The organism is Psychrobacillus syltrankelensis, from assembly GCF_055454035.1.
Map to the genome: position 1 here is coordinate 1,152,923 of NZ_CM144227.1, position 115,343 is coordinate 1,268,265.

General features: G+C 35.5%; 110 protein-coding genes and 1 pseudogene (2 of these 111 running past the window's edge). 25 read left to right on the forward strand and 86 right to left on the reverse strand.

The genetic code is table 11. From position 1 onward, the window contains the following. The 28 genes from dprA to ACTSKG_RS06025 form a co-directional block, all read right to left on the reverse strand. Nucleotides 1-442, reverse strand: the 5' end (the start) of a protein-coding gene (gene dprA, locus ACTSKG_RS05890; protein ID WP_464757212.1) for a DNA-processing protein DprA. Its footprint begins 464 nt before the window's first position; 442 of the gene's 906 nt are visible here — the first part of the coding sequence; it begins with the start codon at nucleotides 440-442; its stop codon lies off the left edge, out of view. A 60-nt stretch (nucleotides 443-502) separates the two neighbouring features. After that, the gene (gene sucD, locus ACTSKG_RS05895; RefSeq protein WP_464757213.1) at nucleotides 503-1,405 is read right to left on the reverse strand and encodes a succinate--CoA ligase subunit alpha; all 903 of its coding nucleotides are present in this window, start codon (nucleotides 1,403-1,405) and stop codon (nucleotides 503-505) included. An 18-nt stretch (nucleotides 1,406-1,423) separates the two neighbouring features. Further along, complete coding sequence (gene sucC / locus ACTSKG_RS05900; RefSeq protein ID WP_464757214.1) at nucleotides 1,424-2,584, reverse strand: ADP-forming succinate--CoA ligase subunit beta; 1,161 nt, start codon at nucleotides 2,582-2,584, stop codon at nucleotides 1,424-1,426. 380 nt (nucleotides 2,585-2,964) lie between these two features. Continuing rightward, on the reverse strand, nucleotides 2,965-3,261 hold the full coding sequence (locus ACTSKG_RS05905; RefSeq protein ID WP_464757215.1) for an EscU/YscU/HrcU family type III secretion system export apparatus switch protein: 297 nt from the start codon (nucleotides 3,259-3,261) through the stop codon (nucleotides 2,965-2,967). Continuing rightward, entirely contained in the window at nucleotides 3,258-5,108 is a 1,851-nt protein-coding gene (locus ACTSKG_RS05910; RefSeq protein WP_464757216.1) for a hypothetical protein, read from the reverse strand. The genes ACTSKG_RS05905 and ACTSKG_RS05910 overlap by 4 nt, the downstream gene beginning before the upstream one ends. Nucleotides 5,109-5,117: 9 nt before the next feature. Further along, a complete protein-coding gene (locus ACTSKG_RS05915; protein ID WP_464757217.1) occupies nucleotides 5,118-5,885 on the reverse strand; it encodes a ribonuclease HII in 768 nt (255 codons plus the stop codon). Nucleotides 5,886-5,988: 103 nt separating this feature from the next. After that, a complete protein-coding gene (ylqF, locus tag ACTSKG_RS05920) occupies nucleotides 5,989-6,837 on the reverse strand; it encodes a ribosome biogenesis GTPase YlqF (RefSeq protein ID WP_464757218.1) in 849 nt (282 codons plus the stop codon). A gap of 84 nt (nucleotides 6,838-6,921) precedes the next feature. Continuing rightward, nucleotides 6,922-7,485: a signal peptidase I gene (lepB, locus tag ACTSKG_RS05925; RefSeq protein ID WP_464757219.1), complete on the reverse strand. Its 564-nt coding sequence runs from the start codon at nucleotides 7,483-7,485 to the stop codon at nucleotides 6,922-6,924. A 1,244-nt stretch (nucleotides 7,486-8,729) separates the two neighbouring features. Continuing rightward, nucleotides 8,730-9,074, reverse strand: coding sequence for a 50S ribosomal protein L19 (rplS, locus tag ACTSKG_RS05930; protein WP_387579750.1), 345 nt, complete (start codon nucleotides 9,072-9,074; stop codon nucleotides 8,730-8,732). Nucleotides 9,075-9,215: 141 nt separating this feature from the next. After that, nucleotides 9,216-9,941, reverse strand: a complete 726-nt coding sequence (gene trmD, locus ACTSKG_RS05935) for a tRNA (guanosine(37)-N1)-methyltransferase TrmD (RefSeq protein WP_464757982.1) — start codon at nucleotides 9,939-9,941, stop codon at nucleotides 9,216-9,218. Beyond that, nucleotides 9,941-10,456 carry a ribosome maturation factor RimM gene (gene rimM / locus ACTSKG_RS05940; protein ID WP_464757220.1) on the reverse strand — a complete coding sequence of 172 codons (516 nt, stop codon included), beginning with the start codon at nucleotides 10,454-10,456 and terminating at the stop codon, nucleotides 9,941-9,943. Before rimM ends, trmD begins: the two co-directional genes overlap by 1 nt. A gap of 54 nt (nucleotides 10,457-10,510) precedes the next feature. Continuing rightward, nucleotides 10,511-10,744, reverse strand: coding sequence for a KH domain-containing protein (locus ACTSKG_RS05945; protein ID WP_387579746.1), 234 nt, complete (start codon nucleotides 10,742-10,744; stop codon nucleotides 10,511-10,513). Nucleotides 10,745-10,758: 14 nt separating this feature from the next. Next, complete coding sequence (rpsP, locus tag ACTSKG_RS05950; RefSeq protein ID WP_093263327.1) at nucleotides 10,759-11,031, reverse strand: 30S ribosomal protein S16; 273 nt, start codon at nucleotides 11,029-11,031, stop codon at nucleotides 10,759-10,761. Between the two features lie 103 nt (nucleotides 11,032-11,134). After that, a complete protein-coding gene (gene ffh / locus ACTSKG_RS05955) occupies nucleotides 11,135-12,490 on the reverse strand; it encodes a signal recognition particle protein (RefSeq protein WP_464757221.1) in 1,356 nt (451 codons plus the stop codon). 13 nt (nucleotides 12,491-12,503) lie between these two features. Continuing rightward, nucleotides 12,504-12,833, reverse strand: coding sequence for a putative DNA-binding protein (locus ACTSKG_RS05960; RefSeq protein WP_387579741.1), 330 nt, complete (start codon nucleotides 12,831-12,833; stop codon nucleotides 12,504-12,506). Nucleotides 12,834-13,029: 196 nt separating this feature from the next. Next, nucleotides 13,030-14,052, reverse strand: a complete 1,023-nt coding sequence (gene ftsY, locus ACTSKG_RS05965) for a signal recognition particle-docking protein FtsY (RefSeq protein ID WP_464757222.1) — start codon at nucleotides 14,050-14,052, stop codon at nucleotides 13,030-13,032. 22 nt (nucleotides 14,053-14,074) lie between these two features. Then, nucleotides 14,075-17,629: a chromosome segregation protein SMC gene (smc, locus tag ACTSKG_RS05970; protein ID WP_464757223.1), complete on the reverse strand. Its 3,555-nt coding sequence runs from the start codon at nucleotides 17,627-17,629 to the stop codon at nucleotides 14,075-14,077. A gap of 2 nt (nucleotides 17,630-17,631) precedes the next feature. Further along, entirely contained in the window at nucleotides 17,632-18,390 is a 759-nt protein-coding gene (gene rnc / locus ACTSKG_RS05975; RefSeq protein WP_464757224.1) for a ribonuclease III, read from the reverse strand. Between the two features lie 258 nt (nucleotides 18,391-18,648). Beyond that, the gene (acpP, locus tag ACTSKG_RS05980; protein ID WP_464757225.1) at nucleotides 18,649-18,885 is read right to left on the reverse strand and encodes an acyl carrier protein; all 237 of its coding nucleotides are present in this window, start codon (nucleotides 18,883-18,885) and stop codon (nucleotides 18,649-18,651) included. Between the two features lie 152 nt (nucleotides 18,886-19,037). Further along, complete coding sequence (gene fabG, locus ACTSKG_RS05985; protein ID WP_464757226.1) at nucleotides 19,038-19,784, reverse strand: 3-oxoacyl-[acyl-carrier-protein] reductase; 747 nt, start codon at nucleotides 19,782-19,784, stop codon at nucleotides 19,038-19,040. Next, nucleotides 19,777-20,727 (reverse strand): ACP S-malonyltransferase, encoded by a 951-nt coding sequence (gene fabD, locus ACTSKG_RS05990; RefSeq protein WP_464757227.1) that lies wholly within the window; start codon nucleotides 20,725-20,727, stop codon nucleotides 19,777-19,779. The genes fabG and fabD overlap by 8 nt, the downstream gene beginning before the upstream one ends. Next, the gene (plsX, locus tag ACTSKG_RS05995; protein ID WP_464757228.1) at nucleotides 20,720-21,715 is read right to left on the reverse strand and encodes a phosphate acyltransferase PlsX; all 996 of its coding nucleotides are present in this window, start codon (nucleotides 21,713-21,715) and stop codon (nucleotides 20,720-20,722) included. Before plsX ends, fabD begins: the two co-directional genes overlap by 8 nt. 15 nt (nucleotides 21,716-21,730) lie before the next feature. After that, nucleotides 21,731-22,297 (reverse strand): transcription factor FapR, encoded by a 567-nt coding sequence (gene fapR, locus ACTSKG_RS06000; RefSeq protein ID WP_464757229.1) that lies wholly within the window; start codon nucleotides 22,295-22,297, stop codon nucleotides 21,731-21,733. 828 nt (nucleotides 22,298-23,125) lie between these two features. Further along, nucleotides 23,126-25,174: an ATP-dependent DNA helicase RecG gene (gene recG, locus ACTSKG_RS06005; protein WP_464757230.1), complete on the reverse strand. Its 2,049-nt coding sequence runs from the start codon at nucleotides 25,172-25,174 to the stop codon at nucleotides 23,126-23,128. Further along, a complete protein-coding gene (gene sdaAA, locus ACTSKG_RS06010) occupies nucleotides 25,164-26,063 on the reverse strand; it encodes an L-serine ammonia-lyase, iron-sulfur-dependent, subunit alpha (protein WP_387579715.1) in 900 nt (299 codons plus the stop codon). The genes recG and sdaAA overlap by 11 nt, the downstream gene beginning before the upstream one ends. A gap of 12 nt (nucleotides 26,064-26,075) precedes the next feature. Next, nucleotides 26,076-26,738 (reverse strand): L-serine ammonia-lyase, iron-sulfur-dependent subunit beta, encoded by a 663-nt coding sequence (gene sdaAB / locus ACTSKG_RS06015; RefSeq protein WP_464757231.1) that lies wholly within the window; start codon nucleotides 26,736-26,738, stop codon nucleotides 26,076-26,078. Nucleotides 26,739-27,506: 768 nt separating this feature from the next. After that, nucleotides 27,507-29,162: a DAK2 domain-containing protein gene (locus ACTSKG_RS06020; RefSeq protein ID WP_464757232.1), complete on the reverse strand. Its 1,656-nt coding sequence runs from the start codon at nucleotides 29,160-29,162 to the stop codon at nucleotides 27,507-27,509. A gap of 16 nt (nucleotides 29,163-29,178) precedes the next feature. After that, nucleotides 29,179-29,541, reverse strand: a complete 363-nt coding sequence (locus ACTSKG_RS06025; RefSeq protein ID WP_464757233.1) for an Asp23/Gls24 family envelope stress response protein — start codon at nucleotides 29,539-29,541, stop codon at nucleotides 29,179-29,181. 697 nt (nucleotides 29,542-30,238) lie between these two features. Between ACTSKG_RS06025 and rpmB the strand changes: the two genes are divergently transcribed. Then, nucleotides 30,239-30,427 carry a 50S ribosomal protein L28 gene (gene rpmB, locus ACTSKG_RS06030; protein ID WP_387579702.1) on the forward strand — a complete coding sequence of 63 codons (189 nt, stop codon included), beginning with the start codon at nucleotides 30,239-30,241 and terminating at the stop codon, nucleotides 30,425-30,427. 606 nt (nucleotides 30,428-31,033) lie between these two features. Here the strand turns inward: rpmB and spoVM are convergent. The 13 genes from spoVM to gmk form a co-directional block, all read right to left on the reverse strand. After that, complete coding sequence (spoVM, locus tag ACTSKG_RS06035) at nucleotides 31,034-31,129, reverse strand: stage V sporulation protein SpoVM (RefSeq protein ID WP_151699433.1); 96 nt, start codon at nucleotides 31,127-31,129, stop codon at nucleotides 31,034-31,036. Between the two features lie 15 nt (nucleotides 31,130-31,144). Beyond that, complete coding sequence (locus ACTSKG_RS06040; RefSeq protein WP_464757234.1) at nucleotides 31,145-31,801, reverse strand: thiamine diphosphokinase; 657 nt, start codon at nucleotides 31,799-31,801, stop codon at nucleotides 31,145-31,147. Then, on the reverse strand, nucleotides 31,798-32,466 hold the full coding sequence (gene rpe, locus ACTSKG_RS06045) for a ribulose-phosphate 3-epimerase (RefSeq protein WP_464757235.1): 669 nt from the start codon (nucleotides 32,464-32,466) through the stop codon (nucleotides 31,798-31,800). Before rpe ends, ACTSKG_RS06040 begins: the two co-directional genes overlap by 4 nt. Nucleotides 32,467-32,468: 2 nt before the next feature. Continuing rightward, nucleotides 32,469-33,350: a ribosome small subunit-dependent GTPase A gene (gene rsgA / locus ACTSKG_RS06050; protein WP_464757236.1), complete on the reverse strand. Its 882-nt coding sequence runs from the start codon at nucleotides 33,348-33,350 to the stop codon at nucleotides 32,469-32,471. A gap of 11 nt (nucleotides 33,351-33,361) precedes the next feature. Further along, on the reverse strand, nucleotides 33,362-35,332 hold the full coding sequence (gene pknB, locus ACTSKG_RS06055; RefSeq protein ID WP_464757237.1) for a Stk1 family PASTA domain-containing Ser/Thr kinase: 1,971 nt from the start codon (nucleotides 35,330-35,332) through the stop codon (nucleotides 33,362-33,364). Between the two features lie 2 nt (nucleotides 35,333-35,334). Beyond that, nucleotides 35,335-36,072 (reverse strand): Stp1/IreP family PP2C-type Ser/Thr phosphatase, encoded by a 738-nt coding sequence (locus ACTSKG_RS06060; protein WP_464757238.1) that lies wholly within the window; start codon nucleotides 36,070-36,072, stop codon nucleotides 35,335-35,337. Nucleotides 36,073-36,189: 117 nt separating this feature from the next. Continuing rightward, a complete protein-coding gene (gene rsmB / locus ACTSKG_RS06065; protein WP_464757239.1) occupies nucleotides 36,190-37,539 on the reverse strand; it encodes a 16S rRNA (cytosine(967)-C(5))-methyltransferase RsmB in 1,350 nt (449 codons plus the stop codon). Next, complete coding sequence (gene fmt / locus ACTSKG_RS06070) at nucleotides 37,536-38,477, reverse strand: methionyl-tRNA formyltransferase (RefSeq protein ID WP_464757240.1); 942 nt, start codon at nucleotides 38,475-38,477, stop codon at nucleotides 37,536-37,538. Before fmt ends, rsmB begins: the two co-directional genes overlap by 4 nt. Beyond that, nucleotides 38,474-38,962, reverse strand: a complete 489-nt coding sequence (gene def / locus ACTSKG_RS06075) for a peptide deformylase (protein ID WP_464757241.1) — start codon at nucleotides 38,960-38,962, stop codon at nucleotides 38,474-38,476. The genes fmt and def overlap by 4 nt, the downstream gene beginning before the upstream one ends. 235 nt (nucleotides 38,963-39,197) lie before the next feature. Then, nucleotides 39,198-41,609: a primosomal protein N' gene (gene priA, locus ACTSKG_RS06080; RefSeq protein WP_464757242.1), complete on the reverse strand. Its 2,412-nt coding sequence runs from the start codon at nucleotides 41,607-41,609 to the stop codon at nucleotides 39,198-39,200. Next, nucleotides 41,606-42,814, reverse strand: coding sequence for a bifunctional phosphopantothenoylcysteine decarboxylase/phosphopantothenate--cysteine ligase CoaBC (gene coaBC, locus ACTSKG_RS06085; RefSeq protein WP_464757243.1), 1,209 nt, complete (start codon nucleotides 42,812-42,814; stop codon nucleotides 41,606-41,608). Before coaBC ends, priA begins: the two co-directional genes overlap by 4 nt. Nucleotides 42,815-42,991: 177 nt before the next feature. Next, entirely contained in the window at nucleotides 42,992-43,216 is a 225-nt protein-coding gene (gene rpoZ / locus ACTSKG_RS06090) for a DNA-directed RNA polymerase subunit omega (protein ID WP_464757244.1), read from the reverse strand. Further along, nucleotides 43,217-43,837, reverse strand: coding sequence for a guanylate kinase (gene gmk, locus ACTSKG_RS06095; RefSeq protein WP_464757245.1), 621 nt, complete (start codon nucleotides 43,835-43,837; stop codon nucleotides 43,217-43,219). Between the two features lie 542 nt (nucleotides 43,838-44,379). Between gmk and ACTSKG_RS06100 the strand changes: the two genes are divergently transcribed. Next, nucleotides 44,380-46,065, forward strand: coding sequence for an Rqc2 family fibronectin-binding protein (locus tag ACTSKG_RS06100; RefSeq protein WP_464757246.1), 1,686 nt, complete (start codon nucleotides 44,380-44,382; stop codon nucleotides 46,063-46,065). A gap of 351 nt (nucleotides 46,066-46,416) precedes the next feature. Here the strand turns inward: ACTSKG_RS06100 and aspA are convergent, their stop codons facing one another. The 4 genes from aspA to ACTSKG_RS06120 form a co-directional block, all read right to left on the reverse strand. Continuing rightward, entirely contained in the window at nucleotides 46,417-47,841 is a 1,425-nt protein-coding gene (gene aspA, locus ACTSKG_RS06105; RefSeq protein ID WP_464757247.1) for an aspartate ammonia-lyase, read from the reverse strand. 457 nt (nucleotides 47,842-48,298) lie between these two features. Next, on the reverse strand, nucleotides 48,299-49,405 hold the full coding sequence (locus ACTSKG_RS06110; RefSeq protein ID WP_464757248.1) for an HD-GYP domain-containing protein: 1,107 nt from the start codon (nucleotides 49,403-49,405) through the stop codon (nucleotides 48,299-48,301). Between the two features lie 588 nt (nucleotides 49,406-49,993). Next, entirely contained in the window at nucleotides 49,994-50,851 is an 858-nt protein-coding gene (locus ACTSKG_RS06115; RefSeq protein ID WP_464757249.1) for an alpha/beta fold hydrolase, read from the reverse strand. 11 nt (nucleotides 50,852-50,862) lie between these two features. After that, complete coding sequence (locus ACTSKG_RS06120; protein ID WP_464757250.1) at nucleotides 50,863-51,816, reverse strand: MBL fold metallo-hydrolase; 954 nt, start codon at nucleotides 51,814-51,816, stop codon at nucleotides 50,863-50,865. 581 nt (nucleotides 51,817-52,397) lie between these two features. Here ACTSKG_RS06120 and ACTSKG_RS06125 point away from each other — a divergent pair. The 4 genes from ACTSKG_RS06125 to ACTSKG_RS06140 all read left to right on the forward strand — a co-directional run bounded on the left by ACTSKG_RS06125 (nucleotide 52,398) and on the right by ACTSKG_RS06140 (nucleotide 56,111). Then, complete coding sequence (locus ACTSKG_RS06125; protein WP_464757251.1) at nucleotides 52,398-53,435, forward strand: ArsR/SmtB family transcription factor; 1,038 nt, start codon at nucleotides 52,398-52,400, stop codon at nucleotides 53,433-53,435. 122 nt (nucleotides 53,436-53,557) lie between these two features. After that, nucleotides 53,558-54,532 carry an ABC transporter ATP-binding protein gene (locus ACTSKG_RS06130; RefSeq protein ID WP_464757252.1) on the forward strand — a complete coding sequence of 325 codons (975 nt, stop codon included), beginning with the start codon at nucleotides 53,558-53,560 and terminating at the stop codon, nucleotides 54,530-54,532. Between the two features lies 1 nt (nucleotide 54,533). Beyond that, entirely contained in the window at nucleotides 54,534-55,319 is a 786-nt protein-coding gene (locus ACTSKG_RS06135; protein WP_464757253.1) for an ABC transporter permease, read from the forward strand. Next, nucleotides 55,320-56,111, forward strand: coding sequence for an ABC transporter permease (locus tag ACTSKG_RS06140; RefSeq protein WP_464757254.1), 792 nt, complete (start codon nucleotides 55,320-55,322; stop codon nucleotides 56,109-56,111). It begins immediately after the preceding gene. Between the two features lie 484 nt (nucleotides 56,112-56,595). Here ACTSKG_RS06140 and ACTSKG_RS06145 read toward each other — a convergent pair whose 3' ends face one another. Next, entirely contained in the window at nucleotides 56,596-57,198 is a 603-nt protein-coding gene (locus ACTSKG_RS06145; protein WP_464757255.1) for a TetR/AcrR family transcriptional regulator, read from the reverse strand. Between the two features lie 194 nt (nucleotides 57,199-57,392). Here ACTSKG_RS06145 and ACTSKG_RS06150 point away from each other — a divergent pair, with 194 nt between their 5' ends. Further along, nucleotides 57,393-58,130 (forward strand): SDR family NAD(P)-dependent oxidoreductase, encoded by a 738-nt coding sequence (locus tag ACTSKG_RS06150; RefSeq protein ID WP_464757256.1) that lies wholly within the window; start codon nucleotides 57,393-57,395, stop codon nucleotides 58,128-58,130. A 479-nt stretch (nucleotides 58,131-58,609) separates the two neighbouring features. Beyond that, on the forward strand, nucleotides 58,610-59,803 hold the full coding sequence (locus ACTSKG_RS06155) for a C40 family peptidase (RefSeq protein WP_464757257.1): 1,194 nt from the start codon (nucleotides 58,610-58,612) through the stop codon (nucleotides 59,801-59,803). 120 nt (nucleotides 59,804-59,923) lie between these two features. Here the strand turns inward: ACTSKG_RS06155 and ACTSKG_RS06160 are convergent, their stop codons facing one another. The 4 genes from ACTSKG_RS06160 to ACTSKG_RS06175 form a co-directional block, all read right to left on the reverse strand. Next, entirely contained in the window at nucleotides 59,924-61,483 is a 1,560-nt protein-coding gene (locus tag ACTSKG_RS06160) for a glycoside hydrolase family 10-like protein (RefSeq protein WP_464757258.1), read from the reverse strand. Nucleotides 61,484-61,888: 405 nt separating this feature from the next. Further along, the gene (locus ACTSKG_RS06165) at nucleotides 61,889-62,308 is read right to left on the reverse strand and encodes a hypothetical protein (protein WP_464757259.1); all 420 of its coding nucleotides are present in this window, start codon (nucleotides 62,306-62,308) and stop codon (nucleotides 61,889-61,891) included. 841 nt (nucleotides 62,309-63,149) lie between these two features. Then, nucleotides 63,150-63,986: a YitT family protein gene (locus ACTSKG_RS06170; RefSeq protein ID WP_464757260.1), complete on the reverse strand. Its 837-nt coding sequence runs from the start codon at nucleotides 63,984-63,986 to the stop codon at nucleotides 63,150-63,152. 89 nt (nucleotides 63,987-64,075) lie between these two features. Then, complete coding sequence (locus ACTSKG_RS06175; RefSeq protein ID WP_464757261.1) at nucleotides 64,076-64,972, reverse strand: LysR family transcriptional regulator; 897 nt, start codon at nucleotides 64,970-64,972, stop codon at nucleotides 64,076-64,078. A 515-nt stretch (nucleotides 64,973-65,487) separates the two neighbouring features. Here ACTSKG_RS06175 and ACTSKG_RS06180 point away from each other — a divergent pair. After that, entirely contained in the window at nucleotides 65,488-65,640 is a 153-nt protein-coding gene (locus tag ACTSKG_RS06180) for a YjcZ family sporulation protein (RefSeq protein ID WP_464757262.1), read from the forward strand. A gap of 169 nt (nucleotides 65,641-65,809) precedes the next feature. On the opposite strand, the pseudogene ACTSKG_RS06185 reads toward ACTSKG_RS06180, so the two are convergent. Beyond that, nucleotides 65,810-65,971: pseudogene (locus ACTSKG_RS06185) on the reverse strand (sodium:alanine symporter family protein); the annotation flags it as partial. A 21-nt stretch (nucleotides 65,972-65,992) separates the two neighbouring features. Further along, nucleotides 65,993-66,931, reverse strand: a complete 939-nt coding sequence (locus ACTSKG_RS06190) for a Gfo/Idh/MocA family protein (RefSeq protein ID WP_464757263.1) — start codon at nucleotides 66,929-66,931, stop codon at nucleotides 65,993-65,995. Between the two features lie 201 nt (nucleotides 66,932-67,132). Here ACTSKG_RS06190 and pgeF point away from each other — a divergent pair, with 201 nt between their 5' ends. Both pgeF and ACTSKG_RS06200 read left to right on the forward strand, forming a co-directional pair. Next, nucleotides 67,133-67,897 (forward strand): peptidoglycan editing factor PgeF, encoded by a 765-nt coding sequence (gene pgeF / locus ACTSKG_RS06195; protein ID WP_464757264.1) that lies wholly within the window; start codon nucleotides 67,133-67,135, stop codon nucleotides 67,895-67,897. Nucleotides 67,898-67,909: 12 nt separating this feature from the next. Beyond that, complete coding sequence (locus tag ACTSKG_RS06200) at nucleotides 67,910-68,407, forward strand: DUF4188 domain-containing protein (RefSeq protein ID WP_464757265.1); 498 nt, start codon at nucleotides 67,910-67,912, stop codon at nucleotides 68,405-68,407. Nucleotides 68,408-68,428: 21 nt separating this feature from the next. Here ACTSKG_RS06200 and splB read toward each other — a convergent pair whose 3' ends face one another. The 3 genes from splB to ACTSKG_RS06215 all read right to left on the reverse strand — a co-directional run bounded on the left by splB (nucleotide 68,429) and on the right by ACTSKG_RS06215 (nucleotide 70,591). Then, nucleotides 68,429-69,457: a spore photoproduct lyase gene (gene splB / locus ACTSKG_RS06205; protein WP_464757266.1), complete on the reverse strand. Its 1,029-nt coding sequence runs from the start codon at nucleotides 69,455-69,457 to the stop codon at nucleotides 68,429-68,431. A gap of 13 nt (nucleotides 69,458-69,470) precedes the next feature. Beyond that, entirely contained in the window at nucleotides 69,471-69,695 is a 225-nt protein-coding gene (locus ACTSKG_RS06210; RefSeq protein ID WP_464757267.1) for a transcriptional regulator SplA domain-containing protein, read from the reverse strand. A 707-nt stretch (nucleotides 69,696-70,402) separates the two neighbouring features. Beyond that, the gene (locus tag ACTSKG_RS06215; RefSeq protein WP_464757268.1) at nucleotides 70,403-70,591 is read right to left on the reverse strand and encodes a hypothetical protein; all 189 of its coding nucleotides are present in this window, start codon (nucleotides 70,589-70,591) and stop codon (nucleotides 70,403-70,405) included. A 158-nt stretch (nucleotides 70,592-70,749) separates the two neighbouring features. On the opposite strand from ACTSKG_RS06215, the gene ACTSKG_RS06220 reads away from it, so the two are divergent. Both ACTSKG_RS06220 and ACTSKG_RS06225 read left to right on the forward strand, forming a co-directional pair. Then, a complete protein-coding gene (locus ACTSKG_RS06220) occupies nucleotides 70,750-71,022 on the forward strand; it encodes a small, acid-soluble spore protein, alpha/beta type (protein WP_464757269.1) in 273 nt (90 codons plus the stop codon). A gap of 236 nt (nucleotides 71,023-71,258) precedes the next feature. Continuing rightward, a complete protein-coding gene (locus ACTSKG_RS06225) occupies nucleotides 71,259-72,182 on the forward strand; it encodes a hypothetical protein (protein WP_464757270.1) in 924 nt (307 codons plus the stop codon). A 578-nt stretch (nucleotides 72,183-72,760) separates the two neighbouring features. On the opposite strand, the gene ACTSKG_RS06230 is transcribed toward ACTSKG_RS06225, so the two are convergent. After that, the gene (locus ACTSKG_RS06230; protein ID WP_464757271.1) at nucleotides 72,761-74,215 is read right to left on the reverse strand and encodes an alanine/glycine:cation symporter family protein; all 1,455 of its coding nucleotides are present in this window, start codon (nucleotides 74,213-74,215) and stop codon (nucleotides 72,761-72,763) included. Nucleotides 74,216-74,482: 267 nt separating this feature from the next. Between ACTSKG_RS06230 and ACTSKG_RS06235 the strand changes: the two genes are divergently transcribed. After that, complete coding sequence (locus ACTSKG_RS06235; protein ID WP_464757983.1) at nucleotides 74,483-74,698, forward strand: YciI family protein; 216 nt, start codon at nucleotides 74,483-74,485, stop codon at nucleotides 74,696-74,698. A 415-nt stretch (nucleotides 74,699-75,113) separates the two neighbouring features. Here the strand turns inward: ACTSKG_RS06235 and ACTSKG_RS06240 are convergent, their stop codons facing one another. From ACTSKG_RS06240 to ACTSKG_RS06260, 5 genes are all read right to left on the reverse strand, one after another. Then, a complete protein-coding gene (locus ACTSKG_RS06240) occupies nucleotides 75,114-76,256 on the reverse strand; it encodes a DHHW family protein (protein WP_464757272.1) in 1,143 nt (380 codons plus the stop codon). A gap of 13 nt (nucleotides 76,257-76,269) precedes the next feature. Continuing rightward, nucleotides 76,270-77,655 (reverse strand): MBOAT family O-acyltransferase, encoded by a 1,386-nt coding sequence (locus ACTSKG_RS06245; protein WP_464757273.1) that lies wholly within the window; start codon nucleotides 77,653-77,655, stop codon nucleotides 76,270-76,272. A gap of 6 nt (nucleotides 77,656-77,661) precedes the next feature. Next, the gene (locus tag ACTSKG_RS06250; protein WP_464757274.1) at nucleotides 77,662-78,150 is read right to left on the reverse strand and encodes a DUF4358 domain-containing protein; all 489 of its coding nucleotides are present in this window, start codon (nucleotides 78,148-78,150) and stop codon (nucleotides 77,662-77,664) included. Between the two features lie 170 nt (nucleotides 78,151-78,320). Further along, complete coding sequence (locus ACTSKG_RS06255; protein WP_464757275.1) at nucleotides 78,321-78,833, reverse strand: GNAT family N-acetyltransferase; 513 nt, start codon at nucleotides 78,831-78,833, stop codon at nucleotides 78,321-78,323. Between the two features lie 431 nt (nucleotides 78,834-79,264). Beyond that, entirely contained in the window at nucleotides 79,265-79,552 is a 288-nt protein-coding gene (locus tag ACTSKG_RS06260) for a DUF5316 domain-containing protein (RefSeq protein ID WP_464757276.1), read from the reverse strand. 330 nt (nucleotides 79,553-79,882) lie between these two features. Here ACTSKG_RS06260 and ACTSKG_RS06265 point away from each other — a divergent pair, with 330 nt between their 5' ends. Next, nucleotides 79,883-80,560, forward strand: coding sequence for a TspO/MBR family protein (locus tag ACTSKG_RS06265; RefSeq protein ID WP_464757984.1), 678 nt, complete (start codon nucleotides 79,883-79,885; stop codon nucleotides 80,558-80,560). 106 nt (nucleotides 80,561-80,666) lie between these two features. Here ACTSKG_RS06265 and ACTSKG_RS06270 read toward each other — a convergent pair whose 3' ends face one another. The 9 genes from ACTSKG_RS06270 to ACTSKG_RS06310 form a co-directional block, all read right to left on the reverse strand. After that, complete coding sequence (locus tag ACTSKG_RS06270; protein ID WP_464757277.1) at nucleotides 80,667-81,362, reverse strand: hypothetical protein; 696 nt, start codon at nucleotides 81,360-81,362, stop codon at nucleotides 80,667-80,669. Beyond that, entirely contained in the window at nucleotides 81,359-82,234 is an 876-nt protein-coding gene (locus ACTSKG_RS06275; protein ID WP_464757278.1) for an ABC transporter ATP-binding protein, read from the reverse strand. The genes ACTSKG_RS06270 and ACTSKG_RS06275 overlap by 4 nt, the downstream gene beginning before the upstream one ends. After that, nucleotides 82,224-82,601: a GntR family transcriptional regulator gene (locus ACTSKG_RS06280; protein ID WP_464757279.1), complete on the reverse strand. Its 378-nt coding sequence runs from the start codon at nucleotides 82,599-82,601 to the stop codon at nucleotides 82,224-82,226. The genes ACTSKG_RS06275 and ACTSKG_RS06280 overlap by 11 nt, the downstream gene beginning before the upstream one ends. A gap of 183 nt (nucleotides 82,602-82,784) precedes the next feature. Further along, nucleotides 82,785-83,972 carry a NupC/NupG family nucleoside CNT transporter gene (locus tag ACTSKG_RS06285; protein ID WP_464757280.1) on the reverse strand — a complete coding sequence of 396 codons (1,188 nt, stop codon included), beginning with the start codon at nucleotides 83,970-83,972 and terminating at the stop codon, nucleotides 82,785-82,787. A 742-nt stretch (nucleotides 83,973-84,714) separates the two neighbouring features. Further along, nucleotides 84,715-85,344 (reverse strand): VC0807 family protein, encoded by a 630-nt coding sequence (locus tag ACTSKG_RS06290; protein ID WP_464757281.1) that lies wholly within the window; start codon nucleotides 85,342-85,344, stop codon nucleotides 84,715-84,717. 102 nt (nucleotides 85,345-85,446) lie between these two features. Beyond that, nucleotides 85,447-86,040, reverse strand: coding sequence for a TetR/AcrR family transcriptional regulator (locus ACTSKG_RS06295; protein ID WP_464757282.1), 594 nt, complete (start codon nucleotides 86,038-86,040; stop codon nucleotides 85,447-85,449). Nucleotides 86,041-86,082: 42 nt separating this feature from the next. After that, nucleotides 86,083-86,583, reverse strand: coding sequence for a hypothetical protein (locus ACTSKG_RS06300; RefSeq protein WP_464757283.1), 501 nt, complete (start codon nucleotides 86,581-86,583; stop codon nucleotides 86,083-86,085). Nucleotides 86,584-86,653: 70 nt separating this feature from the next. Beyond that, entirely contained in the window at nucleotides 86,654-87,181 is a 528-nt protein-coding gene (locus ACTSKG_RS06305; protein ID WP_464757284.1) for a CcdC protein domain-containing protein, read from the reverse strand. Continuing rightward, nucleotides 87,178-88,095, reverse strand: coding sequence for a lysostaphin resistance A-like protein (locus ACTSKG_RS06310; protein WP_464757285.1), 918 nt, complete (start codon nucleotides 88,093-88,095; stop codon nucleotides 87,178-87,180). The genes ACTSKG_RS06305 and ACTSKG_RS06310 overlap by 4 nt, the downstream gene beginning before the upstream one ends. Nucleotides 88,096-88,449: 354 nt before the next feature. On the opposite strand from ACTSKG_RS06310, the gene ACTSKG_RS06315 reads away from it, so the two are divergent. Together ACTSKG_RS06315 and ACTSKG_RS06320 are read left to right on the forward strand one after the other, a co-directional pair. Then, the gene (locus ACTSKG_RS06315) at nucleotides 88,450-89,838 is read left to right on the forward strand and encodes a TldD/PmbA family protein (protein WP_464757286.1); all 1,389 of its coding nucleotides are present in this window, start codon (nucleotides 88,450-88,452) and stop codon (nucleotides 89,836-89,838) included. A gap of 3 nt (nucleotides 89,839-89,841) precedes the next feature. After that, on the forward strand, nucleotides 89,842-91,185 hold the full coding sequence (locus ACTSKG_RS06320; RefSeq protein WP_464757287.1) for a TldD/PmbA family protein: 1,344 nt from the start codon (nucleotides 89,842-89,844) through the stop codon (nucleotides 91,183-91,185). A gap of 136 nt (nucleotides 91,186-91,321) precedes the next feature. Here ACTSKG_RS06320 and ACTSKG_RS06325 read toward each other — a convergent pair whose 3' ends face one another. The 5 genes from ACTSKG_RS06325 to ACTSKG_RS06345 all read right to left on the reverse strand — a co-directional run bounded on the left by ACTSKG_RS06325 (nucleotide 91,322) and on the right by ACTSKG_RS06345 (nucleotide 96,329). After that, nucleotides 91,322-92,392 (reverse strand): sensor histidine kinase, encoded by a 1,071-nt coding sequence (locus tag ACTSKG_RS06325; RefSeq protein WP_464757288.1) that lies wholly within the window; start codon nucleotides 92,390-92,392, stop codon nucleotides 91,322-91,324. Further along, nucleotides 92,389-93,066: a response regulator transcription factor gene (locus ACTSKG_RS06330; protein ID WP_464757289.1), complete on the reverse strand. Its 678-nt coding sequence runs from the start codon at nucleotides 93,064-93,066 to the stop codon at nucleotides 92,389-92,391. Before ACTSKG_RS06330 ends, ACTSKG_RS06325 begins: the two co-directional genes overlap by 4 nt. Nucleotides 93,067-93,087: 21 nt before the next feature. After that, complete coding sequence (locus tag ACTSKG_RS06335; RefSeq protein WP_464757290.1) at nucleotides 93,088-94,830, reverse strand: ABC transporter ATP-binding protein; 1,743 nt, start codon at nucleotides 94,828-94,830, stop codon at nucleotides 93,088-93,090. A gap of 363 nt (nucleotides 94,831-95,193) precedes the next feature. Further along, complete coding sequence (gene hprK, locus ACTSKG_RS06340) at nucleotides 95,194-96,123, reverse strand: HPr(Ser) kinase/phosphatase (RefSeq protein WP_464757291.1); 930 nt, start codon at nucleotides 96,121-96,123, stop codon at nucleotides 95,194-95,196. A 53-nt stretch (nucleotides 96,124-96,176) separates the two neighbouring features. Further along, a complete protein-coding gene (locus ACTSKG_RS06345; RefSeq protein WP_464757292.1) occupies nucleotides 96,177-96,329 on the reverse strand; it encodes a hypothetical protein in 153 nt (50 codons plus the stop codon). Nucleotides 96,330-96,815: 486 nt separating this feature from the next. Between ACTSKG_RS06345 and ACTSKG_RS06350 the strand changes: the two genes are divergently transcribed. From ACTSKG_RS06350 to ACTSKG_RS06360, 3 genes are all read left to right on the forward strand, one after another. Then, a complete protein-coding gene (locus ACTSKG_RS06350) occupies nucleotides 96,816-97,538 on the forward strand; it encodes a hypothetical protein (protein ID WP_464757293.1) in 723 nt (240 codons plus the stop codon). 39 nt (nucleotides 97,539-97,577) lie between these two features. Continuing rightward, the gene (locus ACTSKG_RS06355) at nucleotides 97,578-98,777 is read left to right on the forward strand and encodes a polysaccharide deacetylase family protein (protein ID WP_464757294.1); all 1,200 of its coding nucleotides are present in this window, start codon (nucleotides 97,578-97,580) and stop codon (nucleotides 98,775-98,777) included. Nucleotides 98,778-99,105: 328 nt separating this feature from the next. Then, nucleotides 99,106-99,777, forward strand: coding sequence for a DUF421 domain-containing protein (locus ACTSKG_RS06360; RefSeq protein WP_464757295.1), 672 nt, complete (start codon nucleotides 99,106-99,108; stop codon nucleotides 99,775-99,777). A gap of 430 nt (nucleotides 99,778-100,207) precedes the next feature. Here the strand turns inward: ACTSKG_RS06360 and ACTSKG_RS06365 are convergent, their stop codons facing one another. The 3 genes from ACTSKG_RS06365 to ACTSKG_RS06375 form a co-directional block, all read right to left on the reverse strand. Then, complete coding sequence (locus ACTSKG_RS06365) at nucleotides 100,208-100,960, reverse strand: COG4705 family protein (protein ID WP_464757985.1); 753 nt, start codon at nucleotides 100,958-100,960, stop codon at nucleotides 100,208-100,210. Nucleotides 100,961-101,176: 216 nt separating this feature from the next. Then, nucleotides 101,177-102,496 carry a sensor histidine kinase gene (locus ACTSKG_RS06370; RefSeq protein ID WP_464757296.1) on the reverse strand — a complete coding sequence of 440 codons (1,320 nt, stop codon included), beginning with the start codon at nucleotides 102,494-102,496 and terminating at the stop codon, nucleotides 101,177-101,179. Further along, nucleotides 102,486-103,160 (reverse strand): response regulator transcription factor, encoded by a 675-nt coding sequence (locus ACTSKG_RS06375; protein WP_464757297.1) that lies wholly within the window; start codon nucleotides 103,158-103,160, stop codon nucleotides 102,486-102,488. The genes ACTSKG_RS06370 and ACTSKG_RS06375 overlap by 11 nt, the downstream gene beginning before the upstream one ends. 211 nt (nucleotides 103,161-103,371) lie before the next feature. On the opposite strand from ACTSKG_RS06375, the gene ACTSKG_RS06380 reads away from it, so the two are divergent. Genes ACTSKG_RS06380 through ACTSKG_RS06390 form a run of 3 tightly spaced genes read left to right on the forward strand, consistent with a single transcriptional unit; the run spans nucleotide 103,372 to nucleotide 105,772 of the window. After that, the gene (locus ACTSKG_RS06380) at nucleotides 103,372-103,599 is read left to right on the forward strand and encodes a FeoA family protein (RefSeq protein ID WP_464757298.1); all 228 of its coding nucleotides are present in this window, start codon (nucleotides 103,372-103,374) and stop codon (nucleotides 103,597-103,599) included. After that, nucleotides 103,596-105,602 carry a ferrous iron transport protein B gene (gene feoB, locus ACTSKG_RS06385; RefSeq protein WP_464757299.1) on the forward strand — a complete coding sequence of 669 codons (2,007 nt, stop codon included), beginning with the start codon at nucleotides 103,596-103,598 and terminating at the stop codon, nucleotides 105,600-105,602. The genes ACTSKG_RS06380 and feoB overlap by 4 nt, the downstream gene beginning before the upstream one ends. Before the next feature lie 23 nt (nucleotides 105,603-105,625). After that, the gene (locus tag ACTSKG_RS06390; protein ID WP_464757300.1) at nucleotides 105,626-105,772 is read left to right on the forward strand and encodes a FeoB-associated Cys-rich membrane protein; all 147 of its coding nucleotides are present in this window, start codon (nucleotides 105,626-105,628) and stop codon (nucleotides 105,770-105,772) included. Nucleotides 105,773-105,897: 125 nt separating this feature from the next. Here ACTSKG_RS06390 and tatC read toward each other — a convergent pair whose 3' ends face one another. The 5 genes from tatC to ACTSKG_RS06415 form a co-directional block, all read right to left on the reverse strand. Next, nucleotides 105,898-106,770, reverse strand: a complete 873-nt coding sequence (gene tatC, locus ACTSKG_RS06395) for a twin-arginine translocase subunit TatC (protein ID WP_464757301.1) — start codon at nucleotides 106,768-106,770, stop codon at nucleotides 105,898-105,900. 15 nt (nucleotides 106,771-106,785) lie between these two features. Beyond that, a complete protein-coding gene (gene tatA, locus ACTSKG_RS06400) occupies nucleotides 106,786-106,989 on the reverse strand; it encodes a twin-arginine translocase TatA/TatE family subunit (protein ID WP_464757302.1) in 204 nt (67 codons plus the stop codon). A gap of 20 nt (nucleotides 106,990-107,009) precedes the next feature. Then, nucleotides 107,010-108,722: a GMC family oxidoreductase gene (locus tag ACTSKG_RS06405; protein ID WP_464757303.1), complete on the reverse strand. Its 1,713-nt coding sequence runs from the start codon at nucleotides 108,720-108,722 to the stop codon at nucleotides 107,010-107,012. Nucleotides 108,723-108,736: 14 nt separating this feature from the next. Continuing rightward, nucleotides 108,737-109,495, reverse strand: coding sequence for a gluconate 2-dehydrogenase subunit 3 family protein (locus tag ACTSKG_RS06410; protein ID WP_464757304.1), 759 nt, complete (start codon nucleotides 109,493-109,495; stop codon nucleotides 108,737-108,739). A gap of 306 nt (nucleotides 109,496-109,801) precedes the next feature. Beyond that, nucleotides 109,802-110,686, reverse strand: coding sequence for a LysR family transcriptional regulator (locus tag ACTSKG_RS06415; RefSeq protein WP_464757305.1), 885 nt, complete (start codon nucleotides 110,684-110,686; stop codon nucleotides 109,802-109,804). Between the two features lie 120 nt (nucleotides 110,687-110,806). Here ACTSKG_RS06415 and ACTSKG_RS06420 point away from each other — a divergent pair, with 120 nt between their 5' ends. Further along, nucleotides 110,807-111,997, forward strand: a complete 1,191-nt coding sequence (locus tag ACTSKG_RS06420; protein ID WP_464757306.1) for a coenzyme F420-0:L-glutamate ligase — start codon at nucleotides 110,807-110,809, stop codon at nucleotides 111,995-111,997. Between the two features lie 66 nt (nucleotides 111,998-112,063). On the opposite strand, the gene ACTSKG_RS06425 is transcribed toward ACTSKG_RS06420, so the two are convergent. Further along, the gene (locus ACTSKG_RS06425) at nucleotides 112,064-113,038 is read right to left on the reverse strand and encodes an alpha/beta fold hydrolase (protein WP_464757307.1); all 975 of its coding nucleotides are present in this window, start codon (nucleotides 113,036-113,038) and stop codon (nucleotides 112,064-112,066) included. Nucleotides 113,039-113,345: 307 nt separating this feature from the next. Between ACTSKG_RS06425 and ACTSKG_RS06430 the strand changes: the two genes are divergently transcribed. Further along, a complete protein-coding gene (locus ACTSKG_RS06430) occupies nucleotides 113,346-113,666 on the forward strand; it encodes a hypothetical protein (protein WP_464757308.1) in 321 nt (106 codons plus the stop codon). Between the two features lie 174 nt (nucleotides 113,667-113,840). Here the strand turns inward: ACTSKG_RS06430 and ACTSKG_RS06435 are convergent, their stop codons facing one another. Further along, nucleotides 113,841-114,647 (reverse strand): DODA-type extradiol aromatic ring-opening family dioxygenase, encoded by an 807-nt coding sequence (locus ACTSKG_RS06435; RefSeq protein WP_464757309.1) that lies wholly within the window; start codon nucleotides 114,645-114,647, stop codon nucleotides 113,841-113,843. Between the two features lie 407 nt (nucleotides 114,648-115,054). Beyond that, a protein-coding gene (gene pyrE, locus ACTSKG_RS06440; RefSeq protein ID WP_464757310.1) for an orotate phosphoribosyltransferase crosses the window boundary here: on the reverse strand, nucleotides 115,055-115,343 show its 3' end. It continues 344 nt past the right edge of the window; 289 of the gene's 633 nt are visible here — the last part of the coding sequence; its start codon lies beyond the right edge, outside the window; it ends in the stop codon at nucleotides 115,055-115,057.

Genomic DNA, 115,343 nt, shown 5'->3' on the forward strand with positions numbered 1-115,343 from the left:
TGTTATCAATTAAAGGTGGTAAAATTTTTTCTATACTTTGTCGAGAATAATCGGTTGCTTCACGAGAACCAATAATTGCAAGCTTTTTTTGTATATTTAATAGCTTAATATCTCCCTTTGCATACAGCACTGCTGGAGGATCATAAAGATTTTTTAAACTTAGCGGATACATGGGATCGGTATAAATTATTGGGGTTATTTGGTGTTTTTCATAGATTTGAAGAAATGGGGTTTCTACAAATTTTTTATACATTTCTTGTAACTGTATCGCACGATTATGTGAAATATGGAGAATACCAGAAAGTAAATTAGACTGAATCTTTTCTAACTGAGCTAATGTGGGATTGTATTCAATTAGAGGTTGTAGTTTGTTCATTGGTACAGGAAATACATAATGTAAAGCTAAAAAACGGTTAAGCCACTGTTCGTCTTTATTCTTCAATATGCTCCTCCTTTATATAAAAAAGTACGGCAACACCATTAGATGTGCCGTACTCTTATATTAATGTGTTTTACAAGCGTCGTAAAGACCTGCTTCTTTAATAGCTTCAATTAAAGTCTCACCAATAACAGATGGTGTAGCAGCAACTTTCATTCCTGCATCTTTCATAGCTTTGATTTTACCTTCAGCTGTACCTTGTCCACCAGAGATAATTGCACCAGCGTGACCCATACGTTTTCCTTCTGGAGCTGTTTGACCGCCGATGAATCCAATTACAGGTTTTGTCATATTAGCTTTGATCCATGCTGCTGCTTCTTCTTCAGCAGTACCACCAATCTCACCAATCATAACAACGGCATAAGTTTCTTCATCTGCATTAAAAGCAGTTAAAGCATCGATAAAGTTAGTACCATTTACCGGATCCCCACCAATACCTACAGCAGTTGTTTGACCGATACCAGCTTGTGTTAACTGATGAACCGCTTCATAAGTTAATGTACCAGAACGTGATACAACTCCTACATGACCTTTTGTATGAATATATCCTGGCATAATACCAATTTTACATTCATCTGCAGTAATAACACCTGGACAGTTAGGTCCTACTAAACGAGTTTTCTTACCTTCCATGTAACGTTTCACGTTAACCATGTCTAACACTGGGATATGTTCTGTAATACAGATTGTCATATCTAGTTCAGCATCTACCGCTTCCAAAATTGCATCAGCAGCAAAAGGAGCTGGTACATAGATGACAGAAACGTTTGCGCCAGTTGCTTTTACAGCGTCTTCTACTGTATTGAAAACTGGAACGCCTTCAACTTCAGTACCACCTTTACCAGGTGTAACCCCAGCAACGATTTTAGTACCATATTCAAGCATTTGTTTTGTATGGAAAAGAGCAGTTGAGCCCGTAATTCCTTGAACGATTACTTTCGTATCTTTATTAATATATACGCCCACTTTATGTCCCTGCCTTTCTTATCCTACAAGATTAACGATTTTTTGAGCACCGTCTGCCATTGAGTCAGCAGCGATAATATTTAAGCCAGATTCATTTAATAATTTTTTACCTAAGTCTACATTTGTACCTTCTAAACGTACTACTAATGGCACTGCAAGACCTACTTCTTTCGCAGCAATAATAACACCTTCTGCGATTACGTCACATTTCATGATTCCACCGAAGATATTAACGAAAATACCTTTTACGTTTACGTCAGAAAGGATGATTTTGAATGCTTCAGTTACTTTTTCAGCTGTAGCACCGCCCCCAACGTCAAGGAAGTTTGCGGGTGAACCGCCGTAATAGCTAATTGTATCCATTGTAGCCATAGCTAGTCCTGCTCCATTAACCATACAACCGATATTTCCATCTAAAGAAATATAGCTTAAGTCATATTTAGAAGCTTCGATTTCTTTTGCATCTTCTTCGTCATAGTCGCGCATTTCAAGAATATCAGCGTGACGATATAAAGCATTTGCATCGAAGTTGAATTTTGCATCAAGTGCTAATACGTTGTCATCGTTAGTTACTACTAACGGGTTGATTTCAACGATAGAAGCATCTTTTTCTTTATAAACTTGATATAAACCAAGCATGAATTTAGCTGCTTTGTTAACAAGTTTAGCTGGAATATTCATTTTAAAAGCCATACGACGAGCTTGGAAACCTGTTAATCCTACAACTGGATCGATTTCTTCATAGAATAATTTCTCAGGAGTATTTGCTGCTACTTCTTCGATATCCATTCCGCCCTCTTCAGAGCCCATTAAAGTTACACGAGAAGTTGCGCGGTCTAAAACTAAACCTACATAATATTCTTTTTTAATGTCGCTACCTTCTTCGATAAGTAAACGTTTAATTTCTTTACCTTCTGGACCTGTTTGGTGTGTAACTAACACTTTACCTAAAAGTTCCTTCGCGTATTCACGTACCTCATCTAAATTTTTAGCGATTTTTACCCCACCAGCTTTACCACGACCACCTGCGTGAATTTGCGCTTTAACAACAATAACGCTTGAGCCTAACTCTTTTGCTGCTTTAACTGCCTCTTCAGGTGAGAAAGCCACAATCCCGTTAGAAACTGCTACGCCATATTGTCTGAGGAGTTGTTTACCTTGATATTCATGGATATTCATTTTACATCCTCCAATCAAACTTATGTCCAGTAATTTACTACCTATCTCATTGTAATAAACCACGCACATCTTGTCTACAAAAGTACAATATTTATATTAAACTACGAATATTCGGATATTTTGTCGAATTTAAGAGAATGAATTTGTATTTTTACACATGTGTTAATTAACCAAAAGTATCTAGTAAATTACTAGTTAAATTGGTGGTAAGACACTTGGCATTCGGTATATAGTCACTTTTGGATTGCTTTGGACTGAATATCACTACACCATTACCGTGATTTCTGGATTTGAAAGGTAGTGACCCTTCTCACACAGCACCTCCATACGATTAGTATTTCTTTGCTTATATAAGCAAGGAATGCATCTAAAAAAAGTGATTAATCAACCAACGTGGTATTTTTACTTTTTTCTTTATCTAGTTTATAAACAAAAGAAAATACCTCCGCTACTGCTTGATACAACTCTTCCGGTATAGATTGGTTTATATCCAATTGTCCAAGAAGTTCTACCAAACTTGGATCCTCTTGAATTGGAACATTATTCTCCTTTGCCTTAAGTAATATATTTTCCGCAATCTTTCCTTTTCCTTTCGCTACAACTGTTGGAGCATTTATAATACCTGGTTGGTAGCTTAATGCGACAGCTTCTTTTCGGGAGTGCTTTTCATCTTTCATATCCGTATATCTACTCCTTGCGATTCCTTTGAAAGTAATTTTGAGTTTAGTGAAGAGGATATTTTTTGATCATCAAATGTCTTCACAAATACCCCCGATAGTTTATATCCTACTTTCAAAAGTCCTTCTTTTAGAGATTCTTTCAACATATTCGTAATCGGCTGCAATCGAGCATCATTATTATATAGGGAAATTGTAACAACTCGATTTTGAACTTGCATGTCTACCACTGTTTCTTCTAAAGTTTCTAAATGTAAATAAAACATAATTCTCGCAAAATCCGAATCAATTTTGCCATCCTCTTTCATTCTTCCATTCCACTCAAGTGTTGCATCCATTTTTTTTCCGAGAAATTCTAATGGCACTTGCATTAACAACTGATGTTGGGGGCCATTTTCATTTGATAATATTTGTAACCCATTCATACGATTTAATAGTAAGTTTGCATGATCTTTAAGAGGAGCTGATGCCACTTGATTTTGAATTAACTCTACTAATTGTGGTTTTAACTCTTCAGCAAGTTTTCTTACATCTTCATTTTGAAAGTTAATCTTTGCTTCGTAACTAAATCCCAAATTTTTTAGTACTTCTTTCATGGCATGCTCAAATGCTCTTCCATCTAACTGATTAAGTACATTTTCTTCAGCTTGTTGTAGAGATGTTGAGAAAAATGGATGTGTACTATTTTTACTTAAAGTTATTACTTGTTGAAGCGTTTGACTTATTACTTCTAGGTTTGCACCTTTACCTAATAAGGATAGTAAGTGTTCCTTAGCTGTAAGACCATTCACATCTTTAGAGAATATTGCTTGTTGACTTTGTTCAGCAAATACTTGCACTAACGCATTATTCACCTTTGAAGTTTGAATAGGCTGTCCATTATCTTTTAATAAAGATAATATTTGGTCTTTTTGTTCTGTTGTTAACAAAGATTGAGTGCTTACCCAGTCCCTTAGTTGTGGAATCATTATATTAATTTCATTAACTTGTTTAAAATTAGTCATTATCTCCCCAGCAGAATTAGGTAAAGATGCCGAAACTGAGGGTGGAGTAATATTATTCAAAGCTGCTGTAGACGGCAAGATTTCGGCTTCTTTTAACGCTTGTAACAAAGCTAACTTAGTACTCATGATTGACTGTGGATTTTGTAAAATTTCTATCTGTTTCCCTATTACGGCACCTGCAACTGGCTCTCCAAATGGATCAGAAATTTTTTGCAGTGTTTGAAGCAAATTGTTTTTTACATTGGACGGGATAGACAAATCTTGTTGTAAAGCAACTTTGAAATCTTGAATTTGCGTTTGTAAACTATTAGTAGATTTCCCACTTAATACAGATTCAAATATTTGTTGAGTTAAAGGGAATTTCAACTCGGTCATCTTGCGAATTGCCTCTAACCCTTCTTTCATTGTCACATTTGAAGGGAGCTGCTTTAATAATTGTTCTACTTGGAGTAATAAATCTTTCGAAATTGGCAATTGTTCCTTCAAGTAAAATTGAACAATCGCTTGCATTTCTGTTGTTTTCGAAAGATTCATTGCTTGTAAAAGTTGTTGGGTTTGTTGAGCAAGCGAATTTCCTTGAGTTAGCGGTCCTGAGACTACTTTTAATTGGAGTTCTGGGTCTGATTTCGTCACTTGAAAAAAATGTGCATCTCCAGCTTTTAGGGGAGTTTCAAGCTTTGCAATTACTTTTTGATTGCCGATTTGTACTTCTGCTGTTTGATTGGGAAACAATTTTTTTATGGTTCCGTGAACAACTTGTCCCTCTTTCATAGATGCTTGAGTATTGGTTGAAACCACTTGTGTATTTTTGGATTGTATGGAAGAAAAAGATGTTGAAGACATTAATTCACCTCATTTTTTTAATAAAGATTTAATCGGTTCGAATGTTTTCCTATGATGGATAGTTGGACCGTGCTTATAGATCATTTCTAAATGTTCTTTTGTTCCATATCCTGCATGTTTGTTGAATAGATACTGAGGGTACTCTTCATGTAATTGTTCCATATAGTCATCACGTGCGGTTTTAGCTAATATTGATGCTGCTGCAATCGCCAAACTACTTGCGTCTCCTTTTATTATAGAATGCGTTTTAATATGAATCGGAAGCACCATTGCATCGACTAGAACCACCGAGGGGAGTTCACGTAAGTTTAACACCGCCTCAGTCATAGACTGTTTCGTTGCCTCATAAATGTTAAGTTCATCTATTTTTTCCACAGACTGGAAATGAATATAATAGCTCACTGCATTATTTTTTATTAAAGTAGCTAGTTCGTTTCGTTTCTTTTTAGATAACTGTTTCGAATCATTTAAACCGAGAAGTTGTTCTGTATTTTGGTTTAAGATAACTGCTGCTGTAACAACTGGACCGGCTAATGGACCACGCCCTGCTTCATCAACACCAGCTATTAAATCTGTGGAGGTTTGACAATAACTAGCGTCAAACAAGCACTTCTCTTGATGTTCTAATAATTCTTTTGCAATTTTCTTTTGCTTGTTCTTCCATGTATTTAATAATTTAATAGCCCCACTTCTACCATCCTCTTCTAGTTCTTTCATCCATGGTTCGTATGAAAGAGTAGATTCTAGTTTTTCTTTTATATCTTTTAAGCTTTTCATTTATTTCACTTCAACTTTCTATCTCTCACTTTATGTATCGGTATGTATATTGAAAAATCGAGAAAACCCTTTTCACCAAATGGCAAAAAGGGTAAATTTTCTTTTATTTTGTTACAAAATCAAAGGTTAATCGACCTAGATGGAGGTTACGTATATCTCTTACGATTAGTTCTGCTACTTGATCGTAATCAATTTCACCGCCGTTAGAATAGCATCTTCTTAACTTTCCAATATGATCGAAAGTTACTACTAAGTCTTCACTAACTTCTGTTATTTTATATCTTTCTTCCATTCGCTTTGGATAATACTCTTGTAAAAATCGAAGACCATATACCGCTAAGTCCTCCATATTGATCAATGAATCTTTAATAGCTCCAGTTAATGCCAGTTTATATCCGACTTGTTGATCTTCGAATTTGGGCCATAGAATACCTGGAGTATCTAGTAGTTCAATTTCCCTTTCGACCTTTATCCATTGCTGTTTTTTAGTAAGGCCGGGCGTATTACCAGTTTTCGCTATATTCTTTTTAGCAAATCGATTAATAAGTGTTGACTTTCCGACATTAGGAATTCCAACTATCATTGCACGAATTGCTCGAGGTTTTATACCTCTTTCTTTCATTCGATCCCATTTGGGCTTTAAAAGCTCTTTAGCGGCTTTAAAAACAGCTTGTAGGCCTTTTCCCTCTAATGAGTTAATCGCCACCGTAGGGAGCCCTTTTGAGTCAAAATAGGCTATCCACTTTTTCGTTTCCGATTCATCAGCCATATCCATCTTATTTAATATAAGTAATCTTGTTTTCTGATGTACGACTTCATCAATCATGGGATTTCGAGAAGATAGCGGTAAGCGTGCATCTACTAATTCAAAAATAATATCTACCAGTTTTAAATTCTCAGTTACTTCTCTTCTTGCTTTGGCCATATGACCAGGAAACCATTGAATTGTCATCTAATATCTCCTCCTTTAAAGGATGAGAAAGTATCTTTTTCTTCTACTTTCTAACTTTCAAGTTTACCGGTAACTTCGCATTTACTATTTAACAAAACCAATTTCTTTAAATGGCCAGAAAACAAGATTTGTATTTCCAATAATTTCATTAATAGCAACCAGACCAATAAGTCGACTATCTTTACTGTATCTTCGGTTATCCCCCATTACAAAAATATAACCTTCTGGAATTTTATCCACCTGGGCAGCAGTCTCTTGTAAAGTGAAGTCATCCGTTAAAGTTCCTTCGGTGATCTCGCTTTTGTATTGATCTAAATATGGTTCAGCAATTGGTTTTCCGTTTATATATAGCTGATCATTTTTATATTCAACAGTATCACCAGGAAGTCCTATTACACGTTTAATGTAATTCTTTTGCTCTGGAGCATGAAATACAACTATATCAAAACGATGTGGTTCACCAATCATGTAACCAATTTTATTCACAACCATCCGGTCACCATTTTTTAAAGTCGGCATCATCGAATCACCGTCTACTACTATTGGTGTAAATAAAAAGAAACGAATAATTGCGGCAATACCAAATGCAATTAAAAGTGCTTTGGACCATTCCCATAACTCGTTCTTTTCTTTCTTCACTCGTTCCATCAACTTGCCCCCTTTATATACTCTCTTTATTGTACAAGGAAATTCTATTTCAAGCAAAAAGAAAAGTAATAATTTTATTTTTAGTAAATATTTCAGAACTTTTTGTGACAACGAAAAAAATGTCTTAGAGCAACCAATTGAAATGTGAAAGCAACTGATTCTACTGGGAGAGCAACCATTTGAACAATTCGGCTAAGAAAAACGCAAGCGTCCTTTAAGAGCATCCTTTCCTCACCGTTTCCAGAGTACTTTGGACGAAACATTCACTACACTATTATCGTTGGAATGTTTATCTGGAAGTGACTGCGTCACTTCCAGATAAACTTTTTTCGGTAATCTTGTGGCGGATGTTTGTCCGTCGCTCTCTTGAAATTTGTAAGGACATAATGCGTTTGGTTTGGATAATTAGTGAAAAAATACTTTCCTACTCAGTTGAAAAGCGGACGAAGATACAATTTCGTCCGCTCATGCCTTCTCTATTTATTGATGCTGCCTATTTTTCTCAAATCCCACGGGATTACTCGTATTATTAAGTTTAAATGCTCAACTAAAAAGTTAAAAACTGTCATAGAGCTATATTTTTTTCCGATGCACAAAAAATTTTAAAAAGCAACAACGATTGGGCTAAATCTTCTTGTTAGTACTACTCACTTTATGGATTGAAGTGAAAGGTGGCGACTCCAGACGGAGGCCAGCAGGATGTTGGTCTCGAAGGCGTTGCCACACGATGTGGCGCTCTTAGCCTTCGTTCCTCTGTGAGACAGATGAGCCATCACAACGTACGCGTAGCGGCGGTGACGGCTCATCACTCACCCCGCGGAACGCGTCCACCTGAAACGGAAATCCCCGGTATCTTATCTTTACTATTTCCAGAGGGCTTTGGACGAAACATTAGCTACACTATTACCGTTGGAACTTTAGTGGAGACTGCGTCACTTCACAATCCATTTTTCCGGAAATCTTGTGGCAGATGTTTGTCCGCCGCCATTGTCGTTTGGATAATGTGAAAATAAATCCTTTCCTATCCTTTTAAAAGCGGACGAAGATACAATTTCGTCCACTAAAGCTTCTTTAGCAATGGATACTATCTATTGTAATTCGAGACCAAGTACTCGAGCGTAGTTAAGGAAGCGGTAAGATGTTTGCTTCCAGGAAACTAACCTGTTCATGGCATAAACTCTTAAATAAAAAAATGTTGTAGCAAAAGTGGTTTCACTTTTACTACAACATTTACATTTTTACTATTAGCGACGTTCTTTAATGCGAGCCGCTTTACCGCGTAGTTCACGTAAGTAGTACAATTTAGCACGACGAACTTTACCACGACGAATAACTTCTAAGTTTGCAATTTTTGGAGTGTGTACAGGGAATGTACGTTCAACACCAACGCCAGAAGAAATTTTACGAACTGTGAAAGTTTCGCTAATTCCGCCTCCACGACGTTTAATTACAATACCTTCGTACATTTGGATACGTTCACGAGTTCCCTCTACAACCTTAACGTGTACACGAACAGTGTCACCTGGGCGGAATGTAGGAAGATCCGTACGTAATTGCTCTTTAGTGATTTCTGAAATAATGTTTTGCATTTTTTTCTCTCCTTGTATAGAATGCTCTTACACTCATTAACTGTTGCAGCGGAACACCCAAAATGCGCACTTCACATAGAAGTACATAGTAGAATATAACATACCTCATTGCTGTATGCAATAAATTTTAATAAGTTTCAACTACTTCAATTTATTAATCATCTCTTTATCCAAATCACTTAATTGGATTTGTTCTAGAAGTTCCGGTCTTCTACTTAATGTTCGTTTCAAAGACTGTTCTCTTCTCCATTTTTCAATCGCCGCATGATTTCCTGATAATAATACATCGGGCACTTTGTATCCTCGATACTCTACTGGTCGTGTATAGTGTGGATGCTCCAGTAAACCGGTTGAAAATGAGTCCTTTTCATGTGATTCCGCATTCCCTAAAACATTGGGTAAAAGTCTTACAACGCTATCGACAATCGTCATTGCAGCAAGTTCTCCACCTGTTAACACAAAATCTCCTAAAGAAATTTCATCCGTTACAAGATGTTCTCGAATCCGTTCATCATAACCTTCATAATGTCCGCAAATGAATATTAGCTCCTCTTCAAGTGCAAGTTCCTCTGCTTTGCGCTGCGAGAAACGTTCTCCTTGAGGACAGAGTAAAATAATGCGTCTCTTTTGTTCTGTGTTTGTAGTAAGCGAATCAATTGCATTAAAGAGGGGTTCTGGCTTTAATACCATTCCGGCTCCACCACCATAAGGATAATCATCTACCTGGTGATGTTTGTTTCCGGAAAAGTCTCGAAAATTTACTACATTTAGTGATACTTCATTCTTTTCCTGAGCTTTTTTCAAAATGGAAGTATTAAAAACACCTGTAAACATTTCCGGAAAAAGCGAAAGAATGTGAATGTTCATCATGATAACAAACCTTCTAATACTTCAATGATAATTTTTTTATTATCAATATCCACTGACCTAACTACATCTTCAATATATGGTATGTAATGTGTTTTCCCTTTTTCAGGTTGAACAGCCCAAACATCATTCGCACCTGTTTGAATGATTTCAGTGATTTTACCTATCGTTTCACCATCTATCGATTCAACTGTGCATCCAATTATTTCATGAAAGTAGAATTCATTTTCTTCTAAATCTGAAAGGTCCTTTTCAGATACTTTTAATACCGCATCTCTAAAAACCTCTACATCTTTTAGCAATGAATACCCTTCGAATGTTAATAAATCAAAGTTCTTATGCTTTCGATGACTAGCAACTTTTACGATAATCGGTTTTGATCCATCCGCCTTGTAAAGTCCAAGTTCACTTCCAACTTCGTAGCGCTCATCAGGAAAGTCAGTCGTAGATATAACACGAACCTCTCCCCAAATGCCATGTGTATTCACTATTTTACCAACGTTATACCATTCCACAATGTTACCTCCCTATCAAAAAAGGAAGAACAAAGTGTTCTCCCTTTTTGTACATTAATCTTGAATGTCGACATATGTTTTTTTCTTTTGGTGACTGCCTGCTGCTGAGTAAACAATAGTACGAATGGCTTTCGCTACCCGTCCTTGTTTGCCAATTACTTTCCCCATATCTTCAGGATGAACAGATAGCTTATAAACTATACGGTTTACGCTTTCTTCTTTTTCAATCTGAACCTTATCTGGATAATCAACTAATGGTTTTACGATTGCTTCGATCAGCTGCTTCACATTGTCCCCTCCGATTATTTGCCGAGTTTTGCGTTATGGAATTTTTCCATAATTCCTTGTTCTGAGAACAAGTTACGTACTGTATCAGATGGTTTCGCACCGTCTTGAAGCCATTTTAACGCTAATTCTTCGTTAATTTTAACTTCAGCTGGTTTAGTAAGTGGGTTGTAAGTACCTACTGTTTCAATTTGACGACCATCACGTGGAGCGCGAGAGTCTGCTACTACAATACGATAGAAAGGAGATTTTTTTGCTCCCATACGTTTTAAACGAATTTTAACTGCCATTTTTATTGCACCTCCGAATAGTTTCACACAAGATAGTATATTATCAAGCTTTTATTTGTTTGTAAAGTGTTTTTTCTTAACACCCTATTTTTTTCTGGGAAATTTATTTAAAAAGAGAGTCTAAACCGGGCATTTTCATCTTTTTCTTTCCCTTTGATTGCATGTTTGTCATTTGTTTCATCATTTTTTTCATATCTTCGAATTGTTTTAATAATCTGTTGATGTCTTGAATCGTTGTACCAGATCCTTTTGCAATTCGTTTTTTTCTCGGACCATTAATAATTTCAGGAGTTGTTTTTTCTTTTGTCGTCATGGAGTAAATAATCGCTTCTACACGATCCATTTGTTTTTCATCGACCTTCGCATTTTCCAATCCTTTAATTTTACCTGCTCCTGGAAGCATTTTTAAAATTTCGTCTAATGGTCCCATTTTTTTCACTTGGCTAATTTGTTCTAAAAAGTCATCAAATGTAAAAGACTGCGTGCGGAATTTTTCTTCTAATTCCTTCGCTTTCTCTTCATCAACATTCGCTTGAGCTTTTTCGATGAGAGACATCATATCTCCCATTCCTAAAATACGTGAAGCCATTCGTTCTGGATGGAATGGTTCCAACGCATCCATCTTCTCACCCATACCAACAAACTTAATAGGCTTTTGAGTAACCGAGCGAATCGACAAAGCAGCCCCGCCTCGGGTATCTCCATCAAGTTTGGTTAGAACGACACCTGTAATACCTATTGTTTCATTAAAATTATTCGCTACATTGACAGCATCTTGCCCTGTCATAGCATCAACAACTAAAAACACTTCATCCGGTTCTTTGATTGCGCGAATATCTTTTAACTCTTGCATTAGTGTTTCATCAATATGAAGTCGACCCGCGGTGTCAATGATAACGACATCATTATGCTCTTCTTTTGCATGATCTATTGCTTGTTTCACAATTTCCACAGGTGAAATATCAGTACCTAAAGAAAATACAGGCAAAGATAATTGCTTCCCTAATGTTTCAAGTTGCTTAACAGCCGCTGGACGATAAATATCGGCAGCTACAAGTAATGGCTTTTTGTTATACTTTTTTCGAAGTAAACTTGCGAGTTTACCAGTAGTTGTCGTTTTACCTGCACCTTGTAATCCGACCATCATAATAACAGTTGGTGGTCTCGTTGAAAAAGATATTTGACTTTGCTCTCCACCCATTAAAATTGTAAGTTCGTCTTTTACAATTTTAATGACTTGTTGACCTGGAGTTAAACTCTTCATCACATCTTGACCAACCGCACGTTCTGAAACATTTTTGACGAATTCTTTTACAACTTTCAAGTTTACGTCTGCTTCAAGAAGAGCATATCGAACGTCTCTCATCATTTCTTTTACGTCTGCTTCAGAAATCTTCCCTTTACCTTTGATTTTCTGAAGCGTTCCTTGGAGTCGCTCAGCTAATCCTTCAAATGCCATGCATGCTCGCCTCCTAATCCCATTCTTTTAATTGATTAATGAGTTGAATCAGTGTTTTTTCAGATGATTGATCCTTTGCCAAAAGCAGCAGCTGCTCGACTGTATCTTGTCGTTTTTGAAACTTAGTAAAAAGATTTAGTTTTTCCTCATACTCTTCTAACATTGCTTCAGTACGACGAATATTATCATATACTGCTTGCCTAGAAATATCGTATTCTTCCGCGATTTCTCCGAGTGATAAATCATCTAAATAATAAAGCTGCATATAGCTTCTTTGTTTATCTGTTAATAAAGCTTGGTAAAAATCGAAGAGAAAATTCATACGAGTCGTTTTTTCAATCATTCCCATCTCTCCTTACCAATTCAATTGCACCTCGGCGTAACTGCGTCCAGATTTTCAATTGTGCATGCACAATTGAATCCTTTCAAAGTCTATAACATTCGCCGGAAGCAAAAGAATTTGTGAGCGTTTGGATTCTCACTCAATTATAATTGTCATCCTCTAGTTTAGTAATAGAGGATGTATCTGTCAAGTAAAACTACTTGTCTGTTTCGTTTTCACTTTCAAGTTCCAGTCCTTCTGCAAATAGACCGTATACATATCTCTCTGAATCAAACGGCTGTAAATCATCCATTTGCTCACCTAGCCCAACAAACTTCACAGGAATATGAAGCTTTGTACGAATAGCGAGTACAATACCCCCTTTTGCAGTACCATCTAGCTTGGTTAACACTATTCCCGTAACATTTGTTGCTTCTTTGAAAGTTTGTGCTTGCACAAGCGCATTTTGCCCCGTTGTAGCATCGAGTGCTAGTAAAACTTCGTGAGGGGCATTCGGAATTTCACGTGAAATAACACGATGAATTTTTTCTAACTCATTCATTAAGTTAACTTTGTTTTGTAAGCGTCCAGCAGTATCACATATTAACACATCTGCATTACGTGTTTTTGCGGCTCTTATGGCGTCGTACATTACAGCGGCAGGATCTGAACCTTCCGCTTGCTTAATCACTTCTACACCTACTCTATCGCCCCAAACTTGAAGTTGGTCAATAGCACCCGCACGGAATGTATCCCCTGCAGCAAGCATAACTTTTTTACCTTCACTTTTTAGACGATGTGCTAGTTTCCCTATGGTGGTTGTTTTCCCTACACCATTTACTCCAACAAATAAAATAACGGATAATCCATCCTTCTCGAGTTGAAGCTCTGTTATATTTTCTTCTCCAGCTTCATAAATTTCCACTAGTTTTTCAGAAATAACAGATTGAATGCTTGCAGTATCTTTTATATTTTTGCGTTGAACTTCAAAACGTAATGAATCCATTAGTTCTGAAACTGTTTCAAAACCAACATCTGCTTGTAACAATATTTCTTCCAATTCTTCAAAAAAATCTTCATCTACTTTACGATATTTAGCCACAAGATCATTTACTTTTGAAGTAAATTGATTTCTTGTTTTAGCTAAACCTTCTTTGAATTTATTCGTTACCGATATTGTCTCTTCGATTTCTTCATGCGTTCCAAGCATTTTTTCTTTAAACTTCTTAAAAAAACTCATATTTAAGCTCCTTTATTTCACTTTATGTTACTAATTCCTCTTCCAGTTTAACCGAAACTAATTTTGAAATACCCGATTCTTGCATCGTAATACCATATAAGACATCTGCACCTTCCATTGTTCCCTTACGATGAGTGATCACAATAAATTGTGTATTATGACTGAATTTTTTCAAATAATTACTATAACGAGTAACATTTGCTTCGTCTAGGGCAGCTTCCACCTCATCAAGAATACAGAATGGTACAGGACGTGTATGAAGTATAGCAAACAATAAAGCAATAGCAGTTAGTGCACGCTCTCCTCCAGATAAAAGAGTTAGGTTTTGTAACTTTTTACCCGGGGGTTGTGCAATAATATCAACCCCAGTATCAAGTAGTGAAGTTGGATCCGTTAAAACCAAATCTGCTTGACCTCCACCAAAAAGCTCCCTGAAAACTACTTTAAAATGCCTTTGAATTTCATTAAATGTGGTTTCAAAACGGATTGTCATTTCTTCATCCATTTCTTTTATCACTTCATGTAATGTTTCTTGTGCAGAAAGTAAATCTTCCCGTTGCTCTGTCAAAAATGAATGGCGTTCACTAACCTGTTCATATTCTTGTATTGATCCTAGATTAATCGGACCCAATTCCTCAATGGAACGTTTCAATAAGGTGACTTTTTTACGTGCAAGATGTTCTTCCATCTCAAAAGGAAAATCGCGCTCTGCTTCTTCTAAAGTTAACTCGTAGGACTCTTCTAAGTGATTTTGTAAAGTATTCATCTCAACTTCTAATTTACTTAGTTTTATTTCCAAAGAGCGCTCTTCATTTGTTAGAATTTCCGCTTGTTGTTGATGTTCTTTTAGAGTGCTTTCTGCCAGATTAATATTTTGAACAATCTCCACTCTACTCGTTTTTGCAACTTGAATTCGCTCGATTAACTGATCTTTTGTCAATTTATGTCGAGCAATTAGATTCGTTAATTCTTCTGGTGATTGACCTGCTTGATCGTCATTCTCATACCATGCTATTTCTTTTTGTAATGTATCTATTTTCTCAGTACTAGATTGTATCATATTTACGAATTGGTTTTTTTCCCGTTCTGCTTGCGTAACTTGTTCGTTAACAACTGCAATTTGAGATAATAACTCACCTAATTCATTTTGGAATTTGTCTTTTTCTTCAATCGATTGCATTTTTAGTTGTTGTAATTCATCAATCGTACTTTGAATAGAGGCTAAAGCTTCTTTTATCTCCGCACTTCTATAGGTTGTCTTTTCTTTTTTCCGAACTAAGTCAGATTGAAGATTAACTTTTTCAGTCTTCTCTTCATCGTATTCCATTAATTGAGCTGTGAGTCTAGAAATAATTGCAGTACATTCTCTCGTTTCAGAAAGTAATTTAAGCTCTTCTCCTCTTAAATTCTCTCCGGCAAGCCTAGTTTCTTCTAACTTTATTCTCAATATTTGTACTTCTTGTTTTTTGGAAGAAACAGATTTTTCTGCTTGTAAAACTGATTTTTCTAATTCTACTAATTTATCATTTAGCTGTTCCAATTCAATTTTACGTGTAAACAAAGATGATTGTTGCTTAACAGATCCACCTGTTAATGAACCACCCGCATTCACAACATCACCATCTAATGTTACAAAACGGAATTTAAACTGCAAGCGAGATGCCATCTCATTTGCACCCTTTAAATCTTTTGCAATAATAATATTTCCGAGAAGGTTTTCCACAATAATTTGATACCCATCATTATAATTAACAAGTTTATCTGCTGTATTTACAAAAGAAGGATGTTGACTAATAATCGATAAAGTTTGCTCATTTAATTTACGAGATTTCATAACTTGAAGTGGTAGGAATGTCGCTCTTCCAACTCTTTTCTTTTTCAACCATTCAATTGCCACCCGTGCGTCTTGGCTAGTATCTGTGATTATATGCTGGGACTGTTGCCCAATAGCAGTATCGATGGCATTCATATAAGTATGTGGAATATGAATTAACTCTGCTACCGCACCATGAATTCCACTCAACTCTTTGTTATCACGTGCAATTAAAACTTCCTTTACCCCTTGAAAAAAACCTGAAAACTCAGATTCTAATTCTTCTAATGAGTCTTTTCTAGCCTGCATTTGATGCTTCATTTGATAAGCTTTTTGCAACATTGTTTGTTGCTCTTCAAATCCTTGCTCAAGCTGTTCAGCTATTTCACGTTTTGTTTTGTAATCGAGCAGCTTTTGCTCTAACTCTGTCTGACAAGTTGTAAGCAATTGATCTAATTCATTTTTACGAATTGTCAGCCTCTCTAATTCTTCTTTTATATCTCGATAATCTGCCATCATTTTTTCAGAAGAAACAAGTTCAAATTGAAGTTGCTGCTCCATATGTTTCATTTCGTTCTTCATAGTAGCTTCTTCATTTAACAAATCAATATAAGTGGTTTTTAGATCGTCTATCTCTTCTTCTAATTCCGAGGCAGATTTACTTAAAACTGTATCAATTTGAAGCTTTTTTGATCGAAGCTCTTTTAAAAGAATTTGTTTTTCTGATTTAGATACATTATTTTCTTTTAGTTGGATTTCTAGTGTTTCAAGCTTTTCTTGTTCTTCTGTTAGAGCTTTTCTTAGCTGAGAAATTTGTTGACTCGCATTTTGCTTTTTCTCCGCAAGTAAAAGTTTTCTACCTTCTAAACGTTCTAATTCGGAACTTACATCTACTAATTCACTTTGCCCAACATCCAATTTTTCATCTACATCAGACATTACTTTTCTATTTGTTTGAATTCGAGTTTCAATTTCTTTTATTTGTAACAATAGAGATTTTTTTGTTACGTCAAGTGCTTGCAATTTTGTATGTAATTCTTTGCTCTCCTGAACAAATAGTCTTAAATCATGCGCGATTACTGCAATTTCAATGTCTTTTAACTCTTCGGACATCCTCAAATAGTCTGAAGCAAGCGAAGACTGTATTTGAAGAGGTTCCATCCGACTATCTAATTCATGTAAAATATCTAACACTCGATTTAAATTGTCATCAGTCTCAATAAGTTTAAATTCTGCTTTCTTTTTACGTTGTTTATATTTAAGAACTCCAGCAGTTTCCTCAAAAATAGTTCTTCTTTCTTCAGGTCGGCTATTTAAAATTTCATCCACTCGACCTTGTGAAATGATAGAAAAAGCTTCTTTTCCAAGGCCAGAATCCATAAATAGATCTGTGATATCTTTTAATCTACACGTTTGCTTGTTTAATAAATATTCACTATCTCCCGAACGAAATACTCTTCTAGTTACACTAATTTCTGCAAAATCAAGTGCGACCCGTTGATCGGTGTTATCCAATATTAATGTAACTTCGGCGAAATTTAATGCTTTTCTTGAATCGCTTCCTGCAAAAATAACATCTTCCATTTTTGCACCACGTAGAGATTTAGCAGATTGCTCTCCTAATACCCATCGAATTGCATCTATTACATTACTTTTCCCACTACCATTAGGTCCTACTACAGCAGTTACTCCAGGAACAAAATCTATTCCAATTCGGTCAGCAAATGATTTAAATCCTATTATTTCTAATCGTTTAAGGAACAAATTTATTCCTCCCGTTCATGGTCCTTTAATGCAAGTATTGCAAGTCTTGCTGCTTGTTGTTCTGCTTCTTTTTTTGATCGTCCTTTACCAATTCCAAGTTCCCTTGTGTTTAACAAAACACGAGAAACAAAAGTACGGTTATGCGCTGGTCCTTTTTCCTCGACTATTTCATAACTTAACATGCCATTATTTTGTTGCTGAATAACTTCTTGTAATTGACTTTTATAATCCATCACATGCGAAAAAGCACCGAGTTCGATTTTAGGGAATACAACCTTTTCTAAAAATAATACAACTGTTTCTAATCCCTGATCTAAGTATAAAGCACCGATAAATGCCTCAAAAACGTCCGCTAGTAAAGCTGGTCTTTCGCGTCCACCTGTTAGCTCTTCTCCTTTTCCAAGCAATACATATTTCCCAAAGTTTAACTCATTGGCAAATATTACAAGAGATGGCTCACAAACAATTGCCGCTCGGAGTTTTGTTAGTTCTCCTTCACTCATACCCGTGTATTGTTGAAATAAATATTGAGAAACAGACAATTCTAAAACGGCGTCACCTAGGAATTCAAGTCGCTCATTATCGGTAAAAAATTTCCGTCGATGCTCATTCACATAGGATGAATGCGTAAAAGCTTGATACAATAATGTTGGGTTATCAAATTGAACTTCGAAATATTGTTGAAATTGTACAAATTGTTCTTTTACACTTTCAGGGAAAACTGTTTTTTTCGGATGTATACTTTTACGATTTACTTTCATGAATAATCTGCCTTCCTAACTTAACATGTATGCTCTTTAGTTTACCTGTTTATATAGCATTGTGCAAAAAGAAATAGAGACGTTCTATCACTATTCACAAGGAATAGGTAGAACGTCTCTTCCGCTATTTAATTTTATTTGGCATAGCGTAAAAACGACACTAAATAAATTTAAAGCCTACGGCGGATGTCACGGGTTTTGAATCTGGCAAGCTAGATTCGAAAATCCTATTACAAATACGCCAAGGCGTATTTGATCTTAGCTTTGTTTGCTTTCAATATAGCTAACTGCACTACCTACAGTTGAAATGTTTTCAGCATCTTCATCTGAAATTTCCATATCGAACTCATCTTCAAGTTCCATAACTAATTCAACAACATCAAGAGAGTCTGCACCTAAATCATCACGGAAAGATGCTTCTAATTTTACTTCGCTTTCATCTACACCTAGACGATCCACGACTACTTTTGTAACACGTTCTAAAACTGTTGACACATTTGTCACCTCCCCTCAATGATTATACAAAAAACTCCACCTTAAGGAAAGAGCATTTCTTTTCAAACTGAATGAAAACGCTAGTTATTCATATACATCATATAAGCTTTAGGCAAACAATGATGAATGCAAAGCTATCTCATCAGTAGAATTTACATATACATGCCGCCGTTAACATGTAGAGTTTGACCAGTTATATAGTTCGCATCATCTGAAGCTAAAAACGCTACTGCTTTAGCAATATCCTCTGGATTACCGAACTTAGAAAGTGGAATTTGACTTAACATTTGTGTTTTCACTTCTTCTGGAAGTGCTTCGGTCATGTCTGTTGTAATAAAACCAGGTGCGACAGAATTTACTGTAATATTACGGCTAGCTAGCTCCAAAGCAGTTGACTTAGTTAAACCGATTACCCCTGCTTTTGCAGCAACATAGTTTGCCTGCCCTGCATTTCCGGAAACACCAACAATAGAGGTAATATTGATAATACGCCCATGACGTTGCTTCATCATTTGTCGAGTTACCGCTTTTGTGCAAAGAAAAACACCTTTTAAGTTTGTGTCTATCACATCGTCCCATTCTTGTTCTTTCATACGCATAAGTAGATTATCGCGCGTAATTCCAGCGTTGTTTACTAAAATATCAATCGTCCCAAATTGCTCTAACGTTGCACTAACTAAACTTTGCACATCTTCTGCTTGATCTACATTTGCTTGTATCACAAATGCCTCTCCACCAAGAGCTTTAATTTCTTCTACAACTGCTTCTGCTTTATCTTTACTTCCACTATAGTTAACCGCTACTTTTGCACCTTCTTTTGCAAGATAAAGTGCGATATCTTTCCCTATTCCACGTGATGCACCTGTTACGATTGCTGATTTACCGTCTAATTTACCCATGCTTAACATCCCCTAATTCAGTAATTACTTGTTGCAACGTTTCCTCATCAAAGACGCAATAAGTAGTAACAGAACGATCGATTTTTTTCACTAATCCACTAAGTACTTTTCCAGGTCCACATTCGATAAATATAGTTACACCAAGCTGGATCATTTCCTGCACAGATTCTTCCCATCGTACTGGTGAATATAGTTGTTCGACTAGTAAATTTTTCATATTCGAAGCTTCTGTTACCGGTTGTGCTGTAACATTTGAAATGACGGGCGTTTTAGTGTCCTTTAATGTAATAGCTGAGATAGCAGTATCTAATTTATGTGCCGCAGGTCTCATTAATTCAGAATGGAATGGTCCACTTACTACTAATGGTATCGCTCTTTTTGCACCCATTTCTTTCGCTTTAGCTGATGCTAATTCCACTCCAGAAGCTGTTCCGGAAATAACAATTTGTCCCGGGCAATTCAAATTGGCTACTTGCACAGTTTCCCCACTTTTGGAAACTTCCTTCGTCACTTCCACTAAAGTATCTTTATCTAAGCCTAAAATAGCAGCCATGGCCCCTTCACCAGCTGGTACTGCTTCATTCATATATAAACCTCTTTGGTGAACTAATAAAACGGCATCTTCAAAACTTAGAACATTTGATGCAACAAGTGCTGAATATTCTCCTAAGCTATGACCTGCTGTATAATTTGGCGAAATTCCAGCTTCCAATAGTTGTTTTGCAATCATAGTACTTGTCGTAAGTAAAGCAGGTTGGGCGTGATATGTTTTCGTCAATTCCTCCGCGGGTCCTTCTAGCATAATGTTAGAGAGTGAAAATCCTAATACATCGTCTGCTTGGTCATAGTATTTTTTACTATCTTGGTTACTTTCAATAAGTTGTTGACCCATTCCAACTGATTGCGAGCCTTGTCCTGGGAAAATAAATGCTATTTTAGTCATTAGATAATTCCTTTCGTAAAGTACTTTGAATAATTCCACAAACATCATATTCTACCATTGTTCTCGCTTGTCGAATAGCATGAAAAATAGCATTAGCATTGGATGAACCATGCGCTTTTATGACAGGAGCCTTTAAACCAAATAAACCCGCTCCGCCATATTCTGAGTAGTCTAATTTAGTTTTCAATCCTCGCAGTTCATCTTTTACTAAAAGTGCAGATATCTTCGTTTTCATTGAAGTATTAAAAGCCTCTTTTAACAAAGTGAAAATTCCAGATGCCGTTCCTTCAATCGATTTCAATACCATATTACCAGTAAATCCATCTGTTACGACAACATCTGCAACACCGGTCAATAAATCTCTAGATTCTACATTTCCAACGAAATTTATTGGAGCTTCTTTTAATAATGCAAATGCTTCTTTTGTAAGTTCGTTTCCTTTTTTATCTTCCGTACCTATATTTAACAATCCAACTCGCGGTTTTGTAATTCCACGAACCTTTTCGGCATAGACACTACCCATGACTGCAAACTGGGCTAAGTGTTCCGGTTTCGCATCCGAATTTGCCCCTAAATCTAGCATAACAAAACCTTTACCATCAAGAGTAGGCAAAGTCGGAGCAAGTGCAGGGCGATCTACCTGATCTATTCGCCCAACAATAAATAAACCAGCTGCCATTAAAGCACCTGTATTTCCAGCAGATACACATGCATCCACTTCTCCATTTCTCACTGCTTCCGCCATTTTTACCATGGAAGAGTTTTTCTTTTTTCGGACGGCACGTACTGGTTCATCTGTTCCTTCAATAACCTCATCCGTATGTATCACTTCTAATCGATCATGTTCAGTTACTAAGGAAGATAGTTTTTCTTTATCACCATATAATTGAATATGTAGATCATCAAATGCTTGTAATGCTTGGTATACCCCTTTTACTATTTCATGCGGGGCATTGTCTCCACCCATTGCATCAATTGAAATTTTCATATGTCATCACCTTATTTAAGAATTTGTCACTCTATACATGCTGAATTGACCAACAAACACAGTGTCATTTTCCACTTTACTTGTTACTTCAATAAGTGTCGTGTTTTTTTCCATATCATTTGAAATTACTATTGCTTTCGCAATTACTCTGTCGCCAGACTTAACTGGTTTTACAAATGTAATTGTAGATTTCCTTGTAAGCGCAAGCTCATCATTTATTACAGCAACCGCTAATGAATTTGCCTGAGCAAATAAATGATGGCCTCTAGCAATTCCATTTCTCGCAAACACATGATCTTTCGTAATATCCAATAATGAGATGGCTTGTCTGTCTAAATCAATGTCAATAATTTCTCCTATTACCTCATCAATTGGAAGTGATTTCACTTCTTCTCCAAAATTATCTGTAGCGACAGATTTTATCCGTTCACGCAATTCCGGAATAGAAAGTTCCATTCGATCTAGACGAATCGTCTGCACACTCACTTTAAATGTGGAAGCTAAATGTTCATCTGTAATAAATGGGGTTTTATCTAACGTATCTAAAAGTAGTTTTTGTCTTTCTTTTTTTGTATATTTCATCCAATCACCACCATTTTAGCACTTGGTACTAATATCAGTATATAAATATTAAAAAAAGAATGCAAGAATTGATTCAAATTCATTCTTGCATTCACTTATTATTTTTTATATTTTCCCTCATATATTTATTCGCAAGAAAAACGCAAGCGTCCTTTAAGTACATCTAGTCATCACTAATTCCTGAGTGCTTTGGACGAAACATTAGCTACACTATTACCATGGAGCTTTGTGGATGGAGAAGTAACTGCGTCATTTCTCCATCCATTTTCCCGGTAATGTTGTGGCGGATGTTTGTCCGTCGCCCTCTTGGAATATGTGAAGATATGATACGTTTTGTTTGGATAATAAGAGAAAAAATACTTTTCCTACTCTTTTAAAAGCGGACGAAGATACAATTTCGTCCGCTCAAACCTTCTTTAACAATGGAAACTATCTATTTTCCTCCAATACCCCTACTCTAATAGCACCAACGATTCAAGTCGATGTACTTTAAAAGGAAAAACTCTCAAGATCAAAGCCTTACGATTACAGTATGGCATGATCACTACGTTCACTTAAACTTTTTCTATCCTCTTATCGATAGCTGGGCTAAATCTTCTTTTTAGATAGTACTCACTTAATGGATTGAAGTGAAAGGTGGCGACTCCAGAGGGATGTGTGAGACAGATTAGCCATCACAAACGAACGCGTTAGCGACGGTATGGCTAATCGCTCACCCCGCTAAACGCGCTCCCCTGAAACGTAAATCTACCTATTCCTACCATAAAAAGTTTATATGCGCTCCTATTCCGGAACAAAAAAATATATCATTCGTTCAAAAATCTGAACTTAATCTATTCTTTCCCCGTCTAAAGCTTTGGAATTTATTAATATTGTGCGAAGATATTTCATTTCTTCTGACTTCCAAAATTCGTCCGAGTTCAATAGCCTTTCCGCATCTACTTTTGCCGTATTTAACGCACGATAATCATGTACCAGATCCGCTACTTTAAATTCAGGCAACCCACTTTGCTTTCTTCCGAAAAAATCACCAGGACCTCGCAATTCTAAATCTTTCTCCGCCAAAACAAATCCGTCATTTGTTTCTGTCATAGACGTCATTCGTTCTTTTCCTTCTTCGGATTTTGGGTCTGCTAGCAATATACAATAAGACTGATGCTCTCCACGACCAACTCGTCCTCTTAACTGGTGAAGCTGTGCAAGTCCAAAACGCTCTGCATCAAAGATAATCATAAAAGTAGCATTTGGTACATTCACTCCAACTTCTACAACTGTTGTGGAAACAAGTACTTTTACATTCCCTTCCGAAAAGTCTCTCATAACTTGCTCTTTTTCGTCAGGATGAAGGCGACCATGCATTAATCCTACAGAGTATTCCGCACCAAAATCAGAGGACATCATATTGTACACATCTACAGCATTTTGAACATCCAGTTTTTCTGATTCCTCAATAAGTGGACAGATGATATAGGCTTGTCTACCATTCGCTAATTCTTTTTTTAGGCGCACAATAATTTTTTGGAGTTGATCATGCTTCATCCAATGTGTATCTATTTTCTTCCGTCCAGCAGGCATTTCGTCAATAATCGATACATCCATTTCACCAAAGGCAGTAATCGCTAAAGTGCGAGGTATCGGAGTTGCCGTCATGAATAACACATCCGGATCTTCCCCTTTTTCCTTTAGCACTCTACGTTGTTCTACACCAAATCGATGTTGTTCATCTGTAATTACTAAGCCTAGTTTTTTAAATGTAACATCTGGTTGAATCAAAGCATGCGTACCTATTAACAAATCAATATTTCCTGTTTCTAAATTTTCTAATACTGCTCGACGTGCCTTTACTTTTGTTGAACCTGTGAGCAGTGCGATTCGAATACCGATTGGAGATAGCCATTCATCTAGTGAACTAGCATGTTGCTCCGCTAGAATTTCAGTTGGTGCCATCAGAGCCCCTTGAAATCCAGCAGTAATTGCAGCGTACAAACAAATAGCTGCAACGATTGTTTTCCCTGACCCTACATCGCCCTGCAACAGACGATTCATTCGATGGGGCTCTTTCATATCTCGACAAATTTCATTCACTACTCTTTTTTGGGCTTGAGTAAGTTCATACGGTAGCGATTCAATTAGCTTTTTAACTAAATCGTTATTGAATGCAATACTGTTTCCAACATTTTGTTCTTTTCGTACTTTTTTGATGGCTTGCATCTTAAGCTGAAAAATTAGAAGTTCCTCATATACAAAACGTCTTCTAGCATTTTTAGAATGTGCTAGATTTTGTGGAAAATGGATTCCTTCTAAAGCTTCCGATATGGTTGGCAATTTATAAGAGAGCCTTATTGAATCAGGTAAAGGATCTATTAAATATCCATCCACTTCATCTAATGCTTGTCGCATAAATTTACGAAATGTCTTTTGATTAATAGAACCTTTTAGTGAATAAACTGGTTCAAAATCCTGTTGATCTGTTTTTGGACCCGATGAAAAAGTAGAGACATTTATCACTTGTCTACCACGGTCCCATTTTCCAGTAACTGTAATGATAGAACCTGGAATAAATTTAGGTTTTAAATATGCTTGATTGAAAAATACAGCTTTTATGAGATGCTGACCTGCTAGTAAACGAACTTGCAATCTCGATTTACTTTTCCCTAAAAAAAGAAGAGAAGGTTCACTTTCGACCCTTCCTTCCACCGTTACTCTTTCATTATGTGCAGTTTCTGATAAATTTTTTAATCGAAAGTCCTCATGTCGATAAGGAAATGTCATTACTAAATCTTCTAAAGAGACAATTCCTAATTCATGTAATGCGTTAGCTGTACCACTTCCCACTCCTTTTAAGGAAGTAACTAACTCATCTTTTTTAGTTTCCATTACCTACAACTGCTCCGCCGAAAATTTTAGCTTCTAACCATTTTCCAGTAGGAGTCGCAGCGAGTCCGCCTCGCGCCGTTTCTTTTAGTGCAGTTGGCATCGTTTGACCTATTTTATACATTGCATCAATAACTTCGTCACAAGGAATACGACTAGTTACTCCCGCAAGTGCCATATCTGCAGCAACTAACGAGTTTGAAGCACCCATAGCGTTTCGTTTCACACAAGGAACCTCTACTAATCCTGCGACCGGGTCACAAACTAAACCAAGCATATTTTTTAGCGTAATTGCAAATGCTTGAGAGCTTTGTTCTGGAGTTCCACCAGCCATTTCTACTATTGCAGCTGCTGCCATACCTGCTGCTGAACCCACTTCCGCTTGGCAACCACCAGCCGCTCCTGAAATAGATGCATTATTTGCCACAACAAAACCGAATGCGCCTGCATTAAACAAATATCGAATCATCTGTTCTCTCGTTGGATTTAATTTATTTTTCACTGCAAATAAAGTCCCAGGTACTACCCCTGCAGAACCAGCAGTTGGAGTTGCACAGATCGTCCCCATTGCAGCATTTACTTCATTCGTAGCAACCGCTTTACTTACAGCATCGAGCATCAATTCACCACATAAAGTATTACCCTTTTGTAGATAATTTTGAAGAAGTACTGCGTCTCCCCCTGTCAAACCAGAAGTTGAACGAACACCTTTTAATCCCTTTTCCACAGCTTCTTCCATCACAGTCAAATTACGATCCATTTGAGTCATAATTTCTTCTCTTGAACGACCGGTTATCATAATTTCTTGTTCAATCATGATTTCCGAAATAAGTTTTTGCTCTTTATTCGCTAAATCAACTAATTCACGAACATTATGAAATAAAACTTCCATTCGTTTTCCCCCTTAGTCCGCTATTCTTGTTACTTGTGTAATATTTGGTAAAGCAGCTATTTCTTCTAAAATATTTGTCTCAACATTTTGATCAACTTCTATTATCATTAATGCCATATTACCTTTTTCTTTTCGAGAAACTTCCATATGGCCAATATTTATATCGTATTTAGCTAAACAATTGGCTACATTAGCAATACAACCTGATCGGTCTTCATGCACTACTAAAATCGCTGCTAGGTTACCTGAAAGTCGAAGTGGAAATCCATTTAACTCGGTGATCTCTGTTTTCCCTCCACCAATCGATATACCAACCATTGACATTTCCTGAACCCCATCACCAATTACAATACGGGCTGTATTAGGATGTTCGGTATGTGCTGTCTCGGGAATAAATTCAAAAGTAAGCCCCGCTTTTTTTGCATCTTCAAAGGCCGTTTTAATACGTTCATCAAAAGTATCGTAATCTAGCAAACCACCAATTATTGCAACATCCGTTCCATGACCTTTATATGTTTCTGCAAAAGACCCATATAAATGTATTTTAGCCCAAGTAGGTTGCTTTCCAAATAAATCCCTTGCTACTCTCCCAATTCGAGCCGCTCCTGCAGTGTGCGAGGAAGACGGTCCGATCATAACAGGTCCAATAATGTCAAAAACAGATTTGAACTTCATTGCCTAGACCCCCAATTTTGTATTTACCTTCTATTTTACACTTTATACTCATATTAAACAAAAGTTTGATTGTATAACACTGCATTCCAAGCATCTTACTATTCCTTAAGCGCAAATGAATAGCGATTAAAGAATGAAATACTTTTAAGAAAACCGCAAGCACCATATAATCGCACATTGTCTCCGCTCAGTTGTTTTCCGAAGCTTGCCGCTCGCTTTCCGCGGGCGAAGAATCGAGCCTCCTCGTCACTTCGCTCCTGTGGGGTCTCGATTACTCCGCTTTCCCGCAGGAGTCGAGCGGCAAGCTTCTCCAACCAACTAATAGAAGGTCATACTTTTCATTTAAGTAAAAAATAAATTATTTGAAACATCTTACTATTACCCACAACATTATTAGAAACAAATCAGAGATAAAATTCTTTCCTACTCTTTTATAGGCTTACTAAGATACATTTTCGAACTCGGCGACGCTTCATTAACAATCGATGTACATTAATTGGACGAAACATATTGTCTTTCTTATCTGCATGGTTGATTGGAACGAAAGGCGACGACTCCTAGGTGATTTGCAAGCAAATCAAGACCCTGGACTAAGCATTCAATTGTTCAAAGGCTAAGAGCGCCTTAGTGACCAACGTCGTGTTGGCCCGAAACTGCTTAATGCTTGCCTCCTGGAAAGCATCCGCCAGCAGGGAAATCTACCATTTCATGGTTCAAAATTAGTATACCTTTTAAAAAGCCACGAGAAAATTCTCTCGCGGCTTGCAATTATTCCACAGATAAAATATATGGATATAAAGGTTGTTTACCATTATATAATTCAATCTCGGCGTCTTCAAACTGTTCTTCAATAAATGCGGCAAAATTCGAAGCTTCTTCATCCGAAACATCTTCTCCGTAAATGATAGTCACAATTTCAGCATTCTCATCAATTAGCGATTGCGCAAGTTTTGTTGCAGCTTCTTCTCGAGAAGGGGTAGAAAGAATAATTTTCCCTTCTGCAAGTGCCATGAAATCATCTTTCTTAATTTCGACGCCATCAATCGACGTATCACGAACTGCAAAAGTTACTTGCCCAGTCTTAACATGAGCATATGCTTCAGTCATTTTCTTTTTATTTTCTTCTAAAGTAGCTTGTGCATTAAACGCTAAAATTGCAGCCATTCCTTGAGGAAGAGTTTTAGTTGGTACAACTGCTGCTTCAATACCTAAAACTTCTGCTGCTTGTTCTGCCGCCATAATAATATTTTTGTTATTAGGCAGGATTAGGACACGCTCTGCACCTACTGCTTCAATTGCTTTTACAATATCTTCAGTGGAAGGATTCATCGTTTGTCCACCTTCAATGACAGCGGATGCCCCTAAGCTTTTTAGAAGTTCTGATATACCTTCTCCCATTGCAACTGTAACAACCGCGTATGGATGCATCTCAGCTTTTTTGGTTGGAACTTCCTTCGTATAGCCTTCTCCAACAATTTCAGTATGTTGCTGGCGCATGTTTTCTATTTTAATTTTTATTAAATCTCCATATTGTTGACCATACGTTAATACTTCACCAGGAGTTTCAGAGTGTATATGAATTTTTGCAATTTCATCATCTGAAATAACTAATAGCGAATCACCATATGCACTTAAATCATTACGAAAAGCTGTTTCATCAAATGCTTTTTTACCTTCTTCGAAACGAACCATAAATTCCGTGCAAAATCCGAACTCAATATCAGCAGTATCCATAAATCCTTGAATATTTTTATGATGTTCAGCACTTACTAAATCGTCCATAGAAGTACTAACAGTTTTTTCAGGTAATTCTTCCCCTTTTAAACTTGCTAAAAATCCTTCATAAACAAATACTAGTCCTTGTCCTCCACTGTCCACAACGCCAACTTCTTTGAGAACGGGTAATAAATCTGGAGTTCGATTTAAAGATGCTTTTGCTTCTATTAATACTTTTTCCATTAGTAAACAAATGTCTTCTTCTGTTTCACTAACTTCTACCGCTTTCTTAGAAGCATCTTTTGCAACCGTTAAGATCGTTCCTTCCACAGGCTTCATTACTGCTTTATAAGCTGTTTCTACACCGTAATTTAATGCCTGTGCAAATTGTTTTGCATCTAGAGTAGATAGCTGCTCAACAGACTTTCCAAATCCTCGAAATAATTGAGATAATATTACTCCCGAATTACCTCTTGCGCCCATTAGCAAACCTTTCGATAATGCTTGTGCTGTTTTACCAATATGTTCTTCAGTGTGTGCAGCTGTTTCTTTTGCACCAGATGTCATGGATAAATTCATATTTGTACCTGTGTCTCCATCAGGAACAGGGAATACATTCAAAGCATCTACATAGTCTGCATTTTGGAAAAGGTGATGAGCACCCATCTTGACCATATCTGCAAACTGTATACCATTAATTGACTTCATTATTTTCTCTCCTCATTCACACGCTTGTCACGCGAACCCCTTGTACATATACATTTACGGATTTCACTGACATACCAAGAGATTTATTTAGTGTGTATTTTACTTTTGATTGCACTTGATAAGCTATTTCTGAAATTTTTATACCGTAACTAACAATTATATACATATCAATATGTAATTCGTCTTTTTCATGTCTTACAATCAGACCTTTTGTGAAATTTTCTTTTCTTAATATATCTGTTAAACCATCTCTTATTTGATGCTTTGATGCCATACCAACTATCCCGTAGCACTCCATAGCTGCTCCGCCGACAATTTGTGCGATCGCATCTTGTGATATATCAATTTGACCGAATTCATTTTTCAATTCAATTGACATAATGAAACCTCCCAAGTCCTTTTTGACTACCCATAATTGTACTACACCCTTTAACAATATAAAAGAGAGCTTTTACGCTTAATACTATTTCATTGTATATTATATGGGAAGATTGATCATTAAGGAAATATTAATAGAGATGAGATAATTTAAGGGAAAAGTAAACACTTACTGTGAGATTTTCTAAGCAGATGCATTTGTTTTCCGTGGGGTAAAGCGACGATTCCTAGAAGATTTTGGTAATGAAGGTGTTTCCTCAAGACAAAGCGTCATTATACTTCCTTCCTATCCTTCGCTAAGTGTGGAGTCTCGCTAAACCTGTAGAAGTCTTTATGGAGTGAATATTCGCCGAATATATACCGACCGCATTCCTATGATATAGGGTCGTCTGCTTAGGAGTATCATTCTCCTGTGCTAGTACCCGCCGTAAACAAATCCGTTTGTGGTTGCTGAGGAACTTCCTGCAGTGCCTACAAGATGCTTGGTGTACAACCGTTAACACAGATTTGGTGAACCTAGTATCCTTCACTTATCCATTCGCACGTTGCACCTAAACAGTCGTGCTCAACCTTTCGTGTGTAAAGGTTTTTTTCTTGATAAGCCTTGCACTTAATAAAAGTCTGTGGTAAATTATTAAAGTATGTGAAATATCGAACTGAAAAAAACTTTCAGCTTCTTTTTTAAAGGAGGAAATATAATGCCAAAAGTATGTGCAATCACTGGGCGTAAAGCTCGTTCTGGTAATGCTCGTTCTCACGCAATGAACGCTAACAAGCGTACATGGGGGGCAAACCTTCAAAAGGTCCGTGTTCTTGTAAACGGTAAACCTAAACGTGTATGGGTTTCTGCTAGAGCTTTGAAATCAGGAAAAGTTGAGCGCGTTTAATCGTTCTCATAATTAATGCCAGGTTGACAATAGTCGACCTGGCATTTTTTTATTTCTGGGTATTATATAATTTAACTTAACTATCATTAATAAATAAAGGAGTTAATTTCATAAATAGCATTTATTTATTAAAACACGAACAATGATTATTTTATTGATTGGAGCGGCAGGCGGTGACTCCAGCGGGATGAGTGAGACAGATGAGCCATTACAAACGACGCGAATGCGGCGGTAATGGCTCATCGCTCACCCCGCGGAAAGCGTCCGCCTATAGCGGAAATCATGCTGATTTATGAAGAGTATATTATACATATTCATACATTTCACTTTAATATTGGTCGTGTTTTATGCTCTAAATTTGAATTATGAAATTGATTCTATCATTAATAAATAGAGTTATAAAAATAAGCAAAAGATTGTTGGAGTGACTAAAATTGCCTCTTCCCAATGATAAAGTGTTATTCTGTCCATCTTACCGACTAACCGAAAAAGCATGGAAAGAAGTAATTGTTCACTTCTCTCCAGGCTCTATGTTCGGTAATAATCTTCGTTTCGTATCAAGTATTTTTTCTGCATGAGGATTTGAAAGCTATGATCTAGCTACTGTTATTCTTTCTTGACTTCTTCTTTTCTAAACATGCGAATACAAACTCTCATAATACTACTAACTGATTTAGGTAATCTAAATGTGTAGACCTTCACACAATTCCTCCCCTTTTAGTCGCTGCTTCTTATCATTAAACATATGCCAGCTGTAAAAGAGATAGTACCAATTCGTCCACTTACTTCATTACTTGTAAATTTCGCATTACCTATCGAAATATTTTCTGCGGTTACCTCATAAAGAAAATCACGAAGTGAAATATTTTCAACTGTTTCTCCAAATGAGAAGAAGGAGATATATTTATAATCGTTATCCTTCTCAATTTTATGAGTTCCAGGTATTAAAAATTGAAGAATATTTTGTTTGTTACGAACATAAAAAACAATCTCAGGGTTATTTCTTTGAAACCTAAGCACATCATGCAAAACGGCTTCATAATGATCAAGTCTTCCCCCTGTTACACCAGTTAAAATTACTGCATCTGGATTGTAAGTTAATGCTCGAAGTATAGCTAAATGCGTGTCCGTTTCATCCTTCTCTGATTGCAAGACGGTCATTTTTTCAACAGTTTGTTTGAGAAAATCGAATTCTTCATCTAATAATGAATCAAAATCACCAATGATTTCATTTGGTGTAATTCCATTCGATAATAAATGAAGTGCTCCACGATCGGCTCCGATAAATACAGTTTCTTCTTTAGAAAAAGGAAGTTGTTTAAAATCAACAACTTCCTCTACTGGCGCTCCTGAACAAACAATGACGCTTTTCATTTTGTTGTAGCGCTAAGCCCTGCGTCTTTTATTGCTTGCAAAGCTTTTCCTTTATCAGGAGCGTTATAAATAGCAGATCCTGCTACAAAAATTGTAGCGCCAGCTTCCACACACGGGATTATCGTTTCTTCATTTATACCACCATCAATTTCAATTTCAATGGATAAATTTCTTTCCTTCACGATATCTGATAATTGCTTTACTTTCGGTAATACAGAATGAATAAATTTTTGACCACCGAAGCCAGGATTAACCGTCATGAATAGAACCATATCTATATCCTCTAATACATGTTGAATCGATTCAATTGGAGTGTGTGGATTTAAAACTACTCCCGGTTTAACTCCAAAAGATCGTATTAATTGAATTGTGCGATGAAGATGAGGACATGCTTCCACATGAACTGTAATGTAATCAGCACCGGCTTTTGCAAAAGCTTCGATATATCTGTCCGCGTACTCAATCATTAAATGTACATCTAAAGGAAGTTTTGTTAATGGTCTTAATGCTTCTACTACAATCGGACCCATCGTAATATTTGGAACAAAGTGACCATCCATTACATCGATATGAATGAGTTCTGCCCCAGCCTTTTCTACTTCTAATACTTCTTCTCCAAGCTTTGCAAAATTTGCAGCTAAAATAGATGGAGCAATTTTCACCATAATTAGTACCTCGGCTTTCTATCCAGTATTTCATTGAAAAACTGTAAGTAATGTTTATATCGATAATCTTTAATCTTTCCAACCACAATAGCATCTTTTACAGCACATTTCGGCTCATTTACATGCATGCAACCTCTGTATTTGCATTCATCTTGAATTTCTACAAATTCAGGAAAACAACTGGAAAGCTCTTCTTTTTCCATTAAATCAAATTCAAATGAGCTAAAGCCTGGTGTATCAGCAAGTAAACCACCACAAACTTCTATTAGCTCAACATGTCTCGTCGTATGCTTGCCTCGACCTAGAGCATCGGAAATAACTCCCGTTTTTAAGTTTAGGGAAGGTAATATCGTATTTAACAACGTCGATTTACCAACACCAGATTGTCCCGCGAGTACAGTTGTTTTTCCTTTTAATAAAGGTGTAATTTTGTCATCAAAATGTGGATCGTCTTTAAAAGTCATAAACACTTGATAACCAATTTCTTCGTATTCTTTTATATATTGTTTAATGGTTTCTTCCGTTTTTTCATCTAATAAATCACTTTTTGTTAAACAAATTATTGGTTCAATATGAAATGACTCTAATACGACTAAAAAACGGTCCAATAATATCGTATTGAAATCTGGTTCCTTCACGGAAAAAACTAATATTGCTTGATCAATATTTGCGATAGGAGGGCGAATGAGACTATTCTTTCGCTCATGAATGACCGTAATTGTACCGTCATTCTCCCCTTCAACTGTATATTCCACAAAGTCACCGACAAGCGGTGATTCTCCTCTATTTCTAAATACACCGCGTCCACGACATTGGATTAACTGATCGTTATCATACACATAATAAAATCCACTTAATGCTTTTCTAATTTGTCCTGTTGGCATCCGATACCTCCCTAATCTACATCATTATAATCAATGGTTTCTTCTGCGATTACAGTTGAATCTACCATAACACGATAAGCTGCTTTTTGACCTTCAATTATTTCTAATTTTAGGATTTTTTCTACTGGTTCACTTAATACGAATTCCTCTGTCGGTTCCACTAAAGACCTTGTTTTATCCTGTATATAAATGCGCACAACTTTTTCTTTTTGTTCTGATTCGTTTACTCCATCTTCATCCGTAGCGGGTTCATATGGGATGGTCACTGTTTTAACGACTAATTTTGTTCGCGCGGGTTTTGGACCATCGGATATAACAACTTCTATTGTACTTCTTGGTGCTAATTTACTGTTAGGTAATGGTAATTGGCTTATCACATTTCCTTTAGGGACTATATCAGAGTTCTGCTTATCAGCTACTCTAATTTTAAAACCAGAAGTCTTTTCGTAATCACTTAACGCTTTTTCATTATATCCTGTTAAATCATTCACTGTACGTAAGTCAGGTCCTTTACTTACGGTAAAAACTAAAGTTGTTTCAGACGGAATAATGTCTGTTCCAGCTACTGGGTCTTGATCCACAATGTCCCCTACTGGCTCAGAAGAAAACACTACATTTGTTTCTATGCGTAAGTTTTGATTTTGTAGCAACGTTTTTACTTGATCGATATTACTTCCAATGTAATCACCAAGTTTAGAGGATTCTTTACCTGATGACACAAACAACATAATTTCCGTTCCTTTTTCACGAAGTTTACCCGCTTCCGGAGAAGTTCTTATAACAAATCCTTCTTCTACATCTTCCGAAAATTCAAGTTTCTGTTCGCCTACTTTAAAACTATCTGCTTCTAATTGTTCGACGGCCTTAGCCAATTCTAAATTTACTACATTTGGTACTTCTACTTTATTAGGCTTGAATAGACTCGAAAAAACAAAGATAGCTAATATTGCAAGGACGATAATTCCTACAATAACTCCACCTATTAACTTCTTTTTATTTTTTTTATTTTTCTTTGTTTCTTTCATTTCTTTTTGAGTAGTAGTTGTAGGAATTTTTTTTGTATCAGATACTTCTGCAAAAGAAACAGGTTCTTTGATAATTGGCAGAACTTTTGTGGCATCATCGTCTTTATTAATTACAAATTTCTTTTCTCCAGCTCTTTCCGGAGATAATGCAGTTGATAAATCTGCCTCCATCTCCTCTGCCGATTGATATCGATCATTTGGATTTTTTGCTGTTGCTTTTAAAACAACGTTTTCCAAACTTTGTGGTATGGAAGGGATGATAGCCCGAATGGACGGTGTTTCCGTTTGTAAATGTTTCAATGCAATGGAAATAGCTGATTCTCCAGAGAAAGGAAGTTGTCCTGTTAGTAGCTCAAATAAGACAATTCCTAATGCATAGATATCTGTTCTATTCGTTGCCGTCCCACCCCGTGCTTGCTCAGGTGATAAATAATGGACAGTTCCGAGCACGGAGTTTGTTTGCGTATAGGAGGTCGCACTTAATGCCATAGCAATTCCGAAATCAGTTATTTTTACTTTACCTTCTTCATCCAAGAGAATATTTTGTGGTTTAATATCCCGATGGATAATATGGTTGTTATGAGCATTGGCAATTGCAGATGTCAATTGTTCCATAATGGCAACTGATTTTAAAGGAGAAATTGGTGCATTCCTTTGTATGTATTGTTTTAATGTTTCCCCTTTAACATACTCCATCACAATATAGTGAATATCGTCGTCCTCACCAACATCATATATACTTACAATATTCGGGTGTGTAAGGCTAGTAGCAGATAATGCCTCACGCTGAAAACGACGACGTAATTCCTCTTCATTGTTAAAGTCATAACGTAATACTTTAATAGCAACATCACGGTCGAGGATCATATCATGTGCTAAATAAACATTAGACATCCCACCGCCGCCAATCATATCGAGCAACTTATATCTACCACTAATTCTTTTCCCAATTAACATCCTTACACCTCCTCTACTTTATTGGAAAGCAATATTAACGAAATATTATCTTCTCCACCAGATAAATTTGCTTCTTCCACAAGAGCTAACCCTTTTTCTTGGAGCGGCATATCCGAATAAAGAATGGTATGAATAAATGGTTCACTTAATTTATTACTTAAACCGTCTGTGCAAAAAAGAAAATAAGAATTTGGTTGAAATTCTACTTCGTAAAAATCAGGGTGAATCGTCCGTTCTGTTCCAACTGCTTTCATAAGAACATTTTTTTGTGGGTGTGTCTTTGCTTGTTCTTCACTTATTTCACCTGAATCGATTAAAATATTGACATAGGAATGGTCCCTTGTAATTTGCTTAATACTATTTGGGAATAATTTATATACTCTGCTATCCCCAACATGCGCGATAATTCCTTTGTTTTTTTCAAATAATCCAGCAATTAATGTTGTCCCCATTCCTTCACAACCACTATTAATGGTTGAATGTTTAAGAATTGCTTGATTTATCGACTGAAATGTATAAGTTAACCAGTCCTTTGCTTTTACAACTGAGGGGTTATACGCAGCGAAATATCTTTTAAACTCCGAAATTGCAATTTCACTTGCTACATCACCAGCTTTATGACCGCCCATTCCATCTGCAACAACAGCTAAAATCCGTCCATCCGAACGTACAAAAACATCGACACGGTCTTCATTTACTGTCCTTTTCATACCAACATCCGTTTTAACAACAAACTCCATTTATCCTTCACCTCTTTTTGAAAAGATAACTTAACTTTTCCACAGTTACTTTCTCTTTACACCGCCTAGCCCACGAGTTCTTCTCTAGAGCAAAAGAAGAGGTAAAAGACTAGTTATTTACGCTTTTCTAAAGACCGCTACAAAAAAACCATCACTTCTTAAATCCTGTGGAAATAGTTGAAGCATTCCTTCTTCCTCTTGTTCTTTTATCTTTTTAATAACGTCTGGAAATTCTTGAAGTTGCATATCAGGATGGGCTTCTAAAAATAGTTTAGCCGTCCCTTCATTTTCTTCCCGATCCACGGTACAAGTACTATAAACTAATAAACCATCTTGTTTTAAAAGTTTATATGCTTGTTCCAATAAATTCAGTTGAATTGGTTTAAGAGATGCAAAATCTTTTTCATTTTTCGTGTATTTTATATCAGGTTTTCGCTTCATTACACCAAGACCACTACATGGAGCATCCACTAAAATACGGTCAAAAGATTGCTCAGGATAAGCTTCTGTAGCTTTACGACCATCCATTTCTACCGTTTCAATAAAGCTAAAGCCTAGTCTTTCAGCATTTTCCTTTACTAACTTTAGTTTATGCTGATGGATATCCATCGCTATGAGCTTTCCTGAATTTTTCATTTTTTCAGCTATATGAGTGGTTTTTCCACCTGGAGCCGAACACATGTCAAGTACAGTCATACCTGGTTCTGCTTGAAGTGCATATGCGGGAATCATGGAGCTTTCATCTTGAATCGTTACGAAACCTTTTTGAAAAGCGGTCGTTTTAGCAGCTTGACTATTGTATAGATAAATACACTCTGGGATAGTTTCGCTTTGTGCAACGACATATCCTTCTTGTGTCATTAAATGAAGCACTTGTTCAACTGTCCGTTTAAATAAATTTACTCGTAGCGTTGTCACCGGAGGTTCATTATTTTCTTTCAACATTTTTGCCGTTGTTTCAAAGCCATATTCTGCAACGAATCGCTTCACCATCCAAAGAGGATGACTAGTTTCGATGGAAAGTCTTTCAACTTCATCTTTAATTTCTTCAGTTGAGCGAACGCCTTCTCTTAATATAGAGCGAAGTATACCGTTTACTGCTCCAGCAATCCCTTTATGACCTCTTCTTTTAGCAATATTAACCGCCTCATTCACCGCGGCATGATCCGGAATACGTGATAAATAATGAATTTGATATAAAGAGAGACGAAGTAATTGTAAAACCCAATCATCTAACTTCCCTTTGATGAATGGCTGTAAATAATAATCCAATGTCATTTTATATTGTATTGTTCCATACGTTAATTCAGTTAGTAACGCACGGTCCTTATCTTCAATAGTATATTTTTGAATTGTTTGATGTAATAATAAGTTGCTATAAGCTTGTTGCTTTTCAACGGCCATTAATATCGTAAGTGCAGCATCACGAACATTACCTGTCCAAATTTTTTCTGTTTTTTTTGTCATTCAAATGTATCTCCTATTCGCAATTTCGAACCTACTCCGCGCAAGTAATCGACTGCGGACATTTTCTTTTTTCCAGCTGGCTGTAATTCATTTATTCGAATTGCTTCTTCAAAACCTGTTTGAACAACAAAATAATCCGACTCTATTTTCACAACTGTTCCTGGTTGTTCTTTCGTATTCACTTGAATTGTATCTGCTTTCCAAACTTTCACTGACTGTTCTTCTAACGTCGTATAAGCAACTGGCCATGGGTGTAAACCACGGATTTGATTGTGTATTTGTAGTGCAGATTTGTTCCAATCGATTCTCTCTTGTTCGCGAGAAATATTTTTTGCATATGTTACTTGAGATTCATCCTGTTTCACACGGTTATTTGTTTTGGAAATGATGGACGGTAATGTTTCTTTTAATAAATTCGAACCGACCTCACTTAATTTATCAAAAAGAATGCCAGTATCATCTGAATGACCAATTGAGATTTCACTTTGGGAAATTATATCTCCTGCATCGAGCTTTTCTTCCATATACATGATCGTTACACCTGTTTTATCTTGCCCATCGATAATGGCTTGATGAATCGGTGCACCACCACGATATGCTGGCAACAAGGATGCATGTACATTAATACAACCAAGCCTTGGTACTTCTAGTAACTCTTTTGGTAATAGTTGTCCAAATGCAGCAGTTACTATTAAGTCTGGATTTAAGGCAATAATTTCCTGTAATTCCTCTGAACCTTTTAGTTTGGTTGGCTGAATTACTGGTAGTCCAAGTTTCACGGCTTCTTCTTTTACAGGAGGAGCAGTTAATACTTTTTTTCTTCCAACTGGACGATCAGGCTGCGTGACAACTGCAAGCACACTATATCCTTCCTCTACAAGCATTCTTAATATTGGAGCGGAGAATGCTGGGGTTCCCATGAAAACAATATTTGTCATGATTCTTCCTCCTCATTCTCTAGCTCTTCCAAGTCTACATAACGTATGATTTTTGAAGTGAATAAAACACCGTGTAAATGATCTATTTCATGTAAAATTGCTCTTGCTTCATAGTCTTCTGCTTCTAATTCATATAAAGCACCATTTCTATCTTGTGCTTCAACTTTTACAAAAAAAGGACGTTCTACTTCCCCATAAATATCTGGAAAGCTTAAACAACCTTCTATTTCAATCTCAGAACCGCTAATTTCAACTACTTCCGGATTAATCATTTCAATGACTTCTTGTCCTTCTCCCAGGTCGACGATAGCAACTTGAATCGTTTCTCCAACTTGTGGTGCTGCAAGTCCAATTCCATCGGATGCAATCATCGTGTCATACATATCATCTAAAAGTGATGCTAGTTTTTCATCAAAAACTTTTACTTCTGTACATTTTGTCGTAAGTAATTCATTGGGATGTGTAATAATTGGTAAAATAGCCATATCTTTTCCTCATTTCAAACATAATCAATTTCGCCTCGGCGTAATTCCGTCCAAATTTTGAGTTAAACTTAAGGCCTGAAGGATGTAGATCATGCAGTCGCTTAACTCCTTTCAAAATTTGTGACATCCGCCGGAGGCTTGGGCCAACAGGATGTTGGTCAGTCAGGTGTTGCCACAGGAAGTGGCGTTATTAACCAGAGTTCCATTATTCAGCGGTTTTGTGTGCTGAATAAAGTTATAAAATAGTGGATGGATCTAGATCAACTGATAGGATGATTCCTTTTTTCATCCACTCTGTACGATATATTTTTATTAGTTGTTGTAGTTTTTCGATTAATAATGGTTCTTTTTTGTATTTTATCAAACATTGGTAACGATATCTATTTTGTATCTTACTTATAGCACATGCTGTTGGACCAACGACCATTGTCTGCTCCGATAAATTTGCTCTTAACCAATCCGTCGCAAGCCTTGCATATTCAGAAGCAATCATAACATTTTCATGAGTTACTTGGATTAATGTTAAATAATAAAATGGAGGATACTCATATTGTTTCCGAATTTGCATTTCTTTATGATAAAAGGGTTCATAAAACTGGGCTTTCGAGAGCTCGATAGCATAATGTTCTGGGGTATATGTTTGAATGTATACTTTCCCTTCTTTATCATGTCTACCCGCTCTTCCACTTACTTGCGTCATCAATTGGAACGTTTTTTCCGCTGCACGGAAATCCGCTAAATGTAAAGTGGTATCTGCATTTAGTACGCCTACTAAAGTAATATTTGGAAAGTCTAATCCTTTCGCAATCATTTGCGTGCCAAGTAAAATGTCTGCTTCCCCGTCTCCGAACTGCTTCAAAATTCGCTCATGAGATCCTTTTGTTCTTGTTGTGTCTACATCCATTCGAAGCACTCTTGCATAAGGAAATAATTTCGTAATTTCTTCCTCCACTTTTTGTGTCCCCGTTCCAAAGAAACGAATATAATCACTCGAACACTCCGGACACTTTGTTGGAACTGGCTCTTCATGTCCACAATAATGACATTTAAGCTGCTCTCCAGCACGATGATACGTAAGGGATATATCGCATTGTTTACATTCTACTACTGTTCCACAGTCTCGGCATAAGACAAAGGAAGAAAATCCTCGTTTATTTAAAAACAACACGATCTGCTCTTTTTTATCTAGTTTTTCTCTTACCGCATCTGCAAGATCTATACTAAACATCGACCGATTTCCATTTTTCAACTCTGCTCGCATATCGACAACATTCACGGATGGCAAGGATTGCTCTTTCGCTCTCATTTTCAATGTTAACAATGTATAAACACCTTTAGATGCACGAGCATATGATTCTAGCGAAGGAGTTGCACTTCCAAGTATGACAGGGCAATTGTGAAACTCACTACGCCAAATTGCAACATCTCTTGCATGGTACCTTGGGGTATCTTCTTGTTTGTATGTCGATTCATGTTCTTCATCCAAAATAATAAGCCCAAGATCTTTAAATGGTGCAAAAATGGCAGATCTCGCACCAACCACAACTTTTACTTCTCCGCGCCAAATTTTACGCCATTCGTCGTACTTTTCACCGATAGATAAACCACTGTGCATAACTGCAACTTCATCACCAAAACGTAATTTGAATCGACGAGTCATTTGAGGTGTTAAAGAAATTTCAGGTACAAGCATGATTGCTTGCTTTCCTTTTAAGATAGAATTTTCAATCGCATTTAAGTAAATCTCTGTTTTTCCACTTCCAGTAATACCGTGAACAAGAAATGTTGTACTTTCTGCATGATCTTGAGCATGATTAATCTTAGCAAGTGCCTCGGTTTGTTCATCTGTCAGCTGAAATCTTTGATCCTTGTCATCGTATTCTAACGAAGAGATTTCACGATATACTTCTTCTTTGTCTTTTTCCAAAATATTTTTTTCAATCAATGCTTTTATCGTACTACTATTTGCGTTAGACATTTCTTTCAATTCTTCCGTTGTAAAAGAAGACTGTTCTTGTATTAATAACCATTCCATCAATTCTTTTTGCTTAATAGCATTTTTAGTTAGATTTTTTAATTGCTCTTGAATGAATTCTTTGTCTGCAATGACATGATACTTTGCAATTATTTTCGCTTTCGCATGCTGTTTAATCACCGTCTCTAATTGCACAGCACCTTGCGTTAAATGTTTTTTCATTTGTCGCAAGTAACCAGCTTTTTCAATTACATCGTAAGAAACAGCTTCTTTTTTGCCAAACAAAGCTAAGAAGTCTTCTTCTAGTTCTGAGGGATTTATTAACTTAATGTTTTTCTTATAGGAAGCACGTAATGCAGCTGGAAGCATTACTTGGAGTGCATCAATTTCATAGCATAATGTTTTATTCGTTAGCCATTTTGATAATTGCAAGAGTTCCTTAGTTACAACAGGTTCCACATCAATAATGGACTGAATTTCTTTTAGCTTCGTAATATCAATGTCAGTCTGTTCTTTTATATTCGTTATAAACCCTTGCACTTTACGATTGCCAAAAGGAACGTGAACGCGGCTACCTCGTTCAACTAAGGCTTCTAAATGTTCAGGTACGATATAATCAAATGGTCGGTCAATTGGATAAGCAGATACATCAACTATGACTTCTACGATCATTTCAGTTCATCTTTTTCTAGTTTTAGGATAGTTTGAAGTAGTTGAAGTGCAAGCTCCTTTTTAGGTAGATGAGGAAAATGTATTTCTACATCCTGTTTCCCAACTAAAGTAACGGAATTTGTGTCAGTTCCAAACCCTGATCCTTCTTCCGTCACATCATTTGCAACTATATAATCCGCATTTTTCTTTTCCAATTTCCCTTTTGCGTAATGAACTACATCATTTGTTTCTGCAGCAAATCCGATTAATAATTGCTTTGTTTTTCTTTTACCTAGATCTGCAAGAATATCGCTTGTCCGCTCCAAAATAATGGTCGAGTCTCCTTGTTGCTTTTTCATTTTTTGACTATGTACTTCTTTGGGTTTGTAATCAGCGACTGCCGCAGTTTTAATGACAATAGAAGATGTATCAAATCGTTCCATTACAGCATCATACATCTCTTTAGCACTTTCAACAGGAATTAGTGTAACGTTCGACGGAGCATCTATACTTACGGGACCGGAAATTAAATACGTTTCCGCACCTAAATCAGCTGCAGCTTCCGCCATAGCATAACCCATCTTTCCACTAGAAAAGTTTGTCAAAAAGCGTACTGGATCAATTCTTTCTCTTGTAGGACCTGCCGTCACAACTACTTTTTGCCCTTTTAAAGGTAAATCTTTTGGAGTAAAATGCTCTTCCGCCAATTTCACAATTTTTTCTGGTTCCTCTAAACGACCTTTTCCAACGTATCCACATGCCAAAAAACCTTCAGAAGGTTCGATAAATGAATAACCGTCTTTTGAAAGTTGCTCAATATTACGTATAACAGCAGCATTTTCATACATATGTACATTCATAGCAGGTGCAATCCAAACTTTTGCAGTTGTCGCAAGTAAAGTAGTCGTCACCATATCATCTGCAATCCCGTTCGCAAGCTTTCCAATCACATTCGCTGTAGCTGGCGCAACAATAACTAAATCCGCCCAATCTGCTAAATTAATATGTGCAATCACACTAGAATCTTTTTCATCAAACGTATCAAAATAGACATCGTTTCGGGACATTACTTGAAAACTTAAAGGTTGTACGAATTCCATTGCAGACTTCGTCATCATTACTTTTACATCCGCTCCAGCTTGTGTAAGTTTACTTACAAGGGCAACCGCCTTATAAACAGCAATTCCACCTGTCACACAAACAACAATCTTTTTAGAAGTTAACATCCAAAATTCTCCCCTCTAAATAACAACCTCCCAAAGAAATGTTTATTCTTTGGGAGGTGTTTGCTTTATAATCAAATTTGCCATGGCGAATAAACCCTTTATAAAATCAACTTTATTTCCCAGAGCAATGATATTATTCAGCAAGCGTTTGTACGCTCTTCTGAATGAAGTTACATTTTATACTTCGTCTTCGTAAATTGCATTTTCATTGGATGATTCGATTGTAAGCTCACCTTGCGCTACTTCTTCTAATGCTTTCCCAACTTGTTTAGCTGACACATATGAAGTTAAACGCTCGCCGCCTTCTTCTTGTAACTGTCTAGCTCTTTTAGAGGCTACGCTTACTAATGAATATTTGGAATCGATTTTATTTTTTAATGAGTCTACTGATGGATATAACATTTATAATTCCCCTTCCAACATGGCTAAATATCTTTTTTCTACACGTTCACGTCGACAATGTTCTGCAGCAACAATTGCATTTATTTTTGCACATGCTTTTGTAACTTCATCATTTTCAACTACATAATCATATAAATGCATCATTTCTAATTCTTGCCTAGCGGCTTGAATTCTAGAATTGATCACATCTTCTGTTTCCGTTCCTCTACCTATAAGTCGCTGTTCTAGTTCAGATAAGCTAGGGGGAGCTAAGAAAATATAAAGTGCTTCTGGAGCTTTTTGACGCACAACACTTGCTCCTTGAACTTCTATTTCTAAAAACACATCTCGGCCAGAATCGAGTGTTTCATTAACATAATCAATCGGAGTACCATAATAGTTTCCTACATATGAGGCATATTCTAATAACTTCCCATGTTCGATTAACTGTTCAAACTCTTCTTTCTGCTTGAAGAAATAATCTACTCCATCTACTTCGCCTTCACGAGGAAGTCTAGTCGTCATAGAGATTGAATATTCATAATTTGTTCCGGGCTCTGAAAACAATTCTTTTCTCACTGTTCCTTTACCGACACCAGAAGGGCCTGATAAAACGATCAATATACCTTTTTCTCTGCGCATAACGTCTCCTTCAAATACATGCATACTCCGTTTGCCTGTACATTTATAACAGTTTACATACTTTAATGATTATAACACAAGTTTCCTTTAAAATGATAAGATAATAAAGAAAAGCGTCGGCGCCTTATAAAGGAATATACTCTAAGTTCGCGATATCGTGTCGTAACTACTGCAAAATCTTTATTTACTCTTACGATTCCTCATCTTAGAAGTAAGAAAATCGTTGAAACGGCTCCCTTTCCGCGGGCGTTGCTTCAGCCTCCTCGCTGCGCTACGGGGTCTTCCGCTAACACTATTCCCGCAGGAGTGTCGCCTTTTTCAACGATTTTCTAAAAATTTAAAAATGGAATCAGTAAAACTTGTGCAAGCTCGTGGAAAATAATTCTCCGTCGTGCTAATAGTTTCTAAAAATACTATTTCAGAGTTTTTCAGTAAACTGGCAAGGCGCTGAAGTAGGACAATTTTTCTGGAAAAAGTGAATCAATATAAGAAACTGGCATCTGGAGCCAGATCAAAATAACGTTTTGAAAGAGGATAAAATTATGGCATTTGATGGTTTATTTACAATTTCAATGAAAACTGAACTGCAACAAATAATCACTGGGCGTATTTCGAAAATACATCAACCAAATGCGCAAGAAATTCTAATGCAAATTCGAGCACAAGGACAGAACTATAAATTATTGTTTTCTGTGCACCCTTCTTATTCTCGTGTGCATATTACAAACGAAACAATTGATAATCCTGCTCAACCGCCACTGTTTTGTATGGTTTTACGTAAGCACTTAGAGGGCGGGATCATTTCATCTATTCGACAACATGAAACTGACCGAATTCTCATATTCGAAATTCAGAGTAAAAATGAAATTGGAGATGACATTACAAGAGAAGTTCATATGGAGATCATGGGCCGTCACAGCAACTTACTTTTAATAGACCCTACTCGTAATCTAATTTTAGAAAGCATTAAGCATTTATCACCTTCTATGAATAGCTATCGAACTATTTTACCTGGTCAACCTTATATTGCACCTCCCGCTCAAAACAAGCTCCATCCCTTAGAGTATTCAGAGGTACTGTTAAAAGTGATTCAATCAGTTAATGAATCGAAAGAAATTGTAGATCAAATTTCCGGGTTCTCTCCTTTACATGCAAAAGAATTACTTCATCGATTCCAAAACGGTGCGAATCGCGTCGAAATTTATAAGAAATATATGCAGGAGTTTGAACAAGGTGGCGCCACAATACAAATTGTCGAATCAGGCGGAAAAACGTATTATTCACCGAATGAATTAACTCATCTAGATGGCGACAAATTTAGCGAAAATACGCTAGGAAATTTATTGGATCGAGTGTACTTCGCAAAAGCAGAACGCGACCGCGTAAAACAACAAGCAGGAGATTTAGAAAGATGGCTTCAAAACGAATTAAATAAATTGAAGCTGAAGATGAAAAAACTCCAAAAAGACTTTGAACAAGCCGAAAAACTAGATACATTCCAATTGTATGGAGAGCTATTAATGGCAAACTCTTATTCAATTGAAAAAGGGCTAAAAGAAGTTGAGCTTGTTAACTATTACGATGAAGATGGCAAAACAGTTGTCATCCCCTTGGATAACAGAAAAACAGCAACTCAAAATGCACAAAGCTATTATAATCGCTATACAAAAGCAAAAACTGCCTTATTAAAAATCGAACAGCAATTTGAAATAACAAAGGATGATATTGCATACTTCGAATTACTTCTTCAACAAGTAATGCAAGCATCTCCAACCGACATCGAAGAAATTAGAGAAGAACTAATGGAGCAAGGCTTACTTAAAGCACGTGCTTCCAAAAAGAAGAAAAAACCCACGAAACCAACGCCTGAAAAATTCATTGCATCAGATGGCACCGAAATTTCCGTTGGTAAAAATAATAAACAAAATGATTTCGTTACATTTAAACTTGCTAAAAAATCGGACACATGGCTTCACACCAAGGATATCCCAGGATCCCATGTTGTTATACATTCGGATAATCCAACTGAAGTGGCACTGCTCGAAGCAGCTAATCTTGCAGCTTATTTTAGCAAGGCTCGTGAATCTGCTTCGGTGCCTGTAGATTATACGGTAATTAAGCAAGTGAAAAAGCCGAGCGGGGCTAAGCCAGGGTTTGTTATTTATTTTGAGCAGACAACGGTGTTTGTAACTCCGAATGAGGAGAAGGTTAGACTAATGAAGAAATAAAAAAAGATTATCAGAGTAGCTTGATAGGCTATTTTGATAATCTTTTGTTTTATTTTCGGGAGTAGAAATGATTAATACATATTAGATAAAAAGAATTTACTATTCCTTTTATCACCATTTGAAATTTGAAGATTAACCTAATAGAGTGTTTTATATGGTGCCAGGCACCGAGACTATTTTAAATAGTTTGCGTGCCTGGACACTATGCACTTCAGTGCGTTTTTAAATTCATCATGTTGATATGGCGTTCAGGATATTTTTCTATCAAATGAAAATGTGTCCACCAATGCTCCACGATTATCATCTTATTAGAAACTCATTTTACATCTCTTTCATACTAAAACTTTGCAATCAACTCTTTACAAGTGTTCTACCACCAGCAATACCAGGATGTGTCATTTCAAATGGATCTAATATTAAATCTAATTGTTCTGCCGTTAAAGCGCCAGATTGTATACAAAGTTCACGTACAGAAGCTCCGGTAGCAATGGCTTCTTTTGCAATTTGAGCTGCAAGTTCGTATCCGATATGAGGATTTACTGCAGTGATAATTCCCACACTCTTTTCAACGTATTCTCTTAAACGTTCTTTATTCGCCGTAATGCCTACTAAACATTTTTCAGTAAAAACTGTAAAAACATTATTCATGATCGAAATGGATTGGATTAGATTATAAAATAGAACTGGTTCCATAACATTTAGTTCAAATTGGCCAGCTTCAGAAGCTGCAGAAATGGTTAAATCATTCCCCATGACTTGGAAAGCTACTTGATTCACGACTTCAGCCATTACGGGATTTACTTTTCCAGGCATGATCGATGACCCAGGTTGACGAGCAGGTAATTTGATTTCAAATAAACCATCACGTGGTCCAGAAGCCATTAAGCGAAAGTCATTTGCGATTTTTGACATATTAATCATACAAATTTTTAAATTTGAAGATACTTCCGTATAACAATCTGTATTTTGAGTAGCATCCACTAAATGTTCGGCACATTTTAATGGTAAGCCACTGAATTCACTAAGATTTCGAACGACTAATTCGATATATAAAGGATCCGCATTTAATCCTGTACCAACGGCAGTTGCACCCATATTGATGTCATATAAGTGTTGTCTCGAAAGTGAAATACGATCAATGTCACGTGAAATGACACGACTATATGATTCAAATTCTTGACTAAGTAAGATTGGCACGGCATCTTGAAGATGAGTACGCCCCATTTTAATAATACCTTCAAATTCTTTTGCTTTCGAAACAAATGCTTTTTGCATTGTTTTAGTAGCTACGAGTAATTGATCCATTAAGAACAACACTGCGATATGTGTAGCCGTTGGGAATGCATCATTTGTTGATTGGGACATATTAATATGGCTATTTGGGCTAATGCGTGTATAATTCCCTTTTTCTTCTCCCATTAACTCAAGGGCACGATTTGCAATGACTTCGTTTGCATTCATATTAATTGATGTTCCAGCACCACCTTGAATAGGATCGACAATGAATTGTTCATTCCATTTTCCAGCGATGACTTCATCACATGCTTGAATAATCGATTGTCCGATTTCTTTCTCCAACATGCCAACTTCCATATTTGCTAATGCTGCAGCTTTTTTCACAATACCTAAAGATTTTATAAGTTCCGGGTGAATTCGATATCCCGTAATCGGAAAGTTTTCGACTGCTCTCATGGTTTGAACACCATAATAAGCATCATTCGGAATTTCTTTTTCCCCTAAAAAATCTTTTTCCATACGAAACTCTGTGGTAACCATTATCATAATCTCCATTTCTAAGAAAACATTTATTTTAAAATTGTGTTAATCTGTATCAATTTCATAATTCAAAGTTAGAGCATAAAACACGAACAATATTAAAATGAAATGTGAGAATATGTATCATATACTCTTCATAAATTTCCGCTATCGGCGGACGCTTTCCGCGGGGTGAGCGATGAGGAACGAAGGCTAAGAGCGCCACATCGTGTGGCAAGGCCTTCGTGACCAACATCCTGTTGGCCTCCGTCTGGAGTCACCGCCTGTCGCTCCAATCAATAAAATAATCATTGTTCGTGTTTTAATAAATAAATGCTATTTATGAAATTAACTCAATCTATTAATAGATTAACACAATTTAAAAATAATAATCTTAGATTATACGACTAAATATTTTGTTCATTAAAGTTTTACGATGTTAAATCATCATTTTACTACTTCGTTTATTTTTTGAAACTTAAATTAATGCGTCCGCCATCACAATTTCAAGGGTTTGGTTTTCCTTGGCTCCTAAATTAATTTCATATGGGATTACATTTTCATTTTCTTCATTCCTAATAATGCGGATTTCGGGACGTCCCGCGGCTTGATAATTATATTGAGTGACGATTCCTGTCCGACCATCGTTTAATGTTATGGTTAAGCCTGGTGGATAGATGGCGATACACCCTTTAAATAAGTTGACTTGAACAGGATCGAACTGAGTTCCACTTCCGGCATACAGTATTTCAAGCCCTTTATGAGGCATCACAGCCGCCCTAAATGCTCTTGGGTTTGTTACGGCATCAAAGACATCGGCAACACTGATGATTTTCGCATATTTATGAATTTCATCTTCCTTTAATCCTCTTGGATATCCCATTCCATCGATTCTTTCGTGGTGCTGCAATGCACAGTGAGCTACTGGTAGTGGGATTTCATGGATTTTACGTAGTGTATCGAAGCCCATTTTACAATGTTGCTTGATTAGGGCATATTCCTCTAACGTTAAATCCCCCTGCTTATTTAATAGATCTAGCGGAATATACACTTTTCCTAAATCATGTAACATTGCTCCCAATCCGATTTCTTCGATATTCTTAAGGGGCAATCCATTTTCGAGAGCTAGCTGACAAGCATATATAGAAACGTTTAACGAATGATTGAACACATAATTTTCATGTATTTTGGTAGAAGCTAGTAAATTCAATGCATTTGGATTGTCTGTTAGTGACGCCAGTATATCCTTAAATACTTTTTGAAAGCCTCGTATTGCTCTACCTGATTTCATCATCCTTTGAAGATTTGATTTTGAATCGCTTAAATCTGCTAATGTTTGGAACCCTTCAGTAATCGTATTTAAGGCTTCTATACGCAACTCTTCAGGTATAGACTCAATGACCTCTATTCCTTCAGATACCTCATCTTCTATGTAAACAGTTGTAACATTATATTTCTGCAACTTAGGGATGATACGATCAATTAGTTCTGCGCCCTTTGTTAGAAGAATTTTGCCTTTGTCATTATATATCGGTTTACCTAGTTTCATTCCTGGCTGCACTTTATCAATTTTTACTAACCGCATTTTCCAAGCGTCCCCTTTCTAAGTACAATAAGCCATTTGTACTTATAGTTGATGTCATGCTCGTACAAAAGGTAATAACTATGTATAGTACTATTATAGTACAAATGTATGTAGAAGAGAATAGTCGTGATCATACGGCTGTGGTTCAAATTACAGATACCTAAAAGAGAATTCAAACAATTAAAGCATAAGATTAAAGATTATTACGGTCTGTGACTTTTACATTTATTATGATGCTTTAAGAGTTAAGAGCACAAACGATCTGTATGAGATGAAATTCACTATAATTGAATCGAACCTTATATCTATAGTTAATCCATACCCACTTTAACCTTTTTACTTAAGTCACGGTTCGACGTACCACATTTAAATGAGGTCCTATAAAATTATGCCCCCATTTATGTTCCTTTTTAGATCTTTCAAGATGAAGCAGCTATTCCTTTCTCCTCAGTAAATAAACAAATCATATGACATGCCCTGGAATTCCTATCAAATGGGAAATTAACTGGTTATGCAGATCTTGCACAAATATCAGATTTTCTTAAAAATTTCATTGTATATTTACGGACTTTTTTATAATTTTTCAAATCATTTTCTTTGTTTTCTCCCTATCCACTTTTTGATTTCATTTACTGTTCGTTCCGGTTCATCCCACTGTAACATATGCCTTGCACCTTCCATTACTATCACCGTAACATCGTCTAACTTATCCTTTAATTGTGATATACCTATCGCTCTTGCTTCATCCAAATTATCAGGTTTTGAAGGATGAATAAGAAGTACTGGTACCTTAATGAAAGGGTATGTTTCTGAAAATGGTTCCTTAAAAAAGGCTTTAATAATGGACAACACTGTGAATTTGGAAACCACTAGCTCAAATCGATTATGCTTCTTTTTGAAAATCGAAGATACATATCGTTCTTTCTTAAGATCCCATCTATTCGTATATGTTTTATATTCTTGAGTAATGCTCGTCCAATCACTAAACACAGATTGCTCCATATAATCATTCCACCCATTAAACGCATAGTCAAATGTCATTTCTTTCTGGTTTTGCGGATAGGTGAAGCCCCCATCCAACAGAATAATACCTAAAACGGCGTCAGGATAATATTTTGTATAATGGAGCGCCAAATCAGCTCCCCAGGAATGTCCCATTACAAAGAATTTGCCTGGCACAACTTGCTCAATCAATTGTTGATACCACCTTGCTAATTTAGAGAACAGATAATCATTTTCGTTATCGAACGAGGACGTTTCTCCATGTCCAGGACTGTCAAATATAATAAGATGAAAATCATTTTTCAAAAGGACAGCTATTTCGGCAAAACTATAGTAACCATTACCAGCAAGTCCGTGAAAACATACAATGGTTCGATTGCTTTTATCGCCATATTCATAGTAATTCACTGTACTTCCATCCATTATTGTCTTGTAATTTTGCAAAGAGCTCCCTCCTATTCATGCTTTCCTGCATAGAAGTTAAAAACAGTTGTAAGGTTACGGGTGATTCCGTTTACACCTTTCCAGTTTGCATATTCAATAGGCATGATAAAATCTGAGATGAAATCGCTCAATGAAATATTATTTTGTTGCGCATCCATTACCTTTTTACTTAAAAATGATAAATAGTTCATTAATGTATCACCCAACCCTAATGTCCCTATTTTCCCATGTCCCGGGACAACTTTTTCCACATCCATTTGTTTTACGTTTTCTAGAATAGTCAAAAATTCTTTTGGGTTATAAATTGGCAAATGAAGGTCTTCAGTAATAATATCCCCCATGAAAGCTATCTTTTCATCAGGTAAATACAAAAAGGTATCACTTGGTGAGTGCCCTCCTCCTAAGCAGTGGAGCTCTACCGTTCGTTTCGAACCTTGGATAACCAAATGTTTTTCAAAGATAACGGATGGCAATACTGTTTTCAAATGAGGCAGCTCCTCTAACACTTTGGACATTTCTTCATACTGATTTAATAGACTGATCTTTGTTATATTATCTTCAGCTTTTTCTATCAGATTTTTTAATTTATGTAGATATTGCTTCATTTCCTCTATTTCCTTCTGCACATCATGAATAGTATTTTGCTCTCTAAACCATTTATTAGTTAAAGAAGTAGAAATAATCGTTGCATCTTCAAATATTTGATTTCCAAACACATGGTCTCCATGATAATGGCTATTTATAAGATATTTCACCTTTTTTCCGATAATCATTTCTGCTTGTTTCCTTAATTTTTTGGCAGCTGAAGGTGTACTAAATGAATCAAATACGAGCAACTCATCTCCCAAGTCGATAACCCCTGCATTACTCCATGCTCCTTGACCAGGTTTTGCTATTGCTGCATACACTCCCTCTGTAAGCCTATGTAAAGTAAAATATTCTGTCTCTCTCTTCGCATTAACCACTTACATTACCTCCTATCTATTAACCTGTCTAATCTAGATATTCTCCATTGTTAAAGGAATTCCCTTTCATCTTAATTCTTTTTTGTATAAGATTATTGTCTTGGGTAAGTGTTCCCTATGCCAAGAAAACTCCGACATTACTCCGAATCGTTTGTGATACATTGTTTAAATAAATCGACAGTGTGAGTGTCGTTAGTTTAAAACCAAGTTAAGATAGTTAGGTAAGAACCCCTTGAGAACCCAATAAAACAATTTATTTACGGAACACTCTCGATGTAGATGAATCCAAGAAAAGGTGAGTATTTAATACACTCACCTTTTGTCAGTATTAGAAGCATTAATGTTTGCAGTAGCCTTTGCAACATTGGTTGTAGTGATTCTGTCATTTAACCATAAACCCATCCTTGAGTTAAAGCTCAGATGGGTTAGTTCTATGAATCAGCCAATCCAAAAATCTTCTCGCATCTATTTAATATTCAAACTAATATAGACATTCGCCATTGTTACAGTAATCCCCTCTCATCTTAATTCTTTCTTTTATAAGATAACTATCTTATAATTCATATGAACGGAGGGGTTTTATGACTTCAGAAATAGATGAACAAGGTAAGAATGGTAAGGAGATTGTAGAGCACTTTTTTTCTCCGGTAGTTGAAGGAATAGCTCTTCTTTCTTCGTTAATAGAATCGAGTCAGCATGATTTTGCTAAAGTTGATCATGCTTTATTAATAAAACAGTTGCCGAAAGAATCCCAGGAATTTATTGGGCAATGGCGCAAAAAGACTGAATGGGACTTCTTACAAATTTTAAATCTTCTTCTACCTTGCCCTTATTTTTATGATGTTGATTTATTCCAGGAAAAGGTATCTAATTTGAGCGACGAAGAATATTTATATAATTTTTTAGGTGAGGCTATTCCATTGCCAAAGATAGAAGAACTCTTGGAAAAACCTTCACTACTACATACCATTGATGAACATATTCTGTGGGATTCCGAAGAAAAACGTCATTTTATTATAGATTTTATATCAAATATAGAGTTTTATCGTGAACAAATTTCTAAACTGCAGTTTGAGGTTACTCACTCAAAGGTTTTAGAGCAAGCGATAAATACAAGAAAAGAATTACTAGATAAAGCAATCGTTGATTTGAAATCCATTGCGTTAGAACCACTGGCTTTAGCACAGTACGTGATGGGGAAAACCTTTAAACGAACGAGTCTTTATAAAATGTATTATTTTATTCCTTCGTATTATTTTACACCTCATCGAATGCGGATTTTCAATTCAGATATTTGTATTGTGTTATACGGATGTGCTGCTCCATTATCCGATAATCGAGAGACTAGTGTGGATTTGTCTTTACAATTGAAGGCTCTTTCTGATCATAATCGACTCTTAATACTACGAATGCTTTCAACTAACAAGGAGTATGGCGCGAAGCTCGCTGAATATTTAGGTATAACTACCGCAACTGTCTCACACCATTTAGATATATTAAAAAAGGCAGGCTTTGTTAAAGAGGAGAAAGTTGGTACGATTAAATACTTTTCAAGTAATCAGGAACATACGCAATTTACTTTTAATGAAATCCAAAAATTTATACTTCCCGGAAAATAGTCTAGTCTGAGCTAATCAGATTAGACTTTTTTGTTTTCCAATAAAAAATGTGATTGACAATTACATTAAATATAATATAGTTTTCTTATAAGATAGTTATCTAATATTAAGGGGTGCTTTGCATGAGTGGTTCTATAATCGAAGTTTCGAATGTAAAAAGAAGTTACAAAACAGAAGTTGGATTAATTCATAAAAAGAAAAAAGAAGTAGAGGCTTTAAAAGGAATTTCATTCTCTGTTAATAAAGGAGAAATTTTCGGATTGCTTGGACCAAATGGAGCTGGTAAAACTACGATGATTAAAATCTTAACAACGATGTTAATACCAACATCAGGAAAAGTTTCTGTCATGGGTCTAGATCCTGTAATAGAGCATATGCAGCTCCGACCACATATCAATTTCATACTTGGTGGAGAACGTAACTTATATTGGAGATTATCTGCTTATGATAATTTAGCTTATTTCTCTGATTTGTATAAAGTACCTCGGCATGAACAAAGACAAAGAATTAATGATTTGCTAGTATTGGTTGGTTTACAAGATGTCGCTAATCAAAAAGTCGAGACATTTTCAAAAGGGATGAAACAGCGATTGCAAATTGCAAGGGGACTAGTTAATAAACCAGAAATCTTATTTCTCGATGAACCTTCTATAGGACTTGATCCAGTAAGTGCAAGAAAACTTAGAGAAATTTTACGACAACTAAAGGATAGTGGAACAACTATTCTTTTAACTACACACTATATGTATGAAGCAGATGAGCTTTGTGATCGTATTGCTTTTATCGATAAAGGGCAGCTTATTGCAATAGATACGCCTCAAAATCTCAAAAAGAAAACGGACAATATATCTATTATTGAATGCAAAATTATTGGAGTTGAGGACAAGAAATTAGATGCATTAGCAGCACTTCCAAATATTCATAATGTCCAAATTGAACAAAAAGATTATTTCATGTACCTACGATTGCATACAAATGAACCACAGGCAGTTATTCCATTTATTTATGAACTGATGAAGGGTAAAGAAATTATGGATTTATCCATTACAAAACCTTCTCTTGAGGATGTATATGTAAGCATCATAGGAGGAAAATGACATGAATCCAACTATAAGAGCATTATTTCATACAATAAAGGTTCAAATGGGACTATCTATCGCGAGACCTATGTTTCAATTTATTATTTGGGTATCCCCCCTCTTTCTAGCGACAATTTCGTTTTTTATTTATGGAACTGAGTCTCCGGAGAAGATCTTTCAATATGTTGTACTTGGATCTGGATTCATGGCACTTTGGTCTTCTATTGTTTATTCATCTGCAAGCGATGTGAACAGAGAACGTTACTACGGTACTTTGGAAATTATTTTTGTGTCCCCTACTTCCTTCTCCATCATTTTGGTCGGGAAAATTATTGGGAATACACTTTGGGGATTACTTTCGATGATAATTTCTTTTATCTATTTAGTCCTCATTTTTAGAGTTGAAGTTTCGATAATCCATCCTTTATTTTTTATAAGTTCACTTATTTTTGTTTTATTCGCTTTATCTGTTTTTTCTTTTTTCCTGTCCCTAGCATTTACATTGTCTCGACAAGCGGAAGCACTTATGAACTTCATTGAGTATCCTATTTATTTAATTTGCGGTTTTATGTTCCCTTTTGCGATTTTGCCAATATGGGTTAAACCAATTTCTTATATTCTCCCTCCGACGTGGGCAATTGAGGTACTTCGTAAGGTAACTATGGAAAATGCAACGTTTTCAATAATCGGAAAACCATTCATTGTTTTGCTGCTACTTACAATAATTTATGTAGTACTAGGCGTTTTTTGTTATAAAGCAGTAGAAAAGAAAGCAAGAATTCATGGAAAGTTAGGAGTGTACTAAATGATAGAATCTTTGCAGCGATTTGGTCGTCATAGTTTATTATCATATAAAGCATTATTTGGTTGGTTAGACCCAAAAGTATATTTGCTTGTAATGGTGTTAAACCCACTCAGTCAGCTTTTATTTTTTTCCGTTCTAGTAAACTATATATACAAAGGCGAAGGTCTTTCTGGTTATATTGGTTCCAACGCACTTCTTCTTTGTGTCATGAATTCCGTTTTTGGCATTATGTCCGTTATAACTTCGGATAGAGGGATGGGTACACTGCAACTTGTTATGACTTCTCCTGTAAATAAAGTAGGTCTATTCTTATCTAGATCTATTGCACATGTTTTGAATGGGTTAATTACCTCAGGACTCGGGCTTTTATTTGGAATCATTATTTTTCAAGTTTCCATTCCTTTTGAAGCCCTTTTACCTCTGTCATTCGTATGGGCTGTGTCTATCTTTTCTGCATGTGGACTTGGGTTAATTGTTGGTTGCTTCTGTCTTTGGACGCCATCAATTCATTTATTATCTAATTTACTCGCAAGCATTTTGTTATTATTGAGTGGTGCAAACTACCCGCATTCGATTATGCCTGAATGGTTAGGGCATTTTTCGCAATTCATTCCATTGACAAGAGGAGTTCAGTTAACGAAGGCAATCCTTAATGAAGGAGATTATTCACTTGTATTACCTCTTTTGGGAGAAGAACTTTTGTTAGGGTGCTGTTTCTTTGTTATTAGTTTTGTATTTATAAAACATGCGGAATACTTATCGAGAGTGAAAGGAACAATGGATTTAAATTAGTTTTATCAGTAGAGAGGTTACTAAACGCAATTTTAAAAGTTTGACTCTAGGAGCCTTTTTTTATATAAGTCAAAAAACCCTATTGTCGTTTAATTGCATCTTGTCTTTATTATTTCGTGTGCTGGGATTAGCATCACCTACACTATTATTGTTTGAATTATGTAGCTGGAAGTGACTCACTCACTTCTAGCTACATTTTTTGTGGAGGTTGTTTCTCCATTGCTTTCTTGGAATATGTAAATTCAAGTTACTAAGGCTAGTATATGTAAGATAAGATCCTGTCCTAGTTATAAAAACGGAGGATGATGCAATTTCGTCCACGTAGCACTTCTTTATCTAATGAATACTATCTATGTTTCTCTAGTACAACCGTCTATCATAGTGAGTATTTTCTCTTTGGGCTCATCATTGGGGATTTGCTTTTTAGTCTGAGGAAGCCCTAACATATTTCTTCTACTTAAGATTAATTGATGAGGTAGATAATTTATTTTTTAATATGTTCAAATGAATAAATATGTGTTTTTGTTAGTTCAGTTACTTCTTTGATAAATTCATCTTGAGTTTCTTTGAAATCATCAGTAATCCACTTCAGTAATAGACCGTAAAAGCCATAGGCTGTATAACGTTTAAAATAATCCATATTGACTGGGATGTTGTTGATCGTTTCAAATATAAATTGTTCCTGATAAATTTTTAAGATGGTTTGAGGGAATCTTGTAAGTAATCCTGGTAAGGTGTCCGTGTATTTAATCAGCTCAAAAAAACTTCTGTGTATATATATGTAAGTAACGATATTAAAGGAAGATGCATTTAGCTTTGCTGTATATACTTTATGCCCAGATACATATGGTTTTCCTACAGAAACTTCTAACCCTTGAAGCATAGAATCGAGTAAATCTTTCGCAAGTTCTATTTTATCTTGGTAATGAACATAAAAGGTACTACGATTATAAGCAGCATAGTTTACAATGTCTTTTACAGAAACAGAATGGTAGCCCTTTTCCTTTATGAGTTCGATTAGTGCTAGCTTTAAATGTTCTTTTGTACGGTTTTGCCGTTGAGATGTCACACTTTGTTGATCATTCATCAAAAAAACCTCCTGAAAACAGACAATTTAGTTTGGAGTGTCTACTAGTTAGACATTTAATAATACCTTAATGATTGTTAAATGTGAACAAAACATTAAAATTAAGTTGTGAACAAAATAGCACAAATATTATGTGTTCATTCTGGGTAAAATGTAATTGTACTATGGACTTTATTATACTGGAGGAATTTATTATGGGAAAATTACAAGATAAAGTAGCCGTGATTACTGGTGGAGCATCTGGTATCGGTGCAGCAACAGCTCGTCTATTCGTTTCAGAAGGAGCCAAAGTGGTTCTTGTGGATTTAAATGAAGAAAAAGGAAAAGCTTTTGAAGAAGAATTGAAAATACTTAATGCGGAAGCTTTATTTGTAAGAGCAAATATTACTAGTGAAGAAGATGTAGCTGATATCTTTAAACAAGCGGTTGAAACTTTTGGTAAAGTGGATATTGTGTTCAATAATGCAGGTATCGGGCGTGTTCATTCTTCACACGATTTAGAGTACTCTGAGTGGCGAAACACAGTAAATGTCGATTTAGATGGTGTATTCTTAGTAGCACGGGAAGCAATCCGTGAAATGTTAAAAACTGGTGGCGGTACAATCGTGAATACGGCATCTATGTACGGTTGGGTTGGTTCACCTGGTTCAGCGGCTTATAACGCAGCAAAAGGCGGCGTGATTAACTTAACACGTTCACTTGCACTTGAATATGCAGAACAAAATATCCGTGTTAATTCATTATGCCCAGGTTTCATCGATACACCAATTATTCCAGAAGAAAGTAAACAAGTTTTAGCTTCGATGACACCGATGAAACGTCTTGGACAAGCAGACGAAATGGCAAAAGCCGTATTATTCATGGCAAGTGACGATTCCTCATTCATGACTGGGAATAGTTTAACTGTTGATGGTGGCTATACAGCTCAATAATTGAATAACTAAGAGAAACAAAATCTCGGTTTCACTTGCCCATTGCCTTAATCGGTGATGGGTTTTCGTGTATGGGCCTTCATTTAGATATATTTCGCTGAACCTTATCATAAGTGGAAACAATCAATATTCAAAGGTAAATTATATAAGAACTTTATTACCTTATTATGAAAGGTACCAGAAACCCAAACAAATCAGAATTGTGTTGGTTCTAGGTACCTTTATTTAATATGTATTAATAATATATTACTGTTGCGAAACGCTAGTGGCCACCAACAAACTAGACTCTATTCTGACTTCCAACTAAATTGTTTATGACAAAATGAAACTAAACTGTTTAATAAATTTTGAAATATTACAGTAAATTCTTTTCCGATATACTTTTGATACTAATTTGTTATATTTTTGATACTAATTTGTTATATCTCAATGATATTATAATATCTGCAATTAATAGCAATTAAGGAGAATATAATATTATGAATAAATTGGCATCAAAGATAGCAGCATTAACTGTAGGAACAACTGTTTTAGTAACATCTGTTGGACAAGCCTCAGCAGCTACATATACAGTAAAATCAGGTGATTCATTAGATAAAATAGGAAAAGCTTATAACATTTCATATAAAACAATTATGAATACAAACAATTTAACATCTACTTTAATTTTTCCTGGACAACAATTAATTATCGGCGAAAAACAAACATCTACTACTTCATCTCCAGGCTATACGACTTCATATACAGTAAAATCAGGCGATTCATTATCTAAAATTGCTAGTCAGTATGGTGTTTCATCTAAAAAATTAATGGAATGGAATAAGTTATCTTCAACTCTAATACATATTGGACAGAAACTAGTCGTTAAAGACTCTACGACTTCAACAACAAATTCAACATCGAATTCATCTAATTCAAGTAATAATACATCTACGACTACATACACAGTAAAATCAGGTGATTCGTTATCTAAAATTGGTAGTCAGTATGGTGTTTCATCTAAAAGGTTAATGGAATGGAATAAGTTATCTTCAACTCTAATACATATTGGACAGAAACTTGTAGTTAAAGGTTCCACGACTTCAACAACAAATTCAACATCGAATTCATCTGTTTCAAGTAATACATCTACAAATACATACACAGTAAAATCAGGTGATTCATTATCTAAAATTGGTAGTCAATTTGGTATTTCTTATAAAACAATAATGAAATTAAATAATCTATCTTCAACTGCAATCACTGTTGGACAAAAATTAATTGTTAGCGGCTCATCAACGTCACCGTCAACTTCTACATCAACTAGTTCATCAGTAGGTAATAATATTGTTTCAATTGCAAAACAATATTTAGGCGCAAAATATGTTTTCGATGGAGCATCACCAAGTGGCTTTGACTGCTCAGGTTTTATTACTTATGTTTATAATAAAGCAGGTATCTCAACATCTCGTTTATCAGCAGCTGGCTTTTACAATGCATCTAAACCTATATCTACACCAAAAATTGGAGACTTAGTTTTCTTTAGCGATACATATAAATCTGGTATTTCACATATTGGTATTTATATTGGAGGTAATAAAATGATTGCAGCAAGTGGTTATTTCGTACAAATTAGTAATATCGACGGAGCATATTGGGAAAATCACTTCACCGGATTCGGCCGTTTAATCTAATTCCATTACAGTACTAGTATTTTAATAAAATCTAATTCTTCCTAAACAAAAGAGGCTGTCCCAAAAGTCATTATGAATGACTTTTGGTGACAGCCTCTTGTTTTAATGGAACCCTATCGACTAATTACTCCCTCCTTCTACAACATATGCATCCATACTCTCAACACCAGTGGCTGATAAAGAAGTAATTCCATATGTATATTGTTTGTTTTGGTTTGCTGTCTTATCTAAAAATACCGTATTCCCTTTAGAATTATAGACAACATCTACTATGTTTCGCGGATTTTGATACGATTCAACTTCGTTTCCTTCAAAGCGATAAATTACATATTTTCTTGGTTGTATACTATTTTGATCTTGGATAACTATCTTCATTCCATCTGCGACCTTGTTAGCTTGTACTAATGTTGGCTCCAATGGTTGATCAGTGTTGTTCCATGAAGTTGCTGGAGTTAAAGCGGTATAATTATAAAGTTGTTGATTTAGAATTGTTGCATAGCCAAGCAGATTTTTTTGAACGCTTCTTAAGGAAAAGTGCATCTGCCCCGTTGCAATTTCGCTTGACCTGTTTGCAATCACTTGATTTGGTAACTCCATTTTATTTTTCCATGCTTTATCGGCATCAAGACCAACTTTATAATCAGCTACACCAATATATAGATTAACGGGATGCACGTTAGCATACGTTTCTACTTCATAACTCCACCATTCTAATAGAGTTGAATATTTAGCTACTGATAATGTATTAGACCAATAGATTTGTGGTGTAATATAATCAATACTGCCGTCTTTAATCCATTGTCTTGTGTCTGCATATAAGTCGTCATAATTAGTTACACTTGCCCGTGTATTGCTTCCGGTTGGGTCCATTGATTGATTACGCCACACTCCAAATGGTGAAATCCCAAATTGCACATCTGATTTAGTCGTTTTAATAGATGAATATATTTTTTTAACAAGTTGGTTTACATTATCTCGGCGCCAATCGTCCACTTTTTTGAATGACTTTCCATACTTTTTGAACGTTGCTTGATCAGGAAAAACTTCATTTTTTATTTTATAGGGATAAAAATAATCATCCATATGAACTGCATCAATATCATAATTAGCTACTAATTCTTTAACTGTAGAAATTAAATAGTTTTGCACTTCAGGAAGACCAGGGTTCAAATAGTATTGCTTCCCATATTTAACTACCCAGTTAGGACTTGTGCGAGCTACATTATTAGGTGCAAGACTTGCTAATGATTGTCCCGGCATGGTTACTCGATAAGGGTTGATCCATGCATGCAGCTCCATGCCACGCTTGTGCGCTTCATCAAGCATAATTAATAAAGGATCATAACCAGGGTTCTTTCCTTGTTTTCCCCCTGTTATATAAGATGACCATGGCGCAAACTTTGAAGGATATAAAGTATCATTTGTTGGTTTTACTTGATAAATGACTGCATTGAAATTATTGGCTTTCAATTGATCTAATGTTTGCCGTACCCAAGCAGTATATTTAACTGCATTCATTCCTGGTTTCATATCGATATTCTGAACGGTTGCAATCCAAGCTGCTCTCATTTCATTCTTAGGAGCTGTCACACTTTCTCCTTTAACTGGTACAGGTAGTATTGAAATTAATAATATGAGTGATATGGCAACTGATAAAACTTTAAAAAGATTTTTTTTCATCTTAGAATCTTCCTTTTCATTGTAATTCCCTTCCAGAAACTTATCAGTGCCTCCTTTTTAGCGTTTTTATATGGCTAGGGTATCTTCTTTATCCAATTATATCATGTATTGGTACTAACCTCCTGAATAAAATGGACTATATGCAAGAGAATAACTTGTGTTCCCATGTCACGCACAACTTCGACACTATTCTGAATTGTTTCTGACACAGGGAGAGATTGATGACAAAGTAACAAATTTGTCATAGCATCACTAAAAAAACCTTGATTAGCAGTTAGCCAATCAAGGTTTTATCTTCATATTATCCGTACTGAAAAGCAAAACATGAATGATGTAAGAGTAGAATGTATATTATATATGTCAAAAAACTTAAGCTTTTTAGCCTTCCATTAATAGCTTATCTAATTATTTTATCTGATCGGCTCTGTATAAGCCTTTAACTTTTTTAACAATACCACTCGGCATTTTAAACCTAAATGATTTATTTACATCTACTATTTTTAATGCCTTTCGAATAGCCATTTGGCTTGCCCTAAATAATTTCCTACTTTCAACAATATCAACTATAACTGCTTCTATGAGAGCAATACTACATAAAATTATAAGGATAATAATTGCAATCGTATCGAGGATGCTGTCGATGGAATTTGGTTTATAGGAAATAAAGTTGAGTTTGATATATAGAAAAAGCACACCAACAGCAAAAGAAAAGACTGGAATATATTTTATTAGGCTATTGGATACCTTTTTCCCTAGATAGTAGGTAACACATGCTATTACCCCCATTAAAATTAAACAAATAAGTATGCCAATCTTAAAGCTCATTTGTCCACCTCTTTCGGTTTCAATTCTTTTTAACTCCCTTAGGTCACCCGTAATTCATTACATTACTATATTCGCTAGCTTTTAGAATAAACACTTCATAATACAAATTGATAATGAAACAAAATTCGAATGGGGATGCACCATATGGTTGGATTTAACCTCTATACCAAACTTTACCCAATTCGAGGAAAATTAAACCATTATCACCTGATATGTATCAGGAAATCGAACAGAACTATTTTGATAGGGATATCCTGGCAGAAAAAATTATAAAAAAAATATAAAAATTTTGTATTTCGTTTTACCATTTTATTGTAAGACGGGAGTTATAAGAGGGTAAATCAATTGAAGGATGTAAAATGCTATTTGCTAATTTTTTTAAGCTCATCAGCTTAAGTGGCTGTTAGGAAGGATCTGTAGAGTAATTTCACTAGAAAACTTGATGCAGACATTGCTTGTTGGTCTTCAGATATGTATGAATGAAGAGAAGCTAGGACAAAGGGGAACTTTAAAGCGAGAGACGATCTAGCGAAAGAGTTAAAAAAAACGAATTGGAGTTGCTACAATCACAAGATTATTTCATGCCGTTTCCATGATATCCTCTGAGTCAATACGATACCAACAATTTAATACAATCGACTTTAACTCAGCTTCTCTATGATTGGAAAGCCTTCTATAATATCATGAATTTAGAGAGTATCTTTACTGGCGTCGAGAAAAAAAGAAACGATGAAAGTGAACTATTCACTTCCATCGTCTATCTCTCATTCTATTAGCAAAAGTACACATGTGTTGTTTATTTAAGAATCAGTGAAACAGTAGGAACTGAGCCTCTAAAAAATCAACTTACACTAAAACCGCTGCCCAATACATCTCTGACATCATGGACGACGACAAATGCCTGTTCGTCTACGCTGCTGATGGTTTGTTTCAATTGGACTAGTTCCTGTTGGTTGATGACTATATAGAGGACTTCTTTTTGATCCTGACTATAGCCCCCGCGCCCTTCTAGAATTGTCACACCTCGTGTCATGTTTTTTACTATAAACTGACGGATTGCTTCTGAGTGTTCAGAAATGATAGTCACTGCCGTCCGGTTATTCAGTCCTTCAATTACATAATCAATTACTTTTGATCCCAGGAACACAGCAACAAGTGTGTACATGGCTTTTTCTTGGCCAATGATAAATACAGAACCCCCAATAACGATAATATCAATGACGAGGACGCCTTTTCCTAAACTCCAGCCTAAATATTGATTGGCTAAACGTGCTAGAATGGCGGATCCGCCTGAAGTTCCACCCGCCCTAAACATCAGGCCAAGACCAAGTCCTACAAATACCCCTGAGAATAGAGCAGCAAGCAAAGTATCCCCATTCAATCGATGTCCCACATCTTCCGTGATGAACAGAAAAAATGAGGAAGAAATTATTCCAAGAACTGTATAAATCATGGTCTTTTTATCGAAAAACTTATAACCAATTGCCAAAAGAACAGCATTAATAATAAGGTTTACAACACCAGGAGACCATTGGAATAAATAGTATGTAATAACGGTTACGCCAATGACACCCCCTTCGGATAAACGATATGGAATTGCAAAGTAGTTAATACCAATCGCAAATAATAAAGAACCTACGATGATTAAAAATATTTCTTTAAAACGTTGTGGTGCCATTTTATGTAATTCCTCCTACAAGTTGACCCGCTCAAAAAATAGAGCGTTCGGCCGCAATTCGGCCAAACGCCACTTTATGTACTTTACTGTCAGTCTTCCGACTCCCATTTCTTTGCGTGTTTCTCGATTATTTCAATTAATTTATTCATTGCTGGCGTCAGCCACTTATCTTTGTGATATGCAAGTTGGGTAGTCACAAATTCCTCGCTGTGAACCCAAGGCAATGCTATTAAACTGCCACGCTCCAGTTCATCCCTCACTGTCATCAATGGAAGATAAGACAGGCCCAAGCCGCACTTTACTGATTGTTTAATGGCCTCGATGTTCCAAAAAGCGATTCGAGAACAACCTATGCCCTCTTCTTTAATCCATCTTTCTAGCAAATCCCGATAACTACCCGTCTCCGTTAACAGCAACACTTCACCCTCCAAATCGAATGGAGTGATAACGCTCTTGTCACATAAATGGTGTCCTGGCGGGGCAATCATTACTAATGTCTCTTTTACTAAATCACTAGTGAATATTTCTGACCCTAGTTTTTCAGGATTCGTAAATAACGCCAAATCAAATTTTCCAGATTTCAGCTCATTGTTAAGCTCTTGGCTTTCAGACGGTTGCAAAATAAGATGGACATTCGGGTACATCCTTTTAAACTCATACAGGATAGTTGGCAACCTATATACCATTAGGGATTCATTTGCACCAATTAATACCGTACCTGAAGGCTCTTTGTTTAACCGCGAAGAATCTACTGCTTCCTGGTAAAGTTGTAATATTTCCTTTGCGTACGACGCTAAATGTGTTCCGGCATCTGTTAATACAACCGTTTTTCCTAGGCGTTCAAAAAGGCGATTCCCAACAGCTTCCTCCAGCGCTCTAATATGATTAGTTACTGTCGATTGTGTATAGCCCAACTGTTCACCAGCTCGGGTAAATCCTCCACATTTGGCAACAACCAAAAAGGTCTTTAGATTACGAAGCTCCATTGTCATTTCCTCCTATACGAATAATATTCCTCATATTGTATAGGAATCAGAACTGAAAGACGAGATTATTTACTTCCAACGGATATTATAAGCTCTGAAACGAAATTAATGAAATGAATTATTCTAATTAAAATCATTCAAAATATTAGGGTAAGTAAACTAAATACAAAAAATGCTTTAAGGGCTCTTTTTTTATGGAAGAACCTCTCTCAATTTTTTTGACATTAAGTCGAGATTTTTATGCATTATCTCCTGCCGAAAGTCATAGTCGAACTGTTTTGTTAGTATTTAATAAGGACAACTTTTTTAATTTTTTTATTAATCCATTATCGTGATATACGCACTTGTAATTTATAAAAATTTGAATATCCTATTTATAACTGAATGGCACATCACACCACCCGAGCTGTGCCTCCAGAGGTATTAAATTATTTTCTTAATACTGAGCAAATGAATTAGACGAACATTTTATAAGAACATAAAATGTATTATTCCATATATAGGAGGTGTACGATATGAGTGGAACAGTTGGAGGATATGGTACAGGGAACGGATTCGCATTAATTATTGTCCTGTTTATTCTTTTGATAATTATTGCAGCTGCTGCCTTTAATGGATACGGTGGATATGGCGGTGGATACGGTGGATATGGCGGTGCTTGCTGTTAATAAAATAAGCTTTCCAACATTTTTAGTACATCGAGACAGGTTGTTATGCCTGTCTTTTTTGCATGTACTGAAATACAGTAGTTCTTTACGTAATAAACCTTTAAGTACAACCATCTTAGTTTCCGGAGAGCTTTGGACAGACTTGGGCAGAGATGTAGGTCATCGCTAATTACAACTTTAGCTTTTTGGCGTTGCTTGGGTAATCGTCTTTAAAGGCAACTTTACCAATTACCGTTATAAATATCGCCATCATTCCAATGACTAAGTCTGCCAAGTTCCAAACAATAATTACCATTACAATTTCACCAAATATAACCATGCCAAGTACAGCGAAACGGTAAAGCGGAGGTTCCTATTTTAGTAAATGATCTATCCAATTTTGTACCTTTAAGCCTTCTTCAAATGATACGATTAGGGACTCCTTACCATTTATTAAACTATGACACGCATCCAAAAGACTTTCAGGCTTACTTTTTGGAATATGTTGAGTAGCTTTTTGATCTGTTTCGCTTTCCCAGAGTTCTGACCAATTACGGATTGTCATAACTTTTTTTGTTCCAAAAACTTTAAATTCTAGAAGTTCTTCCTGTCCAATACCTGACAAGCTATTTAAAACTATTGGTATACCACTTTCAGTTTTAGCCAAAGCTGTCACACCTGTTTCGCATAGTTCTTCATTTTTTGGATAGTTCGTCTCATGTGAAGAAATAGTAAAATCACCAAATAGATGATACAGGACTTGAAGATAATGTGGAAATATTTCTCTTATGAACCCTCCTTGCTCTCTTGAGGCTATCCATGGATTTTGTTGCCATTTTCTCGGCCAGTGTGGAAAGTATGTTTGTAGCTCAATGCGAACAATATCGCCAAGTGAATCTGTTGTCACTGCTTTTTTTAGACTATGTACAATAGGACTATACATTAACGGAAAATGCATTGCAGTATGTACTTTAGCTTCAGCTGCAGCTTTTACCATCCGCATGCCATCTTGAGCATCATGTGCCAGTGGCTTTTCAGAAAGAATATTCAAACCGTGTGCAGCTATTTGTTCTGCCAAAGGAGCATGACTTACAGGTGGTGTCCCAATATAAACCCAATTTGGTTGTAATTTAAATAGCTCATCTAACGTTTCAGAAGCAGTAATTTGATATTTTGTTGAAATTTCCTTAAGTCTTGTTTTATTTTCATCGTAAACAGATACAATTTCGCAGTTAGGATGAGCCAAAATTTGATTAATAATTCGCTCCCCAACAACACCTGTTCCAATTAACGCAAAAGTAGTTTTAGTCATAACACACACTCTCTCTTATGTATTTATATAATATGCAACCAGTCACTTTAGAAGAATATCTGATTTCTCTCACCTAATTTTACCATATATAATTAGTCTTCCTCTATTAAATTTTCTATTTTATTCAAAAATTTACTCACCAATCATATACTTACCTATACACCTTCATTTCACTAATATATATTAATATTAGGTGATTAAATGAAAACAAACATATACTTAAATAATGAGAAATTTATATCAGGAATAACCATGAAAGATGAAACGGAATTTGAAAATAATAACATGGCTCTTCATGTCTGTGAAACAATTGAAAATGTAATAGAAAATCGAAAGAAATTAGCTACTTTCTTAGATATTGGATTAGACACCTTTGTTTGTGCAAATCAAACACATAGCTCCAATTTTCACCGAGTTACTCTGGATGACAAAGGGAGAGGTGCCGATCAAATGGATTCCGCTATTGCGGAAACAGACGCTCTGTATACGTATGAGCCAAATCTATTATTATGCAGCTTTACTGCCGATTGTGTACCAGTAATTTTTTACAGTGAATCAAATGGCCTCATTGGAGTAATTCATTCAGGATGGCAAGGTACAGTTAAAGAAATTACTTTGAAACTATTTGAACATTTAAAACAAGAAGAACATTGTAATCCAAGCGATTTGTATGTCCAGATTGGTGCTGCGCTTAGCCAGGAAAAATTTGAGGTTGATGAAGATGTTTATGTTAAATTCAAACTTCTTGGCTATTCAGACGATTTTATTTATTACAATGACAAAACCCACAAGTATCACATTGACAATCAGCAAACCGTGAAAAAGCAATGTGAGCTGGCAGGCATCCCGTCTGAACGAATTATGATTGATCCGACCTGTACTTATTTAAATCCAGATGGCTTCTCTTATCGTCAAGACAAACAAAGTGGAAGACATTTGAGTTTTATTATGAGAAAAAGTGATTGAGAGGAGCATTGAATGGCTAAACAGATTTTCACTGGGCGTTACACAACGGAAAATAACGAGTATATTGTAGTTTTTATTATTGGGATGAGGATTAACAAGCGACTAGCCGTGAATAAGTGGCTTCCGGTATTTAATGCAATGCCTGGAATGATTAAAGAGCTATATATGAACAAAGAAGCGTTAGGCTTTTTGTCCATGGAAAGCTATTTTGGCCTTAGAACTACGGTAATGATTCAATATTGGCGTTCGACTGAACATCTGCTTGCCTATGCGAATGGCGACAAACACTTGACAGCATGGAAGAATTTTAATAAAAAAATCGGTAACAATGACGCAGTCGGAATTTACCACGAAACCTATGACCTAAAAAAAGGAAATTACGAGACAGTGTATGGAAATATGCCTCTATATGGTTTGGGAAAGGCCATGAAGCATGTACCTATTACAGCTGAACGCAACTCCGCTCGAAAACGGCTAGAAAAAAATGATAAGAAAAACACATCAAGTTAAATTGATGTGCTTTTGTTCATTTCATGTAAAATATTCTAGTTTTGCATTCGGAAAAAATTTTTCCATATAGCCGTAAAGATGTTCTTTTATATCTTCTTCTTCCTCTTTTTGATAAATGTATTTACCTATTCCATACTTTCCCCATTTATATCTTCTTACGGATTCATCCAATTCTAACTTAGTCATCGGATAATTCTTTTCAATCACTTTTTTAGCAGGTTTTGTAAAACGATGTTGAATAAACTCAAATGTAATATCATCTCTTACATCCATAGGAAGTTCCGCATCAAGACGCTCAAACATATGATAATACCCTTCCTCCCACCCTTCATGGAGGTAGATAGGAGCTACGATAAAGCCAAGAGGATATCCAGCTCTCGCTACTTTGCCTGCTGCCTCTATTCGATTAGCCAAAGGAGATGTTCCGGGTTCAAAGTTTTTAATGACATAATCGGCATTCACACTGAATCGAAATCTGGTCTTTCCGTTATGCTTGGCATCCAGTAAATGATCAACATAATGAAATTTTGTTACAAATCTCAACCTACCAAGTTCGCTTTGACCAAAGTGTTCGATCGCTCTTTTCAATGTGTGGGTTAAATGATCGATTCCTACAATATCAGATGTACAAGATGCTTCAAATCGAGTGATATCAGGCGCACGTTCCATCATATAATGATCGGCAGCTTCTAGAATTTCATCCACATTCACATATGTACGAATGTATGGCTTGCTTCCCATTGTTGTTTGTAAATAGCAATAATGACAATGCCCCATACAACCTGTTGCAAAAGGAATAGCATATTCAGCAGAAGGCTTGGACGTATCAAACTTAAGGGTTTTCCGAATTCCGACTACAAGTGTTGACTTTGCAATTCGATATTTTTGAAAATCATTTTCCCCCGGAAGATCTCGAACTTGATTATGGGAAGTTGTATACCTAATTTCAACACCCATCTTTTCAAACTTCTCTTTTAGTTCTTTTCCAAGGGGATATTCCAAGGCATTGGGTTCAAAATATACAAGCTGTGGTGTAAATGGTTTCTTCATGTTTACCTCCCTTTTAATGAAAATACTGGTGATACGCTTGTTCAGCATCTGTTGCATTTGCATATATGGCCAGTTCAGTTGTTAAAGGGTAATAAGTTTCATAAAGAAAAAGCGCTAATTCGTTCGGATTATCCGGGTTATTTACAACAGCCGCTTCCTGTATATTTGCAACACTCTGGATATGTGGATTTCGATAAAAAATATAAACAATATCTCCCGCATTGTAATCGCTATGCATGTCATCACCTTCTTCGTGGTTTTTATTAGCTTGGCTAATCACGAGAAAATTATGTCTTTGCAGTTTGATTTATTGGTACAAAAAAAAAAAAACCGGTTAGAAAGTACTACCACTAAGTTAATACATAACTTCCAGACTTGCTCCGATGACTTGAGTCCAACCTTCAATCAAAGGCAAATTAAGCTAATACCTGTTACCTTAAGATTTTTTGTTGGTTAAATTCCTGCAGCAACTCTTTAACCTCTTAAATAGCCCCAAGACCTTGGAAACCACTCCCAACTACATTAAACCTATATCTTTCTTCTAAACTGTGATTTTCAATCTCTGTTGCAACTATATTTGTAGAGTTCGTTTATATTCAACATCCTATAATACTAGTAAATCGATTGCTCATTCTCTTCTAGAAATAACTCTGTAAGTCCTAAAGCTTGAAGACTGTACAAGTAATTGTTTATGCAAAAATCTAAAATTTAATATTTCCCGGAAAATATAACGTCGAATTAAGAAAGCTGTTTAGCGTTTCCTCTCATTTTGAAAGGGGAAATTATTTTTGTATCAAACATTATAATCATCGATACTCAATAAGATTAAAAAGAAGGAAACCAAGAGGAAAGCGCGGTTTATTATAAAAAAATTAGTTAAGATTACCAATAACGTGAGTGAAAAAGCATGAGAAGCCTGTCGTATATCTACTAAACTTCCTTATATTATTCACTACTTTTAAAAATTTTTATCCCCACAGCACCAACTGCAAGTGTTACTGCAATAATAGATACCACAAATGTAATTTCTTCAACTGAATTTTGTAGACGAGTTACATAATAAAGCCAGCCAATCTCAATTAATAATACTAGGACCCATAATAAATACAAACTTAATATTTTTTCCCTATTCAAAATTATCACTCTTTCTTTTTAAACTTCTATAAAAACCCTATTATAACAAACCATTACTTTAAATCCCAAAATACGTCCTATAAAAAGTGTTACATTGTAAGCAAAAGAGTAAATTTTAATTTTAAGGAAAGAATAAATTATAAAAGGAGTGAAGTAATATGGCAAATAGAAATAAAATATTGGTACCATCTGCTCGGGAAGAATTAGATAAACTCAAGGCAAGAGTTATGAAAGACATTGGTTACAATGTGGATATTAACAATCCTGAAAATGTAAAATACGAAATTGCCGATGAACTGAATATTCCATTGAATAGAGGCTATAATGGCAAAATTACTGCTGAAAATGCCGGAAAAATAGGTGGATCGATAGGTGGAAATATGGTGAAAGAAATGATTCGAATGGCACAAGAACAATTGTTAAAAAAATAGTACAGCCACTCCATATTCCGGTCTTAGTTGAGACGCATAAACAGCGGAGAATTGGGGATTATAAGGCTGAAATAGATAAGCATTTGCCCATAAATTCTATTTCAGTATTTCCAATCTTGTACAAAGAATTCAATTCCCTGGATTCTAAATGTTACCTTTCATCCGTGTTAATTATGTTGTCTTTACTCAAAAGTTGTATTGCAGCAGTTGAAAATTCGACAGGAGGTTCTACAAAGATGGCACAAACACAACAAAACATTAGTTCAAGAAGTGCGTACAACCGATTCATGTTAGGTTCAATGATGACTGCATTTGGTACAATACGACTTATGCGTGATTCGAAAAGCAAAAGTGGACAATTGCTCGTTTTATTAGGCTCAATGTCAGCAGCTGAAGGAGCAACAAAGTTTTGCCCAAGAAAAGCAATGAACGATTCAATAAGGAATAGTAATATGATACAAAAAATGAAAAGCCAAAACTATCATCAAGATGCATTAGCTGGTTCCCAAACGCAAAAAAATAACGCTTCACAATCTGGACAAGGTGTTTCAAAAGGCAGCAATAGACAAATGAGTGGAAACTTTATGCAGATGGTTGGAAATATCGTACAAATGTTTACTGGTGGAAATGAACCGACTTATGCTCAAAATAAGGTTGGTACTCAAAGGATGAATAGCGGTGCAGGACAAAATTCTGAAAGCAGCAATAATGTTCAGGCGAGTGGAAATTCTGCCCAACATATGACGAGTGGAGCTACAGCTCAAACAAATGAAAACAAAGCCAAAACGTTTGTATCACAAGTTGGGCAAATAATGAACGATGTAGCAAGCATGACCGGAGCACAAACAAACGGTCAAACGAATAAAGGTGGAGAGCAAGCGGCTAGAGCAATTGGTGCTTCAAATACTAATGGAAATAATAAGAATGCTTCAAGTGGTACCTCAAATAATCAAAAAAATGCAAACGCAAATACAGGAAATGAGAAATCAGCTTCTACTTCTTCTAAAACTCAAGATGCTACTTCAAATGAGCATAACTTATCAAATGAATTGTCAACAAAAACACATTTAGACGGTGCCTCTAATGTAGATGCATCGGTCATAAACGCAACTTCAAAAACAGCACACAAAAACGAATCAGCACGAAATATTCTGCAATAACGCTAAAACATGTCATCGGAAATATCGATGGCATGTTTTTTATTTTCTTATTTATTCCTATTAGTTGAATCAATTTCATAGTTTAAAATTAGAGCATAAAACACGAACAATATTAAAGTGAAACTGTTAAACATGTATCATATACTCTTCATAGATCAGCATGATTTCCGCTATCGGCGGACGCTTTCCGCGGGGTGAGCGATGAGCCATCACCGCCGCATTTGCGTCGTTTGCGATGTCTCATCTGTCTCACTCATCCCGCTGGAGTCGCCGCCTGTCGCTCCAATCAACAAATAATCATTGTTCGTGTTTTAATAATTACATGCTATTTATGAAATTAACTCAGTTGTATAAAATATATGTTTTAGGAGGAAGTAGTAATAATAATTTACTCAATCGAAAAACGGAAAAAGGTTTCTGAATAAAATAGTAACTCCCCGACTTGTTTTTTCTCTGTCTTTTATGAACAGTTTTGTTTTTTATATAAACTCATTTCATTCAATAATAGGAAAGAATATTTCATGGAAATAAAGAAATTAGTGCATCAAATTTGGATTGATGCACTAATTTCTCGTCTTTTACTCTAGATATTTTTTACGATACTCTTCTGTCTCCCAGAAATCAGCATGTTTAATTCCAAGTGATTCTGGACGAAATACCGGATCTTTACCTAACTTTTTCTGTTTCTCATAATCTTTTAACGCAATCATGGAAGGTTTAAAGAGTATTAATATTCCAATTAAATTGAGCCATACCATAATTCCTAAACCGACATCTCCCATGTCCCATGCAACTGATGCTGTTTTAATACTTCCATAGAAAGTGGCACCTAACAGTACGATTTTAACCAATAACATTGGTAATTTGGATTTCGTTTTTCTCGTCAAATAAGCAATGTTTGTTTCAGCAATATAATAGTAAGCCATAATTGTCGTAAATGCGAAGAAGAATAAAGCAATTGCGACAAAGCCTGCTCCAAATCCAGGTAATACCGACTCTACAGCTGCTTGTGTATATCCAGGACCCGGTTCTAAATCACCGAGTCGTTGCACAATAAAGCTGTTATCTGGTCTAATCGTATTATACATTCCGGTAATTAAAATCATAAAAGCAGTTGCTGAACAGACAATTAATGTATCGATATAAACGGAAAATGCTTGAACAATTCCTTGTTTTGCTGGATGCGATACTTCTGCAGCACCCGCAGCATGTGCTCCAGATCCCTGCCCAGCTTCATTAGAATAGATTCCTCGTTTTACTCCCCACGATATAGCCATTCCAACAATACCACCAAATGCAGCATCCATACCAAATGCACTTTTAAAAATTAGAACAAATATATTAGGTAATTCAGTAATATTAAGTGCAATAACAATTAGTGAAACGAGGACATAACCAATAGCCATAAATGGTACAACTAATTGAGCGGTGTTAGCAATCCTTTTTATTCCTCCAAAAATAATAAAGCCAAGAAGTAAAACAATAATAATAGCAGTAATCACAGTATTCATGCCAAATGCATTTTCAAGCCCTAATGCAATCGAGTTAGCCTGTACACCAGGCATTAACAACGCCATAGCTAGTACAGAGGAAACAGCAAAAAGAACCCCGTACCATTTTTTCCCTATACCTTTTTCAAAATAATATGCTGGTCCCCCACGATATTCCCCATCCTGTTTTACTTTATAAATCTGTGCCAATGTAGATTCTACATATGCAGTGCTTGCTCCAAGAAAAGCAATCGCCCACATCCAGAATACTGCTCCTGGACCTCCAAACGCGATAGCTGTCGCAGTTCCTGCAATATTTCCTGTTCCCACACGGCCTGATAAAGCTACAGACATTGCTTGGAAAGAAGTAATACCTGCCTCCGACTTTTCCCCTTTAAATAGTAGCTTTACCATGTCTTTTACTAATCTAACTTGCATAAAACGAGTCATAATAGAAAATAACACACCTACTCCAAGCGACAAATAAATGATTGGAGAACTCCACAACACATTATTCAACCATCCTACCAATTGCTCCAACATAATCCCCCTATCCTAATAAAAGCTTTTATATCATTTTAAGTATATGACTAATAGACTGAGTATTTAACCTATTGATGAAAATAATATATTACCTATACTCTTCATATAAAACTATTAACCTAAGTTTGATACAATAATAATGAAATAACTTTTTACATTACGATTTTAAGGGGAACGCTAATGGAAAAATTACAATTTTTATACCACCTTAAACTCATTCCTTCTCTGATAGACCAAGCTAGTTGGACCGATTAAGAAAATTCTATTATCCAACATCATTTCGAAGTATTGCAAACTTTACAAGAAGAAGGAAAGCTTCTTTTAGCAGGTAGAACTTTGAACACGGATCCAATTGGAATCGTCATTTTAGAAGTAGATACTGAGGAAGAAGCTATAGAACTTATGAATAATGACCCTGCTGTAAAAACCGGGATGATGGAAGCTCAATTATTTCCGTACAGAGTTGCTTTATACAAAAAATAAATTAATGCCTAAATAAGAAAAACGAAAGCGTTATTTTAAGTGCAATTTGTCTTTACTATTTCCAGGATGTTTTGGACGAAACACATGCTCCTGCGGTTACTCGTCGCAAAAAAAATTTTGACTACATTATTACCGTAGTAATTTAGCTCGTGAAGTGATTTCTTCACTTCACGAGCCATTTTTTTGGTAATCTTATGGCGGATGTTTGTCCGTCGCCTTCTTGAAATATGCAAAGACATAATGCATTAACGGTATTCACATACTTTCTGAGATAAAAGGTTATCAAATCGGCAATACACTGCCCTATTTGATAACCTTTTTTATGTAAACTTATGGTTTCATAGAAATTGTTGTTCATATGTCTAATTCCATGGTCGAAAGCTCGAAATTCTAATTATTCTGAATCATCCTATTTCTAATTATTTAGTTTCAAAAGAGAAGTATCGCCTACCAAAGTAGATGTGTTAAATAAAAATAAAACATTTTTTATCCCATTTTTAGAAATATACTCCGAGATGCTGCCGTTATAATATCGAATGTCAATAACGTGAATTTCAGGTACATGTCTTGTAAGGAAAGGAATTACGCTATGTGCATAAGAATCTTTAATAACTAACAGTTTATCTTGGTCAATTTGAGCCGATTCAAGCTTGGTGGTAAGCTTCATTAAAGCATGAACACCGCCTAGGAAATAGGAATATTGATCCTTCTTTGCAAGAAAGCTCGGATCATACATGTTCGTCATTGTTTGATTTGTATCCGCAATATACATCTCTGTAGGGCTTGGTTTACGAGGATTATAGACCTGGATGGTATCAGGGGTTAACCCACTAAACTGACTCCTTGTCTGATAACTCCCAAGAAACGATTTACTCACTGTTTGAATCATAAAATCTTTCTGGGGAAGAGGAAGCCATCCTTTCTGCTCCGCATAAGCAACATACGCCAAATACGCTCCATATGTCGTCCAGTGATGATCAGTCCTATAATAAATCGGTTCAGAAGCATGAGGACTCAGGAAATCAAAGCCGTTCATAAACGTTATCCCGTTCCTCAAGTGATCACCGATAAATTGATTTACCTTCTTTTGTGAATACGAAGGTGCTAACCAAGGTAGTCTTTCAGGATAAATGCCTACCGATGTTGGTGCAAGCATGAAGCTCATATTCACTTCCGGGTGGTTGCTTGAAAATTGATTTACCGAGTCTGTATATTGCTGAATCTTTTTGTAATCAGGTTCTAAAAACTTTTCAAATAAATAGTCGTCTTTCCCATAATAGATTCCGTTATTCTCTTGCTGTAGCCGTAGTTTTTCAGCCGCTGATTTTACCGACAGCCATTTGTTCCTAAAAGGAAAATGGTCCGTTACAAAACGCTCCCCATCTTCTGAATATTTATTGGACAATAAGTTTTCCCAGGTTAGATGTGGTGCGCCTTGTAAATATCTATTTTCTAATTCGGAGAATCGTTGATGAGGCAAAATGAAAAAGAGTAAAGAGAGGAGAAACAGCGTTCCGACAAACCCAAACACCAATAATCGCTCTGCATTCTGCTTCATGATTTTCTACCTCCTAAAAACGAAAATATAAAAACGGGTTAAAAGTTGCATCTACCAAATAGGCGATGGAAAGAACAAATAGAAATCCATACCAAACAAGATGAATAAGAGACAATTCATTCATTCTTGACGATTTCTTTATAGGCACAGATGCGATAATCAAAACTAAAAGCAAAAGCCCGTTCGTATAAAAAAAGTAAAATGTCTCATTATTCCAAAGAGGTTGGTGATTGAATCCTGCCATCGCACTAAAATAATGAACGATTAAGGACGGATCCTCAAATGCGAACAATACCCAACCAATTAGAATAAGTATGATTGCATAAAAGTGCCTTACCCAACGTGGTAGGCAAAGTAGTAGCTTTAACCCCCACCACTTTTCAATAACGAGTATGACGCCAAAATACAACCCCCAAAATATGAAATTCCAACTTGCTCCATGCCAGAAGCCCGTAAGCAACCAAACGATAAGTATATTTCGCATTTGGATGGCTAATCCACGCCGGTTCCCACCAAGCGGAATGTAGACGTATTCTCGAAACCAACTGCTGAGAGAGATATGCCATCTCCTCCAGAAGTCGGTAATACTCTCTGCAATATATGGCATGTTAAAATTCTCGTTAAAACGAAATCCAAACATGAGGCCAAGTCCTATAGCCATATCGGAATAACCGCTAAAATCAAAATAGATTTGGAAGGCAAATGCTATGATGCCAAGCCAAGCCGTTAATACTGTCATCGAAGCTGGATTTGAGTTAGAGATGGTGTGCCAAAGCAAACCGATATTGTTGGCAAGTAGCACCTTTTTAGCCATACCGATAGTAAATCGTCGAACACCTTCAGCGAACATCTGGATAGTTTCCGATCGTTTGTGAAGTTGTTCCGCAATAGTGTTATATTTCACGATTGGACCAGCAACTAATTGAGGAAACAAGGCGACAAACGTTCCAAAGTCAATCCAATTCCGCTGTGCTTTAGCTGTTCCTCTATACACGTCTATTATGTAAGACATAGATTGAAACGTGTAAAATGATATCCCGATGGGTAATGGAAGTTCGGTTAAAGGAATCTTCGTACCTAACATCGTATTGACATTTTGAATTAGAAAATCTGCGTATTTAAAATAAGATAACAATGCGAGATTAATGATGATAGAAAATGCGACAATCCACTTTCGTTTTTTAGGAGTTAACTTAGGTCTGTCAAGCAACAAACCAAAGCTAAAATCCGTGAGAGTAGACACCAACATAATTATGATGTAAATCGGTTCTCCCCAAGCATAGAAGATAAGACTCGTTAAAAATAAAATTAGATTTCTAATCCGTCTTGGTGAACAATAATATAAAACAAGAACTGCCGGTAGGAACAAAAATAAGAAAAGAAGGCTGCTGAATACCATAGCCGCTTATTTTTGATCGAAGAAACTATCGTAAACTTTTACCAGCTCGTCTGCTTTATCGGAGATGACCAATAACACATAGTTGCCTTTCGTTACGAGTTTATAATTTTTAGCATTCTCATATTGATCAGGAAGATAATGCTCAAATTGCTTCTTCACATTTTCCGCTCTTTCTTTTACTGCTGATTCAACAGCTGGAACATCTTTAGCATCTTTCACCTTCAAAATAGCTATTTCATTTGTCTTCACGTTCATCATTGGTATTCTAATCGAATATTCTTCCAGCTTCTCAGTGTCTAGATTATAAAAATCCTTCACTTGATCTGATTGCAATTCGATTAATGCAGGTTGTTCCACTTCCTTCACCATTTGATCTGCCATTTCTTTTACAGATAACTTCGACTCGATTGTAGATGGCTTATCTTTAGAACACCCTGCGATCACCACCAAGGCTAATACGATTGTTAACATAAGAAAAATCATTCTTTTTTTCATTACTATGTACTCTCCTTTTTCTTAAAACTGGACTACAAAGAGAGTAGACGGATGAAGTTTAGTTAGGTTACAAAATAAAACCAATAACCTTGGATATATGTCTAATTGAAAAGTATTTCCTAATCTAGATCTACTTAGAAAGAATTTATGTTTAATAAATGTCTATTCGCTTACTTCCATTCCTCTTCTAAAATTGCGTAAAAATACTCGTCCCACCACTCATTATCCATTGGTATACTCTTCTTAAAGTATCCTTCTTTTCTCATTCCGATCTTCTCCATAATTCGATAGGATGGAATGTTCTCGGGCTGGCATGTTGCAATTACCCTATGTAATGTCATTTTCTCAAATCCATATTTCAATACAGCATGTGCTGCTTCTGTTGCATATCCTTTATTGTAATATTTTAGGTTAAACACCCAACCGATCTCGTAAGTATGTTCATCAAACCATTTATGAAATGCTATATGCCCAATAAGGATATTTCCATCCTTTAATACAACAGGAAATTTCTCGGGTTTTTCGGAGATGTTTTTGTTTATAAAATCCAGCACATCTTTTTCAGAAAAAACCCCTTCCGGAATATACTTCATCACATTAATGTCAGATGTATACTCATGTACAGCTTTCCAATCTTTTAATTCAAATTTGCGTATTAATAATCTTTCGGTTTCAATATGCATTATCTTAACTCCCTTAAAAATAAGTATCTACAGCTTTGGTAGTGTTGTGGTAAAACCATCTACCAAAGCTGTTTCTTTAATCAGATATCAGTGCACATAGAACTTAAAGTTTACCCCTGCTTAGCCTCATTATTTCCTTCATTTTTTTTAGTAAAATAATAAATATCCATAAACTGAATGTATATAATGCGCTCTGAAAAAAACTTAAAATAAGGACAAACAACAGCGATCCGACATCTTCCAATTCATTGAAAAGATATAATTGAAATTTCCAATCATAAAATATGTTATAGATGGTTACCAAGATCAGAATAATTGGAAAAATGGTATAAAAGAACTTATTATATTCTTTTGGTAATATTAATCTCATTTATTCACCCTCTTCTATTGATTGAATCGCCACTCTATTATAAAGTGTTACCAATATTCATTTATCTTAAATAGAGAACAGTAATTGCAGTAATAATATTTGGTGCACCGATCATTAGTATCTTACTTACGTTAGAAATTCGATTGAAACGGTCTTCTTGTGATTCAGAATTGTAATTTCTTGCAAATTGATCTCCACTTACAAACGAACCTGACAGCAAACCTGCTATTCCTAAACAAATAGCACCTACTATTCCAGTAATCTTATAGAGTAAAGACCAATCATCTGTAATGAGGGCTACAACTAAACTTAAGAATGAAATACCAATTCCAAAAAGTAAATACTTCATTTATTTCACCCCCATATCAAGTTTTATCAATACCTCTTGTAGAAAATTAATCCATATCAAATAAATTTTATCATATTTAGAACTTTATTATCTAACTATTATAAATACTACGCCTTTGCCTCTCCTAGTATATTAATTAGAACAACCACATATTGTTAAAAGAAGGAGCATACATCCGATTTTCTCTACATAATGAAAAGCCTATGTAGTTTACGTAAAATAGGTTTATTGTGCCACAATTAATCCAATTATCGATAAAACTTTAAAGGTGGAAGAATACTGAATCCATTAATACGTATATCAATTCTAAATCTGTTCTTTTTTATTGTGATGCTAGTTATTAATTATTACCAAGGATTAAATGTAGGAAATATTGCAAATGAGCAAATGCCGCTAATACAACCAGCAAATTATGCTTTTTCAATCTGGCTCCTTATTTATTTTTTATTGTTTATTTGGACTGTAAAAGGTTTTTTTGTTCGTGGCAAAAAAGGGAGTGTTTATAGGGAACTTCAATTTTTAATTCCAATAAATTTTATGTTAAACGGGGCTTGGATTTTGGCATTTACACAACAAAAGATTCTTTTGTCTACCATTATTATTTTTCTATTATTGTTCTCACTATTTCGGATTTATAGTAAAATTAAACGAAATGCAAATAAGGCACTCTTTGATATTATTCCATTCTCGATTTATTTGGGATGGGTGTCGATAGCGAGTATTGTAAATGTATTTTCGTTTTTTGTACGTAATAATGTTATCACGTTTTTAGGTATTGGTGAGCTTGGATGGACTGTTGTTATGCTCCTATTCGCATCCTTCTTTACTATAGTATTTATAATAATTAATCGTGATATTTTATACCCTACTGTCATTATTTGGTCCTACATAGCTATTTATTTAAATAATCAAGAAGTTTTAATAAACATCGTCATAATGATTAGTATTATTCTTATTAGTATCTTTATTTTATTCATGACAATTTCAAAAGTAAAAGCTGAAAATTAATATAGAAAACGAAAAAGACACCTCCAATAGTCATTTAGTTACTGAATGTGCCTTATACTTTTATGAAATTAAAATTTTACGACTTTTATATTAAATTTTGAATTACTTAGTTAATACGATAAAATGATCTACGCATAACTGCCCAGCTTACAAAAAATAACAACAAGCTACCAAGTACCAAATAGAAAAAGTAGAGCAAGCCATCTGTACTTAAAAAGTTTTGCATGAATGTTAAAACGAATTTAATTGTTTCAGGGATGAAAGTCAGAACGATTAGAAAAACAACAAGCAAACCCATTATAAATAGACCATATTTAAATAAAATAGAAGAAACTAAGAGTGCAATACTTATGAGAGCTAAACAAATACTAAAATCAATAAAGACCCTACTTGCAAAATTGTCTCTAATATTTGCGAATTGTCCTAAATAGGAGAAATGGATGCTAGAAAGTGAAAGCCATTTACTCATTTGATTGAACACGAGCAATAAAATATTGTTAACTAACGCCATGATAAAGGCAAAAAGTATAAAGAAAATGGATGTCAACAAAAAGTATATTTTTCTAGTTACTCCCCATTGAATGAGGTTAGAAAACGAAGATCTTAGTGATTGATATCCAATAATAGTAACGAAAATATAAACTGCAATACTATTCATATAATAAATGTTTGCATTTTCAAATGAAAGGGCTACAACGATTCCGAGAATAAGAGTAAGTACGAAAATGCTCCAAAAAATAGTAAATTGTCTTCGTATATCAATTGTATGAAACTTAATTACTCCTAAAGATGTACTGTTCATTGCACTACCTCCAATACTGAGTTTTTGGTTAATTGAACTAATAAATCTTGTATTGATAATACTTCTACTGTAAGCCCTAGATTAGTCGCCTCTTTAACAGACATATTTGGTTCATATATCATTACCGTTAGAATATTATTGAAGGAATTTTTGCCTAATATGTTTTTTCCTTTGCAAAATCTGGCTATGATATCTGGATGTCCTTCTACTGCGTAACCAGCATTTCGGAGCATTTCCGCCTCTTCATAAACGAGTAGCTCACCATCTTTTAAAATTATAACCTCTTCAAACAAATTACTTATCTCATCCACTATATGAGTAGATATAATAAACGTTCTTGGAAATTCGCTATATTCTTCTATTAATAAATTATAAAATTGTTGCCTAGAAACTGCATCCATCCCTATATAAGGTTCATCAAAAATGGTAATCGGGGATCGGCTTGCTAGACCTACAATTATACCAAGGGATGAAACCATTCCTTTTGAGAGTGCTTTTACATACATTGATTTATCTAGATTAAATGAATTAACTAACTCTTCAGCAAGAGATTTATTCCAATTCGGATAAAATAATTCACCTAACTGCAACACTTGTTGGATTTTGAAATTAGGTTTGAAATTTCCAGCCTCTTTAATAAAACAAATGGATCGGATCGCTTCCTGATTATCAAAAGTAGGTTTCCCATTCAGCTGAATGGTCCCTGTTGTAGGTAATAATTGGCCCGCAAGTTGATGCATTAAAGTTGTTTTTCCTGCACCGTTTCTTCCAAGTAAACCAATGATTTTATTGGATTGAATTGTAAAGCTGATGTCATTAATCGCTTTTTTCCGTTTGTAAAGTTGACTAACATGAGTTGCTTCAATTTTCATGATTCGTGTCTCCTTTTTTTATGAATGAAATAATTTCTTCCGTTGTTAAATGTAATTTCTTTGCTTCTTGAAGTAAGGGAGTAATATATTCATCATAAAATTTTTCTTGATGTTTTATGACAAGTCTTCTCTTGGCACCTTCAGCAACAAACATTCCAACACCTCGTTTTTTAAATAAGATATAATCATCAACTAGCTGATTTATTCCTTTAGCAGCTGTGGCGGGGTTAATCTGAAAATGTGATGCAAATTGATTCGTAGAAGGGACTTGCTCTCCTTCTTTCATCGTCCCACTTAAAATTTCATCGGTAATGTACTCTGCTATTTGTATAAAAATTGGTTTTGCTTCATCTAATTTATGTTTCATTGGCTCTCCCTTCTTTGGTTAGTTACTTATGCAACTAACTATATAACCAGTTAAATAATATGTCAACAAATAACCAAAAATAATTTTAAATAACCTTCTTTCAAAAATACAACCTCTCCCAGGTGTAGGAGAGGTTGTATCTTTAATATCATATTATTTAAAGTGAGGAATAATTTGAATTTTTTAGATGAATAGTCCAACGACTGTAGCGGTTAACACAGATGCCATTGTAGCAACAAATAACATTTTAAGGCCAAACTTCGCAACCATTGCAGATTGTTTTTCATCTATTGCCTTAACTGTACCTAAGATGATTCCAATTGTACTAAAGTTGGCAAACGATACTAGGAATGCGGATACGACTCCAACTGTCTTAGCAGACATGTTGGGTATAATCTCTTTAAAGCCCAACATCGCCACAAATTCATTAGAGATAATTTTGGTTCCCATTATCCCTCCTGCTCGAATCATTTCATTTGCTGGAACACCCATCAACCAAGCTACAGGAGATAATATATACCCCAAAATAGTAGTCAAATCTGTTCCAATCGTCGCTGTAAGAACAAAGTTAATCATAGCAATTAAAGAGATGTAAGCAATAAGCATAGCTCCCACAATTCCTGCAACTTTCATCCCATCAATAGCACCATTACCAATCGCCTCAAAAAGAGACTCATCATGGATCATATCTTTCACTTTAATCTGTTCGCCTTCAACGTATTGAGCAGGAGCTACCATAGATGCCAGTAATAAACCTGACATTACATTAAGAGGTAAAGCTATCAGTACATACTTAGGAGGTATCATTGTCATATAAGCGCCAACAATAGATGCGGATACACTTGTCATGGATGCTGTAGTAGCTATAAATAACCTGTTTCTATTCATTTTAGGAATATGAGTCTTAACTGCAAGTAAAGCTCCAGTATCACCAAAGATGGAGGATGCAACAGTAGAAAAAGATTCGATGACAGGTAAACCTGTTAACTTCGAAATTGCACCTCCAAGATACTTTATCATAAGAGGTAGAACTCTTAGGTATGTCAGTACACTAAGTAAAGTAGATGTAAATACAATTAGCAGTAGAACGGAGATAAAGAATACAGGCGAGTCATTTGTATACACAAACCCTCCAAATACAAAAGCTATACCTTCTTTTCCAAATTCCATTAACTTGGAGAAAAAATTTGTTACTGCTATTACTATCTGTCCGCCAATTGTCGTATTAAGCATTGCATAAGCCGTAATTAGCTGAGCTATAAATAGTATTACAACTGCTCTATAGTTAATGTTTTTCTTGTCATTGGACAAGAAAAATGCCGTGCCTGTTAATACAATAATTGATAAGATTGCTGTAAAAACTCCTGTCATGTTATTTTCTCTCCAATTCATCCGTTTCTAAATTGCATATTTAATTAGCATATCCAAAGCTTTATGATGAATACATATTAGTTAATTAAGACATTTCAAGATAGTATTTTTATTACAAATAAATAAAGACACCGCCATTAATCAGTTAGATTTTGGCGATGTCTTTATTAGACTTCTTAACGGAAATAATATAAATGAAATCATTTAGAAAAAGATCTTCTCCTTTATTTTGACTTATTGTATTGTATCTCCTTTTCTAATATCACTTTCTTATTTCAAATGCAGTTTTCCCATCTGTTCGTTTATGTTTTATACTCTTCAAAGATACCAACTAAATCCGTAAACACAGTCCGAACCATATATTCAAACGCATAGTCATAAGTCATTTCAGACTGGTTTTGTGGAAATGTGAAGCCTTCGTCTAAAAGAATAATACCTAACTTGATAATATTTTGTATAATGCAGTGCCAAATCAGCTCCCAATGGATAGTCTGAAAAATAGGTAATCATCTTCATTGTTAAAAGAGGATGTATTTCCGTCGCCTGGACTGTCAAAAGCAAAACTATAGATGCCATTTCCAGCAAAAAACAAATTGTCAAACTAGCCATCTCCTATCTACTTCACATTCGATATGGATAATGTGTGAATATGAGTTGCTTTATGACTGCATCAATTATCTATATTATTCCAAAAAAGGAGTAGATGAATCATATTTATATAATTCACCTACTCTCTTTATTCCTATTTTGCTGCACTATGTCTCTTCGTTGCATGACGTCGATATCCTACAGTCCATACAGTAGCACAACCAATAGCTCCGTAAAATATGAGATTGGATAGAACTAGAAAAAGTTCCGTCGATATTTGATAGACCAACACTATTCGGACTATAGCTTCCAAAAGCAATAATACACCCCATACTATCGTCACCAAACGGAAACCAAATCTAAAATATGGTACACTCCATCTTTCCTCCAGTTCTTTTGCTGTTACTCCGCTTACAAATCGTTTTGCTAAGTAATAAATGAGCGGACGACGAAAGAATAGAGAGACAATAAAACTACTACCGATTGCAACTGTTACAAATGATTCGCGCATAAGTACTAGTTTTTCATCTCCCCCAAGAGTTGCCAGTACAATGCTAAGTACAATGCTTCCTAGCATCATTATTCCAAAAATGTCCAACGTTTTTCTTTTCAATAAAAAGATAAAATTTTCAACTATCGGTGCTAGTGTTGCCAGTATTAAAGCAGGTAAACTTGGCATGAAATTTTTAAGAAGCTTATATAGTAAAAGGGGCAATACCCCATTCACAATAACTGAAAAAAATAAGCTTAAGACACTCTTGCTTCGATTATTTAATACTCTCACATTATTCCCCCGGCCGATTGAGATGGCAACTGTATTTTATATAATTATAATATGAAAATAAAAAAAAAGAAGGAAATCTCCCTTCTTTTTAGCTATATCTTATTATTGTAGTGATTTAAAAACGAGTCTAAAAATATCATCCATTTCCACTCGACCATCGGAAGAATCATTGACTAAATTTTCCACTCTTAAGCCATAGTTAAACACCATAAATATACTTGCCATCTTATTAGCATCAATTGTCTCTGGAATTGCTCCTGCCTTTTGTCCCGTTTCAATCCATTTTGTAGCAGTCTGAACGGAAAAACGATATAACTTCTGAAGTATTTCTGCAATTTTCGGATTATTAATCTGTCCTAATAGATAAATAAAAATTGAGTTAAATACTTTTTGATCTTCCGTTTGATTGGACATGTTTTCCACAGCAAAACGTGTAGGATCTGTCGCATCCTTTGCTGCGGATTGCGAAACAACGCTTACAAACTGGTCATTCATTAGCTCCACTTTTGATTCCAGAATTAAACCAAAAAGTTCATCCTTTCCTGAAACATAATGATAAATTGCTCCTTTTGAAAGACCAGAGTGTTCAATGATATCCTGCATTGTTGTTTGGCGACAGCCTTGTTGTCGAATAAGCTCTTCAGCAGTATCTAAAATAAGTTGAAAACTGGTGTTTATCCCTGTAGTATCCGACATATTACTGCCCCCTTTCTATAATTAGTCGCTCTCCATTTGCGACTATTGTGCCCTATGACGAGTGTGACCCATGGAACCAACAGCCTCGTTAAACTCTGATGGGTAGTGAAAAAACAAATATAATCCCCTGCCAAAAACAATGGCACCTAGTGACAATAACAATGGAACAAAAGCATATTCATCAATTAGGAGAACCTTAATATCTAATAGTTCCACAAAACCATATTTAACAAACAGACGTATTGGAACCGAAAGTAGCCATATAGCTACTGACCAAATGGAGCCAACTGTCATCCATATTCCGTTCTGTTTATAAACAGTTGAAAAACGGCCTTGTAACCAGCCAACAACTACACCTAGTGCAGCTCCAAGTAGCAGGGAAGCGCTTTCCCCTATTTCTATGCCAGCTTCCAATGCGTTATATATGGCATATAAAATTAGCAGTAAAGGAAGAACAAACACATTCCTTTTGATAGGTCTCGGTTTCAATTGTCTATTTACAAGTAAAACAAAAAATAATCCAAATATAAAAAATGAACTCATTTTATCAATTCCTCTTCATTATATACCAACGGTCGGTTTAATAACATACAAAAAAATCTTAGTGCCGTATTTATATTTTCAGCGCCTCAACTTCATTGGTACGCGTTATTCGTTTATAGCTAGCGTACATGAAAAGTCTCCATACGAAAGTGTATATAATCAAGACAGTTATATACTCGGCAAGCATTAATTCGATATCAGGACGATAGTTCTCCGAAAGAATCGGATATTTATGGAATACATAGTCACGTATTAAGTAGCGAGTATATGGAAGGCCAAATAGAAACACATAAAATAGAGGGTTAAATTTGAATCGAATGCCGCCATCTATCCTTTTTTCAAATTTAGTTGTAAGAATATATGGAATAGCAAGCGCGACTCCCATAACTAATGTCCAGTAAAACTGCTCCAATGTAGCCCTACTTCCTATACAATACACAATCCATGGAAGTGAAAGAAACATAAGCCAATCTCCAAACAGAAGTCGAATACCACTTCCCGTTACATCCTTACGAGTTTGACGAAATTGTTTTATTGTTACCCAAATTATTAGAGCCCATACTGCATAACCGATCAAATCCCATTGTTGTTGTGTCATGAAAAATCCTTCTCTCTATACCAATTTTTTTGTTTGGTTGCTACCTCACTGATTTCCAATTTTCCATGACTTTCCCAAAGTTTTCTTAGGTTTTGTGCAGGTGTCCATACCCCACTTTTCCCGTAAAAGAGATGGGTAATTAATACAATAGCCACAGTTAGTAATATTTGCTGAATTAATTTCTCGCCGTCCGTTAATTGTCGTCCAATGGAGACTAGCGTTACGCTGTAATTATTGTTAAAAAGAATATCCAACAAAAAATTGTGAAAACCATGCACTATAGTAGACATCCATAGAGATCCGCTCTTGTAATACACATATCCATAAGTGAGTCCACCTACAAAATGGACGATAAGCTCCGTTGGATGAAACCCTCTTGTTGGAATATGTGTAAGAGCAAAAAGTAAGTTTGAAATTAAAAACATAGCGATGACGTTCATCTTATTCATGTTAGCAAAAAAATAACCACGGTTTAGCACTTCCTCTTGCAATACGCCAATTACCCAGCCGACACAACCATATCCAAGAAGCAGAAGAAAAGATAAATTTGCTAATTTTTCGTAATGAAATACAACTCCTAAACTAACACTCTGGCTCATTGTCCAAATAAAACCCCAAGCAATGATTGCCGATACGACTAATACGACAGTGGCGAAACCGATGTCCTTCCTCCGAATACCGAAACCAAGCTTGAAAGCATTTCCTTTATCTAAGAAACGATAAACTAGCAATGTTGTTCCTCCAAGCACAATACCAACTACCATATTCATCGTTGCCAAAAGTGAATAATCAGTGCGTAGTCTATCTACAATGCCTGCCGCTAGACAGATTCCTAAGATGGTAAACATTACCGTAAAATTAATAATAATCGAAAGCATAATTCGTACCGCTGGATTAAATTTCTTTTGATTCATAAAAATTCTCCTTTGTTTTAAATTTTAAATACCGACTGTCGGTTTGTTATGTTTTTTATTATAAATACCGACGGTCGGTATGTCAATAGGTAAGTTTTATTTATTTCAACTGTAAGTAATCCAAGTGCTTTTAAAGTTTTTATCCATGCAGCTTATTCCGTACTTTCTAAGAACTTAGCAAAATGAATTTCCACTTTATTTAATAATCATGAATAATTTTTTTATTAATAAGTCCTCCCTTTAGTTTCATATAAATAGAGAGTAAATACTTTACAATGAATACTAAATTATCAGTTTAATATGAGTATTCAAATAAATATTAAGCTATAATTTAAGGAGAAGGGGGAAAAGAATATGATCAAACAATCTATTATTGAAAACGTGCTAGAAGCCGCACTTTCGACTGGCGGTGATTTTTCTGAAGTATTCATTGAAGATAAATTTGTGAGCACGATGGAATTGCAAAGTGGAAAAATAGAGAAAAGCATATCTGGACGGGAATTTGGAATAGGTATCCGCATTTTTTCTGGGCTTCAAAGTATTTACACATATACGACTGATTTCTCGGAAGAAGGCTTATTGCTCACTGCAAAACGTGCAGCAGTTGCAATAAAAAGAGGAGCGCAGGGCATCATTCATCCGCTTCAAAAAGAAACATTCGTTCCCATTCACCAAATTCAACAAATGCCACAAACAGTTGAACAAGCTAGGAAAGTAGCCATTATGAGACAGGCTAATGATATTGCGAGAAATTATGACGAGCGCATCCAGCAAGTTAAACTACGCTATATGGACGAAGAACAGAATGTGCTAATTGCCAACTCAGAAGGTAAATTTGTAGAAGATACTCGTGTCCATAGCAGGCTATCCATTCAGGCAACCGCTTCTGATGGCGTTCAAATGCAAACAGGTTTTTATGGACCTGGGGCACATGCTGGGTTTGAATTTATCGAAAACCTAAATCTCGAACATTACGCAGGGGAGGCGTCCCGAATTGCAGTTACAATGCTTGGAGCGGAAGAATGTCCGAGCGGAAAGTTTCCAGTAATAATCGACAATGAATTTGGTGGAGTTATTTTCCACGAAGCATGTGGGCACGGTCTTGAAGCGACTTCAGTTGCTAAAAATAATTCGGTTTTCGCGAATCGTATTGGTGAAAGGGTTGCTCCAGATATCGTGTCATACATTGATGACGGAACACTTCCAAACGAATGGGGTTCACTTTCTATTGATGATGAAGGCGAAAAAACACGTAAAAATGTCTTAATTGAAAATGGCATTTTGAAAGGTTATCTTGTCGATAAATTTAATGCACGTCGTATGAATACAGACGCGACTGGATCCTCACGCCGTGAGTCATACCGCTTTAACCCTACTTCTCGTATGACAAATACGTATATTGCACCTGGAAAATCGACACCAGAAGAAATTATTGCTTCGACGGAAAACGGCATATATGCAAAATATATGGGCGGAGGCTCTGTTAATCCAGCAACAGGGGATTACAATTTTTCTGTTATGGAGGCGTATCTCGTGAAGGATGGAAAAATTGGCAATCCTGTTCGAGGTGCAACACTCATTGGTAATGGTGCGAAATCATTACAACTTGTCGATCGCGTTGGGAATAATCTTGCCCATGGTGCGGGAATGTGTGGATCGTTGAGTGGAAGCCTCCCAGTCAATGTCGGTCAGCCGATGATTCGCATAAGTGAAATTACAGTCGGTGGGACAAAGGGGGAATAAAAGATGAATATTACGGAATTCCAAAAAGAACTAGTAAGCAAGGCAACGGATGCAGGTTTCAAAGAAGCTGAAGTGTATTACGAACATACTGAAACATTTCAATGCATGATTTTCAATGGCGAAATTGATAGTTACGAAACTTCCGAAGATGGTGGTCTTAGTCTACGAGGTCTTTATAATGGGAAAATGGGTTATGCCTATACAGAAAAATTGGATGAAGATTCCATCTCTTTTTTAATCGACAAAGCAAAAGCAAATGCAGATGTCCTTGATGAAGATGATGGCACTGATATTTTCGAAGGAAGTAAAGAGTACACAGTGCATGAGTTTTACAACGAAGAACTCGCAAATGTCCCAATTCCGGAAAAAATTGAACTTATTAAGTCGATTGAAGAAAAAGTACTTGCATACGATCCCCGGATTGTCACTCTAAATTTCTGCATTCTACAAGATTTTTCAGGAGAAAGAGTAATCGCGAACAATAAAGGTCTTTTATTGGATGAAAAAAAGAATGGACTAATCATTTTCATATCCACTGTAGTGAAAGATGGAGAAGAACTGAAGACAGGTAGCTTCATTAAAATGAGCCGTGATTTTAGTTCTCTTAATGCTGATGAAATCGCGAAAGAAGCGGCTGAAGAAGCGTTGTCAAATCTCGGGGAAAAATCAATTCCTGCTGGAAAATACCCAATCATCATGCGTCATGATGCAGCAGCATCTTTACTTGCAACGTACACACCTATCTTTTCAGCTGAAAATACACAAAATGATCAGTCACTTTTAAAAGGGAAAGTTGGAGAAAAAGTCGCATCGGAGTCCTTCACTCTTCTTGATGATCCTTTTCACCCTGACGCAGTTGCAGGTTCAAATTTCGACGGAGAAGGAGTAGCAACAAAAAAACGTGCCATCGTTTCAAATGGCACACTGGAAACGCTTCTTCATAACCGAAAAACTGCAAAAATTGAGGGATTAGAAACTACCGGGCATGCACATAAATCTTCCTATAAAAGCACTCTTACCATCTCACCGCAAAACTTATACATTGCGCAAGGTGAAAGGACTAGAGAAAACTTAATCGCTTCAGTTTCAGAAGGAGTGCTTATTACAGAGTTGTCAGGACTTCATTCCGGTACGAATACAATTTCTGGAGATTTCTCTCTTGCCGCAAAAGGTTTTCATATAAAAGATGGCAAAATTTCATCTCCTGTTAAACAAATGACAATCGCTGGTAACTTCTTCGAGTACATGAAAAACATCGAAGAAATCGGCTCAGATTTACATTTCCTTCCGGGTGGTTTTGGTTCACCATCTTTGCGAGTGAAAGAACTTTCCGTTACGGTTGATTAAATATTATTTTTTGCCGTATATTTTTTTAATCTTGACTTGAGGATAAAATTGCATGAATGTACATTACTAAGTAATTTTAGTAGTGTACATTTCTCTCTTTGATCTAATCAACTAATTATTGCTTTGTAAGGGCTAGTTATTTTTGCGCTATTTCGCCCTGCCGTAAAGGCAACGTAGTCAGAAATGTTGTTTTCTCCCCGAGCTTACTTTGGACAGAGATGGTGCCATGATGCATTTCTACGATCTTCTTCACAATAGAAAGCCCTAAGCCACTTCCTCCATTGGAAATCGTTCTCGATTGGTCCGATTTAAAAAATCGTTCAAAAATGTGCATTTGATCTTCTACCGGTATTCCTATTCCAGTATCAGTGATGGAAATACTCACCGCATCCACTTGTTTCCATAAATGAAGGCTAATCGTACCTTCAATGGGGGTAAACTTTATACTATTAATAAGTATGTTCATCCATACTTGATTCATCAGATCTTCATCTGCTTCTATTGAAACGAAATCAAATTGAATGTCCATTTCAATATTTTTCTCTAACCATCTTGGTTCACAAGCTAGGACAACGCTTCGCAACTGTTTATCGAGCCTATACTGCTTCGGTTCGAAAGGATGATGTTGTGATTCCAATGATGTTAGCTTTAATAAATTGTCACTAATTTTGGACAATCGATCACTTTCCATCTCAATAATTGTTAAATAATGAAGCCTTTTCTCATCCGTCAAGTCAATATTTTTCAATGCTTTTGCAAATCCGTTAATAGATGTAAGCGGAGATTGGATTTCATGCGAAACATTGGAGATAAATTCTTGACGCATTTTCTCCATTTCTCCTAATTCTACTGCCATATTGTTTATCCCGCTAATCAACTGTCCAAATTGATCTTCTCCATTTGCTTTAAGGTCTAATTTTACATTAAAATCTCCAGTTGCAATTTGTCGTAAAGCAGCTACAATCGTATCCCAATAAACCCGCTGTCTCTTGGAACCAAATAAAAAAATAATGACTGCCGTACACCAAAAGAAAAATATTACACCTATTACTGTAATAAGTTGTTGCCAATATCCTTGAGGATACTTCCCTATCCAATCATAAAGAAAAGAGGTTAGATGAAAAGAAAGGAACGCAAAAATGGTAGTAGCTATAAGAAAAAGTGCAATCACAGCTAGAATCTTTCCAAAGAACTTCCCTTTCTTCATGAACCCAACTCCAAACGATACCCAAGACCCCGAATAGTTCTTATGGAAAATCCGCTAATTTCTTTCGGGAATCGTTCACGTATCCTTTTTATATGAACATCTACTGTTCGTTCATCCCCTTCATAATCGAATCCCCAAATTTCTTCTATTAATTGTTCACGAGAGAATGTTTTTCCTTGGTTACTCGCCAAAGTAAATAATAAGTCAAATTCTTTTAATCGAAGCGTACTGTTTTCTCCCATATACTCCAACTCATACGTATTACGATTCATCCGAACATTACCAACTTCCACCGTTTGAGACAAAGAAATACGATACCTTTTTAGAATAGATTTTACTCGAACAATTAATTCTGCAGGTTCAAATGGCTTAACAAGATAATCATCTGTACCAAGATTAAAACCCTTCACTTTTTGAGCAGTTTCTCCTTTTGCAGTTAACATAAGAATTGGCAAGTCATTGTAGAACTTTCGAATTTCCCTGCATAATTCCCAACCATCCATATTTGGCATCATAATATCCATAATGACCATATCTATTTTTTCTGAATCGAGCTTGGACAGTGCATCTACACCGTCCACTGCTTCCAGTATATCTAGACCCTCATTTTCTAAAAATACTTTTACTAACTCTCTAATATGATTATCATCATCCACCACTAATAGTTTTGTCATAACAATATCACCTCACTCTTCTTAAATACGCAATTGTTGTTTTGCAAACTCTCTGTACATCTCATGGGATTGAAATAGAGTATTATGCGTTCCACTTCCTGTAATATGTCCTTTTTCCATAAATAAAATATTGTCTGCATCTACAACGGTAGATAGACGATGCGCAATAACAAGTGTCGTTCTTCCTTTCATCAAATTATCCAATGCTTTTTGAACATAGATTTCTGAATTACTATCTAGACTAGAAGTTGCTTCATCAAGCATTAATATTTGAGGATCACGTAGTAATGCCCGTGCGATTGCAATACGTTGTCGTTGTCCACCAGAAAGCTTAATCCCTCGTTCTCCTACTTCTGTATCAAACTTTTGTGGGAGTGCTAGAATAAATTGATCGGCATACGCCATTTTAGCAACCTGCTCTAGTTCTTCATCTCCCACTTCTCTTTCAATTCCATAACAAATATTATCACGTACCGTTCCAGAAATAAGAGTACTTTCCTGAGCGACATAACCGATTTGACTTCTCCATGAATGTAAAGAAAACGTATCAATCGATGTATCTCCAAGTGAAATAGTTCCTTTAGTAGGTTGGTAAAAACGTTCCAACAGAGAAAATGTAGTTGTCTTCCCACCACCACTTGGTCCAACAATTGCAGTTACTTTACCAGGTTCAATGGTAAAATCAATGTCAGATAAAATCAGTTCTCTTCCATATGCAAAATCTACATGCCGCACATGAATCTGTTCCGAAACTAACTCTAACTCTTTACCCATATGAACATCTTCTTCCACATGTTCAAATACCGTACTAATTCGTTCGGTTGCTCCCATTGCTTTTTGCAACTGAGTAAAGAACATCGTTAATTGAGTCATTGGAATAATAATTTGTATTAAATATAAAATAAAAGCAACCATGTCACCAGCTGTAAGTTCTCCAGAAGAGACTCTAACACCACCATATCCAATAATAGCAACGAGTACTATCATTAAAACAAAAGAAATCAAAGGTGTTATTAGTGCATGTATTTTCGCTTCTTTCAAACCAAATTTGAACAGATTTGTAATGCCTTTTTTTCCGCGACTATATTCCAGTTCCTCTGCATTTGATGCTTTTACTAAACGTGTTTCTGGTAATACTTGATTCAGTACAGAGGTAAATTTTGCGGTTTCATCTTGCATTCCTTTTGAAATAACAAACATACGTTTACCAAGTAACATTAAAATAACCATTGCAATAGGAACAGCAACTAGCATCAACAATGTCATTTTCCAATCCAAAAATAATAGAATTGTAACGGATCCGATAATTGCAATAATACCAGTTAAACAGTTGGCAAGATGTTCAGTAATAAGTTCTTTCACAACAGCTGTGTCATTCGTTACTCGACTTAATGTCTCACCCGTATCATTATTATCATAATAGGCTATTGGTAAATGAAGTAATTTCCGCCATAATCGATCTCTCAAACTCGCTACTACATGATGCCCCACCCGGTTTAATAAATATATCGAAAGTCCGCTCGCAACTGCTTGTGCGATAAATGCGATTACTAACAAAATAATTTGCCAATAATTGAGTGACTCTATTGAAAAACCGTCCACTAATTCTTTCGTGAATAACGGAACGACAAATCCTACTCCTGTTGTTGCAAAACTCATACAAAGTGCAACTATTAATAAAAGCTTCGGTGGGTCAGTATCTTTTATTAGTTGAAAAAACTGTCGCCAGTTTTCTTTTTTACTTTCGTTTATTGTTTCTTTCATAGTTCATGGTCCTCCTTGATACAACTTTGCAATCTTACAAATGATACTTTAACATTCATTTATGAACTGAATATGAAATGAAATGGAATGAGATAAAATCAAGTAGATTTGTTCTTTATTAAAGTAAGAAAAATGGAGTTCGAAATCTTTTTCCACTATTTACCAATCAAGCATTACAAAAAATAAATAAAAAATAAAAGGCCTCGAGGGTTTTTCCACCCCCGAAACCTTTTGTCTAAAAATCTGACATAAACATTATTTGTACATGTTTTTTCTATTCTTTATTTTTACATTACCTTTGAGAAAGTCTCGTATTCTTAAAAAAAACAACTTAATTGTGAAAGTCTTCTCTATTGTTACAATTTAGTTAGATTTAGAATCATCAAAGTCTTGTTCTAGTCGTTTCACAAAATCCTCTGCCGCACTATACCCTTGCTGCTTCAAGTACCAATTATTCGCAGCTGCTTCTATTAAACCTGCAACATCACGACCAGGCTGTAATTGGATTTGTATATGTGGAATTTGAACACCCATATATTCCGTAAACTTCGATTCTAACTCTAGCTCATTATTTAAGGCATTATGTTCCCATTTGGTCAATTCAATATCAAGCGCTATTCGTGTTTCTTCTTGAAAAGCTGCTCTTCCGTAAAGGCGAACAACATTCAATAATCCAATACTTCGCAACGCTAGAAATTCTTTGTTCTTCTCATTATGTGATCCAATTAATGTTTGGGGACTTAACTTTTTTAAGACAACAATATCATCCGCCACCAGTCTATGCCCCCTACCGATCAAAGTATGTGCAGTTTCACTTTTTCCAACACCAGATTTGCCTCGCAATAGAATTCCAATACCTGAAACATTTACACATACTCCATGAATCGCACATTCAGGTGCCATCGCTTTCACTACAAAAGAATCCAACTTCGCACATACTTCACTCATCGAGTCATGTGTGCGTAATATAGGGATTTTCTTTTCCAGGCAGTAATCTACTAATCCTAGCGGTTCTTCTTGGTTCGATGTTATAACAATGCACGGAGGATCGTATTGAACAATATTTCCTATGCGGAGCTTACATTCCTCTTCTGAAAGTGTGTGCAAGTAATTAATTTCGTTCTTTCCTAAAATCTGCACATGCTCTGTCGCAATGAAATTGAATTTATCCATAAATTCAAGTCCTGGTCGACGTACTTTTGTTTTCTTTAATGATCGTTCCAGTTGATCATTTCCTGTTAGTACCTCAAAAGAAAACCTACGGACAATATCCTCTACTGTTACAATTTTCATATTTACTACCACTCGCCTTCTCGATTACACCATAAATTATTTGTAATGCTACCTCAATAATGTATTCCGTGCAAGTACATATTAGTAATTTTTACAAAACGTTCACCAATCAATCTACGAAGGTTAAACGATACTTTTCGAAGAGAATAGTCTAAAATAATTGCTGTTAAATATAAAATCACAATTATAAGTAAGTCCACAACCACATTAGAGTCCCCTCCCCTAAAAATTTATGGATCTTGTGAAATACAATTTACGGATAAATGTTCCCAATTTTAATAAATAATTGGGCTAGCACAACGCCGATTAATTAATAAAACAGTGATAATCCGATACTACTTATCATTTTCAAACACTCCCTAACATATTACATAAACCAATTTCTTCTGTTTGTACTAAACAAGAATAAAATAGTTCCAATTATATATGTGCTAATTAAAACTTTTTTAGACTAGTTGTACTTAATTTATCCTTTGTAACCCCGTATTTACACTGAAATAGCATATTAATAAGTTAATCGTTTTAACAGTATTATGTTGACATTATTCTACTTAATCATACAATAGAATTAAGAAACTAGTATTTTTGAAACTTATTTTGCACTTAAAAAATAATTACTTTTGTATCACTCTTTTTTTATCTTTATCATTTGATAGTAGTTTTAACACATAAATTATTTAGGAGATGGAACTATGACTAAGGATAACAAGAATAAATCAATAAATTGGTTTAAAAGCAACCGTTCTAACCAAAATCAATTTTCTTACACTAATAATTACGAGGAAGAAAGCGTAATTACTTTAGAAGAGAACGCGCTTGTACATCAAGATCAGTCTTATACAACTGATAAATACATACTATCTAAAGAAAATCAAGACAAAGTATCATTAGACTTAATAGTATCTTTAGAAAATCTACTACATGACAGGCAACTAATTCTTTATAAGAAGGAAGGTCTTGAAGATCAGTTACAAATAGCAAATGAAACAATTACTCGTATAAAACATGAATTGGTGAAGAAAGAACAAATTATTCAAGATAATCATAAAGAGATCCGAGTACTTGAAGGCAATTTAACTAATAAGCAAATGGTATATGAACAACTTCTGGAAGATTATAAAGATTATCAAAGTAACTCAAGTAGTGACTTTGAAAAGGTTTCAAACCAACTAGATAAACAAATTAATAAATATAATTTACTTAAAGAAGAATCGAATAATATTCAATATCAAAATCTACTTAGTATAAGAGAACTCGAAGAAAAAATGAGAGAACTTGAAATTGAAAATCAAAAGTACACAGAACAATATGCAAAAATACTAGAAGAAAAATCCGAGTTGATGCAAACAATTAATGACTTTACTGATAGAATGTCTTTTTCTTTCTCTTCAAAAGCTTTGACTAACAAAGAATAAAATTGTTTTTCTTTTCACTGGTAGAGAAAGGAGACAACTATGTCAGTCTATCAAGGGAAACTACTAGAACTAATATCAATCGATATCACACCTAATCAATCTTTTTTACGAATAAAATTATTATCTAAGCATGAAATAGAATTTCAATGGGAAATCGATTGTGAGACTGCAGAAAACCTAAGAGCAGTTACAGAGCTTGGTGGACTTCATAAATATCGGTTATCCCTTCAGAGCATCGGTGATTCCAAAACTAACAAATATACAAGTTTTGTAACAAGGACGTACCGAGATCAAAGTAGCAGAATTTATTTTTCGTGCTCAGAAGCTTATATAAGTGGATTAAATGCACTAAAGTACAACGAAGATATAAATTATATAAATAATCTTAAGATCTTGGAAGATAATCCAAATCCATTTACTGTTTCAGAAATAGAGCACACAAGTTATAAGCAATTTAGCCGTAATATTACTTGGAAGATTTTAACCTTGGTAAGCATAGTATTCATTATTGTACTAAGCACTTCGCTTCTTAATAAAGGAGAAGCTACTGGAAATGCAAAAGTAATAGTAGAAAAAGAAAATCTAATAGCTAGTATAGATGACGGAGTTGAAACTGATTCTGCTAATGACTTTGTAGATAATGAAGTAATATCTCCATTTGTAAAAATAGAAGACGCGGTAACCTTTAGTATTCCTAAAGGAAAAGTAGCACTTACTTTCGATGATGGCCCTTCAAATTTTTCAAAAGAGATTACAGATATATTGATGAATTACCAGGTTGGTGGTACTTTCTTCTTCATTGGAAGTAATGTAAAGAAATTTCCTGAATCAGTTCAATACGTTCATTCACACGGTTATTCTATTGGTGGGCATTCTATGACTCATCCAGATTTTAAAAAAATATCATATGAAATGCAAAAAGAGGAACTTTTACATACAAATCAATTGATAGAGGAAATTACTCAAGAAGAAGTGGTTCTTTTTAGACCACCTTATGGCTCTAAAAATGACCTTACATTGAAATTAATGAACGATACACATAACAAGATAGTACTTTGGAATACAGACACAGAAGATTGGAAAAGCCAAGATTCTGATGAAATCTTTAAATATATTCAAGAATCTAAAACATCTGGATCTATTATCCTCCTTCATGAATCACAAGTAGTTGTAGATGTATTACCTAAAATAATTGAGTACTTAAAGGATCAAGATTTAGAAATCGTAACTTTATATTAGAAAACCCATTTAGTATGAAGAAACAAATGGATTCAGTCTGTTGACAAACGCTCGTATTCTTCGTTGTAAGCTCATGAACTTTAGTCTATTAAAAGTCCGCCTTGTGTTGGCCCGCCTCGGCTGAGAAGTGATTTCAAGACAGTCTGAAGAGATATCAATCAAATATATGACTTTGTCTTCAACCTGAATCCATTTGTTATGAAGAAACAAATGGATTTTCTTTAGTTTTTTGAAGATATGTCTACAATGATGTACATAAACAATAATGCTTATTTCTACAATTAATGGGGTATATTCTTGTATCAAGTCCGAACGGAGGAGTACACGAATGTATATGGATACAATAGTGAAACTTATTGTTGGTCTTACTGCTCTTTTAATTGTCATTCGACTTCTTGGCAAAAAAGAACTTGCCCAACTCACACCATATGATTTTATCTATACTCTTGTTCTTGGAGGTGTTCTTGAAGAAAGTTTATTTGACCAGAATGTACAAATCACCCATTTTTTAGTTGCCATCTCAGTTTGGACAATTTTAATATTTTTTATTGAAATAGCGACTAAGTATTGGAATCCTATCCGTGTATTATTAAAAGGGGAACCTGTAAAACTGATAAGTGATGGAAAGCTCGACATGAAGAAGTTTAATAAACATCATCTTGAAATGGAACAACTTCGTTCGGCACTTCGTAAGCAAGGTATATTTTCCCTTCGCGAAGTACGGGATTTATATTTGGAGCCTGGCGGTGATATAACTATCAATAAGTACTCTCGTTATGAGCCAGTCACAAATGAAGATATTCACTTAAAGAAAGACGATCAAGAACCATCCTTACTATTTGTAGATGATGGAAAGGTAAAAGATGATATATTAAATATGGTTGGAAAAGATCGTGTCTGGTTATTTACTAAGCTATCACAACTTGGTTATGCTAATACAAAAAGTATTGCTTATTGCGAATGGTCGAAAACGGAAGGTTTTTTTATTAAAACTTATTAAGAAAAGCGCAAGTGTGCATCTTGTCTTTACTATTTCCAGAGTGCTTGGGACAAAACATCAACTACACTATTAACGTTAGAATTTTTATGGATCGTGAAGTGACTGCGTCACTTCACGATCCATTTTTCCGGTAATCTTGCGGCGGATGTTTGTCCGTTGCCCTCTTGATAAGTGTAGGGACAAGGTTCATAAGGTTAGGATAATGAGAGAATAAATCCTTTCCTATTCATTAAAAGCGGACGAAGATACAATTTCGTCCGCTTAAGCCTTCTTTAGTAATGGATGCTATCTATTTTTCTCTGCTTCCGCTTGCTCTATTAATAAACAAAGGAAAGTACCAGTTGATTATTTCTACTCTTTTGTATCTCTTAAGAAAAAACCGATGTCCATAATTTGACATCGGCTATAAGATCATATTTAACTTTTATTTTTACTCATCTGCATGGACCGGATTATCAATTTTTGACTTTGTTAAGTAAATCACCAAGCCCAAAATTATTAGCAGGAAGATTATACTTGTGCCCATTGTACCTAAGCCTAGACCACCAGCATGGTGAGATTGTGATAAATAGTCACCAAGAGAAGCGCCAAATGGACGAGTTAAAATGTAGGCGATCCAAAATGCCAACACTGCATTCATTTTAAAACGATAGTAGGCAATAACTACTAAACCTATCAAAACAGCGAACATAATAGCTGAATTCAAGTAACCAATGTTTAACCCTTCTGCTATGAGGTCACCCGCAGAAGTCCCCAAAGCAAAGGTGAACAGGATAGCAACCCAGTAAAAGACTTCTCGCTTAGTCGTGTAGATAGAATGTATGGACAACGTTTTCTCACTAGCATACCAAATCGCAAAACTGATTAGCACTGCTATAGCGAAGATTATTGTAGTTGTCACAAGAGATATTCCTAAATTATCAACTAAATTATCGGAACCTAGCGTACCAACCACACTGATTAATACAACCGTTAACCAGTATAAACTTGGCACGTACTTAGTAGCTTTGAACTGAAAGAACAAAGTAATGATCAAAAGTACGCTCATTATAAGGGTAGTGATAGTAAGACCTAAGTTAAACTTTTCGTTTATAAAGTCTGCTGCCGTCTCTCCCACCGTGGTCGCCATGATTTTTATTATCCAGAAATAGATTGTGATGATTACTGGAACCTTATTTAACATTTGTCTACCTTGTGAATTAGAGTTTACGAATTCCCCAGTAACAACTGAATTTTTACTATTATTTTTTCGATTGTCTCTATGTTGCCCCATTTATTAATCCTCCTCATTTTTTAATATTATTCCCTAGGGAAAACTATAAAATACAAGAATGAAAAACAAATGAAAATTAATGTTTTTTTTAATGTTAAACATTTTTTCAATCACTTCTAATTGCTTTTAAAGAGGAATCATTATGGTAAACTCGCTTCCTTTATTCAAAGCGCTCGAAACCTTAATAGTGCCATGTAATGATTCCACAATAGATTTACCAATAGGTAATCCAAGACCTGAACTACCACTTTGACGAGAACGACTTTTATCAACACGGTAAAAACGGTCAAATATACGCTCTTGCTGTTCTAAAGGAATACCAATACCATTGTCGCTAACAACTATATATAGCTTTTCATTTTGATAATCTGACTTAAGTTCATAGGAGATGCTTATCTTTCCTCCGCTTGGTGTGTATTTAATTGCATTATCAATAAGGATGTACAGCAATTGCTTTAATTTTTCTCTATCAGTAAACAGCATTAGTGGAGTTAGTATTTGTATATCCAATCGTATCTTCTTAGTCTCGGACAAAGGATGAAATGACCTTAAAATTTGTTGCATTAACTCTTGCAAATCAAACTCCTCAGCTACAGACGATTGTTCCCCTGAATCTGACCTTATTAAAAATAATAAATTACTCACTAGTTGTGTTGTGCTTCTTATCTCTTCTTTTAAATCAGCTAAAATACTCTTAGAAAATGATGAAAATTTATTCCCCTCTTCATATTCAATAACTTCTAGACCCGACTTCAATACACTTAACGGTGTCCTTAACTCATGGGAAGCATCCGCAATAAATTCTGTTTGTAGATTATAGGTTTTTATAATTGGTTCCATCGCACGTTTTGTCATAGCTTGACCAACTATAAGAGCAATGACAAAAAAGATGAGTGATATTCCAAGAAGGATAAACAAAAAATGGATAAACATATTCCTTAAAAAAGTAATATCCTTTCCAATATAAATAGTTCCTTTTAGGTTACCCTTTTCATAAACATTTTGTGAAACAATAAGAAGATAGACAGAGTTTTTTTTGGAAAGTTGAATCTTTTGATATTTAGCCTCCATGTCAGAGGGTTTCCAATTTTGCACCGTTTTAAAAAAAAGCTCTCTCATTTTAAGTGAAAACTCATCTATAATCACTAATTCATTATTTGATTTTAGAAAATAGGTTAGGAATACTCCTTGCGTTTTATTACCGTTAGATTCTGTTCCAGTATTCTGATTTTGACCACTTGATAATGCGTCATCATCAGTTTGCAACTCTTTTATTTCTTGTTTGGCTATATCGAACATCGTTACTTTTTGTTCATTGTACATATTGATAAAAAGAAAAACACTAATAACAATATTAAATAGTAATAAGAATACAATTAGCATCCTACTATTATATTGAGCTAAATTTTTTCTAGTTGTAGAAAATACATTTACATTATGTTTCAACTGAATATCCTACTCCTCGAATATTGCAAATAATAGTTTTTTTACCTTCTTCGTCCACTTTTTTTCGAAGCAGTCTGATATAGGCATCTACCGAATTGCTTGTAACGTCTGCATTGTAACCCCATACTCGATCGAGAATTACTTCCCGGGTTAAAACCTTCCCCTTATTTCTAATTAATAAATCTAGTAATTGGAACTCTTTTGGAGTTAATGATATTTCGATTCCATTTCGGTATAAAGTATGTTTAGTACGATCAATAGTTAAATTGCCAAAAATAACTACATCTTCTTGTATGGGTGCATAGTTTCTTCTTGAAAGAACACGGATTCTCGCAAAAAGTTCTTCAAACTCAAATGGTTTTGTTAAGTAATCGTCTGCACCAGAATCGAGACCCTTTACTCGATCCAACACATCATCTCTCGCTGTTAAGATTAAGATCGCTCCTATATAACCATTTTGTCTCAATCTTTGGCAAACCGTTATTCCATCCAATTCAGGTAACATCCAATCTAAAATTAATACATCATAATGAGATTCAATGGCATATTCATACGCTTCTCTACCATTTGTATACCACTCCACCGTGTATCCTTCTTTTCTTTTTAGCATATGTTCTAACAACTTGCCTAAACGATGATCGTCTTCTGCTAATAGAATCTTCATAATCGTCCACCTGTCTTCTAGAATTTTTTCAACTAGGTTCTCATCTCTTTTTACCCAACGATAGTTAATATAGTGATAATATACACAAAATTTTGGAGTAAAGACAGTTTTGATATTAACCATAATCTTAAGTATTTACAAATGATTATCATTCTCATATACTTGTAAAGTAAAAATGATTTATATTGTCATCCTAATAGAGGTGAATTGAATGCTTTTAACAGATATACACACAGGTGAAAGAGTACGTATTACGAATACCAATCATATGAATGAGCTTGTTCAGCGTCGTTTATTAGATTTAGGAATTATGCAGGGAACTGTTGTTATGATTAAGCGAATATTACCGTTAGGAGGTCCAATTGCAATTGAAGCAAAAGGACAATTAATAGGAATTCGCCGCCGTGAAGCTAAAATGATTCGGGTGGAGAGTGTATGAACACAGTTGCTTTGGCTGGTAACCCGAACACAGGAAAAACTTCCTTGTTCAACAGACTTACAGGCTCCTATGAATATGTGGGAAACTGGACAGGAGTGACAGTTGAAAAAAAAGTCGGTGTCTTAAAAAATAATTTAGGAAATTTAGTTGACTTACCAGGCGTTTACTCACTTAATCCATTATCTAAAGATGAAGGTGTTGCTACTAACTATCTTCTTTATGATGATGTTTCTATGATATTAAACATTGTGGATGCTTCTCAATTAGAACGAAATTTATATTTAACTTTGCAACTTTTAGAGTATGGAAAACCGCTCACTATAGGGTTAAATATGATAGATGTTGCGAAAGCAAGAGGTATGGAAATTGACGTCCGTCTCTTATCAGAACGACTCGGTTGTCAGGTAGCCCCAATTATTGCGCGTTCAGGTGTAGGTTGTGATGAACTGGCTACCATGCTATCTTCATCAGTCTCTCAACAATCCCCACTTGTTATTGATTATGGAAGAACACTTGAAGAAGCGATTGAGCAAGTAATTGCTTTGATTCCAACAAATCAAGAATTACCACCAAGCAGATGGTTAGCCATTCAGTTTTTTGAAGGAAACAACTTAGTTCGAGATTTACTTACAAAATATATACCTGTTTCAGATTTGAATGAACTGTTTAAAAAGACGGAAACAGATATTCAGACAGAAACAAAAGCAATTTCAGTTGCTCATCATATTCGAGTAATTCGTGGTAACTATATTCAATCGTTATTAATTTGCTGCATGCTTCAAACCAAACAAAATGAAACTACACTTACAGATCGAATTGATCGTATAGTGACAAATAAAGTGCTCGGTCTACCAATCTTTTTGCTTTTTACGTATCTCATCTTTAAACTAACTTTTGATTGGGCAGGAACACCACTCTCAGATGGTTTAGATTATTTTATAACCGGACCTCTTACAGACACGTTAAATAGCTTACTTAAAGTGGTAGGAGCCACCGACTTTATTCAAGCGTTAATTCTACAAGGAATTGTAGCAGGTGTTGGAGGAGTTATTGTTTTTGTTCCGCAAATATTTATGCTTTTCTTTCTCATTTCCTTTATTGAGGATTCAGGGTATATGGCACGAGTAGCCATGGTTATGGATAAAATAATGGAGAGTATAGGGTTAAATGGAAAAGCATTCATTCCAATGATTATAGGATTTGGTTGTAATGTACCTGGAATTATGGCTGCAAGAACCATTGAGCAGCCTAAAGAAAGACTACTCACTATAATTTTAACACCACTTATGTCTTGTTCTGCCAGGTTAACTGTATATAGTTTGTTTGTCGGAGCATTTTTTAAGCATAACCAAGCATTAATTGTGTTATCACTTTATTTGTTAGGTATTATTCTTGCTTTAACATTAGCAAAAATCTTCTCAGCTACTATATTAAAACAAGCAAGTTCGTTTTTTGTTATTGAATTACCCCCTTATAGAATCCCACAACTAAAGACTTTACTGCAAAGTACGTGGGAAAAAGGAAAAGGATTTATACGAAAAGCTGGTACATTTATTTTTGGTGGATCCGTTGTGATTTGGTTATTAACGTATTCCGGGCCTCACGGATTAAATGTTCCAATGGATGAAAGTTTTCTAGCTCTAATTGGTGGTGCTATTGCACCTATTCTGAATCCGATTGGATTTGGTAACTGGCAAGCAGGAGCGGCATTATTAATTGGTTTTCTTGCAAAAGAAGTTGTCGTTTCAACCATGAATATTATTTACGTTGCTCCTGACATGCACACACTACAAGGCGTTATGGCTGACTTCTTTACACCACTTTCAGCTTATAGCTTTTTAGCATTCATATTACTGTATGTTCCTTGTTTAGCAACAGTTGCTGCAATTAAAAAAGAAACAGGTTCAACGAAATGGACTTGGTTTTCCATTATTTACGCACTAATCATTGCCTATATTGTATCAATCATCATTTATCAAGGTGGGCGTCTTCTAGGATTCTAATAATCGGAAAGAAGGAATACAAAATGTTAGTAAGCGTCATTCTCGGCGTAATTATTTTCGGCTATGCTATTTTTACACTCATGCGTTTTGTTAAAAAAAGCAAAATGGGCAAATGTGCTGGATGTGCCTTAAGCGAAAAATGTTCATCTTCCTGTTCAACTAATAAGTAAACTGGTTTGAAAAATATCTTTGAGAATAAGAAAACAGCAATTGCACTTTAAGAGCAACATGTCTTTTGCCAATTTTAATAGTAGTATACTATAGAATTTCTCTACGGATTGAAACCGAAACCCTATTATTGGGTTTCGGCTTTTTTGTTTGTAGTAATACTTCTTTTTTCCGCGTATATAACCACATGAATGCTTGCTTCATAAAGCAAAGTCATTGGTATTAATACGATTAGTTGACTCACAAAATCTGGAGGTGTAATTAAAGCTGAAATAATAGCGATAGCAAGATACGACCATTTCCTCACTTTTCTCATAGACTCTGCAGTTAACAATCCAATCGTCGCTAAAAAGAGTGTCACAATTGGCAATTCAAAAATTATACCAATTGGCATTGTTGTCATCAGCAAAAATTTAACGTATTCTTGGGCGGATACCATAATTGTAAAATTCATAGCTCCAAGGGAGACAAGAAAGTGATAACTAAGTGGGTTAACAATAAAGTATCCAAATGATACTCCACCTATAAATAGCAGTAGCATAATCGGAGAAAAAAGACTAAGAAAACGACTTTCCCTTTCGTTTAAACCAGGCTTCACAAATTGCCATAGAAAATGACAAAGAAAAGGCATGGACAATCCAAATGCTAATGCCACTGAGATGGACATATAAAATTTAACGACTTCCAGTGGACCTAGAATTATTAACTGATGACCACGTGTGACGTAAGGGAACCATAAATTAATGGAAGCAAATACGACTAAGAAAAATACTAGAAACACAGCAGTTCCTTTAATAAGCTGTTTTCTTAAATCCGCAAGATGCTCAACAAGGGAATCTACGTTATTAAAATCATTCACTGGCATCTCTGATTCCAATACATCTAATGCTTGAAAGTCATTTTCTTTTTTTACATCTATATTGGCTGTCTCCGTCTGTTCCTCTATAACTTTATCTAGTGGGCTTAAGATTTTGCGATTATGATCTCCGTATGGATCCATTTCATCACCTGCTATCTATTCAATCTCTTTCTTCTCAATTTTCTCTATGTTCTTAGTGACTGTATCTTCTTCCATGATCTCCCGAGTTGATTTCTTAAATTCAGCGAGTGTTTTACCTACAGCTGATCCAATTTCGGGGAGTTTCCTTGGTCCAAACAATACTAAAATAATAACCAGTATAATGATTAAACCTGGTATACCGATACTTGATAAACCCATATAAATGCCTCCTTTTCTAATTAAACGAGCGAACCTCCACTTTTTCTATACTTCACAATACCTTCAGCAGCACGATATGCAAGTGCTCCAACAGTTCCAGTTGGGTTATAACCACTATTATGTGCAAAGTTCCCAGCACCAACTACAAAAAGGTTTTCGGCATCCCAATGTTGTAAATAATTATTCACTACACTATTATCTGGACTAGCCCCCATAATAGTTCCACCTGTATTATGCGTCGATTGATATGGAACGATATCATAATTAGTAATGGGACTTCCAGCTTCAACCTTTTTAGCACCCATATCCTTCATTATTTCTGCTGTCCTTTTAGTAATGAAATCATGAAGTTTACGATCTTGTTCAGTAAAATTGTATGTCAACTGAAGAAGAGGAACACCATAAACATCTTTGTAACTCGAATCTAGAGTCATGTAGTTTTCTTTGTGTGGCATTGATGCCCCTTGTCCAAAAACAGATAATGTTCGAGAGTAATTTTCAATTGATGATTTTTTAAACTCTGCACCCCATACAGGAACATCAGATGGTACTGGATTGGTTAAAATTGGCCGACTACCTGATTGCGTAATGGATATACTTGCTCCGTGAATAAAATCAAGTTTAGAGTGATCGAAGTTATCACCATTAAAATCATCTATTGTCATTCCTAAAGCACCTGCACCCATAAATACGTTCATCTGTTCATCAAAAAACCCGGTAGTACCTGGTTCAATTTGGTATCCATAATTTTTCCCAAGTGTACCTTTCCCTGTGTCCGGATTATATTGCTCTCCAATTTTTGAAACCATCAATAACTTAGCATTATTCAAGACATAACTAGTTAATACAACAACATCTGCTGGCTGGATAAATTCTTCACCAGTTTGAGTGTCTACATATTTTACGCCAGTTACCTTGTTTCCTGATTTCATTATTTCAATAACATTCGCATGAAATTGAACATCATATTTACCTGTCTTCATAGCAGTCGGTATAACAGTAACTTCAGGAGATGATTTAGCACCATACTCGCAACCAAATCGTTCACAAAAACCACAATATTGGCATTGGGCTATTGATGAGCCATCAGGATTTACGTAAGCCTCTGACAAATTTGCAGAAGGCACCATAAAAGGGTGATACCCAAGTTTTGTTGTCGCTGACTCAAATTTTTTTAATATTGGTGTTCGTTTCATTGGAGGTGTTGGATAAGCAGATGCACGTTTTCCCGCAAATGGGTTTTTATCCTCCCCTGAGATTCCAGCTGTCTTTTCAAATTTATCGAAATAAGGTTCCAACTCGTCATAAGTTATCCCCCAATCTTGTAATAGATACTCTGAAGGTAACTTATTCTTTCCGTATTTCTTTTCTGTTTGCGTTTTTATTTGAAAATCGTAAGGAAGGAAACGATATGTCATTCCATTCCAATGGGTACCCGACCCACCAAGACCTTCACCTAACAGAAACGAACCCATTTGTCTCATCGGAAGAGCTCTTTGTTTTCGAGTGTTTCTAAATGTAATTGTCTCTTTGGACAAATCCTGCATCAAATCATACCTAATAGCATAACGATACTCATCATGCACTAACAAAAAATCTTCAGTACTTCTCTTATTTCCTCTCTCTAGACCGATTACTTTCATACCGGCCTTTGCGCACTCTGCACCGATGATTCCCCCGGTCCACCCGACACCAACTGTAACCACATCCACTTTATTTAACGTCTTTACCATTCACTTTTCCCTCCTTAATGTTGCATGCTACTAATAGATTGTGGTTCAATTTTTTGAAACTTCTCATCTTCAATTACATTAATATAGGCCATTTGATGACCTGGGAACCCTTTCATACGCCATCCGTCCATATTGACATTGCCATTATATATCGGATCTGCGTAGGCACCTTCAAGCGTTGCTGTACGAAGGAGTTTAAAGAAAAATTCTGAGGAAACACCTTTCATATCTATTTCATTTTTTTGGAAAGCAGTTAAAATTTCGTCCATTTGCTTACCATCCAATTCACCAAACCCTTTATTAAATCGTTTTTGGGCTTCTTCATCCATTTTTGCAATTCCGTGACTAAATATCTGTGCACGCGTTAATCTACTCTGGTATCCCTGTGTAGATTCTCCTGCAAAAAAAGGTCCTTGCATATATTCTTTTGCATTGCTTCCGTAATTTCCAGCTAACTGGTTATCAATGAAATAAGGAACTCCTAAACCAATTGCACCTGGACCAAGATCATCTTCTGGAAAAATTCTCTCAACTGCCTGAGAAAGGACATGGAATTCGTTTTGATTTGTAAAAAACATTAATCCTCGGTTTATATCTTGTGTTGCAGTGTTTCCACCACCGTGCTTCTCGGTATTTTCAACTTTTCCTCCTGGCTTGTTGACTTTGTATCCGACAAGGCCACCAATTATCCCCCCACCAACAAGGGCACCTGTGGCAATACCTGTAGTCTTCAGAAAGTCACGCCGTGATAATCCATTTTTATTATCTGCCATATTCATTCCTCCTTTAGTAGGTAATTCCATCTAAACCAAGCATGTTCTTTTTTCTTTTTTTTTATTCAATAAAACAGAAGCACTGGAATAATTTTCTCCATGGCAATTCCAAAAGAAATAAAAAATTCATTTACTGATTTGTTTTAAAAAAATGAGAAGAAGTAAGAGAAAAAGAGGATGAAAAATATCTGTTATTTAAACAGCGCTGTAGTTGTATTTGATGAGGAAGTCTTTATCTAAAAAAAGCTTAAACAAGTACCATTTCAAAAGGTAACCAGTTCAAGCTAATTAGTATTTTTGTTGAAGTTATTTGTTTTCTATTATTTCTACAAATTTTGTGGAAGCTGGCGATAGAGAAACACTTTTCAAAAAACATACGCCAATATTTCTACTCGGTATTTTTTCTACAAGTTTTACTTCATATAGTAATTCTCTATTTAAATAGTCTTGAGAAAATTCTTTCGTTACACATGCTATCCCTAAGTTTATTTTAGCAAATTCCAACAATAGATCATGAGAGCCTAATTCAAATTCCGGTGCGATTTTAATACCTCTATCTAATAAGTATTCATCGACATATTTTCTAGAAATTGATTTAGGTTCTAATAAAATTAATGGATGGTTAACTAATTCATCTAATTTTATTGGCGATGATAGCAAATGTTTATATTTTTCTCCACAAACAAAAATGTCTTGAACTTCAATACACGGAATTAGTTCTAATGTTGGGTCATCAATAGGAAAATTGCAGATAGCAATATCTACAGTTCCGGATTTTAAGATACTACACAACTCTAATGTAGTACCATTCACAATTTTGAATTTTATGTTAGGATATTTGTTATGAAATGCTTCTAAATATGGTAGAAGAAAGTATTTCGAGATCGTATCCCCTACTCCTATTTTTAATTCACCAGTAGTTAAATTCTTAGACTCTAAAATTTTCTCTTCTCCTACATGGATTAAATTTAATGCTGAATTAGCATACTCAAATAAAAGTTTCCCTTCATTGGTTAAAGATACTCCTTTAGGTGTTCTATTAAAGAGACGTATATCTAGTTCTCTTTCTAATTGCATGATTGCTTGACTGACAGCAGGCTGTGTCATATAGAGCTCTTTTGCCGCCTTTGAAAAACTTTCACTTTTCCCTACTTTACAAAATACTTTATACAAATCTAGTTTACTTATCAATATAAGCTCTCCTTATACCCACCATTATGTATATTCATTTTACTTATACCACTAAACCAATGTATAGTACAAGTAGTTACGAAATATTTATAAATTTAAAGCTTGTAAGGAGCGATTTTTTTGGAAAGAGTAGTTGGAACAGTTGTAAGAGGTCTTCGTTGTCCTATCATCAATCAAGGAGACAGTATTGAAGAGATTGTAGTAGATAGCGTATTAAAAGCAGCAGAAGTAGAAGGTTTTCTTTTTCAAGATCAAGATATTGTTACGGTAACTGAGTCTATCGTTGCACGTGCTCAAGGAAATTACGCTACAATTGATCATATTGCGAAAGATGTGAACTCTAAATTCGGAGAGGATACAATTGGTGTCATTTTTCCGATTTTAAGCCGTAATCGTTTTGCCATTTGTCTACGCGGTATTGCAAAAGGTGCTAAAAAAATTGTTTTAATGCTTAGCTATCCATCTGATGAAATTGGTAATCACTTAGTGGATTTAGATATGCTTGATGAAAAAGGAGTTAATCCTTGGACAGATGTGTTAACAGAAATACAATTCCGTGAACATTTTGGATATAACAAACATCCATTCACTGGCGTTGACTATATTGATTATTATAAATCATTAATTGAAGAATACGGTGTGGAATGTGAGGTTATATTCTCTAATAACCCAAAAACTATTTTAGACTATACAAAAAATGTTCTTACATGCGATATACATACAAGATTTAGAACAAAGAGAATATTAAAAGCAAATGGTGGAGAGAAAGTCTACAGCCTTGATAACATATTATCAGAGTCAATTGATGGCAGTGGATGTAATGAAGCATACGGTCTACTAGGTTCCAACAAATCTACTGAAGATAGTGTGAAACTTTTCCCACGTAATTGTCAACCAATCGTAGATAATATTCAACAGTTGTTAAAAGAAAAAACAGACAAAAATATAGAAGTGATGATTTATGGGGATGGAGCATTCAAAGATCCTGTAGGGAAAATTTGGGAACTCGCAGACCCTGTAGTTTCACCAGCGTATACAGCTGGTCTTGATGGCACACCAAATGAAATAAAATTAAAATATCTAGCTGATAATAACTTTGCTCATTTAAGAGGTGAAGAACTTCAACAAGCAGTGTCGCAATACATTACGAATAAAAATGAAGACCTTGTTGGAGCAATGGAAGCACAAGGAACAACCCCTAGAAAGCTTACAGATTTAATCGGCTCGCTATCTGATTTAACTTCTGGAAGTGGAGATAAAGGAACACCTATTATCTTTATACAAGGGTATTTTGACAACTATACGAAATAATAAAAAATAAGCAATGCTCGTAATATGAGCATTGCTTATTTTTATGACAGTTTCATTCATTTTCTTCTAGCGACTTCTTGTTTGTGTTAATACTAAATCAATGAACTTTTGATTTTCCTCAAACAGTGGAGAATGTGCGGAATGCTCAAACCAAACCCATTCTTTATCTTTCGCTTGAAGAGAATCAAACCAAATTTTCGTTGGTTCAGGGGGTGTCGTTAAATCATGTCTTCCCACCATAAGCGTAATTGGAACGTTCACAATTCGGATTATTTCACTTAAATCTAAACTTCTCACTTCATCCATAAGATTTTTATTACTAAAATATTGCCCTCTAATGAAACGAATCATATCTAAAAATGTATATTCACTGCTTTTAAACATTTTTTTCACAAAGGTTTTCAACAGTATTCCATCACGAGAAATTCCACTTTTAAATATCTCTAAATATTTTTGGTGGATTCTATTGTTTTTCAAGCTAGTCCAAGGTGGTTTTCCCATCTCTGTTAGCTGATAAATTGCTTTTCGATGATTGTGTTTTCTTGCTTTTTCTAATATCAATCGATAGGAGAGTTCCTCTACCTTGCTCATACTTAATACTTGGGATACACCAAAATAATGATGATATAATTCAGGATGTTCGTTTATCGCAAGTAACCCTAATATTGTTCCCCATGAGTGCCCTACTATATATATTTTCTCTTGATGAAACTCTTTTCTTAAGTAGTTGGTTAATTCAATAGTGTCATTTAAGAATTGCTTAATTGTCATGGATTCTTTGGTGACTTGTTTTGTATATGACAAACCTGCTCCCCTTTGATCCCAGTTGACAACGATGAAATATTTTTCTAATTCCTCCTGGTAATCACCGATAAGTGCCATCTGACTTGTTCCTGGACCCCCATGTAAAAAGAGCAAGACTGGCATCCTTTTATCTTCTCCTCTTATAGAAATCCATTGCTGCACACCACCTATTACAATTGCTTTAAGTTCAGCAATACTATTTTCAGTTTTGATGTGAGCTGTTTTACGTCTGAACATGTTATTTCCCCTTTTGCTATGTATAAAATATCGGTTATATCTTATTTTATTCGATGTCATCATATATTACCCTAAAACGCTCTTGGCAATCTCGAAACAGTAATTTAATACTTCTTAAGTTTGAATTGTTAATTTTTTTGATGAAGAGAGAAAAAGAAGTTAGAGGTGACGATGAGTTGAATTTTAGTAAGAAGACAATCATTAAAGTATGTACATAAATAAGTTGAACATTATTTTTATAAAACCAAGTGTTTATTTAACGTATATATATTTAAATAACTAGAATCAAAAAGGTGGACTAGAGAATATGAAACGAAGATTAATAACCATCGTAATAACTTTGTTAGTACTAGTAGGTTTGAGTTTTGGAATAACATTTTTCACACATACAAATATTTTTGACTATTCATTTTTTATCGGATTAGCAGTTACCATCATTATTGGTTTTTTTACTTCTAAGGGTGGTTTTGGTTCTCGACACTTGCACATTACCATTCAAGGTTCCACAGGTATTAGAATGGACAGTCAAAAGTTTGAGTTTTCACCTAACATCGCTTTCTATACATCCTTGGCTTACACCGTCATAACAATTGTCGCAACGCTTTATTATTACAGAAGTTATTTCTAACAGTTACCTTGGGCCGTTTGTAAATAGAAAAATTAAAAGAGCATGGATTTCCAGGCTCTTTTTGCTAAATATTAGGACTTTCTCAGATGTCTTAAATTGGGTCTTCAAAAACGAAAACGATTACGATTTTAGCAATAAAAATAAGGGTTGCCAACATATTTACAAATTGAAATTTCAAATTATTATGGCACATATCAACCCAAAATATGTCGGAGCCTCATAAGATAAAAATTCTATCTTTCGTCCTTCTTGCGGTATAGCACCTGCTAAAATTAAAGTTTGCCAAATACCATCCGGTTTTGCCGCTTCTACAAATTCTGAATCAAACTCAACCATTTTTTCAAGTTGGTTTTGTTTCATCAATGTTACTACCTCTTCATCTAACATTTTTGCTGCAGGATCATATCCATACGGACCTGATTCGTCATGTGCATGTGACCAGTCACAGCTTGCAATTAGCCCTACCCTCTTTTTTGATGCCAGGACAACTTTTCCTAGAACTCTACCAAACTCCAAATGCGTTTCATAGGAAATATCTCTTGAAGGAGTAATTACTATGATTGGAATATCGGGCATAAATCGAAGAGGTACAATCGCTCCCCAGTCTAAAGGTAAACATGAGATTGGTCCCGATGCAGTTCCGTAGTTTATAGTACCTGTAGGAATTCCAGCTAATGTAGCCTCCTCCGCAATGCACTTTGCAAGTTGTCTATCAACGCCCCTCATCATCATAAATGAAGAATCGTTCTCTTCAACTTTTCCCTCCATCCTTTCAGAGTCTGAAATTGAAAATTGACCATTAATCCGAGTACCATGTGGAGTAAGAACAATTAGAACATCTGGCTTAGCCTTCTCCATCCCTTCACCTATCGTTATCAAACTATTGCGCGTTACCGACATTCTGTTAGGATTACTCCCCTTTAACTCTGGTATTATTTCCCCTCCATGAGGGGCAATACATGCAAAAACAAATGGATTCAATTGTACACTCTCCTCAAAAATAAACTATTTGAAACTACTACTTCCTTTCGCTAAATTATATGTATATTCCTTTAAAAGTTTAAAGATTTATTAATAATGCTATGGACTCTAAGAAGACTTCTGAGTATCTTAGAAAATCTCCGAGTATCTCAGAAAATCGCCGAGTATCTCTGAAAATCTCTGAGTATCTCTGAAAATCTCTGAGTATCTCTGAAAATCTCCAAGTATCTCAGAAAATCTCCGAGTATCTCAGAAAATCGCCGAGTATCTCAGAAAATCGCCGAGTATCTCTATAAATCCTTTTCCCACTAAGAGTATTTTGAGTAAATCGCAAGAACATTCTACTTTTCAATAAGCTGTAGCATCTAAAAAAGACATTCACTTGGTGACGAGTGAATGTCTTTTTATTATTTTAATAATCCTTCTTTCAAATCATTATGCCATTTAGATAGCATTGGAAGATCTGCTTCTGTAATTGTTCCTACCTCTTTTGCTGCATTCGTTAGAGCATCGTAATTCGTTAAGCTTACAAATGAGATGTCCGATTTTTTGAATGACTCTTCAGCTTTGGGAAGTCCGTATGTAAATATGCTCACTACGCCAAGTACTTCTAATCCTTCTTTTTGAAGTGCTTCTACTGCTACTAAACTGCTTCCGCCTGTAGATATTAAATCTTCAATAACAACTACTTTTTGT

Bases quoted from the DNA above. Each gene is read 5' to 3' on its own strand.
- ACTSKG_RS06110 (WP_464757248.1), bottom strand. From the start codon at position 49,405: ATGCGGTTAGTAAAAATTGATAAAGTGCAGCCAGGAATGAAACTAGGT.
- ACTSKG_RS06135 (WP_464757253.1), top strand. From the start codon at position 54,534: ATGAATCCAACTATAAGAGCATTATTTCATACAATAAAGGTTCAAATG.
- ffh (WP_464757221.1), bottom strand. From the start codon at position 12,490: ATGGCATTTGAAGGATTAGCTGAGCGACTCCAAGGAACGCTTCAGAAA.
- ACTSKG_RS06360 (WP_464757295.1), top strand. From the start codon at position 99,106: ATGTATATGGATACAATAGTGAAACTTATTGTTGGTCTTACTGCTCTT.
- ACTSKG_RS06245 (WP_464757273.1), bottom strand. From the start codon at position 77,655: ATGGTATTCAGCAGCCTTCTTTTCTTATTTTTGTTCCTACCGGCAGTT.
- ACTSKG_RS06170 (WP_464757260.1), bottom strand. From the start codon at position 63,986: ATGGCACCACAACGTTTTAAAGAAATATTTTTAATCATCGTAGGTTCT.
- ACTSKG_RS06425 (WP_464757307.1), bottom strand. From the start codon at position 113,038: ATGTTCAGACGTAAAACAGCTCACATCAAAACTGAAAATAGTATTGCT.
- ACTSKG_RS06350 (WP_464757293.1), top strand. From the start codon at position 96,816: ATGACTAAGGATAACAAGAATAAATCAATAAATTGGTTTAAAAGCAAC.
- rpsP (WP_093263327.1), bottom strand. From the start codon at position 11,031: ATGGCAGTTAAAATTCGTTTAAAACGTATGGGAGCAAAAAAATCTCCT.
- aspA (WP_464757247.1), bottom strand. From the start codon at position 47,841: ATGGTTACCACAGAGTTTCGTATGGAAAAAGATTTTTTAGGGGAAAAA.
- ACTSKG_RS06330 (WP_464757289.1), bottom strand. From the start codon at position 93,066: ATGACAAAACTATTAGTGGTGGATGATGATAATCATATTAGAGAGTTA.
- ACTSKG_RS06210 (WP_464757267.1), bottom strand. From the start codon at position 69,695: ATGCATAGCGATTACAATGCGGGAGATATTGTTTATATTTTTTATCGA.
- ACTSKG_RS06165 (WP_464757259.1), bottom strand. From the start codon at position 62,308: ATGAGCTTTAAGATTGGCATACTTATTTGTTTAATTTTAATGGGGGTA.
- tatC (WP_464757301.1), bottom strand. From the start codon at position 106,770: ATGGATCCATACGGAGATCATAATCGCAAAATCTTAAGCCCACTAGAT.
- ACTSKG_RS06150 (WP_464757256.1), top strand. From the start codon at position 57,393: ATGGGAAAATTACAAGATAAAGTAGCCGTGATTACTGGTGGAGCATCT.
- ACTSKG_RS06130 (WP_464757252.1), top strand. From the start codon at position 53,558: ATGAGTGGTTCTATAATCGAAGTTTCGAATGTAAAAAGAAGTTACAAA.
- ACTSKG_RS05915 (WP_464757217.1), bottom strand. From the start codon at position 5,885: ATGAAAAGCTTAAAAGATATAAAAGAAAAACTAGAATCTACTCTTTCA.
- sdaAB (WP_464757231.1), bottom strand. From the start codon at position 26,738: ATGAAGTTCAAATCTGTTTTTGACATTATTGGACCTGTTATGATCGGA.
- sdaAA (WP_387579715.1), bottom strand. From the start codon at position 26,063: ATGGAAGTTTTATTTCATAATGTTCGTGAATTAGTTGATTTAGCGAAT.
- sucC (WP_464757214.1), bottom strand. From the start codon at position 2,584: ATGAATATCCATGAATATCAAGGTAAACAACTCCTCAGACAATATGGC.
- ACTSKG_RS06355 (WP_464757294.1), top strand. From the start codon at position 97,578: ATGTCAGTCTATCAAGGGAAACTACTAGAACTAATATCAATCGATATC.
- ACTSKG_RS06240 (WP_464757272.1), bottom strand. From the start codon at position 76,256: ATGAAGCAGAATGCAGAGCGATTATTGGTGTTTGGGTTTGTCGGAACG.
- rplS (WP_387579750.1), bottom strand. From the start codon at position 9,074: ATGCAAAACATTATTTCAGAAATCACTAAAGAGCAATTACGTACGGAT.
- ACTSKG_RS06175 (WP_464757261.1), bottom strand. From the start codon at position 64,972: ATGGAGCTTCGTAATCTAAAGACCTTTTTGGTTGTTGCCAAATGTGGA.
- ACTSKG_RS05905 (WP_464757215.1), bottom strand. From the start codon at position 3,261: ATGAAAGATGAAAAGCACTCCCGAAAAGAAGCTGTCGCATTAAGCTAC.
- recG (WP_464757230.1), bottom strand. From the start codon at position 25,174: ATGGAAACTAAAAAAGATGAGTTAGTTACTTCCTTAAAAGGAGTGGGA.
- ACTSKG_RS06310 (WP_464757285.1), bottom strand. From the start codon at position 88,095: ATGAATCAAAAGAAATTTAATCCAGCGGTACGAATTATGCTTTCGATT.
- ACTSKG_RS05910 (WP_464757216.1), bottom strand. From the start codon at position 5,108: ATGTCTTCAACATCTTTTTCTTCCATACAATCCAAAAATACACAAGTG.
- ACTSKG_RS06250 (WP_464757274.1), bottom strand. From the start codon at position 78,150: ATGAAAAAAAGAATGATTTTTCTTATGTTAACAATCGTATTAGCCTTG.
- ACTSKG_RS06265 (WP_464757984.1), top strand. From the start codon at position 79,883: ATGCTAGTTATTAATTATTACCAAGGATTAAATGTAGGAAATATTGCA.
- rsgA (WP_464757236.1), bottom strand. From the start codon at position 33,350: ATGCCAACAGGACAAATTAGAAAAGCATTAAGTGGATTTTATTATGTG.
- ACTSKG_RS06320 (WP_464757287.1), top strand. From the start codon at position 89,842: ATGAATATTACGGAATTCCAAAAAGAACTAGTAAGCAAGGCAACGGAT.
- priA (WP_464757242.1), bottom strand. From the start codon at position 41,609: ATGATCGTAGAAGTCATAGTTGATGTATCTGCTTATCCAATTGACCGA.
- ACTSKG_RS06100 (WP_464757246.1), top strand. From the start codon at position 44,380: ATGGCATTTGATGGTTTATTTACAATTTCAATGAAAACTGAACTGCAA.
- ACTSKG_RS06260 (WP_464757276.1), bottom strand. From the start codon at position 79,552: ATGAAGTATTTACTTTTTGGAATTGGTATTTCATTCTTAAGTTTAGTT.
- fabD (WP_464757227.1), bottom strand. From the start codon at position 20,727: ATGACTAAAATAGCATTTATTTTCCCAGGACAAGGCTCGCAATCAGTT.
- pgeF (WP_464757264.1), top strand. From the start codon at position 67,133: ATGAAAACAAACATATACTTAAATAATGAGAAATTTATATCAGGAATA.
- def (WP_464757241.1), bottom strand. From the start codon at position 38,962: ATGGCTATTTTACCAATTATTACACATCCCAATGAATTACTTACGACA.
- ACTSKG_RS06270 (WP_464757277.1), bottom strand. From the start codon at position 81,362: ATGAACAGTACATCTTTAGGAGTAATTAAGTTTCATACAATTGATATA.
- ylqF (WP_464757218.1), bottom strand. From the start codon at position 6,837: ATGACAATTCAATGGTTTCCTGGTCATATGGCCAAAGCAAGAAGAGAA.
- plsX (WP_464757228.1), bottom strand. From the start codon at position 21,715: ATGAAAATTTCAATTGATGCAATGGGTGGAGACAATGCCCCGCATGAA.
- ACTSKG_RS06285 (WP_464757280.1), bottom strand. From the start codon at position 83,972: ATGACAGGAGTTTTTACAGCAATCTTATCAATTATTGTATTAACAGGC.
- ftsY (WP_464757222.1), bottom strand. From the start codon at position 14,052: ATGAGTTTTTTTAAGAAGTTTAAAGAAAAAATGCTTGGAACGCATGAA.
- ACTSKG_RS06300 (WP_464757283.1), bottom strand. From the start codon at position 86,583: ATGAGTTCATTTTTTATATTTGGATTATTTTTTGTTTTACTTGTAAAT.
- ACTSKG_RS06225 (WP_464757270.1), top strand. From the start codon at position 71,259: ATGGCACAAACACAACAAAACATTAGTTCAAGAAGTGCGTACAACCGA.
- ACTSKG_RS06040 (WP_464757234.1), bottom strand. From the start codon at position 31,801: ATGAAAAGCGTCATTGTTTGTTCAGGAGCGCCAGTAGAGGAAGTTGTT.
- ACTSKG_RS06140 (WP_464757254.1), top strand. From the start codon at position 55,320: ATGATAGAATCTTTGCAGCGATTTGGTCGTCATAGTTTATTATCATAT.
- ACTSKG_RS06380 (WP_464757298.1), top strand. From the start codon at position 103,372: ATGCTTTTAACAGATATACACACAGGTGAAAGAGTACGTATTACGAAT.
- tatA (WP_464757302.1), bottom strand. From the start codon at position 106,989: ATGGGTTTATCAAGTATCGGTATACCAGGTTTAATCATTATACTGGTT.
- hprK (WP_464757291.1), bottom strand. From the start codon at position 96,123: ATGAAAATTGTAACAGTAGAGGATATTGTCCGTAGGTTTTCTTTTGAG.
- fapR (WP_464757229.1), bottom strand. From the start codon at position 22,297: ATGAAATATACAAAAAAAGAAAGACAAAAACTACTTTTAGATACGTTA.
- ACTSKG_RS06060 (WP_464757238.1), bottom strand. From the start codon at position 36,072: ATGGAGTTTGTTGTTAAAACGGATGTTGGTATGAAAAGGACAGTAAAT.
- ACTSKG_RS06315 (WP_464757286.1), top strand. From the start codon at position 88,450: ATGATCAAACAATCTATTATTGAAAACGTGCTAGAAGCCGCACTTTCG.
- ACTSKG_RS06275 (WP_464757278.1), bottom strand. From the start codon at position 82,234: ATGAAAATTGAAGCAACTCATGTTAGTCAACTTTACAAACGGAAAAAA.
- rpoZ (WP_464757244.1), bottom strand. From the start codon at position 43,216: ATGTTATATCCATCAGTAGACTCATTAAAAAATAAAATCGATTCCAAA.
- ACTSKG_RS06190 (WP_464757263.1), bottom strand. From the start codon at position 66,931: ATGACTAAAACTACTTTTGCGTTAATTGGAACAGGTGTTGTTGGGGAG.
- coaBC (WP_464757243.1), bottom strand. From the start codon at position 42,814: ATGTTAACTTCTAAAAAGATTGTTGTTTGTGTGACAGGTGGAATTGCT.
- ACTSKG_RS06305 (WP_464757284.1), bottom strand. From the start codon at position 87,181: ATGACACAACAACAATGGGATTTGATCGGTTATGCAGTATGGGCTCTA.
- gmk (WP_464757245.1), bottom strand. From the start codon at position 43,837: ATGCGCAGAGAAAAAGGTATATTGATCGTTTTATCAGGCCCTTCTGGT.
- splB (WP_464757266.1), bottom strand. From the start codon at position 69,457: ATGAAGAAACCATTTACACCACAGCTTGTATATTTTGAACCCAATGCC.
- rpe (WP_464757235.1), bottom strand. From the start codon at position 32,466: ATGGTGAAAATTGCTCCATCTATTTTAGCTGCAAATTTTGCAAAGCTT.
- ACTSKG_RS06020 (WP_464757232.1), bottom strand. From the start codon at position 29,162: ATGAAGTCAATTAATGGTATACAGTTTGCAGATATGGTCAAGATGGGT.
- ACTSKG_RS06025 (WP_464757233.1), bottom strand. From the start codon at position 29,541: ATGTCAATTGAATTGAAAAATGAATTCGGTCAAATTGATATATCACAA.
- ACTSKG_RS06160 (WP_464757258.1), bottom strand. From the start codon at position 61,483: ATGAAAAAAAATCTTTTTAAAGTTTTATCAGTTGCCATATCACTCATA.
- lepB (WP_464757219.1), bottom strand. From the start codon at position 7,485: ATGGAACGAGTGAAGAAAGAAAAGAACGAGTTATGGGAATGGTCCAAA.
- ACTSKG_RS06180 (WP_464757262.1), top strand. From the start codon at position 65,488: ATGAGTGGAACAGTTGGAGGATATGGTACAGGGAACGGATTCGCATTA.
- ACTSKG_RS06430 (WP_464757308.1), top strand. From the start codon at position 113,346: ATGAAACGAAGATTAATAACCATCGTAATAACTTTGTTAGTACTAGTA.
- ACTSKG_RS06255 (WP_464757275.1), bottom strand. From the start codon at position 78,833: ATGCATATTGAAACCGAAAGATTATTAATACGCAAATTTGAATTAAAA.
- ACTSKG_RS06200 (WP_464757265.1), top strand. From the start codon at position 67,910: ATGGCTAAACAGATTTTCACTGGGCGTTACACAACGGAAAATAACGAG.
- ACTSKG_RS06365 (WP_464757985.1), bottom strand. From the start codon at position 100,960: ATGTTAAATAAGGTTCCAGTAATCATCACAATCTATTTCTGGATAATA.
- ACTSKG_RS06230 (WP_464757271.1), bottom strand. From the start codon at position 74,215: ATGTTGGAGCAATTGGTAGGATGGTTGAATAATGTGTTGTGGAGTTCT.
- ACTSKG_RS06405 (WP_464757303.1), bottom strand. From the start codon at position 108,722: ATGGTAAAGACGTTAAATAAAGTGGATGTGGTTACAGTTGGTGTCGGG.
- ACTSKG_RS06410 (WP_464757304.1), bottom strand. From the start codon at position 109,495: ATGGCAGATAATAAAAATGGATTATCACGGCGTGACTTTCTGAAGACT.
- ACTSKG_RS06295 (WP_464757282.1), bottom strand. From the start codon at position 86,040: ATGTCGGATACTACAGGGATAAACACCAGTTTTCAACTTATTTTAGAT.
- ACTSKG_RS06145 (WP_464757255.1), bottom strand. From the start codon at position 57,198: ATGAATGATCAACAAAGTGTGACATCTCAACGGCAAAACCGTACAAAA.
- ACTSKG_RS06335 (WP_464757290.1), bottom strand. From the start codon at position 94,830: ATGAAAGAAACAATAAACGAAAGTAAAAAAGAAAACTGGCGACAGTTT.
- feoB (WP_464757299.1), top strand. From the start codon at position 103,596: ATGAACACAGTTGCTTTGGCTGGTAACCCGAACACAGGAAAAACTTCC.
- trmD (WP_464757982.1), bottom strand. From the start codon at position 9,941: ATGAACATTCACATTCTTTCGCTTTTTCCGGAAATGTTTACAGGTGTT.
- rpmB (WP_387579702.1), top strand. From the start codon at position 30,239: ATGCCAAAAGTATGTGCAATCACTGGGCGTAAAGCTCGTTCTGGTAAT.
- ACTSKG_RS06125 (WP_464757251.1), top strand. From the start codon at position 52,398: ATGACTTCAGAAATAGATGAACAAGGTAAGAATGGTAAGGAGATTGTA.
- ACTSKG_RS06155 (WP_464757257.1), top strand. From the start codon at position 58,610: ATGAATAAATTGGCATCAAAGATAGCAGCATTAACTGTAGGAACAACT.
- fabG (WP_464757226.1), bottom strand. From the start codon at position 19,784: ATGGGTAAATTAGACGGTAAATCAGCAATCGTAACAGGTGCATCACGT.
- ACTSKG_RS06375 (WP_464757297.1), bottom strand. From the start codon at position 103,160: ATGAAGATTCTATTAGCAGAAGACGATCATCGTTTAGGCAAGTTGTTA.
- ACTSKG_RS05960 (WP_387579741.1), bottom strand. From the start codon at position 12,833: ATGATTGAAAAAACGACTCGTATGAATTTTCTCTTCGATTTTTACCAA.
- ACTSKG_RS06280 (WP_464757279.1), bottom strand. From the start codon at position 82,601: ATGAAACATAAATTAGATGAAGCAAAACCAATTTTTATACAAATAGCA.
- rsmB (WP_464757239.1), bottom strand. From the start codon at position 37,539: ATGACAAAAAAAACAGAAAAAATTTGGACAGGTAATGTTCGTGATGCT.
- rnc (WP_464757224.1), bottom strand. From the start codon at position 18,390: ATGAAAGTAAATCGTAAAAGTATACATCCGAAAAAAACAGTTTTCCCT.
- ACTSKG_RS06325 (WP_464757288.1), bottom strand. From the start codon at position 92,392: ATGAAGAAAGGGAAGTTCTTTGGAAAGATTCTAGCTGTGATTGCACTT.
- ACTSKG_RS06220 (WP_464757269.1), top strand. From the start codon at position 70,750: ATGGCAAATAGAAATAAAATATTGGTACCATCTGCTCGGGAAGAATTA.
- ACTSKG_RS06390 (WP_464757300.1), top strand. From the start codon at position 105,626: ATGTTAGTAAGCGTCATTCTCGGCGTAATTATTTTCGGCTATGCTATT.
- pknB (WP_464757237.1), bottom strand. From the start codon at position 35,332: ATGTTAATTGGGAAAAGAATTAGTGGTAGATATAAGTTGCTCGATATG.
- fmt (WP_464757240.1), bottom strand. From the start codon at position 38,477: ATGACAAATATTGTTTTCATGGGAACCCCAGCATTCTCCGCTCCAATA.